Genomic DNA, 114,820 nt, shown 5'->3' on the forward strand with positions numbered 1-114,820 from the left:
GCGAAACCCTGCGCGACCGCACCAACTGACCTGAGTGTCCACTATTCGCGTCGAGAATCGGGATCCCGCCTCCCACAGCAAATAGTGGACAGCCACATCACCTCTTCAGCGCAGGGAACTGATCGTCACGCCACTCGGTGTCCAGTGGACCCACGGCTGCGTCCTCGCGAGCGCGCAGCTCCACTCGGCGGATCTTGCCCGAGATGGTTTTCGGTAGCTCGAAGAACTCGATACGTCGAACGCGCAGGAACGGGGCCAGGTGCTCGCGGGCGTACTTGAGGATCTCGAACGCCGTGGCCTCGTTGGGTTCCCAGCCCGACGCCAATGCCACATACGCCTTGGGGACGGCAAGTCGCGTCTCGTCCGGGGCGGGCACCACCGCGGCCTCGGCCACGGCGGGGTGTTCGATGAGTACGCTTTCGAGCTCGAACGGGGAGATCTTGTAGTCCGAGGCCTTGAACACGTCGTCGGTGCGGCCGACGTAGGTGATGTAGCCCTCGGAGTCCCGTGATGCGACGTCGCCGGTGTGGTAGTAGCCGTCGGCCATGACGGCAGCATTGCGTTCAGGGTCTCCGAGGTAGCCGGTCATCAGGTTGAACGGATTCTGGGCCAGGTCGAGGCAGATCTCGCCCTCGTCGGCGAGTTCGCCGGTGGTGGGGTCGACGATCACCACCGGTACACCCGGCAGCGGCCTCCCCATCGAACCGGACTTGAGCACTGCGCCCGGTGTATTGGCAACCAGCGCAGTGGTTTCCGTCTGCCCGAATCCGTCGCGAATGTTCAGACCCCACTCCCGCTGCACCGTGGCGATCACCTCGGGGTTGAGCGGCTCACCGGCACCGATGGCCTCGCGTAGGGAACCACCGCCACCGGCGAGATCGGCCTGAATCAGCATGCGCCACACCGTCGGTGGTGCACAGAACGTGGTCACCTCGGCCCGCCGGATCTGCTCGAGCAATGCCTTCGCGTCGAATTTGCCGTAGTTGTAGATGAAGATGGTTGCCTCGGCGATCCACGGCGCAAAGAAGCAACTCCACGCGTGCTTGGCCCACCCGGGCGAGCTGATGTTCAGGTGCACGTCACCAGGCCGCAGCCCCAGGAAGTACATCGTGCTCAGATGCCCCACGGGATAGGAGATCTGAGTGTGCTCGACAAGCTTGGGCTTGCTCGTAGTACCAGAGGTGAAGTACATCAGCAGGCGGTCGTCGGGCGCAGTGACGGACTCGAACGGCCGGGCCTCCACGGATCGAGCATCGGAGTAATCGAGCCAGCTGTCGTGTGCGGAGGTCGCGATACGCAGGTAGTCACCGGGGACGTCGTCGAATTTGCCGGTGTCCGAGGGGTTCACGATCACTGCGCGGGCATTGCCGCGTACCACGCGATCGGTCAGGTCTGCGGATCCGATGGCCGTGGTGGTCGGCATCAGGACCGCGCCCAGCTTCATCACCGCGAGCATCGCTTCCCACAGTTCCACCTGATTGCCGAGCATGAGAATGACCGAGTCGCCGCGGCCGATGCCCTGTTGCTCGAGCCACCTGGCGACCTGATCGGAGCGACGCGCGATGTCGTCGAAGCTGTACTTGGCCTCGCTACCGTCCTCCTCGACGATCCACAGCGCAGTGCCGTCGTTGTCTCGTGCGATCGCATCGAACCAATCGATCGCCCAGTTGAACGTCTCACCGAACGACGGCCACTCGAAAGTCGATACAGCTCGGTCGTACTCGCCGTACGTGTCGAGCAGTAGATCGCGTGCGTCCCTGAATGCCGTGTACGCCGATTCGGCCATGTTTCCTCCGTAGCCTGTGATGCCCATCACCGCCACGGTAGGGGAGATGAACAATCCCTCGCTACCCCTGAACGGGGGTGCCGACTCGGCTAGCCTCCATCACCGTGACCATCGGATTCTTTGCGATCGCATGTGCACTGGGAATAGTTCACGCCGCGTTCTCCGGCTATTGGGCCGCGGGTGGGCGGTGGATGCTCGATACCGTCGGCTCCTTCGCCACAGAGTGGGTGGACACCGAACCGCAGACAGCGCGAACGGCGCTGCTGGTGCTCACACTGGTCAAACTCGCAGCGGCAATTTTCCCTGCCCTCGCCTACCTGAACCGGCCACGCCTGGCAGCACGGAACCGGACCCGGCTGCCGTCGTTGATTCTCGGCATATCCTGGCCCGGCTCTGTGCTGCTGATCCTGTGGGGCGGAGCGTCGTTCGTCGGCGCGGTGATCGGCCTGATCGCCTCGGACGAGAACCGAAGCGTCAAGTACGGACACCTGTTCTTCGACGGCATCTTCCTGCTCTGGGGTGCCGCCCTCCTGACGGCACTGATCCTGGCACGTAAAGCCGGGTACCGACCGCGTTAGATGCGCTCCCCCGTCTCGGGGTGGAAGAGGTGGATTGCACCGTCGAGTCGCGTCAGGCCGATGCTCTCGCCGATCTTTGCCGGAGCGCGCACTGCCGAACGCGCAACCAACGACACGGGTCCGCCGTCGAGTCCCTTGACCTTCGGGTCGTCGAGGTGCGCGTAGACGTAGGACTCGCTGCCCAGCTCCTCGATGAGATCGACCTTGCCCTCGAAGCCCTCGCCGCCGCCGTGGACGATGCCGAGGTTCTCGGGCCGCATTCCGATGGTGACCTCGTCGATACCCAGGCTCGCGAGCTTGGTCAGCTCGTCGCGCTCGAGCGGGAGCAGGAACTTGCCGATCTGGACGCCGCCCGAGCCGATGGGCACCGTCATCAGGTTCATCGCCGGCGAGCCGATGAATCCTGCGACGAACGCGTTGACCGGGTTGTCGTACAGGTCTGTGGGAGAGGCGAACTGCTGCAGCTTGCCACCACGAAGGACGGCGACACGATCGCCCATCGTCATGGCCTCGACCTGATCGTGGGTGACGTAGACGGTCGTGGTGCCGAGCCTGCGCTGCAACGCCGCGATCTGCGTACGCGTTTGCACCCGTAGCTTGGCGTCGAGGTTGGACAACGGCTCGTCCATGCAGAACACCTGCGGCTCACGAACGATGGCGCGGCCCATGGCAACTCGCTGACGCTGGCCGCCCGAGAGCTTGCCGGGCTTGCGGTCCAGGTACTCGGTGAGGTCGAGAACCTTCGCCGCCTCGGCCACCTTCTTCGTCCGCTCTTCGAGCGAGACTCCGCGCATCTTGAGCGCGAAGCCCATGTTCTCCCCGACGGTCTTGTTGGGGTAGAGCGCGTAGTTCTGGAAGACCATGGCGATGTCGCGGTCCTTGGACGGAACGCCCACCATGTTCTTGCCGCCGATTTCGATTGCGCCACCGTCGATCTCCTCGAGACCGGCGAGCATACGAAGGGCCGTGGACTTGCCGGAGCCGGACGGTCCGACCAGGACGACGAACTCGCCGTCCTCGATCTCGAGGTCGAGGGAATCGACGGCGAGCGAATCGGCACCTTCGTAGACGCAGGATGCCTTCTTGTACGTGATTGCAGCCATGAGACTTTCTCCTATTTGATGGCGCCGAAGGACAGGCCGCGCACGAGCTTGTTCTGCGCGAACCATCCGGCAAGGACGACGGGGAGTGCTGCGAACGTCGCAGCGGCGGACAGCTGAGCCCAGTACAGGCCCTGGCCGGTGATGAATCCGACGAGGTACACCGGAATCGTCTGGGCCTGAACAGCAGTGAGGTTGACGGCGAAGAAGAACTCGTTCCACGAGAAGATCACGCAGATCAACGACGTCGCCGCGATGCCCGGAGAGACGAGCGGCAGAATCACCTCACGCACCGAGGTCCACAGCGACGCACCGTCCATGCTGGCGGCCTCGAGCAGTTCCGACGGTACTTCCATGAAGAACGAACGCATCATCCACACGGCGATAGGAAGATTCATCGCGGTGTAGAGAACCACCAGCGCCCAGATGTTGTCCAGCATGCCGATGTCACCGACGATGACGTACAACGGCACGATGACAGCGACGACGGGCAGCATCTTGGTCGAGATGAAGAAGAAGAGCACGTCCTGGGTCTTTTTCACCGGCCGCAGCGACAGCGCGAACGCCGCCGGAACACCCAGTAGCAGAACGAGAATCGTCGACACGACCGTCGCGAACGCCGAGTTCAGCAGCGTGGTGCCGATGCCGCTCTCGAGGACGCCACGATACTGATCGAGGGTGGGGGTGAAGATCAGCTTCGGCGGGTTTGAGTAGGCGTCGGCCTCCTGCTTGAAGCCGGTGATCACCATCCAGAGCACGGGGAAGAAGAAGGCGATACCGGCCACCCAGGCAACGAACGACCAGATCGTGCCCGGTCCCCACTTGCTCTTCTTACGAATCTCCTGCCCGTCCGAGGTCTGCGCGACGGCCTTCTTCTTGCTCGTGGTTGCCGTGCTCATCACGCCGCCTCCTCGTTTGCGCTGAAGCTCTTGAAGATCAGTCTCAGCGCCAGAGTGCTGAGGATGATGGTTGCCACCACGGTGACGACGCCCATGGCCGCGGCCTGACCGATGTCGAAGCCGAGGAAGGCACGTTGGTAGATGTAGAACGGCAGGTTGGCCGACGCGACTCCCGGTCCACCGGAGGTCATCATGTACACGGCGTCGAAGGTGTTGACGAGGTAGATCGCACCGAGAACCGTGCCCAGTTCGATGAACCGGCGCAGGTGCGGCAACGTCAGCTCACGGAAGAGCTTGAACGGGCCCGCTCCGTCCACGCGTGCGGCCTCGGCGATGTCCTTGGGCATGGACTGCAGCCCGGCCAGAATCAGCAGCATCATGAACGGCGTCCACTGCCACACCAGGTTCGTCATGACCGCAGCCAAGGGGAACCGCGAGACCCAGTCGATCTCACCGACACCGAACGGGCTCAGGGCGAAGTTGATCAGACCGAAGACGGGATCGAACATCGTCGTCTTCCAGATCAGCGCACCGGCAACCGGGGTGACGAGGAACGGGGTGATCAACAACGTACGGATCAGACTGCGTCCGATGAACTTTCGATCGAGCAGCAACGCGAGGGCCAGACCGAGGATCACCGAGATGATCACCGTTCCCACGATCATGATCACGGTGTTCATCGCGACCTCGCGGAACTGACTGTCGCGGAACACGTCGATGTAGTTGTTCAGACCGTTGAACTCACGCGAACCCGGACGAACGAGGTTCCAGGACTGCGTCGAGTAGTACAGCGTGAACAGGAACGGGATCTGCGTGACGATGATGGCGAACACCAACGCCGGCAACAGCGGGCCGCGTCGACGCCAGCCCTCGGCCTTGGAGATCGTTCTCGGTCGCGGTACGAACTTCTCCGGTTCGGTCGGAGCCGTCCGTTCTTCGGTGGTGGTCATCCCTGGTCCTCCTGATACGTCCTGCCGACCACTTCGGCGTATTGCTGCGATTGGTCGAGCGCCTCCTGGACGCTGATCTGTCCTGCGATCGCGGCGCTGATCTGTTGGCTGACCCGGGTACCGAGATCCTGGAACTCGGGAATGGTCAGAAATTGGACACCGGTGTACGGAACCGGATCCACGGTGGGGTTGTTCGGGTCGGCACTGTCGATGGAGTCGAGAGTCAGCTGACCGTAGGCGGCCGACGCCTCCGCATACTCGGGAATCTCGTAGGTCGACAGACGGCTTCCGGGAGGCACACGCTCCCAACCGAGTTCGTTACCGACCTTGTTCAGGTACTCCTTGCTGGTCATCCACGAGACGAACTTCCACGCCTCGTCGGGGGCCTCGCTGGTCTTGGGGATTCCCAGGGCCCAGGAGTACAGCCAGCCGTTGTCGCCCTTGACCGCCGACGGGGCCTTGGCGTAGCCGATCTGCCCGACGACGTTGCTCGACGACGGGTCCTCGAGGACCGAGACGGCCGAGGTGGCGTCGTACCACATCGCTGTATTTCCCTGTGAGAGTTGCGTTCCGCACTCACTGAAGCCACTGGTGGCCGCGCCGGCCTGACCATGCTCGCGCACGGTGTCGACGTAGAACTCCACGGCGTCGACGACCTCGGGACTGTTCAGCTGAGCGTTCCAGTTCTCGTCGTACCAGCGGCCACCGAACGCGTTGATGACCGTGTTCAGCGGAGCGAGCACCTCACCCCAGCCGGGCTTGCCGCGCAGGCAGATTCCGGACAGTCCGGGGCTGTCGAGTGCAGCAGCGGCATCGGCCACCTGCTGCCAGGTGGGCTCGGCCGGCATGTCGATACCGGCCTGCTCCATCAGGTCCTTGCGGTACATCAGGAACGACGACTCACCGTAGAACGGCACGGAGTACATGCTGCCCTCGTACGACAGCGATTCCTTCAACGTCGGAATGAAGTCGTCCTCGTCGTACCCCGGCGTGGCGTCCGCGTACTCGGAAAGATTGGTGAGCCAACCGTTCTCGGCCCACTGCGGGGTCTCGAAGTTGCTGATCATCACCACGTCGAACTCACCGCCGCCGGTTGCCACCGAGGCCGTGATCTTGGCACGGGCCTCGTTCTCCGACAACGACACGAACTTGAGATTGATGCCCGGGTTCTCCGCCTCGAACTCGGACGCAAGCGAGATGGCATCGGACATCTGTGAATTCGAGACGATCGCGACGGTGATCGTCGTACCGTCACCGTCACCACCGAACGAGCCGGCACCGGCACATCCGGACAGCACCAAGGTCGTCGCGAGCGAGGTCGCGACAACCACTTTCGGTAAAGCTTTCACTGAGATACCTTTCCATTCGACGCTGATGTGGATCTATCGACGAGCCAACGCGCGCTGTCGATGTCGGTGACCAGGATCGATGCCAGTCCACCGCGAAGCGCACCGAGCAGCGCTTCGTGTTTTCGTTTTCCGCCGGTGACCAGCACGGCCCGGTCGCACGCCCTGATGGCGTCGAGTCCCACCGACACGGTGCGGCCGGGGAGCGACCCTCCGGTGTCGTTGCCGTCGGCGTCGTAGAACCGGCCACCGATCTCACCGACCGCGCCGAGTCTGCGCAGTTCGTCGAGCACATCGAGGTCGATGAAGCTACCCTCGAACAACGTGGTGGACGTGGAAACGGGACCGATGCCGTACATCATCACATCGGCATCGGTCCCGGCTTTGAGGGCGCGAGAGATCACGGAATCCTGCTCCAACGCAACGACAGTCGCCTGATCGGCGTACAGCGGCGCGTTGAGCCTGATGGGTGTCGCCTGCAGATACGCAGCGCACCGTCCGAGTGTGTACTCGACACCGGTCTGATAGTCGGCCGAGGTGATGGAACCGTCGAGTTGCACCACCGCAGCACATTTGGTGGCTCGAGTCTTCAGCGAGCTCGCCACCGCCACCGTCTCGGGTCCCCATGTGAAGCCGAGGACATCACGATCCTTGAGTCGACGGGAGAGCAACGTCGCTGCCGCACGACCCAGGGACCCGTAGCCGGTGTCCGTGCCGTCGATGACGTCCGACACGACCAGCACCTCGGTGAGTCCGAACTTCGCTTCGAGCTCGCGCTCGACGTCCGCATGCACGGTGCCCTGCAGATCGTCGGGGACGTTGATCTCGATCGTCACGAGCCCCTGGGTGCGAGCGCGAGCCACCAACCGTCCTGCTGTCGGCCGCGAGACGCCGAGCTTCACGGCGATCTCGGCCTGAGTCGCGCCTTCGAGGTGGTACATGGTCGCGGCACGCAGAGCCAGGCGGAGGTCCTCTCCGGACCGCGGAGCCTGTGACCCCGCTGGATCGGATCTCGATCCATCCATGTCGCCTCCCCAAGTCGTGAGCAGATGCTCAACTCGTGTTCATCTGCTCACTAAGCTAACATTAAGGTGTGATCTACACAACACCCCCTCGCACACAGCGACCCGTGCCACAGTCCATGCAGGTCAGCGTCCTGACCGGAGTGCAGCACATACGACTCGCCGAACGGCCCGTCCCCACGCCCGCGCACGACGAGGTCCTCGTGCAGGTCACGGCAGTCGGAGTGTGCGGTTCCGACGCGCATTACTACCGCGAGGGACGCATCGGCGACTACGTGGTCGACGGCCCCCTCGTACTCGGACACGAGGCGGCGGGCGTCATCGTGGCCGTGGGCACCGAAGTCTCCGACACCCGCATCGGACAGCGAGTGTCCATCGAGCCGCAGCGCCCCGATCCCACCAGCGCACAATCCCGTGCAGGTCGCTACAACCTGTGCCCGGCCATGGAATTCTTCGCGACGCCGCCCATCGACGGAGCGCTCGCGGAGTACGTGCTGATCCAATCGACCTTCGCGCACGACGTCCCCGACGACATCTCCGACGAGGCAGCCGCCCTCCTCGAACCACTGTCGGTCGGCATCGCGTCGGCCCAGAAGGCACGCATCTCCGCCGGTTCGAGCGTGCTCATCGCAGGAGCGGGTCCCGTCGGTCTCGTCACTGCGCAGGTCGCGCGCGCCTTCGGTGCCACCGAGGTGATCGTCACCGATATCGACGCTTCCCGCCGCGCCAACGCAGAGAAATTCGGTGCGACGCGGGTGATCGACCCCGCCGCCGAGGACGTGCGTGCCGTGACGGTCGACGCCTTCATCGACGCCTCCGGTGCGGCCCGAGCCGTGATCGACGGCATTCATGCGGTCCGACCCGCAGGCACTGTCGTCCTCGTCGGCATGGGCGGGTCGGACTACCCACTGCCGATCTCGGTGATCCAGAACCGAGAGTTGCTGCTCACCGGCGTCTTTCGCTATGCCAACACGTGGCCGATCGCACGCGCGCTGGTGGCGTCGGGCATGGTGGATCTCGACGCTATGGTGACGGCGAGGTTCGGACTCGACGGCGTGGAGGATGCATTGAACGCCGACAGGCAACCCGGAAGCATCAAAGCCGTAGTCATTCCAGGACTTTCGAAGGAGACGAACGCATGAAGCTGAACTCGCAGAACCTCGCCGACTTCATCGAGGACGTCGCAGTTCCGACGTACGACCGATCCGAAGTGACGGTGGGCATCGTGCATTTCGGTGTCGGCGGCTTCCATCGCGCCCACCAGGCAATGTATGTCGACCGCCTGTTGCAGCAGGGGCAGGCACTGGACTGGGGAATCTGCGGAGTCGGGGTGATGCCAGGAGACCGGCGAATGCACGACGTCATGCAGGCACAGGACTGCCTGTACACCCTGGCGCTCAAGCATTCCGACGGCACGTGGGACACCCGCGTCATCGGATCCATCGTCGAGTACCTCTTCGCACCGGACGACGCCGAGGCCGTGATCGAGAAGATGGCCGCCGACACGACCAAGATCGTCTCGCTCACCATCACCGAGGGCGGCTACAACTTCTCGGCGACCACCGGCGAGTTCGACGCGGACAACCCGGCCATCGTCGCCGACCTGGCCGACGGCGCAGTACCCGCAACGACATTCGGGCTCGTCATCGAGGCGCTGGCCCGACGCAAGGAACGTGGCATGACGCCGTTCACTGTCATGTCCTGTGACAACATCGAGGGCAACGGCCACATGGCACAGTCGACGTTCACGACGTTCGCACGCCTGAAGGACCCGGCATTGGCCGACTGGATCGACGCCGAAGGGGCGTTCCCCAACTCGATGGTCGATCGCATCACACCGGTCACGACGCCGGAAGTGACCGAACAGCTTTCGGTGCGATATGCGATCGACGACCAGTGGCCCGTCGCGGGCGAACCGTTCACGCAGTGGGTGCTGGAGGACAAGTTCACCCTCGGCCGTCCGCCGCTGGAGGATGTGGGCGTTCAGGTGGTCGAGGATGTCACCCCGTACGAACTGATGAAGCTGCGGTTGCTCAATGCCAGCCATCAGGCGCTCGCGTACTTCGGTTACCTCAGTGGCTATCGCCTCGTCCACGAGGTCTGCCAGGATGCGCTGTTCGCGGACTTCCTGCTCGCCTACATGGACGAGGAGGCAACCCCGACGCTGCAGCCGGTCCCCGGCATCGATCTGACCGACTACAAGAAGACGTTGATCGAGCGGTTCTCCAACCCGGAAATCCGCGATACCGTCGCCCGTCTGTGCGCCGAGTCCTCGGATCGAATTCCCAAGTGGCTCTTACCCGTCATCCGCAAGAACCTCGAGACCGGCGGGGAGATCGCCCGCTCCACCGCAGTGGTGGCCAGTTGGGCTCGCTACGCCGAGGCCGTCGACGAAGCCGGCGAGCCCATCGAGATCGTCGATCAGTTGAAGGACTCGCTGGTGCCGATCGCGCAGAGCCAGCGTGAGAACCCCACAGCGTTCATCGCGAACCGGTCAGTGTTCGGCGATCTGATCGACAACGAGCGCTTCGTCGCCGAGTACACGAAACAGCTGTCGTCTCTGCAGGAGCGAGGAGCACGCGCGACGCTGGAATCACTCAGGTCGACTCACTGAAACGTTCGGCGTCTCGAACCTGACCGGAGACGATGACGGTGTCGCCTGCGCCGATCACCGTGTCGGCCGTGGCGTAGGTGAATCCCTCACCCTGACGCTTGACCGCGACGACGGTGACACGATGCTTGGTACGTATTCCGCTCTCGCCCAACTTCTTTCCGATGATGGAGGTGGGTGGAGAGGTCTTGATCATGGCGAAACCGTCGTCGAATTCGATGTAGTCCATCATGCGGCCGCGGACCAGGTGGGCGACGCGCTTGCCCATGTCGTGTTCGGGTCGGACCACATGATGCACGCCGATCTGAGTCAGAATCTTGGCGTGCGCGTTGCTGATCGCCTTGGCCCAGATGTTGGTCACCGACAGGTTGATCAGCGCGGATGCAGTCAACAGACTCGCCTCCAGATCCGATCCGATGCCCACGACTGCGCGGTCGTACTCGTGCACCGACAGTTGCCGCAACGACTCCTCGTCGGTGGTGTCGGCCACGGCGGCGTGTGTGAGCCGGTCCGAGACACGTTGCACCACAGCCTCGTCGGTGTCGATGCCGAGAACCTCGACGCCCTGGCCCATCAGTTCCAGTGCCAGCGACTTGCCGAAGCGGCCGAGGCCGAGGACGACGACGACTTCGGAGGACGGTTTCCTAGCCAATGAACGGCCTTTCGGTGGGGAGCGTGTAACGCCGACCGCGGTCGCGGGCAGCAAGGGCACTGACCAGGGTGATGGAACCGATGCGGCCCAGATACATCAGAACGATCAGAATCACCTGACCCCACCCGGGCAACTGCGCGGTGATGCCGGTGGACAGACCGACGGTGGCGAAGGCCGAGACGACCTCGAACAGCAGGACGTCGAGGTCGAAGTCCGTGCCCGCCAGCAACGCCACGACCGGGAGCATGACCAGGGCGACGCCGATCAGGGCCACGGTCAACGCCTGGCGCTGTACGCGCGGGTCGATCCTGCGATCGAAGATGCTCACATCGCGATCGCCGCGAATTTCGGCGAGGATGACGAACAGCAACAGGGCGAACGTGGTGACCTTGATGCCGCCTGCGGTGCCGCCACTGCCGCCACCGATGAACATGAGAACGTCGGTGACCAACAGGGTCGCGTTGTCGACGTCGGCGTAGTCGACGCTGTTGAAGCCTGCGGTACGCGGCATGACGCCCTGGAACGTGGCGACCAGCATCTTGTCCCAGATCCCGTAACCGCCGAGCGTCCTGGACCACTCGAGCAACAGGACCAGCGCCGGTCCCACCACGAGTAGAACGCCGGTGACCGAGAGCGTCAGGCGGGTGTGCAGCGACCATCTCTGCCGGCCCCGACGCCGCCGGACATGCCGGAACAGCTCGAACAGAACCGGAAAGCCGATGCCTCCCAGCACGACGGCGACCATCACTGGAACACAGATCCACGGGTCGGTGGCGAATCCGATCATGTTGTCACTGAAGAGAGCGAATCCGGCGTTGTTGAACGCCGACACGGAATGGAAGACACCGAGCCAGATCGCCCGACCGGGACTTTCGCCGTACCCGATCGCGAACCTGAGCGTAAGAGCGATCGCGACGACGGTCTCGATCAGCAGGCTGGTTCGGAACACTCCGATGACAACGCTGCGAACGTCGCCGAGCCCGGAGGTACGTACCTCTGCAGCGGTATTGAGTCTGCCACGCAGCCCAATTCGGTCGGCGAGCACCAAACCGACCAACGACGCGATCGTCATGATGCCGAATCCACCGATCTGGATCAGACCGAGTATCACTCCTTGCCCGAAGCCCGACCAGTACACCGGGGTGTCCACCACGATCAGGCCCGTCAAACTGACCGCCGAGGTGGACGTGAACAACGCCTGCAGTACTCCGGCCTCACTCCCGGACTGGGTGGAGCCCGGAATCAGCAGCACGCCTGCCCCGAAGACAATGGCAAGCGCGAAGCCGGACGCCATGACCCGAACCGGCGTGGGTCGAAAGATCGCGGACCATCGCGATGCCTGGTGAGCGTCTGTCACTCGAGAAACAGTACTGTGCGCTCCGCGCAGTGGTGGGATTCGTCCGTCGGCGCGGACGACGACGGGCTGACGGTTGCTCTCGATGTCGGCTTGCCACGACGTACGCATCGGCTCCGGGCTCTTCGTCTACCCAGCCGGCCGCGGTTCCACGCTGAACTCGCTCCGGGCGGGTAACGTCGGAATTGAGCTGAAGCTCAATGTTCGATCGCGAAAAAGGACATCTTCATGCCGGACGACGCTGTGCGCGAGCGTTCCTCGCACGAGGCGATCGCCTCTGCCCTCGCTGATGTGAACGCTGTCCGCCCGGTGTTCCAACCCGTGATCGAACTCGGCACCGGCACCGTCCTCGGGTACGAGGCTCTGGCGCGGTGGCCCGAGTGGCCCCTACTCGACCTGGATTCCGTGTTTTCGACGGCGGCAGATCTGGGCGTGGTGGACGATCTCGATTGGGCGTGTCGCACAGGCGCGGTCGACGCGGCACTCGCTGCAGGGATGGCACAGGAACTGTGCTTGTTCGTCAACGTAGAACCTCACACCGCGACCGGGCCGACCGACGGTGCCAAGCGCGCGTTCGCAGCAGCCGAGGGCCGATTTTCCGTGGTGCTCGAGCTGACGGAGAGGTCACTGCTGGCCGATCCCGCAGTGTTGCTGGCCGCGGTTGCCGACGGTCGGCGGGCAGGATGCCGCATCGCCCTCGACGACATCAGCGTGCATCCGGACACGATGACCATGCTCGAGTTCGTTGCACCGGACATCATCAAGCTCGACCGTTCGTTGGTCCAGCGAGATCCGAATCGAGCGCAGGCGCGCGTGATCGCCGCGGTACGAGCGCATTCCGAGGCGACCGGGGCGACTGTTCTGGCAGAGGGCATCGAAAACGACGAACACCTCGCCCGCGCTCACTCACTCGGGGCGGCACTGGGCCAGGGTTGGCTGTTCGGAAGGCCCGGTCCGCTGCCCGAGTCGGTGCGGACCGCACCAGGTGCGCTGTCGATTCTGAGCGAGCCCGTTCCGAACTCCGGCCTGGTGCCGAACCTGCCATCGGATCTGTTCGAGCTCGTGGCTCCGTCGATCGGAACCAAAGCCTTCATCCGCGCCATCTCCCGCCAGATCGAGGACCACGCCCGCGATACCAACGATTCGCTGGCCCTCATGTCCACCTTCCAGCATTCCCGATGGTTCAGCCCGCCCGTCGCCGACCAGTACGCCTGGCTGGCCACCAAGCATGCATTTGTCGCGGCCGTGGGCGTCGGCCTGGGAGGGGAGCCTGCTCCGGGTGTCCGCGGAGCAGATCTCGACCCCAACGAAGAGTTCACCAGAGAGTGGACGATCACCGCGGTCGGTCAGCACTATTTCTCGGCGCTCATCGCCCGCGATCTGGGTGATACGGACTGCGCCGACGCGGACCGTCGATTCGAGTTCGTGCACACGCACAATCGGCAGCTCGTCGTCGCCGCAGCCAGATCGCTCATGCGCCGCATCCTTCCCATGTGACCGGGGCTGCTACCAGCTAGCGCACCACCATGTTCGCCACTGTCCAGGCCCGACCCTGCTCGCTCAACGTGAATCCGAGCCCCGGCCGAGCGGACAGATGCATGCGTCCGTCTCGTGTCTCGAGGTGCTCGTCGAACAACGGTTCCAGCCAGTCGAAGTGCTCCACCCACGTCTGCAGTGGATACACCGCCGCGAGGTGCAGGTGGATCTCCATGGCGAAATGCGGGGCGAGCTGCAGATTGTGATGCTCGGCCAGTGTGGCCAACTTCAGGAACTGCGTGATGCCGCCGATGCGGGGAGCGTCGGGTTGCAGGATGTCGACCGAGCCGGCCTCGATGAGGCGCACGTGCTCGCTGACGCTGGCCAGCATCTCACCCGTCGCGATCGAGGTGTCGAGACTACGAGCGAGTTGGGCGTGTCCCTCTGCGTCGTACGCGTCGAGCGGCTCCTCGATCCACACGAGGTCGAACTGTTCGAGGATGCGGCCCATACGCTGCGCCGTCGGTCGATCCCATTGCTGATTCGCATCGACCATCAGGGGGACGTCGTCACCCAGAAACTCGCGGACCGCGGTGACGCGAGCGATGTCGGTGCGCCAATCCGGTTGGCCCACTTTCAGTTTGATGCCACCGATGCCGTTGGCCAGTGAGATGGCAGCGTTCTCCATGACCTCCTCGATCGGAGTGTGCAGAAACCCGCCGGAGGTGTTGTACGTCTGCACCGAATCGCGCGACGAGCCGATCAGCTTTGCCAGCGGCAACCCAGCACGCTTGGCTTTGAGATCCCACAGCGCGATGTCGATTGCTGCAATCGCCTGCGTGGCAACACCGCTACGCCCCACCGAGGCTCCGGCCCACACCAGTTTCGTCCAGATCTTGCCGATGTCGTTCGGGTCCTCGCCGATGAGTACCGGAGCGATTTCCTGGGCATGAACGAATTGGGCCGGCCCGCCCGCGCGTTTGGAGTACCCGAAACCGATCCCCTCATGGCCTTGTTCGGTACGAATCTCGGCGAACAGGAACACCACCTCGGTCATCGCCTTCTGCCGGCCGGTGAGCACCTTGGCGTCGCTGATCGGATTCCTCAGCGGTAGCACGATCGAGGACAGCGTGACCTCGGCGATGCGATCGATGCTGGCCGCACCGGCGGCCAGTGCGGTGATCGCAGCATCCGGGGCGGTGAGGCCGCTGGTCGGCTTGTCTGTGGCGATGGTCATCTCGGGCTCCTGGTGTCGTCGATTCGCGTTGTCTCACAGACTATTTGACGCAACCGATGTGGGTCCAACACCGATTATCGGTTTATCGATGCCGCCAGAGCATCGATGTTCGACGCAATATCCGCGACTCGGCCCACGAACGTATGGTGCGTGACGCCCGACGAGTGTGGCGTCATCAGCACGTTGTCGAGATCGCGAAACGGCAACACACTCGGTTCTCCCACGCCGTCCGGCCCGGGGTAGCGATACCACACGTCGATCGCAGCGGCGGCAATCTCGTTGCGCGACAATGCGTCGAACAGCGGTTGCTCCTGCACCAACGGACCACGACCGACGTTGACGAGAACTCCGTCCTTGCCGAGCCTGCGGAGTTCCTCGACTCCGATCATGCCGCGGGTGCGCTCGTTCAACGGCGCAGAGACCACAAGAACATCGGCGAAGTCCGCTAGTTCTCCCAGATCCTCTGTACCGGCAACCCATTGGAGACCCCCGTCCGGAGCCCGACCGCTCCCGGTGACCGCTGCACCCACTGCGCCGTACGCCTGAAACAGCTGCCAGGTCCGCCTACCGATATGTCCGAATCCGACGAATCCGATGCGGGCACCGCTCAGCGACAACGGTTGCGCGATGCTCGGGTCGTAGACGGCAGTAGCGAACACACCGGAGCGGAGTGCGCGATCCTGCTGCAGAAACTGTCGGCGCAGCATCACCGTCGCCGCCACGACGTACTCGGCGATCGATTGCTCGTGATGAAAGGTGCTGCACACCTGCACATCAGGACCTAGCCCGGAGCGATCGACGTTGTCCGTTCCGGCACCCGCGACGTGCACCATACGCAACTTCGGCGCTGCGGCACCCATGGCCGCGCTGAACTTGCCGCCTACGTACACGTCCGCGTCGGCAAGTTCGCCGATGACCCGACCCTCGTCGAACGGCACGCACCAGATCACCTCTGCGCCAACAGGCAATCCCGACTCGAACTGCTCGCGGTGCGGCAGGATGTTGCGATCCCCGACGACGATCTTCATCAGCGCACCGGAACTCATCGGACCAAAGCCGGCCGCTTGCTGTCGAACGTCCATCCCTCGATCAGATACTGCATCCCGATGGCGTCGTCGCGGGAACCGAGACCTTCCTTCAGGTACAGCTCGTGTGCCGCGTCGACCTGCTCGAAGTCGAGCTCGACGCCGAGACCGGGCTTGTCGGGCACGGTGAGGTAGCCCTCCTCGATCGTGAACGGCTCCTTGGTGACTCGTTGCCCGTCCTGCCAGATCCAGTGGGTGTCGATGGCGGTGATCGTGCCCGGGGCCGCCGCCGCGACATGGGTGAACATGGCGAGAGAGACGTCGAAGTGATTGTTGGAGTGCGAACCCCACGTCAGGCCCCACGCGTCACAGAGCTGAGCGACGCGTACCGAGCCGGCCATCGTCCAGAAATGCGGGTCGGCCAGCGGGATGTCCACGGCACCGGACCTGATGGTGTGTCCCATTTCCCGCCAATCGGTGGCGATCATGTTGGTCGCCGTCTGCAATCCCGTGGCCCGCTTGAACTCCGTCATCACCTCGCGGCCGGAGAAGCTGCCCTCCGGGCCGACTGGATCCTCGGCGTACGCCAACACGTCGCGCAGCCCGCGGCAGGTGTCGATCGCGTCCTTCAGCAGCCAACCACCGTTGGGATCCAACGTGATTCGAGCCTCGGGGAATCGCTCGGCCAGTGCGCGCACCGCGGCGGCCTCCTCGGCGGCGGGGAGCGCACCACCCTTGAGCTTGAAGTCCTGGAACCCGTACCGCGCCTGGGCCGCCTCGGCGAGGCGCACGATCGACTCGGGATCCATCGCTTCCTCGTGCCTGATGCGCATCCAGTCGTCGGCTCCGGCTGCCTCGTCGGCTGCACCACGGTAGGCGAGGTCGGTCTTGTTCCGATCGGCCACAAAGAACAGATAGCCCAGAGCTTGGACCTTCTCCCGCTGCTGGCCTTCTCCCAATAGCGCTGCGACGCTGACGCCGAGATGTTGACCCAACAGATCGAGCAGTGCCGATTCCACCGCGGTCACTGCATGGATCGCGACCCGCAGATCGAATGTCTGCGCCCCGCGTCCCCCGGCATCACGATCGGCGAACGCGCGACGCATCTCGGCCAGCACAGCGTTGTAGCGGCCGATGCCCTGGCCCTCGACAAGCGAACGAGCATCCTCGAGAGTCTGCCGAATCGCCTCACCGCCCGGCACTTCGCCGACGCCTGCTCGCCCGTCGGAGTCCGTGAGTACCACCAGATTGCGGGTGAAGTACGGAGCATGTGCGCCGCTGAGGTTCAACAACATGTCGTCGTGGCCGGCAATCGGAATGACACGCATATCGGTGACGACGGGCGTGCTGGTGTGGACGTTCATGTCCGACCTTTCTCACATACTTCCGGTGACTCGGCTCACAGACGACAGTAGGACCTCGGATCGATGCCTGTCCAAGACCATCTGCGCATCGAACGATGCCGTAGTGGTATTGGTAACGACACTCGGAGCACAACGGTCCTGGCAGTGAGATCGATACCGAGACTGAATCAAATGCGACATTTTTAGACTTGGACATGTATCAATCGGCCTTCTACCGTGGTGAGCTATGAGCCAGGTCACGCCTCGGCGTCAGCGCATGTACCGCACCACAGCCTTAGGAGTCACCCCATGACAGCGTCGACGACACAGTCCACCCACCTCACCGGCCGGATGATCGTCGCCGGCACCCCGGTCTTCGGTGGCGGCACGCAGATTCACGGAATCGACCCCAGCACCGGCGAGAATCTCGAACCTGCCTACGGACACGGAGACGATGCCGACGTCGAGAAGGCCTGCGCCGCAGCAGCTGAAGCCTTCGCCGACTATCGGGCCACCTCCTCGGAGACCCGCGCACAGTTCCTCGAGACCATCGCAGACAACATCGCCGCTCTCGGTGACACCCTGATCGAGCGGACGGTAGCCGAGTCAGGACTTCCGCTGGCCCGCATCACCGGCGAAGTCGGTCGCACCACCGGTCAGCTGCGCCTGTTCGCTTCTGTTCTGCGCGAGGGCAGCTGGAACGGTGCCCGCATCGATCCGGCTCAGCCCGAGCGCACGCCGCTCCCCCGCGCCGACATCCGCCAACGGCAGATTCCGCTGGGACCGGTTGCGGTGTTCGGAGCCAGCAACTTTCCGCTCGCCTTCTCCGTCGCCGGCGGCGACACCGCCTCCGCTCTCGCGGCCGGATGCCCCGTGATCGTCAAGGCGCACGACGCGCATCCGGGGACGTCCGAACTGGTCGGCCGTGCGATCGCCGACGCAGTATCCTCCACCGGAATGCCCTCGGGCACCTTCTCTCTGCTGTTCGGCTCCGGTCGCGGACTCGGCACCGCGCTGGTGACCGACCCTCGCATCAAGGCCGTCGGATTCACCGGATCACGTTCGGGTGGAACAGCTCTCGTCGCCGCTGCGGCGGGCCGTCGGGAGCCCATCCCGGTGTACGCCGAGATGAGTTCCATCAACCCAGTGTTCGTCATGGACGGCGCACTCGCCACCCGCGGAGCCGAACTCGGCCGCGCCTTCGTCGCATCGCTGACAATGGGATCGGGCCAGTTCTGCACCAACCCGGGCCTCGTCATCGCCGTGGACGGCGCAGGACTGCAGTCCTTCACGGAGGCAGCATCCACCGCGGTGCAGGAGTCCACCCCCACCACGATGCTGACCCCGAACATCGCGTCCAGCTATGCCGACGGCGTCGCCGGCCTGTCCGACGCGGTGACCGTGGTAGCGCGTGGATCGGACACCGACGCCCCGAATGCCTGCCGCGCAGCACTGTTCGTCACCGACGCCGATACGTTCCTCACCTCCGAGGCCGCGCAGGCCGAGGTGTTCGGCGCGTCGAGCCTCATCGTTCGCTGTACCGATGCACAGCAGGTCCGTGACGTCGCCGCACTGTTGGAGGGACAGCTCACCGCCACCGTCCACGCCGACGAGTCCGATCACGCCGAGGCAGGCAAGCTGCTGTCGGTCCTCGAACTCAAGGCCGGCCGCATCCTGTTCGACGGATGGCCGACCGGTGTCGAGGTCGGCCACGCGATGGTGCACGGCGGCCCCTTCCCCGCCACCTCCAACTCCCGCACCACCTCGGTCGGATCGCTCGCGATCGAGCGTTTCCTACGCCCTGTTTCCTACCAGGATGTACCGAAGTCGTTGCTGCCCAGCGCTGTCGCCGACGGAAATCCCGAGGGCATCTTCCGCCGCATCGACGGCCAGCTCACCCAAGACTGACTCACCCCCCCTAATTTTCGAGGAGATCCCCATGCTCGACGGCGTCTTGTTCTTCCCCGTCACCCCGTTCACCGCTTCCGGTGAGGTCGATTACGACCTGCTGGCCGCTCACATCGCGAAGGGTGTCGACGCGGGACCCGGTGGAGTGTTCATCGCCTGCGGCACCGGCGAATTCCATGCCCTCGAGACCGAGGAGTTCGGCAGGATCGTGCGCACCGCAGTCGATGTCGTCGCGGGCCGGGTTCCGGTGTACGCCGGTGCAGGTGGGTCCGTGGCGCAGGCGAAGGCATTCGCGTCGAGCGCGAAGACCAACGGAGCCGACGGCATCTTGCTGCTGCCTCCCTACCTGGTGACGATGCCGCAAGCCGGTCTGGTCAACTACACCAAGGCCGTTGCCGGTGCATCCGATCTGCCGCTGATCGTGTACAACCGTGGCAACGCCCGCTTCACCGAGGACTCGGCCGTCGAGGTAGCGCAGCTGCCCACCGTCGTCGGGTTCAAGGACGGCACAGGTGATCTCGATCAGGTCGGCCGCATCGTCCGTGCGGTACTGGACGCCCTGGAACCGTCGGGCAAGCCCTTTCAGTTCTTCAACGGCCTGCCCACCGCCGAGGTCTCGCAGCAGGCGTACCGCGCGATCGGTGTCACGCTGTACTCCTCCGCGACATTTGCGTTCGCACCCGAGCTGGCCCTGGCGTTCTACCGGTCTCTCGACAGCGGCAACGACAAGCTCACTGCCGCACTGCTTCGCGAGTTCTTCCACCCGCTGGTGCGCTTGCGAGACAAGGTGCCCGGCTACGCAGTCTCGCTCATCAAGGCGGGCGTGACGATGGAGGGCATCGAGGCAGGTCCCGTGCGCCCGCCACTGGTGGACATCAGCGCCCCGCACCTCGATGAGTTGACCGCAATCGTCGCCGCCGGCCGGGCCGTGCTGGCAGCCGAGCTAGCGGTGCACTGATGCGAGAACCGGTTCTGATCACCGGCGCTCGAATCACCCCGATTGCCTTCGTCGACCCTCCGTTGCTCAACACCGTCGGCGTACATCAGCCCTATGCGCTACGCGCGATCATTCAGCTGGACACCGACGCCGGTGTCGTCGGACTCGGTGAAACGTACGCCGACACTGCTCATCTGGCTCGTCTCGACGCGGCCGCCACGGCCATCACCGGCCTGGACGTATTCGCGCTCAACGATATTCGAGAGGCTATCGATACCGTGCTGGGTACGCTGTCGATCACCGGCGGAGACGGCGTCGCCGGCATGATCACCACGGCCAGTACGACGGACCGCGTGTTCTCCCCGTTCGAGATCGCGTGCCTGGACGTGCAGGGCAAAGTGCTGGGGCGACCGGTGTCCGATCTGCTCGGCGGCAAGGTTCGGGACTCGGTTCCGTTCAGCGCGTATCTGTTCTACAAGTGGGCAGCGCATCCCGGCCGAGAGCCCGACGAGTGGGGCGAGGCAATCGATCCGGAAGGCCTGGTGCGCCAGGCTCGAAAGATGATCGACGAGTACGGTTTCGAGGCCATCAAGGTCAAGGGCGGCGTCTTTCCACCCGACGAGGAGATTGCCGGAATCAAGGCGCTACGCGAAGCGTTTCCCGAGCTACCGCTTCGGCTCGATCCCAACGCTGCCTGGACCGTCGAAACGTCCATCCGCGTCGCCGCCGAACTCGACGGCATCGTGGAGTACCTCGAGGACCCGACACCGGGACTCGACGGCATGGCCGAGGTTGCGCGCGAAGCGAAGATGCCGCTGGCGACCAACATGTGCGTCGTCGCTTTCGATCACCTGAAGCCTGCTGTGCTGAAGGACTCGGTGCAGGTGGTGCTGTCCGACCACCACTACTGGGGAGGTCTGCAGCGGTCGAGACTGCTCGCCGGAATCTGCGAGACTTTCGAGATGGGTCTGTCGATGCACTCGAACAGCCATCTCGGAATCAGTCTCGCGGCCATGGTTCACCTTGCCGCAGCCACACCGAATCTCACCTACGCCTGCGATACCCATTGGCCGTGGAAGCACGAGGACGTCGTGGTCCCGGGCGTACTGAACTTCGTCGACGGGGCGGTGGCCGTACCCACCGGGCCCGGTCTCGGCGTCGAGATCGACGAGGACGCGCTCGCGGCGCTGCACCAGCAGTATCTCGACTGCGGGATCCGAGACCGTGACGACACCGGATACATGCAGAGTATCGATCCGAGCTTCGAGAACACCTGCCCGCGCTGGTGATCCGACGCTATGACGTCAGCGGGGCGACGATGTTGGCGAGCATGGTAGCGATGGTGGCGACCACGATGCGGCGCTCTGCGACGTAACCGCTCTGGTACCACGTCATCGCGGTGTGGCTGATGCCGCCGATGGCGGCGGTCGCGAGCAGGTCGACATCCATATCGGGGCCCGACGGCACCTCGCCCGCCAACGTGCGGAGGTAGCCGAGCAGCAGAACACCGAACTCGTGCATCACCGTCAGATAGGTCTGCTCGACGCGAGGGCTGACCCCCAGCACCTCCATCCACACCACGCGGGCCAGGTGTGGATCCTCGACCACCCGAAAGAAGGGGTCGAGCAACTGCCTCGCGACGGACCCGAGACCACCGTCAGGATCTACCTCTGCCATGGCTTCGGACACCGAGTCCGTCAGGTGCGCAATGCATTCTGCGTAGACCGCGAGCAGGAGATCCTCGGTCTTGTCGAAATACTGATAGAAGTGCCGGTCGGCGATCTTGGCCTCGCGGCACAGTCCGCGGACGGTCGCGGCGCGGTACCCGACGCTGCCGAACACCCGCAGGCCCGCGTCCAGCAGCTGCCGTCGCCTGCGGTCGTCGCGGTCGGCGGCACTCTCACCGCCGTAGGCCCGGCCGGGCACGTCGATCGTGGCGCTCATGACCGTCGGGCATCCAGTTCGGCTGTCAGACGGATCAGTTCGGCGTCTCGCTCCATCGTGGCATCCATGATCGGGTTGACGATGCCGCGCAATATCGAGATCGGGATCCAGCGGCCGGGCACGGCGATGCGCGCAGCTCGCCGTCCGATACCTCGAACAGCCACGCGCGCAAGCTTGTCCGGCGTGATCGGGCGAAGCAGCGGAGTGGGAAAGGCCCTGGCGATCATCGCCGTCGCGACGGTGTCGCCGCCGAACGCCACGTCGGCGATGGGAGTGGCCACCCAGCCCGGGTACAGCACTCCGGCCGTCGCTTTCGTGCCCGCGAGTTCCGCTCGCAACGCGCGTCCGAGTTGTTCGACGGCCGCCTTCGACGCCGCGTACGGCGCGTTCGCCAGCCCGTTGAGATAGGCGTACGTCGAGGAGGTGAGCAGCACGTATCCCCCGGACTCGACGATGTGCGGCAGCGCTGCTCGCACCGTGTTCCACACCCCGACGAGATTGACCCCGATGACTCTCTCGAACACACCGTCGTCGACGGATCGGATCGTCGATGCCTGTGCACCGCTGGAGATTCCCGCATTCGCCATCACGATGTCGAGCGAGCCGAATTTCTCGATGGCGGTGGCGACCGCCGCGTCGAGTTGCTCTCGCACGGTGACGTCGGCATAGGCGATCGCCACGCGCTGGTTGCCCAGTGTCGCCGCCACCGATTCGAGATCGGTCGACGCCATGTCGACCAGAACGATCGAGGCACCGCGTCGATGCAGCGCCGACGCGACGGCCGAACCGATGCCGCCTGCCGCTCCCGTGATCAGCGCTACTTGGCCCGAGTGATCCTTCATGCCGATACCTCGTCCTTCGTCGTCACGTCGGTGGAAGACCGGTGGATGTGATGGGCTTCCGGCCGAAAACGCTTGGCCCACCGTCGGAACGTGAAACTGAAGCCGGGGAACATGGCCACGACATGCCCGGATCTGGACTGGTACCAGCTGTGGCAGCCGCCGTCCTTCCAGACGGTGCCCTCCATCTCGCGATGAATCGTGTCGGTGTACTTCTGCTCGGCGGCGGCAGTGACCTCGATGGCCGTCGCTCCGGCCTGTCGGACGGCATCGACGGCCCGCACGATGTACTCCATCTGTGCCTCGATGAGGAAGATCGCCGAGGTGTGGCCGATGCCGGTGTTCGGACCGGTGACGACGAAGAGGTTGGGGAAACCGGGAATCGTGGTGCCGAGGTAGGCGCGTGGATAGGGATCCCAGACGTCGGACAGGGCGCGGCCGTCACGGCCGATCACCGGATACGAGATGACGCCGTCGGTGGCGTCGTATCCGGTGGACCACACCAGTAGGTCGACATCGACGTGTTCGCCTGTGGTGGTGACGATCCCGGTTTCGGTGATCTCCGCGATGCCGTCGTTCCTGTCGTGCAGGGTGACGTTCGGCTGCCCCAGTGCGGGATACAACGTGTTGGACAGCAGCACCCTCTTGCATCCGATGGTGTAGTCGGGGGTGACCTTCGCTCGAAGCTCGGGATCCGGAACCTGAGACTCGATGTGCTTCAGCGCAGTTCGCTGCGCCACGGCCTTCAGCATCGTCCGTGAGTACTTGAAGCCCAGAATGCGCGTCTCGAGGGTCCAGTAGATGCCGGCGCGAACCGTCCTTCGGATCGGCTTCCTACGCAACAGCTTTCGCTGAAGCGCTGTGAATTCACGATCGTGGCGCGGCATCACCCAGTGCGGGGTGCGCTGAAAGACGTGCAATTGCTCCACGTCGGGTTGGATCGCAGGAATCACCTGTGCCGCGCTGGCCCCGCTGCCGACGATGGCCACCCGCTTACCCGCATGGTCGTACTCGGTGTGCCAATCGTTGGTGTGGAACTGGGTGCCCTGGAACTTCTCCCGTCCGGGGAACGGCGGGACGACGGGTGTACTGAGCGGTCCCGACGCGTTGACGACGAACTTCGCCGCGTAGTCGCCCCGCGAGGTGGTGATCAGCCAGTGGTCTCCGGCCCATTCGATTCTCTGGACGTCGGTGTCGACGTGCGTTCGAGCAGGCAGACCGTTCGATTCGAGCACGTGGTCGGTGTACCGCTCCAGCTCCTCGCGTTCGGCGAACATACGCGACCACTCGAAGGGCTCCGACGCGATGGAATAGAGCGGACTCTGCACGTCGACGGCTGCGCCGGGGTATCGATTCTGCTTCCACGTGCCGCCCAGGAACGGACGCCTCTCGAGGATCACGAAGTCGTCGATCCCTCGATCGAGCAGCGCTTTGGCAGCGCACTGGCCACCGAACCCACTGCCGATGATCACCACGGTGTGAATGTGCATGCCGACGAACCTTCCCGCACGAGGCGCAATCCGATGATGCGCGTCATCACTTTAAAGTGATGACGCGTGATTCCGCAATGGAATCGGTCGATCGGCGACTGCTCGTCAATGGCCGCCCGACAGCTGCCCGGTCAGCCGGACATGCCGCTGCGCAGACACCGCGTCGAGGCCGACGATCTCCGCTCGCTTGCCCTTTGCCTCGTATTTCGTGGTGATGGCATCGAGCGTGGCGACCGTGGATGCATCCCAGACATGGGCACCGCTGAGGTCGATGACGACATGTCGAGGATCACCCGTGTAGTCGAACTGATAGACAAGGTCGTTGCTGGACGCGAAGAACAACTCCCCCTTCACCGCGTAGACGCGAGTGTCCTCGTCGGGATGCGCCACATCGACGACCTCGGTGAGGTGCGCCACCCGCCGAGCGAACAGCACCATCGCGGTGACGACGCCGACGACGACGCCGTAGGCGAGATTGTGGGTGGCGACGGTGACGACCACGGTTGCCACCATGACTGCCGTTTCGCTCTTGGGCATGCGCCGCAACGTCTTCGGGCTGATGCTGTGCCAATCCATCGTGCCGATCGCCACCATGATCATGACGGCGGCGAGTGCGGCCATCGGGATCAGCGCCACGATGTCACCCAGTCCGACCACCAGTATCAGCAGGAACACCCCGGCAAGGAACGTGGAGATGCGCGTCCGGGCACCCGAGGCCTTGACGTTGATCATCGTCTGGCCGACCATCGCGCACCCACCTATGCCGCCGAAGAATCCGGTGATGACGTTCGCTGCGCCCTGACCCCAACTCTCCCGGGTCTTGTTCGAGTGCGTGTCGGTGACGTCATCCACCAGTTTGGCCGTGAGCAGCGATTCGAGCAGGCCGACGATAGCCATGGCAAACGCGTACGGAGCGATGATGCTCAACGTCTCGAGATTCAGCGGGACGTCGGGGATCAGCAGTGCGGGCAGGCTCGACGGCAGTTCGCCTTCGCCGCCGACGTTGGGAACATTGAGGGCGAATACGACGGTGGCGACGGTCAGCAGCACGATGGCCACCAGGGGTGCGGGCACGACGGACGTGATCCTGGGGAGCAGGACCATGATCAGCAGACCGACGGCCACCAGCGGGTAGACCAGCCACGGCACGCCGATCAACGCAGGAAACTGCGAGGTGAAGATCAGAATGGCCAGTGCGTTGACGAATCCCACCATGACACTGCGAGGAATGAACCGCATCAGCTTCGCAACGCCGAGGACTCCGAGAACCACCTGGAGCACACCGGCGAGGATGACCGTGGCGATGAAGTAGTCGAGGCCGTACTGCTTCGCAACGGGCGCGATGACCAGGGCAACTGCCCCGGTAGCGGCCGAGATCATCGCGGGTCGGCCGCCGAGGAACGCAATCGACACGGCCATCGTGAAGGACGCGAACAGGCCCACTCGCGGATCGACACCCGCAATGATCGAGAAGGCTATTGCCTCGGGAATCAGCGCCAACGCGACAACCAGGCCGGCCAGCACCTCGGTCTTCAGCATTCGCGGGGACCGCAGGGCACTCATGACGGTAGGAATCCGCTCGGCGGAGTCGCTCATATCTCTCCATTCGTGATCGATGGATGCGGACGTGCCGAGAAACGGCGGGTCTCATCCAGGGGTGGGCGCATCGCTGCGCCCGAAGGCTTTGTTCGTGGAGCCCGATGGGCATCTCACGCATCCCGCACACATCGGGCGGGAAGGAACAGTCAGGAAACTGATCCCTACTCTTACGCAATAGTAGAGTTGACGCAAATCGACACTGTTCGGACCGGGGTCGACACCAGGTCGGAGGCCCCCCGTAGCGTAAGAGGCATGTCGAGATCACCACGGAACCGCAGATCCCCCGCCGCACCGAGAAAGCGATCCTCCTCCGCGCTTTCGGCAGGGCACCTTCGCGTGATCGCGACCGGCGGTCTCGGCGAGATCGGCCGGAACATGACCGTCTTCGAATTCGACGGAAAACTGCTCATCGTCGACTGCGGCGTGCTGTTCCCCGAGGAGCATCAGCCGGGCGTCGACGTCATCCTGCCGGACTGGAGCTGCATCCGGGACCGTCTCGACGACGTCGTCGCCATCGTCCTCACCCACGGGCACGAGGACCACATCGGCGGTGTCCCGTATCTGCTGCGCGAGCGTGGCGACATTCCCGTCATCTCGTCGCGGCTGACGCTGCACTTCCTGGCCGCCAAATTCGAGGAGTTCAAGGTCTCGACGAAGTTGATCGAGGTCGAGGCCGGGCAGACGCGTCAGGAAGGCCCGTTCGAACTCGAGTTCCTCGCCGTCAACCACTCGATCCCCGACGGTCTGGCCATCGCGATCCGCACGGACGCCGGACTGGTCCTGCACACGGGCGACTTCAAGATGGACCAATTCCCGCTGGACGGTCGGATCACCGACCTCCGCGGATTCGCGCGCCTCGGCGAGGAGGGTCTCGACCTCCTCCTCGTGGACTCCACCAACGCCGAGGTTCCCGGCTTCATGGTCTCCGAACGAGACCTGGTCCCGGCCATCGAGAAGGTGTTCCGCGAAACCACGGGACGCGTGATCGTGTCGAGCTTCGCCAGTCACGTCCACCGCATTCAGCAGGTACTCGACGCCGCGCATGCCCAGGGCCGCAAAGTGGCGTTCGTGGGCCGATCGATGGTGCGCAACATGAAGATCGCCACCGATCTGAACTACCTCGATGTGCCCGACGGGCTCGTCGTGGACCTGCCGAAGCTCAATCGTCTTCCGGCGAACAAGATCACGCTGATCTGCACCGGATCCCAGGGCGAGCCGCTGGCCGCGCTGTCACGGATGGCCTCGGGCGAACACCAGATCAAGGTCGGCGACGGCGACACCGTACTGATGGCGAGCAGCCTCATTCCGGGAAACGAGAACGCGATCTACCGCGTTATCAACGGTCTCGTGGACAAGGGTGCGCGCGTGGTGCACAAGGGAAATGCCAAGGTGCACGTCTCCGGTCACGCGAGCGCCGGCGAGCTCGTCTACTGCTACAACATCCTCGAACCCGCCAATGTGCTTCCCGTACACGGGGAATCGCGCCACCTGCGCGCCAACGCCGACCTCGCGATCAAGACCGGCGTTCCTCGCGATCGCGTCCTGATCGCCGAGAACGGAAGCGTCATCGACCTGTTCGACGGCGTCGCGCAGATCACCGGCTCCGTCCCCATCGAGCTGATCTACGTCGACGGCAGTTCCGTCGGTGGTGTGACGGAGGATTCGCTGGCCGACCGACGCCTGCTCGCCAACGAGGGCGTCCTGACCGTCATCGCCATCGTGGACCCCGATACCGGCCTGCTGGTCGACGACGTCGACTTCATCGGACGCGGATTCGCGCACGAGGCCAACGCTTTCGACTCGTTGGCCAAGGCGATCGGCAAGACCCTCACGCGCGAGAGCGACGTCAAGGTTGCTTCTCGCGAGAACATCGAGAAGCGCATCGTGCAGGAATCGGCCCGCTGGGCCAAGCAGACCCTGGGCCGTCAGCCCCTCATCGTCCCGGTTGTCGTCGACGGCTAGAGCTGGGCAGCTGCCCCGCGAGTCGACAGCACCTCGGTGAGCTCTTCTGCGTAGGCGAGCTGCCGCCGCAACGTGCGGCAGCTGTCCTCGGCCTTGGTGTGGCACTCGCGAACGAACGCTGCGGCCGACGATCGAGCATCGTCGGCCGCGTTCTCGTCGCCCAGAATGTCGAGAGATTCCAGTAGCTGTTTCATTTCCGCCAGCGTGAAGTCGAGTGGCTTCATCCGGCGGATGACGAGCAGACGTTCGACGTCGGCCTCGGTGTACAACCGAAATCCGCCTGCGGAGCGGGCAGAAGGCGCTACCAGGCCCACGTCGTCGTAGTGACGGACGGTGCGGATGGACAGCTCGGTTCGCTGAGCTACCTGCCCGATCTGCATGTGCATGTCGTCGTCCGTCATGTGCCGCCTCTCTTCGCCCGAGCGTCCACCCTAGTCAGTGCTCGGCACCGAGGTTTCCACTGAGACGATCGTGCCGTTCGATCGAGGGCGCATTCAGGCCGATGATCTCCACCGTCTTGCCCTTCGCCGCGTATTTGGTGGTGATGGCGTCGAGCGTCGCGACAGTCGAGGCGTCCCAGATGTGCGACTCCGACATGTCGATGACCACGTTCTTCGGATCCCCCACGTAGTCGAACTGATAGATCAGGTCGTTGCTCGACGCGAAGAACAACTCGCCCTTCACCGCGTAGACGCGAGTGTCCTCGTCGGGATGAGCCACATCGACGACCTCGGTGAGGTGCGCTACCCTGCGAGCGAACAGCACCATCGCTGTGACCACACCGACGACGACGCCGTACGCGAGGTTGTGGGTGATCACGGTGACTGCCACGGTCGCGACCATGACGAGGGTTTCGCTCTTGGGCATGCGCCGCAACGTCTTCGGGTTGATGCTGTGCCAGTCGAAGGTTCCGACGGAGACCATGATCATGACGGCGACGAGCGCGGCCATCGGGATCAGCGCAACGATGTCGCCGAGACCGACCACCAGGATCAGCAGGAAGACACCGGCGAGGAACGTCGAGATGCGGGTGCGGGCACCGGAAACCTTGACGTTGATCATGGTCTGGCCGATCATCGCGCAACCGCCCATGCCGCCGGTGAATCCGGTGACCAGATTGGCCACGCCCTGGCCCCAACCCTCGCGGGTCTTGTCGGAATGCGAGTCGGTGATGTCGTCGACGAGTTTGGCCGTCATCAGCGATTCGAGTAGACCCACCAATGCGATCGCCAGAGCGAACGGCGCGATGATGCTCAGTGTGTCGAACGTGAACGGTACGTCCGGGATCAAGAACGACGGCAGCGAGGACGGCAGCTCGCCCTCGTCGCCCACATCCGGGACCGCGAGCGCGAACACGAGCGTGACCCCGGTGAGTATCACGATGGCGATCAGTGGTGCCGGGACGATCGTGGTGAGCTTGGGCAGAAAGAACATGATGAGCAGGCCAACGGCGACCATCGGGTACACCAACCACGGCACCCCGATCAGGTACGGCACCTGGGAGCTGAAGATCAGGATCGCCAACGCGTTGACGAAGCCGATCATCACGCTGCGCGGGATGAAGCGCATCAACTTGGCGACGCCGAGAACGCTGAGTACGACCTGCAGGACTCCTCCGACGATCACCGCTGCAATGAGGTAGTCGAGGCCGTAGTCCCGAGCCAGCGGGGCGACGACCAGCGCAATCGCCCCGGTAGCAGCGGAGATCATCGCCGGGCGGCCACCGACGATGGAGATGGTGACGGCCATGGTGAACGACGCGAACAGTCCGACGCGTGGATCGACACCGGCAATGATCGAGAACGAGATGGCTTCCGGAATCAGCGCCAGAGCCACCACCAAGCCTGCGAGTACTTCGGTCTTGAGTCGCTTCGGCGAGCGCAACGCACCCAGCACCGAGACGTCTTCGACGGCGGTGACAGGCACCTGGGCAGCTCGAGACACGACGACTCCATTCGATGAGTGCGGAGGGATGCTGCGCGCGAACTCTACTCTTACTGGAGAGAAGGTTGCCAATCGTGGAGACCTTCGGCCTACGCTAGATTGATACGTAAAGGTCCCGCGAAACTGCCAGCGCGATGCAAGGAGTGAATCGATGTTCTCGCTCAACAGGCTGTCCTGCTTCATCGCCGTCGCCGAGGAGCTGCACTTCGGCCGCGCCGCCGAACGACTGCACATGACGCAGCCTCCGCTGAGCAGGCAGATTCAACAGCTCGAAAGCGAGGTCGGCGTGCAGCTGATCGATCGCACCAGTCGGTCGGTGACGCTGACGGCGGCGGGCCTGGCCTTTCTACCCGAGGCCCGACGCATCCTCGACCTCGCCGAGGGCGCACTGCTCACCGTCCGACGCGTCCCCACCGGCGATCTGGGGACCGTGGTCGTCGGATTCACCGGCGCATCGGCGCATGCAGTGCTCCCGCAGTTGCTCGACGCCGCGCGCGAGAAACTACCGGACGTCAAACTCGTGCTGCGGGAGATGGTCTCGGCGGTGCAGATGGAATCGTTGGCCGTCGGCGATCTGGATCTCGGGTTGGCCAGGCCACCGCTCAAGCGACCGGGCATCGCATCCCGACCGGTGCTGCACGAGTCGTTGATCGCAGCGATGCCCGAGGAACACCCGCTGGCCGCGAAAGACGAACTGTCGGTGGAGGACTTCGACGAGCAGCCGATCATCATGTACTCGCCCGTCGACGCGCGGTACTTTCACGAGCTGCTGATCAGTACCTTCACCATCGTCGGGGTGTCCCCGCGCTACGTGCAGTACGTGACCCAGGTCCACACAATGCTGGTGCTCGTTCGTTCCGGCATCGGATTGGCATTGGTACCGGAGTCGGCGTCGACCATGCGGCCGGAAGGTGTTGTGTTCCGGCCGGTTCGGACCGTGAAGGAACGCCCCGTCGAACTCGACGCGGCATGGCGCGTGGACAACGACAACCCGGCACTGCACCGCTTCATGACCGATGTGCTGCCGACGCGGGAGTGGTCGTGATGCGCCGCTGATCGAGTTGCGTGCAGGACCGTGACGGCGCGAGTGCGGTCCGATGGGAGACGCCGAAGGCCTGCGCGCGTTTGCCCACTTATTGTCCAGATGCCTACCTGCGACTGTGAGCAGATCAATGATTACCCGGCATGGAGCTCGATCGAGGTCCGGCAGCTGCCGCGCGAACCTTCCGGCGTTGCCTGGAGGGTCACTCTTTCGGTATGGACACGTCCTTGCCTGCTGCGATGTCGCGCAGCCACTGCGGGACGGGGTCTTTGTCGTACTCGCGGAGCGCGATCGAGGCTTGCGCGGCAGCAGAGCGGACCTTCATCGACCGGCCGCGGCGTGCCGGGCGGTTCTCCGTGGTGGTCATCGCGGGTCCTCCGTGTCTGTGTCGGTTCCATTGTCGCTGCTGCCGCCGCTTTCTGCCAGGACGTCGTCAGATTCGGTCACGATGTGATCGGCGATGACCCGTAGTGTGCGGCGGTCGGTCTTGGCGATGAACGGTGTTGTGGCGACGGTGCCAAATACTCTCCAACCGAGTGCGGCTTCGTCGTCATTTTCGCTGACGGTCCGCTCGAGACACCAGGTGATGCGTTGCCAGGATTGGGAACGGTTGTCCGCCCGAGTGCGCTGGCTGACAGTTCCCACCACGCTCTCCCGTGAACAAGAAGGACCGTAGCCCGACCCACCGACACGAAATCGACATGCCAGTTCCAGCACCACCGAGATTCGCGAAACCGCTACGCGAGATTCCCGGAGAGATGAATCAGCGCATAGCCTTCGGAAGTTTCCTGCCGCTGCGTTTTTAGGCAGCGCGCTGCAACGTCAACAGCTCACCGGCATCCTCCGCCGCCAACCTCACCACCGCACGAACGCAGGCCACCCGACCGAACTACCGCGGCGTCCCCACCGGCGGCTTGACGGCCGTCACCGGGCAGTGTGCCTCGAGCAGTACGCGCTGAGAGATGCTGCCCATGAACAACTTTCCGACGGGTGATCGACGCCGGATTCCGATCACGACCAGCTGAGCCTGCTCGTCGAACGACAGGTCGATCAGGTTGTCGGCGTGCGAGCGGCCCGCTTCGTTGTCGTGGATCTTCGTCGTCACACCGACGGCCGAAGTCTCCTCGCGAGCCGACTCGACGGTGGCAGCGAAATCGGCGTCGGCTGCGCTGTTGTCCTCGGCCACGATGAGCAGGTCGGTACCGCGCATGTGCGCCTCGCGAAAAGCGAAGGGCAGCGCGCCTTTTCCTTCGGTGGTCGGCGAGTAGCCGACGACGACGGTCACTGCGTCACCGGCGTGACGAGGGTGCCGTCGGCCAGGAAGCGATCGAGGTTCTCGAGCGTGAGTGCTTCCATCGCGGCCCGCGTCTCCACCGTCCCGCTGCCCACGTGCGGCAGCAGAACCACGTTGTCCATCCCCAGCAGGGCGTCGGGCACGTTCGGTTCGTGCGCGAAGACGTCGAGACCGGCTCCGGCCAGCTGCCCCGCGGCGAGCAACTCGATCAACGCCTCTTCGTCGACGACGCTTCCGCGTGCGACGTTGATCAAATATCCCTGCGGTCCCAGCGCTTCGAGCACTGCACGGTCGACCAGATGGGCAGTTCCCGAGCCCCCCGACGCCGCGATGATCAAGACGTCGACACCGTCGGCCAGCGCTTGTGGACTGGCTGCATACGTGTACGGCGAACCGTCGATCTCGTTGCGATTGTGGTACGAGATCTCGCAGCGAAACCCGTTGAGTCGATCGGCAATTGCTGATCCGATGCGGCCGAGGCCGATGATTCCGACGCGCTTGCCGGTGACCTGACGCGTCAGTGGTGTGTTGCCCTCGACCGGCCACCGGCCGGCCCGCACGAACCTCTCGGCGGAGGACAGTCCACGCATGGTGTCGATCACCAGACCGACCGCGAGGTCCGCCACACAGTCGGTCAACACGTCGGGAGTGTTGCTGACGGCGATGCCGCGGTCTGCTGCCGCGTCGACGTCGGTCGTGTCGTAGCCGACGCCGAAATTCACCACCGCTCCGAGCTGCGGCAACCGCTCCATCAGCGCGGCATCGACGCCGGTCCGACCGGAGGTGACAACTGCAGTGATCGATTCGCCGTGCGTATCGAGAAATTCGTCGCGACCATCCCCTTCGGGCAGCTCGAGCGCGCCGTACTCGGCAACCAACGTGTCCATCAGCGACGGCTTGAGCGGTCCGACTCGGAGCACCCGGCCGCCCTGTTGCGAATCCGGTTGAGACACAGAGGAACTCTGCGAGCTGACGGTGACCATTGTTCTCCTCGCGAGATGGTGGAACGTGCGCGTTTCCTGTACGGTATGCCGCTTCTCGAATACCTGTCCAACACGGAAATAACATGGACCGATACCCAAACGGCATGAACGACGCATTGCCGATGCAGGCTTGACCAGCCTTCTCCCTATCCGGCCTGGTCAGCCCACTCCTCATGTGACTCGAGCCTCATCAAGACTTGGTTTGTGACCCACAAAACTGGTCGGAAAGGGCATTTCGTCCGGTTGACGGTGAAGACAGCCCGCTCATACCGTGTGTCTACCGTCACAGATTCGGCTGCAACTCGCAGACGCGGATCCTTTTCCCACTGGAGGCCACCATGAGCCCTGCACTCTTCGTGCAGCAGGGACGGAACCATCGCGTCGCCGCAATTGCCGTTGGCGCACTGTCACTTTCACTTGCCGCAAGCGGCTGCACCGTCGCCAACTCCAACAACGGCGGAGTCGCTCGCGCAGATACTCTTCGCATCGTCCTGCCTCAGGAGCCGCCGACCCTCGAAGCTTGCGACGTCTCGCTCACGTCGGTCGGGGTCGTCACCCGCTCGAACATCACCGAGCCTCTCATGGAACGCGACCCCAGCACCGGCGATCTCGAACCCAAGCTCGCCGACTCCTGGGAGCAGACCTCCGACACCGAATGGACGTTCGCGATCCATCCCGGAGTGACGTTCAGCGACGGCAGCCCCTTCGAGGCCGAGGACGCCGCCTTTTCGATCGATCGCACGGTCAACTCCGAATTGGGCTGCAACGTCGAGGGGTACGTCTTCGGCGACGCGAACCTGGTGGTGAAAGCAGTCGACCCCATGACGCTGACCGTCCAGTCGCCCGAACCCGACCCCATTCTGCCGCTGCGCCTCTCGTTCGTGGAGATGGTTCCGCGCACGGCCAGCTACACCGAGCGGGTGCGCGAGCCGATCGGCACGGGACCGTTCGCGATCGAGCGTTGGGACTACGGCCAGAAGCTCTCGCTCGTACGCAACGAGACCTACTGGGGCCCGAAGCCCGAATACGCGAGGGCCGAATACCAGTGGCGCAGCGAAGGCAGCGTCCGCGCATCGATGGTCACCAACGGTGAGGCCGAGATCGCCACGTCCGTCGGACCCGAGGACGGTGCGGGCGACCTCGGAGTCGCGTACCCCAACAACGAAACAACGGCGCTGCGCATCCAGGCGGCTCAACCGCCACTGGACGACATGCGGGTTCGGCAGGCGATCAATTACGCCATCAATCGCGAGGGCATCGTCAAGGCCCTGTTTCGTGGACTCGGTTCACCTGCAGAGCAATTGATTTCCGAGGGCGTCGTGGGCTTCAACGAGGACCTGACACCGTGGCCATACGACATGGACGAGGCCCGCGCGTTGATCGAGCAAGCCCGCGCCGACGGCGTACCCGTGGACACCGAGATCCGCTTGATCGGACGCACCGGGCAGTTCCCGAAGATCAACGAGACGGTGGAGGTCATCCAGAACTCGCTGTCCAAGATCGGTATGAACGTGAAGATCGAAATGATGGACGCCGCGGGCACCGCCGAGTATCAGGAGCGTCCGTTCCCCGACGTCGGGCCGTATCTGCTGGTGATTCAGCACGGCAACCAGGCCGGCGACTCCGCGTTCACCGTCGATCAGTACTTCACCAGCGACGGCTTCCAGAGCGCATACGGCACTGCGGAATTCGACAGAAAGATCGCGGCCGCCGGTGCGCTGACCGGCGAGGACCGCCAGGACGCGTACGCGCAGGTGTTCGCCGACGAACCGAAGGACATCATGCAGATGGCCTACATCGCACACATGAACGGGGTACTCGCCAAGTCGTCCTCGGTCGACTACACCCCGAACTCGGCCACGGTCGACGAAATGCATCTCGCCGCGATGACCCGCGCCGATACCGAGAGGCCCTGACATGTTCAGATTTCTCCGCAGACGGATCTACACCAGCCTCATCCCGCTGTTCGTCGTCCTGCTCGGCGTGTTCTTCCTCGCTCGGCTCACCGGCGACCCCACCAGCCTGTACCTTCCCGAATCTGCGACCCAGGCCCAACGCGAGGCCTTCCGTGCCACCAACGGGTTCGATCAGCCGGTCCTGACACAGCTGTTGGACTACTTCAAGGGTGTCGTTCAACTCGACTTCGGGCAGTCGCTCCGCACCGGTGAGGACGCGTCGGCGATGGCATTGCGCGCCTTCCCCGCAACGTTGCAGCTCGCGTTCGCGACGATGTTTCTCGCGATCCTCGGTGCCGTGATCATCGGGTGCTGGGCTGCGTATCGACCCAACTCACTGGCCGACCGTATCTCGAGCCTGCTGTCGATGACCGCAGCCAGCATTCCCGATTTCTGGTTCGCCATCATGGGCGTCTACGTCTTCGCCATCCTGTTCGGTTGGCTGCCCACCTCCGGTGTCGACAACGGAATGCTGTCCTGGGTACTGCCCATCGCGACACTGCTCATTCGACCCCTCGGCGTGCTGACTCAGGTGGTCCGAGGCGCAATGGTCTCGGCCCTGTCGGCCCCGTACGTTCGGTTGGCGAGAAGCAAAGGGGCAGGCGATCTTCGGGTCGTCACCCACCACGCTCTGCGCAATGCCGCCGCACCGGCCCTGACCGTTGCCGGCGACCTGATGGTCGGACTCGTCAACGGGGCGGTGGTCGTCGAAGCCATCTTCGGCTGGCCCGGCATCGGAAAGCTGATGATCGACGCCATCCTGCAGCGCGACTTCGCCGTCCTCCAGGCGGCCGTTCTGTTGACGGCAGTGTCGATCTTCGTGCTCAACATCGTCATCGATGCCTGCTATGCATTGCTCGACGCCCGGGTTCGCGACAAGGTGAAGGTCTAGGTAAGAACATGTCACTCGACTTCGAAGCACCGAAAACGTCCGAGCCGGAGGATGTTCCGCCCCCGGTTCCGGCGGAAGCCCGCAAGGCATCGGCCCCGCTGTGGAAGCTGTTGCTGCGAGACAGGGTGGCCACCGTCGCCGCTGCGATCCTGGTGCTGGTCCTGCTCACGGCGATCTTCGGGCCGATGCTGGTCGGCAACTCGGCGACCGATCAGGATCTCGACCGCTCGAACCTGCCACCGTTCACCCTCGACACCGGGTGGATGAACATTCTCGGTACCGATCCACTGGGCCGCAGCATGCTCGCCCGGTTGATCGTGGCCAGCAGAACCACACTCTCGGTTGCCGTTCCGGCCGTGATCCTTTCCGCGATCATCGGCTCGTTCATCGGTATGTGGGCCGGCTTCCATCGGGGCTGGCGCGAGACCGCGGCGATGCGCGTCGCCGACGTCATCCTCAGTTTCCCGTCCCTGCTGATGGCCGTCGTGGTGCTCTACGTCTTCTCGCCCAGCGCTGCGAACATCGTGCTGGTGCTGACGGTCACGCGTATCCCGATCTACCTGCGTACCGCTCGCGCCGAGTCGGCAGAACTGCAGAGTCGGTTGTTCGTGGATGCCGCCCGTACGTTCGGTGCCAAGAGCGGATCGGTGATCCGACGCCATGTGGCCCCGATTCTGCTGCCGACCCTGCTCACCGTCGCAACCCTGGACTTCTGCTTCGTCATCCTCGCCGAATCGTCACTGAGCTTCCTGGGCATCGGTATTCAGCCACCGGACGTCTCCTGGGGCCTGATGGTCTCGCAGGGCCGGACCTATCTGCAGACCGCCTGGTGGCTCTCGTTCTTCCCCGGCCTGGCCATCGTGTTGACGACCGTCTCGGCCACCGTGCTCGCCGCCTGGGCCCGCATCGCCACCGACCCCGCGCAGCGCTGGCGACTCAACGTTCCCCGCTCCAAGCGCTCTCGCCTGCTCCCCGCACGAAAGGTCGTCTCATGAGCGCACCGGCAACAACACCGCACCGAACCGACACCGGCAGCGTCGCCCTCGACGTTCGCGGGCTGACCGTCGATTTGCGGACGCCGTCGGGCGTCATCCGCGCCGTCGACAACGTCACCTTCACCGCCCGCCGCGGTGAAACCCTGGCTCTGCTGGGCGAATCCGGTTGCGGTAAATCGATGACGGCACAGGCCATCGTCGGGTTGCTGGAGCCGATCGCGGACATCACCGGTGGCTCGGTCGAGTTGGGCGAGATCGACCTGGTGACGGCCAAGACCAAGGTGCGACGCACGGTCGCGGCCACCGAATTGGCCATCGTCTTCCAGGACGCACTGACCGCCCTCAATCCCGTCTACACCGTGGGAACCCAACTGGCCGAACCGTTTCGGATCCATCGCGGAATGTCCGGCAAGCAAGCACGGGCGGAGGCCATCGCGCTGATGGCCCGCGTGGGCATCCCCGAGCCCGAATCACGCGCCGACTCCTACCCGCACCAATTCTCCGGTGGTATGCGTCAGCGCCTGCTGATCGCGATGGCCGTAGCGCTCAGCCCGTCGGTACTGCTGGCCGACGAACCGACCACCGCCCTCGACGTGACCGTGCAGGCGCAGATCATGGCGCTGCTCAAGGAATTGCGCACCGAGCACGACATGGCCGTCGTACTCATCACCCACGACCTCGCTCTGGTGGCCGAAGAGGCCGATCGAGTGGCAATCATGTACGCGGGCAACGTCGTCGAGACCGGACCGGTGTCCGAGGTCTTCGGCGAACCGCGCCACCCGTACACGAAGGGCTTGCTGGACTCGGTCCCCGTCCACGCCGTCCGCGGTGAGGATCTGAAGTCGATCGGCGGCACCCCACCGGATCTGCATTCCATTCCCGACGGGTGCGTCTATCAGGCCCGCTGCCCCCTCGCCCGCGAGATCTGCATCAGCACTCGACCGCCGCTCGAATCCGTCGGCACCGGCCGGATGTCGGCCTGCCACTTCCCGAACGAGGTACCCATCCATGTCTGAGCAACTGCTGACCGTGCGCGGCCTGAACAAGACCTTCGACGTCGGCCGCGGCAAGCTCCGGGCCCTCGACGCCATCGACCTCGATCTACGACGTGGCGAGACCCTCGGCCTGGTGGGCGAATCCGGCTGCGGCAAGTCCACTCTCGCGCGCACGCTGATGATGCTCGAACGACCCGACTCGGGCACCGTCGCCTTCGACGGCATCGATCCGTTCGCGCTGCGCGGCAAGGACCTCCTCGCGTGGCGTCGACGAGTACAGATGGTCTTCCAGGACCCGTACGGTTCACTGAACTCGCGTATGACGGCAGGTGACATCATCGGTGAGCCGTGGCGAACCCACAAAGGCCTGTACAAGACTCGCCGCGATCGTTCTGCACGAGTTCGCGAACTGCTGCATCTGGTGGGCCTACGCCCGAGCGACGAGAACCGATTCCCGCAGGAATTCTCCGGCGGGCAACGCCAACGCCTCGGCATCGCGCGGGCCCTGGCGCTGAACCCCGACGTGATCATCTGCGACGAGCCGGTCTCGGCCCTCGATCTCTCGGTGCAGGCGCAGGTACTCAACCTGCTCAACGACCTGCAGAAGCAACTCGGCATCTCGTACGTGTTCATCTCCCACGATCTGTCGGTGGTCCGACACGTCGCCGACCGCGTCGCGGTGATGTACCTGGGCCGCATCGTCGAATCCGGGGCCACCGAAGCAGTATTCGAGCGACCGTCCCATCCGTACACCGCGGCGTTGATGTCGGCCGCACCCACACTCGACGCGTCGAACCGCGGGACGAAGATCCTGCTGAAGGGCGAGGTACCGTCGCCGCTGAATCCGCCGTCGGGATGCCGGTTCCGCACCCGTTGCTGGAAGGCGACCGAGCTGTGCGCCAGTGAGGCGCCACCGGTGGCGCTCGACGCCGACGAGGCCGATCACATCGCCGAATGCCACTATCCCCTCGCCGCAGGCAATCTCGGCCTCGTTGCTGCCGGGACGTGATGGCGACACACCTGAGCGTCACCGGCTTCGTCGTCGTCGCCCTGGCCATCTTCTTCGCATCGGCGATGCAGGCGTCGATCGGATTCGGCATGGGCATGCTCGCAGCGCCGATCGTGGCCATCGTCGACCCCGGTCTCATCCCGGCGACGCTGATCATGCTCGCCGTTGTCGTCAGCGTGCTCGTTCTGGTTCGTGATCGCACCGCCCTCGATCTCTCGGGCGCGGGGTGGGCGCTCGCCGGTCGCCTGCCCGGTTCGGCGGTGGGTGCACTTCTGCTCGTCCTACTGCCCGAGCGCGGACTGGCCATACTGCTCGCGCTCGTGGTGTTGGGCGGCGTCGCACTGACGTCCTTCGGCTGGGTTCCGTTGCCGCACAGACGAAACCTGGTGGTGGCCGGGGCCGCGTCGGGCATTCTGGGAACGGCCACCTCGATCGGCGGACCGCCGATGGCCCTGGTGTGGCAACGCAACACCGGGGCCGAGCTGCGCAGCACCATGAGCTGCTTCTTCCTCGTCGGCTCGCTGATCTCGCTGGCGGTACTGGCGGTGGCCGGTGCTGTGAATGCCCATACGGCCACGCTGTTCGTGTTCCTGGCCCCGGCGACCGTTCTCGGTTTCCTGCTTTCGCGGGTGGTCAATCGTGTTCTCGACCGTCGACGCCTGCGCATCGTCGCGATCACCGTCTCCGCCGTCGGCGCGCTCGTGCTCGTCGGCCAACAGGTACTCGCCCTGTTGTGAGACGCGACGCGTCACGTGTCGAGTCGGCCCCAGTGGGTAGTCCGCACGAATGACTACGAACACCACACGCGCGCTGATCGTCGGTGCCACCGGTATTTCCGGGCAGGCCCTGTGCCGCGCCGCACTCGATGCCGGCTGGACCACCTACGGACTGAGCCGCAGCGGAAGTACCCCCGTCGACGGCGTCGTGCCGGTGGCTGCGGATCTGCTCGACCCGGAGTCCTTGCGGGACGCCCTGACCGACGTCCGTCCCGAGTTCGTGTTCTTCACCGCCTGGATGAAGAAGGACTCCGAGCAGGAGAACATCGAGGTCAACTCGGCGACCCTACGCAATGTTCTGAACGTTCTCGGCCCCCTCGATTCGGTGAAGCACGTCGCGCTGATGACCGGCCTGAAGCACTACCTGGGACCGTTCGATGCCTACGGTGAGGCCGTGATGGCCGAGACGCCGTTCCACGAGACCGAACCGCGGCTCGACACACCGAACTTCTACTACGCGCAGGAAGACGAACTGTTCGCCGGTGCCGAGAAGTTCGGATTCGGCTGGAGCGTGCACCGCGCCCACACCGTTTCAGGATTCGCCGTCGGCAACGCGATGAACATGATGCTGACGCTGTCCGTCTACGCATCGATCTGCAAGGAACTCGGCGAGAAGTTCGTCTTCCCCGGCTCCGAAACACAATGGAACGGGCTCACCGACCTCACCGACGCCGACCTGCTCGCCGAGCAGATGGTCTGGGCCGCAACCGACGACAACGCGCACAACGAGGCCTTCAACATCGCCAACGGTGACGTCTTCCGCTGGCGCTGGCTGTGGCCACAGTTCGCCGCGCACTTCGACGTCGAGCCCGAGGGTTTCGACACCGAACCGCGTCCACTCGAACCCCGCATGTCCGACGCGGCCGCCGCGTGGAAGCGCATCGCCGAGAAGCACGATCTGGTGGAGAGCGATGTCTCCCGCCTGGCGTCGTGGTGGCACACCGACGGTGACCTCGGCCGCGACATGGAATGCCTGACCGACATGAACAAGTCGAAGAAAGCCGGGTTCCTGGGCTTCCGATCCACCCCGGATGCCATCGCCTCGGTTATCCAGCGTTACCGAGAAGCGCGTCTGATTCCCTAGTGCGTGAGAGCGGCTGCGCCGCACGTGAGCGGAACTTCGTAGCCCACTACGAACTTCCGCTCACATGCGCGTAGCGCTCTCGCACCGCCGGGGTGGGGTCGGCCTCGTATGTCTGCGACGGTGCCTGCGCCCAGGTCGGCGGCTCGCTGGTCCCGGTCAGTGTCCACGCCGCCTGGCGCGCTGCGCCGTCGGCCACGTACTCCCCCGGCTCGGGCACGATCACGGGAACTCCGAGAATGGCCGGGGCAAGCTCACGCAGAGCTGCCGATTTCGCGCCACCGCCGATCAGCAGCACGCGCTTGGTCTCCACTCCCTGCGCGCGCAGGTGGTCGATACCGTCGGCCAAGCCGCACAGCAAACCCTCGACCGCCGCGCGGGCCAGGTGGCCGGGCGTCGAATTGTGCAGTCGCAGGCCGTGAACGGACGCGGAGGCGTCCGGCAGATTGGGCGTGCGCTCGCCTTCGAAGTACGGCACCAACACCAGGCCCTCGCTTGCCGTCGACAGCGCCAACCGGGACAGTTCGTCATGGTCGACGCCCAGCAGACGCGCCGTGGCATCGAGCACTCGAGCAGCGTTGAGCGTGCACACCAGCGGAAGTTGACGGCCGGTGGCGTCGGCGAATCCGGCGACCAGGCCCGAACCATCCGCTGCGGCAACCGAGGTCACCGCCGAGACGACACCGGATGTACCGATCGAGACGACCACATCACCGGGCTGAGCATCGAGGGCGAGCGCCGCCGCGGCGTTGTCTCCGGTACCCGGTCCGATCAGTCCTCCGCTGCGCAATCGGCCGATCACCTCGCTCGGCGCAGCAACTCGGGGCAGCTGCGGATTGCGCCCACGAAAACCCAACTGCAACAGATCTGTTCGATACTCGTTCGAGGCGGCGGAGAAGTACCCGGTGCCGCTGGCGTCGCCTCGATCGGTGGCCAGGGCGTCCAGTCCGGCTGCGCCGCCGAGCTGCCAGCTCAGCCAATCATGCGGAAGACACACGGCCGCAGTGCGATGGGCGTTGTCGGGCTCGTGGTCGGCAAGCCACCGCAATTTGGCGACGGTGATCGACGCCAACGGAACCACACCGACGGCGTCGGCCCAGGCCTGTCCGCCGTCGACGCCGGTCTGCTCACCCAACTCGGCAACCAGATCCGTTGCGGCCTGCGCCGATCGAGTGTCGTTCCACAGCAACGCCTTGCGCACCACGGCGCCGGCGTCGTCGAGGCAGACCATGCCGTGCTGCTGCGCACCGACCGACACCGCGTCCACGTCGTCGAGTCCGCCTGCTGCCGACACCGCCTCGTCGAGCGCATCCTTCCAGCGCTGCGGATCGATCTCGGTGCCGTCGGGATGAGCAGCTCGCCCCTGGCGCACCAGCTCTCCCGATTCGGCGTCACGAACGAAGACTTTGCACGATTGAGTGGAAGAGTCGATTCCGGCAACGAGAGCCACGATGAGCTGGTCCTTTCCTACGCAAGTGTGACCTACGACCCTACCCGCGGTGTGTGGTCGCCTCGGTCACCAGCGTGCGCGCGTACGCGATGGCCTGCGGTGTGGTGTCAAAGACGCGTCGCGCATCGTCGTCCTTGGTGGTGAACACGCCCAGAGCCTCGAGCGGACGCAGGTGTTCGGGTTTCGCTGCGGAGATGAGGACGGTGATGCGGCGGTGTTCGAGTTCGGTGATCGTGTCCTTGAGCACGCTCGCCCCGGTGGCATCGATCGTGGTGACTCGGGACATGCGCAGAATCACCACTTTCACGTCCGAGACGTCGGCGAGTTCGAGGAGGAAGCTGTGCGCGGCTCCGAAGAACAACGCTCCGTCGATTCGGTAGGCGACGATGTGTTCGCGCAGCAAGCTTTCTTCTTCCGTCGACACCGCGTCGAGTGCGTCCAGAGGAACCTGCTCGACCCTGGCCGATCGCGCAACAGCCCGCAGTGCCAGCACCGCAGCGAACCCGACGCCGACTGCCACCGCCGTCACCAGATCGAAGACGACCGTGACGAGGAAGGTCGCCACCATCACCACGGCGTCGCCGCGGCCTGCACGAGTGATCGCTCGAATCGACGCGGTTTCGACCATGCGCACCGTGGTCGCCAATAGGACTCCGGCGAGGGCGGCGAGTGGGATGTCGGCCACCAGCCCGGCGGCCGAGTACATGATCGCCGCGAGGATCACGGCATGGGTGAGCGCCGCGAGCCTGGTCCGCGCCCCTGATCGAACGTTGACGGCAGTGCGGGCGATGGCACCGGTGGCGGGGATCCCGCCGAACAAGGGAGCTGCGATGTTCGCCAGTCCCTGCCCGAACAACTCCCGGTCGGGGTTGTGCCGCGCGCCGACGCCCATCGAGTCCGCCGCGGTCGCGGACAGCAACGATTCCAGGGCCGCCAGCGCAGCGACGGCGAACGCCGGTGCCACCAGCGCGGTCACGTCGCCGAGGTGGAAGAAGCTCAGGCTCGGGGCGGACAGCGATGACGGAATCGTGCCGATGCGGGCGATGTCGAAATCGAACAGTTGGGCAGCCACCGTCGCTGCAACAACAGCGACCAGAGAGAACGGAACCTTCGGTGCCAGGCGGCCGCCGACGAGCATGAGAACCGCGACTGCGACTGCGACAGCGGGAGTCAGGACACTGGCGTGCGAGACGAACGAGCGCACCGCGTCGAACGCGGATTGCCACACTTTCTCCCCCTCGGCGTCGGTGATGCCCAGAGCTGCCGGAAACTGTTGCAGCGCAATGACGACGGCGATGCCTGCCGTGAATCCTTCGATGACGGGTGCCGGCATGTATCGCACGGCCCTACCGATGCCTGCTACCGCGAGCGCCAGCAGGATGACCCCGGCCATCAACCCGACCGCGAGCACTCCCGTCGGCCCGTATTCGGCAACGATCGGGACCAGCACCACCGTCATGGCACCGGTGGGACCCGACACCTGGAACCGTGATCCACCGAATATCGCGGCGACGACTCCCGCGATGATGGCGGTGGTCAGTCCCGCCGCCGCACCCAGCCCGGTGCTGACGCCGAAGCCGAGCGCCAGAGGCAGCGCGACCAGGGCCACGATCAGGCCGGACAACAGATCCGCACCGGGCGCGCGGAAGGCGGGCTTCCACTCGCTCCACCTGGGCAGGAGTGCGGACAGTGCCGTGAGTGTCTCGCTGGTACGTGTCGGGTTCGCAGGTTCGGCCATGCGCTGCTCTTTCGGACTGCTCGATCGCTGATTCAATTGATTGCTAAGTTTAGCAATCAGTGAATCAGGGAAGCAATGGACCAAAGTCCTCTGTATCGGACGGTCAGCTGCGCGCTCCGGATTCGCCTTCCAACAGCTCGGCCTGGTTGGCCACCACTCCCGTGAGAATTTCCCGCGCGACGAGCAACAGGTCGGCCACCTTCGGCGACGTCAATGTGTAGGAGACCGACAAACCGTCGCGAGTTCCCTCGATGAGGCCCGCGCGTCGCAGGATGGACAATTGCTGTGACAGATTCGCCGGCTCGATGCCGATCTCGGGGAGCATCTCGGACACGGCGTGCTCGCGCTCGCTCAACAACTCCAGCACCCGAATACGAGCGGGGTGCGCCAGTGTCTTGAAGAAGTCGGCTTTCATTCTGTAGAGCGGCCGACTCGAATCCGTGGCCATGATGTCCTTCCGTGGCACCCACCACTGCTCAGCAGGCTACTTGCGAACACTAGCAATCAATCGCCGGAAGGGACGACCTCCCTGTCCGTCCCGAAACTCGGCTACCTTCACTCTCATGCGCGGAGACCCCGAAGAATCCACCGACTTCAGGCTCACCGTGGCCACGGCCGCGCTCGACCTGTTCTCCGTCAAGGGCTACGAGGCGACGACGGTGGACGACATCGCAGTCGCCGCCGGGATCTCGCGTCGGACATTCTTTCGGCAGTTCCGGGCCAAGGAAGACGTCATCTTCGCCGATCACGAAATACTGCTCGAGCAGGCCGGCGCGTTCCTCGATTCCAACGAGGGTGACCCGTGGCAGGCAGTGTGCGACGCTGCGCAGTTGGTCTACGAGCGCTTCTCGGACTGGATCGAGATGTCACGTCTGCGCTACCAGGTGGTGCACCGAATCCCGGCCCTGCGCGACCGAGAAATCGTCACCGTCTTCCGGTACGACCGACTGTTCGTCGAGTACTTGCAAAACGCACTGCCCGACCATTCGCACTTGGAAATACTGCAGTTCTCGGCGTCGGTGACCGCGACGCACAACTACATCTTGCGACGCATGATTCGCGACGGCATGCCGACGTCCGTCGCCGATCTGCGGTCGGCCCTATCCCAGGTCCGAGCCCAGTTCCTCGGTGAGATCGTCGTTGCGTCGTTCCCGCGCGGCACGTCCGTCAGCAAGGTCGTCGACGCATTGGCCGACCACACACACGACTGAGACCTTGGCACTGAGTGCCGCCTGCACGAGACCCGGTCTTGAATCGGTCCGAATCCGGACGTACACTGGGGCAATCCTTGGCACTGAGTGCCCTACGTGGGCAGTGCCACCCCGACATACCGAGGAGCGTGGCCGACATGGCCGGAAATCCCGACTTCGATCTGTATCAATCACCCGAAGAGCACGACGAACTGCGCGCGGCCATTCGGGCGCTCTCGGAGAAGGAGATCGCTCCGTACGCCAAAGAGGTGGACGAGGAGTCCCGCTTCCCGGAAGAGGCATTGAAGGCACTCAACGCCTCCGGCTTCAACGCCATCCACGTTCCCGAGGAATACGACGGACAGGGTGCCGACTCGGTTGCAGCCTGCATCGTCATCGAAGAGGTCGCCCGTGTGTGCGGCTCGTCCTCGCTGATCCCCGCCGTCAACAAGCTCGGCACGATGGGCCTGATCCTCAAGGGCTCCGAGGAGCTCAAGAAGCAGGTTCTGCCCTCCCTCGCCGGCGGTTCGATGGCCTCGTACGCCCTGTCCGAGCGCGAAGCAGGATCCGACGCCGCCGCCATGCGAACCCGCGCCAAGGCGGACGGTGATGACTGGATCCTCAACGGTGCCAAGTGTTGGATCACCAACGGCGGCAAGTCCGAGTGGTACACCGTCATGGCCGTGACCGATCCCGACAAGGGTGCCAACGGCATCAGCTCGTTCATCGTGCACATCGACGACGAGGGCTTCAGCATCGGCCCGAAGGAGAAGAAGCTCGGCATCAAGGGCTCGCCCACCACCGAGCTGTACTTCGAGAACTGCAAGATCCCCGGCGATCGCATCATCGGCGATCCCGGCACCGGCTTCAAGACTGCGCTGGAAACGCTCGACCACACCCGCCCCACCATCGGCGCACAGGCCGTCGGTCTGGCACAGGGTGCCCTCGACGCGGCCATCGCATACACCAAGGACCGCAAGCAGTTCGGCAACGCGATCTCGAGCTTCCAGGCCGTGCAGTTCATGCTCGCCGACATGGCGATGAAGGTCGAAGCCGCTCGTCTGATGGTCTACAGCTCCGCAGCCCGCGCCGAGCGCGGCGAGAAGAACCTCGGGTTCATCTCCGCGGCAGCGAAGTGCTTCGCCTCCGACGTGGCCATGGAGGTCACCACCGACGCCGTTCAGCTCTTCGGCGGTGCCGGATACACCACCGACTTCCCGGTCGAGCGCATGATGCGCGACGCCAAGATCACCCAGATCTACGAGGGCACCAACCAGATTCAGCGTGTTGTCATGTCGCGGGCGTTGCTCAAATGAGCACGATCGAACTCGTAGGCGTCATCGGCGGTGGCACCATGGGTGCCGGTATCGCCGAAATGTGTGCCCGCTCCGGCAGTTCCGTGCTGATCCTCGAGACGAGCCAGGCGACGGCCGACGCCGCCGAAGCACGCCTCGACAAGTCCTTCGCCCGCGCCGTGAAGTCCGGCCGCATCGAAGCCGACGCGGCCGAGAAGTCCAGGGCGGCAATCACGTTGACGCTCGACATCAACGACTTCGCAGACCGCGACCTGGTCGTGGAGGCGGCACCGGAAATCGAATCACTGAAGCTGGATCTGTTCGCCAAGCTCGATTCCATCGTCAAGCCCGAGGGAATTCTGGCGACCAACACCTCGTCGATCCCCGTCATCAAGATGGCCAACGCGACGAAGCGTCCCGACAAGGTCGTCGGAGTGCACTTCTTCAACCCCGTGCCGGTGCTGCCGTTGGTGGAGATCGTCGTCAGCCTGCTCACCAGCGAAGACACCGTCGCCGCAGTGACGGACTACGCCGGAAACACGCTGGGCAAGAAGACGATCCGCGCCGGCGATCGCGCCGGATTCATCGTCAACGCCTTGCTAATCCCGTACATGGTCTCGGCCATCCGCATGCTCGAGTCCGGCTTCGCCAGCGCGGAGGACATCGACGAGGGCATGGTCAACGGCTGCGCGCACCCCATGGGTCCGTTGCGTCTGACCGACACCGTCGGCCTCGACGTCACCCTCGCGGTGGCGGAGTCCCTCTACGCAGAGTTCCGCGAACCGCACTACGCCCCGCCGCCGCTGCTGCAACGCATGGTGGACGCCGGAATGCTGGGTCGCAAAACTGGTAAGGGTTTCTACTCGTATTCGTAGTAGTCCCCCCGGAGTCCGCGTGAATGGTCCATTCACCCCCGTCAGGGCCGGTGAATGGACCATTCACGTCTTCGAAAGGCGCACACTGGAGTCGTTCCACAACACTGGGAGGCTCCATGAACATCGATCTCGACGGCCGGACGGCATTGATCTCCGGCTCCAGTCAGGGCATCGGATTGGCCATTGCCACCGAATTGGCCCGTGCCGGTGCGCGCGTCGTACTCAACGGTCGGAGCGCATCCGCGCTGGATTCGGCCGAGGAACAACTGCTCACCGAAGTACCCGGCGCACGAGTGATCGTCGTGGCGGCGGATCTCGCGACGGCCGAAGGGGTCGAGACGCTGCTCGCCACGGTCCCGGTGGTAGACATTCTGGTCAACAATCTCGGCATCTTCGGAGCCAAAGCCGCCCTCGACATCGACGACGACGAATGGCGACGCTATTTCGAGGTGAACGTCCTGTCCGCAATCCGGCTGATCCGCACGTATCTGCCGGCGATGACCGAAGCAGGCTGGGGCCGAATCCAGAACATCTGCAGCGATTCCGCAGTCGTCATTCCCGAGGAGATGATCCACTACGGAATGACGAAGACCGCCCTGCTCGCGGTGACCCGAGGCTTTGCGAAAACCGCTGCGGGAACAGGGGTTACGGTCAACTCCGTCATCGTCGGACCCACCCACACCGAGGGCGTCGAGAAGTTCGTCGCCGAACTCGTCGGTGACGACCTGCCCTGGGACGAAGCGCAGGCCAAGTTCATGAAGGAGAATCGTCCGCAATCGTTGATCGGACGCCTGATCGAGCCGAAGGAAATCGGCAACATGATCGTGTACCTGAGCTCGGAGCAGGCCTCGGCGACAACCGGCGGCGCACTACGCGTCGACGGCGGTTACGTCGACGCGATTCTGCCCTGACTGTGCACTTCTCTGCGGTGGCAGTAGCCCGTCCGGTCGGTCACAGTTTGTGGCCGGCCGGATCGGGGCATGCGCTGAATACACGGAATCAAGCAGAGGTTCTTCACGCATTTCACCGCATTCGGAGACGATTCGACAGTGAGCGATCAGTACACCTTCACCAACCCCGTCACGCAGTACCGCCAGGACGGCTTCCCGGAGCAGCACCAGGATCCGCCCGGTCTGGCAGCAGAACTGCAGCCGCTCGCCGATCACGGTGAGAACACCTACCGCGGATCCGGTCGCCTGACCGGCCGCAAGGCGCTCGTCACCGGAGCGGACTCCGGAATCGGTCGCGCAGCAGCGATTGCCATCGCCCGCGAGGGTGCCGACGTAGTACTCAACTACCTTCCGTCGGAGGAAAAAGACGCTCAGGAAGTTGCTCAGCTGGTACGCGACGCCGGACGCACCGCAGTCCTGGCACCGGCAGATCTCACCGACGAGCAGGCCGCGCGCGGCATCGTTCGCACCGCGGTCGACGAACTCGGTGGCTTGGACCTGCTGATCAACGTGGCCGGTAAACAGCAATTCGTCGAAGACCTGGCCGATCTGACGTCCGAGCAATTCGACCAGACGTTCAAAACCAACGTGTACGCACTGTTCTGGATTATCCAGGAAGCTGTGCCACACATGCCTGCCGGTTCGACGATCGTGAACACCAGCTCCATCCAGGCATACACACCGTCGCCCGGTCTGGTGGATTACGCGACTACGAAGATGGCCATCAACACGATCAGCAAGGCTCTTGCCCAGCAGTTGGCACCCAAGGGTATTCGCGTCAATGTCGTTGCACCGGGACCGTTCTGGACGCCACTGCAGGCAGCAGGCGGACAGCCGACATCGGCACTGCCGGAATTCGGCAAGGAAACACCGCTCGGACGCGCCGGGCAGCCCGCCGAGATCGCCGGCGCTTACGTCTACCTGTCATCGGCCGAATCGGGTTACGTCACCGGCGACACATTGAACGTCAACGGCGGCATGCCGACGCCGTAGGCGTCACCCGTGTTGGGTGAATGGACCATTCACACCCGTCTGGGCCGGTGAATGGTCCATTCACGCATTCGCGAGAGGTCAGTCCTTCGGCCCACCGGCGGCGTAGACGACCTGGCCCGAGATGAAGCCGGCACCCTCGCTGACGAAGAACGACGCCAGGTGCGCGATGTCATCGGGATGTCCGACGCGATTGACCGGAATCTGGGATGCCGCAGCGGCTTTGAAGTCCTCGAACGGCATGCCGACACGTTCGGCGGTGGCCGCCGTCATCTCCGTCTCGATGAACCCGGGGGCAATGGCGTTCGCGGTGACGCCGAACTTGCCGAGCTCGATGGCGAGGGTCTTGGTGAATCCCTGCATACCGGCCTTGGCGGCGGAGTAGTTGGCCTGGCCGCGGTTGCCGAGGGCCGAGGTGCTCGACAGGTTGACGATGCGACCCCACTTGGCGTCGATCATGTGCTTCTGGACCGCGCGGGTCATCAGGAACGATCCGCGCAGGTGGACGCCGAGAACGGAATCCCAGTCCTGCACCGTCATCTTGAACAGCAGGTTGTCGCGAGTGATGCCGGCGTTGTTGATCAGTACGGTGGGCGCACCGAACTCGCTCGCGATGCGATCGACTGCGGTCTGGACCGATTCTTCTTCGGCGACATTGGCACCGATGGCCACTGCCTGGCCACCTGCGGCCTGAATCGCGCCGACGGTGTCGCTGCACGCGGCCTCGTCGAGGTCAACCACAGCGACGCCGAAACCGTCCTTGGCCAGGCGTTTCGCGACAGCAGCACCGATACCGCGGGCGCTACCGGTGACTACGGCGGTCTTGATCTGATCACTCACGAATTTCTCCTACGGAATCAGCTTTTACAAACGGTCACCTGTTTCTACCAGGCCGATCCATCTACACGTCGACGCTACCTAATCGCTCCACGTGAGTGTGGTTCGTTGAAGACAGAGCCCACCGCCTGGCACGTATGAGATGGTGTACGGGCCGCTACCCGTCAGGAGCACTATTCTCCGAGGAGGTTGGACGTTTGCTCGACGCACTGTGCGCCTGCACGCCGCATCGCCCACGGACCTGTTCCCGCAGCTGGTAAGCGCACCACCGGTCGCAGGGTGTGCAACCGCCCCTCCAATACGCATCGGACGAATGTCCAGCTTTCGTGATACGAGCGACAAGATACGAGGACCGAGCCAATGTTCCGCTCCACCCGTCCGCACGCGCAATACGTCGCACCGCACGATCTCATCTCATCCGGCTCAGTGCGAAACACAGGAGTGCGAGGTGCTTGACCAACTCAGGGAGCGCACGAACGCCCAGTTGATCAGCAGGTTGTACGCGTTCCAACGGTCCGCGATCGGCATCTCCCTCATCTCGGCTGTCGACACGGCAGCCGCGTTTGTCACCAGGTTCACGAAGGCGCACCCAGACGACGCACAATGCCATTTGGTACTCGCGTCGTCCGGAAAAGGAAACATCGGCGACCGGGCCATGCTGGAGGCAGTCCTGGCCCGAACGATCGGACCGACAAAAGTAATCGTCGAACAGTCGAACGATTACGAGAAAACGGGCCAATTCTCCGGGACAGAGTTTGTGCCACTACCCATATTGGCAAATGGTTACGCGATCTACAGGTTCCGTGACTCCCTGCGTTTCGCTGCACTCCTGAAGAGGGCGACCAGCTATTCCGTGATCGGTGCCGATGTCATGGACGGCTTGTACGATGTCTCGCTATCCGTGGCCCGCTCGAGCACCATGGTCATGGCGGCGAATGCCGGCGTGCCAACCACTTTGTACGGCTTCAGCTGGTCCGAGGTTGCGAATCCGACAGCACTCAATTCCCTCATGAGGGCGGCCCGAGCGGGAGCGTCGCTGTACCCCCGCGACCCTGCCTCGCTCCGTCGGCTGACCGCAGACGGCATCGACTCCGTAGTACAGGCCGCAGACGTCGTGTTCACGGATCGAACAGTGACCACCCCTGGCGAGCAGCACAACTGGATAGTTGCACAGCGGAAACGCGGACATCGGGTAGCGATCGTGAACGTCAGCGGGCTCTTGGCGAGGAGAATGAACCAGATTCCCGAGTATCTCCAGATCGTGACGCATCTACTCCAGAACGACTTCTCCATCGTGTTGCTGCCCCACGTACTCAGACGCGGGGACGACGATCTCGCGGCCCTCGAGCTGCTGGAGGAAGAACTTCTACGGGCCCGGATGCCGTCGACCGGTAAGCGAATCACACTCATTTCCCACGGACCCTGTCCATCAGACATTCGCGGACTGACGATGGAGGCCGACATCGTGATCACCGGCAGGATGCATCTGGCCATACTGGCGATGTCGCAAGGTACACCCGCAATCACCCTAGGAACGCAGGGGAAGGTAGAGGGACTGTACGAAATGTTCGAACTACCGGCCTTGTGCGTCGAGCCGAATCCCGGCTTCGGCAGCCGAGTGGTAACTCTGTTGTCCGAGCTCGACCTCGCCGAAACGCGATCCTCGGTGAGCGACAGACTTCCTTCCGTATTTGCGCTGGCCGAGAGAAACTTCGACGGTCACGCGGAAGTGTCGTAGGCACCGTAAGTGTCGAACGTCCAGGTGATCCGCGTAATGCTGGCTCCGAGTCGAAGGAATAGGAATGCTCCCTGACAGTGATCGGCAGGCGGGCGACCTCGCTGCGCCTACACCACGTGCCACTGTCGCCCTGGGCTTTCCATCGATCAGAATGGTCGTCGAAAACGACGTCTGCGTCGGGTGCGGTGTGTGTAGCGTCGCGACCGGAGGAGACATCGACGTCACAATGAACGAAAAGGGTTACTACAGCGCGCAATTGAACAGTCTCCCCGAATCGACAGTCGCGGTGGGCTCGAGCGTGTGCCCCTTTGCCGACGAGACGCCGGATGAGACTGCGGTAGCGGACCGATTGTTCACATCCACTCCATCCGAAGACCCGGTTGTGGGCAGATACATATCGATTCAAGTCGGCAGGGTCACGTCCGACCAAAGACTCCTGGGGAGCAGTTCCGGTGGGATGACCAGCTGGTTGGCGGGCGAATTGCTGGACAAGGGCCTGGTAGACGGTGTGATTCACGTCGGATCGGCTACAGAACCCCTGTTCGAATACATGACATCCGGGGACACGGAGGGACTCGAGAGCAACCGAAAGTCGATGTATTACTCGACCACGGTAACCGAAGTTGTGAACCGAATACGTGGAGATGGATTGCGGTACGCATTTGTCGGTGTCCCCTGCTTCGTGACTGCGATGCGCCACCTGGGTGCCTCCGACGAGGTCCTGGCAAGTCAGGTCAAGTACTTCATCGGCTTGGTTTGCGGTCATTTGAAGTCGTCCTTCTTCGCGCAGTCGCTTGCCTGGCAGACCGGCGTCGCACCGGACCGCATCGACAGTGTCGACTTCCGAGTCAAACGCGAAGGGCGGCAGTCCAGCGACTACGATTTCAGTGCCATCGATTCCTCGACCGGCACAGAGTTCAGCCGCCCCACTAATTCACTGATCGGTGGCAACTGGGGTCATGGATTGTTTCAGTTGAATGCCTGCAATTTCTGTGACGATATCTTCGGCGAGACGGCTGACATCACATTCGGTGATGCGTGGTTGCCGCGCTTCAAAGATGACTGGCGTGGAACCAACGTAGTCGTTTGCCGGGATCCGCAGCTTGCCGAACTGCTACAGGACGGTGTCAGCGACGGCCGCTTGTTGCTGGAGCCACTCGGTGCGGAAGAAGCCGCCGTAACACAGGAGGGTAACGTCAGACATCGACGAGTTGGGCTCTCGGTGCGTTTGGCCGACGATGCAGCCGAAGGATCGTGGACTCCAGACAAACGGGTCGTTGCTTCCTACGAGGGCGTGGACGACGACCGACTGGCGATCATCCGATCTCGACGAAAACTGACCGAGAGAAGTTTCGAAGTATTTCCGCGAGCGGTTGCTGCAGGAAATCTGGGAAAATACATAATGGGGATGTCGATCCATATAGCCCGACATGATGTTCTGTACTTTCGGCGTTCGCTCGGCAAGATCAAGCGCGGCTACGTCGTGTTCGTGCGCGGCGTCTGGGTTCCGTCGATATCCGAGCTGCGCCGGCGTTCGCGAGCATCTACTTCCAACGGTCAGGCGGACTGACTCTTCGGTCATCACTTGCGCTGGGCACCGTTGTCGTCGTCGCCGCCGGTCGAATCCATGCCGAAAGGTCCCCGTCCGTAAATCTTTCGCAGTCGCTCCGCGAATGGCTCGCAGGTGTAACGCGCCCTTGCCCAGGTGCGTGTTCGGTCGGCTGCCACCATTGCTTGGTCGTCGTTCAGGCATTGCACCAAGCCGTCGGCCAACCCGGCGTCGGTGTCGGAGACGGCGTAGAACAGGCTGTCTTCGCCGATGCCTTCGGTGCCGACGTGTGTTGCCACGACCGGTACGCCCCACAGCATTGCCGACAGGGTCTTGAACTTCACCCCCGCGCCGGTGCGCAGCGGGACGACAGCACACCGCGCACCGCGGTAGAAGGGCTCGATGGAGTCGACGAATCCGGTAACGTGCACGCTCGCGACGTTCTCGGCGGCGGCGAGCATGCGTGTCGAAGGGTTGCTCCCGACGAGGTGCAGGGTCGCGTCCGGATGTGCAGCAACAACTGCAGGCCATATTCTCTCGATGAGATGCACTGCGGCGGTTTCGTTCTCCGGACGGCGAAATGCCCCGACGAAGATGACGGATTTGCCGTCGACGCTGTTGGGGCCGACGGCGTCGGACATCCCCGGCTCCTCGAGATTCGGCCACACCACATCGACGTGGCAGGTGACCCCCAGGTCCGCCAACAGCCCGGCATCTTTGTCGCTCAACACTATTGCCGTATCCAGGGCAGAAATCAGCCGACGTTCTCGGAATCTGTTGACCGCACGCCCCACCCCCGCGGTCCAACGGACTAATCGGCTCGGGGAGTTGATCGCGTGCCGATGAATACGTTCGCACACCACGTCGTGTACGACGCCGATGACGCGCACGTTCGGTGCAACCCGGCGAACGAACCCGACGAGCCGAAAATACTCCACCCACTGCACTTCCACGATGTCCGATCGACGTATGGAAGCCACCAGATCCGGATTTCGCACAGCGGCTCGGGTGTAGCCGGCATTCCAGCGATACGGGTCGAGGAGGAACAGTGCCCGCTGCACGAGTCCCTCGATGCGTCCGAGTCGCGTCGACACCAATTCGACGGAGACACTGTCGGACCATGTATCGGCTTGTGCCGCTGCGTTGTCGGCACTCTCGGGTACGAAGTAGACGGTGTCGACGGCCGAGGCGAGGGCACGGGCGTGGGCGAGTACGTACTGACCGCCCGCATGCGCCACGTGCCGAAACGGTGCCGCATGAGACAGCGACGTCACTGCGATTCTTCCTGACACAGTCGGGCACTCTACCGCCGGACCCGCGCCGGCGTGCGAGTACGGAACTCAGGCTAGTACGCCGCCACCGCTCCGTCGAGTGCCTTCTGCATTCCCTCTGCCACCACCCGCGTGATGTCGATCGGCTTCTCGGGCAGTTCGGTGATGGGAGTGTCGATGTAGACGCTCGCCTGCTTCACGCTCGGCACACCGGGGCCGTAGCTCATACCGATGCAGATGAGCACCGGTTCCACCCCCAGCTTGCGCGCCCGCATCGCGATGTGGCCGATACCGCTGCCGACGTGCTGCACCGTCGTCGGATCTTCGAGGTTGCAGGTGCCCTCGGGAAACACCGCGAGGTCGTCGCCCCGCTTCATTCGCTCGGCGCTGACGTCCATCATGCGGTTGCCCGCAGCGCTGACCGCACGCATTCCATGATTCTTGCCACGGAAGACAGGAATGCCACCCATCATGTCGATTCGCCTGCGCTGTTTGGGTTCCTGGAACAGCTCGTCCTTGGCCAAGACCCGGGTGCGGCCGATGACCGGACGCAGCGGCGACGACCACGCCGCCGCTGCGAGGGTGTAAGGATCGCTCTCGGTCAGATGATTGACCGCGATGAGCAGACGCGTGTCGTCGTACACGAGACGACGCACCTCCTCACGGGCACCGTCGGGATACGACACCCGCGGACGGAAGCGTCGGGCAAGGGCGGCATACGCCAACCTCGCGACCTGACGATTCTGCCGGTGACGCAGGTAGAAGTCGTACACGGTCACATCGTTCTCGAGAATTACCGCAGGACGATCCATGACGCGAGCTTAGCGTCACACCCGCGAGGAACCCATAGCCCGGATCCCGACGGCAAGTCCGACCGCTGCGGTCGCGACCGCTGCAACGACACCTCCCGTCACCGTCGAACTCGCGAAGTCACCGGCGAACAGTGCACGTTCGGCGTCGACGAGATATCCGAGAGGGTTGATGTTCACCAGGAACTGCATCCAACCCGGGGCGGTAGTCAGCGGCAGCATCGTGCCCGAGAGAATCAGCAACGGAAACATCAGCGTCTGCTGGATGGACCAGAACACCCAATCCTGGCCGCGCACAGACAAAGCCAATGCATAGGACAAGGCACCGAGCCCGACTCCGAACACCCCGAGCAGCACGATTCCCAAGGCTGCACCGATCGGATTCACGGACAGGCCGAGCGGCAATGCCACCAGGATGATCAGCACGCCCTGGGCGGCCAACGGCACCATTTCCTTGAACGCGCGCCCGACGAGCAGCGCCGCTCGCGGCAGCGGTGTCACCGACATTCGTTCGTGCGAACCCTGCTGCAACTCGGCCAACAGATTCGAGCCCGTCATCGACGTTCCGAAGATGGTGATCATCGCGAGTACCCCGGGAACGAACCAGTCCCAGACACTTCCGCTGCCCAGACCGGGGACCTCGGTGAGCAGGGGGCCGAACAGCGCCAGGAGAATCAGCGGTTGGATGAGACTGAAGATGACGGTGAACGGATCGCGGACCATCGGCCGCAGCTCCCGACCCATCACCAATGTGCTGCCCGAGAGAACGTTCATCGGAGTTCTCCTGCCGTGCCCGCGGTTTCGAGGGACACGTTGGCGCTCTCCCGAAGACTTCGCCCGGTGAGGCCGAGGAACACATCGTCGAGGGTCGGTCGCGTCATATCGGCAGTCAGCACGTCGACTCCGTGGGATTGACTGAGGCGCAGCAATTCCGGAAGGACCACCTCGGCTCGCTCGACCCGAATGTTCAGCCGCGAACCCGCGACCGTCACGTCTCTGATCCCAGCAACACCGTCGAGCAACGGCAGGAGCGCCGACGCGTCGGAGACGGCGAGGACCACGAGGTCGCCTGCCAGTTCCGACTTGAGCGCCGCGGCGGTGTCATCGGCGATGACGGTGCCGCGATCGACGACGATCACTCGCTCGGCCATCGAATCGGCCTCGTCGAGATAGTGCGTGGTGAGCACGATGGTCGTGCCCATCTCTCGCCTGAGCCGCAGAATGTGGTCCCACAGGTTCGCCCGGCTCTGCGGATCCATTCCGGTGGTCGGCTCGTCGAGAAACAACAGGGGCGGACGGTGCACCAGCCCCAGCGCGATGTCGAGTCGTCGCCGCTGCCCACCCGAGAGAGTCGAGACGGTGCGCTCGGCAAGCTCGCCGAGTTCGAGATCGGCGATCAATTCGTCTGCGCGACTGCGTGATCGCCGACGCGTCATGCCGTAGCACTGGCCTTGCACAACAAGCTCGTCACGGACGCGTTGATTGTGGCCCGCGCCGTTGCCCTGCCCCACGTAGCCGAGGCTCCGACGAACCCCGTCCCGATCTTTCGCTACGTCGAATCCGGCGATCCGAGCCGAGCCGGACGTCGGTGCCAGCAGGGTGGTCAGCATCCGCAAGGTGGTCGACTTGCCTGCCCCATTGGGGCCGAGCAAAGCCACGAGCTCACCCTCACCGATCGTCAGATCGATGCCCCGCACCGCCTCCACGGTCTTCTTGCCCTGCCGGAAAGTCTTGGTCAATCCGGATGTTTCGATCATCTGTTCACGCCCCTCGTCGCACTGAGTGAATCCGTACGACGAGGACGCTAGAAATGATCGCGGTCAGCTTCGGTCCGCGTTGTCAGGACAGCTGCGAATCAGCCGAAGACGGGGAACTTTCGCTTACTGGCGAGAGCGTCCATTCCGGATTGGATGCTCGCACGCACCTCGTCGTACTTGGCGTCGACGTACGCCTCGTCCTCGCACCGAGCCGGATCGTGATCCAGTTCGACCGGCGGCATGAAACGGGTACGGATCTTGGCAGGCAACGGAATCTGGGGCAGCGCGGCGGGCGCGATGATCCAGGGAAGCGAGATCGCGATCGGAAACACCTTCAACCGTGCAATCTTGTCCAGCTTCAGCGCTTTCGACAGCTTGTCACCGCGAATGAGCACCGGCATCGCGTCGGCCCCACCCACTGTCGCCACCGGCACGATGGGTACACCCATGCGGATGGCGAGCTTGACGAAGCCGGTTCGACCACCGAGAGTGGCCTCGTCTCGCTTGCTCCAGGGCCGCAACGAATCGATCTCTCCGCCCGGCCACACGATCACGTCGCGCCCCTCGGCCAGCGCCGTCGACATCGAGTCCGGTGCCGCGGGAAGTACACCCATGGATCGAAAGACTTTGCCGATCAACGGGAACGCCATCAATGCGTCGTGTGCTGTTCCGTGCAGAATTCGCTTCTCGCCGAAGTGTCGCCACCATTGTGCACCGACGGTCCACGCGTCCCACACGAACGGCGCACCCGAGTGCACCCCCACGACCAGCACCGGCGACTCGGGGATGGTCTCCCAACCGTCGATCTCCATCCGGAAGTACCGGTCCATCACCCCGTTCCACAGCCGCTGCTGACGATCCATCGCCACGGTGTTCTGGTCGTCGAGGTCCCAGCCGCCCGCGCGTTCGGCGACAACAGCTCCGAGACCACCGGACGCGTTTGCGCGGCGCTCCTTCATCTTCAGGCGCGCAGCCGCAGCGTAGCGCTGAGCCTGCTCGCGCAATTGCTCCTTCGCCTGAACTTTGGAGCCGTCCCCACCCATTACGTGATCCCCATCACTCATACCCGCACCGTACTCCACCCGACCGAAGTCGACCGACAACCGGCGCTCGTTACCCCGCGCGACGTTCCACCTGTCCGTTATGGTCGAAATTCGAGCCGAACGAACGAGGTAAACCCCATGGATCCGATCGAACCGGCATACGGAACGACCGCATTGCTGTTGATCGCGGCCGCAGCCGTCGCTGTCTTGCTGTTCCTCATCATGAAGGTGAAACTGCACGCCTTCGTCTCACTGGTCCTGGTCAGCGCGGTCACCGCCGTCGCGGCGGGAATCCCCCTGACAGACGTGCCGTCGGCCCTGCTCTCGGGCTTCAGTTCCACCCTCGGATCTGTCGCCCTACTTGTCGCCCTGGGCGTGATGGTGGGCAGACTGCTCGAGATCACCGGTGGTGCACAAGTATTGGCCGATACCCTGATCAACCGATTCGGTGCCAAACGCGCACCGCTCGCCCTGGGTGTCGCCGCACTCATCTTCGGCTTCCCCATCTTCTTCGACGCCGGACTCGTGGTGTTCCTGCCGATCATCTTCACCGTCGCCAAGCGCTTCGGTGGTTCGGTGCTGCTGTACGCACTCCCCACTGCGGGCGCGTTCGCAGCGATGCACGCCATCGTGCCCCCGCACCCCGGTCCGGTTGCCGCCACCGACCTTCTGGGCGGAGACATCGGATCGGTACTGCTGGTCGGCGTACCCGTCGCCGTCATCTCCTGGTTCGTCGGCTCGTATCTCGTCGGTACGCAGCTCGGCCAGCGGTTCCACACCATGCCCGCCGACATCTTCTCCGGCGGAGCAGCCAACTCCGAAGAACACGACAAGGAGATGGCCGGCCTCCGCGACCCTGCGCCGAAGTTCGGTGCGGTGCTGTTCATCCTGCTGACGCCGCTCGTACTGATCTCCCTCAACACCGTGGTCAACACACTGACCACTTCGGGCGTACTGACCGGCGACGAGACCTGGGCAGCTGCCCTGACGCTCATCGGTCAGACGCCGATCGCGCTACTGATCACTGTGCTGCTGGCCCTGTTCGTCCTCGCGCCCGGACGCTTCCCGGTGGCCGACGGTGCCAAGTACATGGATCAGGCCCTCGGGCCCATCTGCTCGATCATCCTGATCACCGGAGCCGGCGGCATGTTCGGTGGAGTGCTGCGGGCCAGTGGCATCGGGCAGTCGCTGACGGCGTCGTTGTCCGACCTTGGACTGCCGATTCTGCTGCAGGCCTTCCTGATCGCGACCGCGCTACGCGTCGCGCAGGGTTCGGCCACCGTCGCGTTGACCACCACCGCCGGGCTCATCTCGGTGCAGGTGGCCGAACTGGATCTGAGCAACTTCAAGATCGCGCTGCTGGTGTTCGCACTGGCCGCTGGAGCCACCGTCCTCTCCCACGTGAACGACTCCGGCTTCTGGCTCGTCAGCCGCTTCTTCGGCATGGACGAGAAGACGACCCTGAAGACATGGACCGTCATGGAAACCACACTGGGGTTGGCGATCTTCGCCGTCGCATCACTGCTGTGGGTGGTGTTCTAGCGGGGTGGACCGTCTCGATTGATGAGTCCGAGCAGGATCGACGGCGCGAGCCGTGACCCGATGATCGACACTCGGCCCAGTCCGATGGCGATCTCGTCGCGGCCACTGTCGAGTCCGGCCATCGTCGCGTCGAGAAACTTCTCCAACGGCATCGCCATCGGCGGCGCGCTCTTCATGCTGCGGTGCAACGGTGTGTCGACTACCGGCGGGACGAGTTCGACGACCTGAACGGCGGTTCGGCGCAATTGATGCCGGAGACTGACGGTGAACGAATGCACGGCCGCTTTGGTCGCGGAATACACGGGAGCGCCGGTGAGTGGAACGAAGCCGAGGCCGGAGCCGACGTGCATCACCCGTGCGCGAGGGGCCAGACGCAGGAGGGGCAGCGCTGCCGAGGTGACGTCCACAAGTCCTGTGAAGTTGGTGGCGATCTCGTCGGCGATGTCCGCGATCGCCGGCCGCTCCTGCGTCGAGAAGTCCTGTGGGCGTTGAACTCCCGCGTTGTTGATCAGGGTCGTCAGATGCGGAATCGATGCGGCGATGTCGTCCATCGCGCGGCGCACGGATTCCGGGTCGCGGACGTCCATGACGATCGGCGTCATGCCGGGATGTTCCGCGGCCATCGCGCTCAGGCGCTCGAGGTCGCGACCGGTGATGACGACGTGGGCACCACGCGCGTGAAACCGGGCGGCAAGCCCGGCACCGATGCCCGACGTCGCCCCGGTGATGAGAACGACGTCGTCGTCGCCGACGCTCAGGTGTGGCCTTCCACGGCCGATCATGCGAGCGACCCGGCCACGATCTGCCAGGCCAGAGCGGATTTCGCGGCGAGGCTGAGTACGAGGTAGACGAACTCGCCGAATGCGTAGTCCTTCCACGGCCCGATTCTTCGGTACTGCAGCCACTGGTTGGCCGCGAAGCTCATGAAGAAGACGAACAACGAGAAGAAGATTCCGTAGACGAACCCGGGAACCTCCGAAGCACCGACGAGGTTCACGGTGATCGCCACCCAGGGTGCGGCACCGGCGATACAGCCGAACCAGAACGCGGTGAGGTCCGGTCGCTGTCCGGGTGGGTTGAAGCGCTCCTGGAGCCAACCGAACAGGATCATGGCGACGTTGGCGCCCACGATCGCGATGAGCGCACCGATCTGCGTGATGCCGGCGTACAGGGCGATGAGGACCACCATGATCGTGGCGCTGACGCTGTACTCGAGCCATCGGAACGGGTTGACACCGCGCGACAGGTGGCGTTCGTACGATGTTCGCAACGGTGCCCCGGTGACGAAGTGATCCACCGCCGCCAGTGCGAGGAAGACTGCGACGGCGACACCGATGGGAACCGCGAACGCTTCCTGCGCCTGCGGGACCACCGTTCCCGGTGGTCCCGCCGGGTACGCGGTGGTCACATCGATGGCGAAGTCGGATGCGATGACGAGCACCGCAATGGCCTGAACAGCATGCAGCGCGGACAGCGAGAGGTTCCAGATGCGGAGTCGCCTCAGCCTGTCCGGCGAGAGTGTGTGCTCGGCGGCCGGGTGCGGTGTACGTGCCATGACCGATAGCCTTACAGGTTGTAAGGCTGCTGACAAGGAGCGGGCAGGAGGACGTTGTGACGACGAACGACGAGCTGTCCGCGCGCGAGCGGATCATGCTCGCAGCGATCGAATTGGCCGACCAGCAGGGGACCGGCCGTATGACGATGTCCGCGGTAGCCGCGCGCGCGAAGGTGTCGCGGCCGACGCTGTATAGCCACTTCGCGGACGTGTCTCGGATTCTGGATGCCTGGGTCGAGCAGGAAGTGGTGCGCGTCGAGGCGCAGCTTCAGGACGTACTGGACCGGGGGGCAGGGTCGGATCCGATGACGGTGCTGGGTGACTACATCGACCTGCAGTTGATCTACTTCGCCGAATCTCCGACGAGGGCCCTGCTCACGACGGCCGCGCTCGGGTCGCCGCCGCAGTCCGTCACCGGACACATCGAACGGTTCCGCGCAGACGTACACGGGCTGCTGTCGGTTATGGGCACGCAAGGACGTCTACGGGCCGATGTGGACGTCGAGATGCTGGCCGGTCTTGTCATCGCGGGGATCACTTCGATGACGCGTCACGTGCTGGAGGAACACATATCGCCGACCGAGGCGCGACGCCAATTGTTGGACATACTCTTTCGAGGATCGCTTCGCTCGTGACAGTCGGCGACCCCGGTTGTCATCGTCCGTCGCGCTTGGGTTGCCATCGAGCTGCGCGCTCGCCGATCGATGCGAGCCGAGCAGTCTCGTGCACACGGGCGGCTCGGGTCTCGGGCCGCTTGGCAGTCACGATCCACTCCAGAATCCCGCGCCGCGCGGACGGCGGAAACTGGTTCCAATTACCCTCCGCATCAACGTGTTCTGCGAATGCAGCCGCGAGGTCCTGGGGAACGATCAGATCCTCGACCTCATCGAGTACGGTCCATGCTCCGTTGGCCACGGCAGCCTCGACCGCGTGCTCCCCCGCCGGAAGCATCAGGCCTGCTTCACGAAGGGCCTCGATGCGAATCTTGTTCGGACGGGACCATGCACTCGCGGGTTTCCGGGGCGAGAAATACAACATGGTTCGCTCGTCGTCCAGCTTGCGCGGGCGGCTGTCGACCCACCCCACCGCGAGCGCTTCCGTAACGGCGTCGTCGTAACTGATCGCCGGTTTTCCAGTGGCCTTCTTCCACGACACCAGCCACACGGATTCCGTTGTCCCGTGATGTGCGATCAGCCATGTCCGCCATTGCCCGCGTGTTTCCGCATGTACTCGGGGTGCATCGTCCATGACGGCCATGCCGGCCCCTTCCCTCACTGCCTCGAAAGTCCGTCACGTTGTCGGAGACGTCCACTCGATTATGCTGCGATCGTGGGCGAAATTCCCTTCAGCGGTGCGTGGACGGTGCGAGGCAATCGTGAGTGACCGCTTTCGATTCGACGCAGTGCTGGAACCGTTGACGTGGGGCAAGAACACGTACGCGATCATCCGTGTTCCGGCTCGTTTGGTCGAGGCAGCGGAGCGGTGGCCGACGCGCCGGATCGACGGTTCGATCGACGGGCTGAGTCTCAATCTGGGCCTCAACAAGGCGGATTCGAATGTGATGCCCGGATCGTTCGTCTACATCGGTGCAGGTCTTCAGCGCCGGTTGGGCGTCCGTCCCGGTGATCTGGTGTCGTGCGAATTCGAGCCGGTCGACCCCGATCTGGTACCTGTCCCGCAAGACGTCGCAAAGGCTATGGAGGCGGCACACTGCACATCCGCGTGGGAGCGGAAGCGGCCGAGCGAGCGGCGTCAGTTGTTGATGCCCATCGACAACGCTGCGCGAGAGCAGACCCGAGCGGCCCGCATAGCGCGACTGGTGCGATCGTTGAGGGACAGCTGACCTACCGTCACTGCACCGGAACCAGAATCCGCCACGCCCCCAACGCCAATGAGCCGACGGTGACGAGCAGGAACAGGCCGACCCAGACGATGCCCGGCAGGAAGGTCAAGCGGGCCAGTTGATCGGCGTCGGAGTCCCGAGCCCGTCCGGCGCTGCGGGATTTCTGCAGTTCGAGAACGGGGCGCGGACCGGCGATCAGCAGGAAGAACGTGATGAAGTACGCCGCAGCGACCTGCTGCTCTCCGGTGCCCCACCAGGACACAACGAACAGGGCAGCGCCGACAGTTACGAGAGACAGCAAGCCGTAGATGTTGCGAATCATCAACAGCATCAACGCAATCGAGATGACGCCGATCCACAGCACCGCGACCGCATGCTGCGTCCCGAGCACCAGGGCAGCACCGAGCCCCAACAGCGACGGCCCCACGTAGCCGGCGAACGTCATCGCGATGACGCCGAGGCCGGTGGGCTTGCCCTTGGAGATCGCGACGCCGGAGGTATCGGAGTGCAGTCGCAGCCCCATCAGTTGTCGGCCGGTGATCAGTGCGACGAACAGATGTGCGCCCTCGTGCGCGATGGTCACGACGTTGCGCGCGATCCGCCAGGTCTGCGGCAACACGACGATGACAAGTGCAGCCAGAGCAGCGACTTGGACGATCCACACCGGTGGATCAGGACTCACCGCGGAAATGCGGTCCCAGAATTCGTTCACACCCCAGTATGCGGCTTCGTCGCAGTGGCGTGATTATGTGCCCCGGGGGGGCTGTCGCATTTTGAGTGAGCGGTAGTTCGACGTTGCGAAGGGGTGGCTCGGGTTCGATGCCCGGGTCACCTCTTTTTTGGCGTTGGGGTGCTCTGTTCCGCTGGGTCAGGCCAGCGCTGCGTTGGGTGCGGCGGTCAGGTGGGTGAGAATTTTGCCGATGTTGTGCACCGCGGCATGGAAGGACCATTCACTCGTCGCTCGGTCGAGGCCGCAGCTGGTGAATCGCCGGAATCCGAGGTTGTGTTTGGCCTGTCCGAACGGTGTCTCGGCGATGTGAGACCGTTTGCGGTACGTTGCGATTCCCTCCGGGGTGGATAATCGTTCGGCCATCCGGGTAATCGAATTACCCTGCGCTGGTGCAGGATCCGACACCGGCGTAGCTACGGCCGCGGCAGCGGCGGCTTCGAGTGTCCGCGATTTTCCGGTGGCGATCAACCGGTCCGGGCCCGGTGCGTCGAGGTTGTCGATCGAGCAATAGCCGGCGTCGAAGAGCATGATTCCGATCGACGGCTGCTCGGCCTGCGGTGGTGCGTTGTCGGCGATCACTGCCGCCGCAGCGACCGCTTTGTCGACCATCTTCTCGTAGTAAGTGACATCGGAGGGGCTGGTGCCCACGCCGGTGGCGATGATGATGCCGTCCTCGGCGGTGAATGCTTGGCAGTTGTAGCCCTGCACCCAGCCACCACCTCGCAGCGGCTGCATCCGAGAATCCGGATCGGTGATGTTGCGCCGCAATACCGTTGGCGTCGTGCGCTCCAGAGCACTGTGCTTGGCGACCGCCTTCGACACCGAGGTGCGTGCAGCGATCACGCGGTAGTGATCCTCGACTGGAACCGGAACCTTGCCTTTCGGTTTCCCGCCGCGCCGCGCAGCAGCATCGGCTCGCTGCCGGTACCGTGCCTCGGTGGCCTCGTGTCGTGCGATTTCCCGTGCCAGACGCCGGTGAGCAGCGGCTACCTGCGCGGTGAGCGGCACCCGACCCGCCGGGGACTTCCCGGCATCGAGACGCTCGAGATGACCCTCGGCAGCGGTCCTGGCGGCCTTCTCGCGGGCATCGTCTTCGGCTTCGATCTGCGCCAACGCCTCCGCGATCCGCTTCGATCGCGACGTCGGGTCGGCCAACTCGGCAGGAACCCTGCCTGGTCCGGGATCGTCCTCGCCGTAGAGTTCGTCCTCGGAAGCATCGACGTCGGCGTGCGCTGCGGCCGCTGCGGCAGCGATCTCGCGTGCCCGGGTCTGAGCAGCCTTCGCCGACTCGGCTTCGGCGGCGGCCTTCAATCCTTCCGCGCTGCGATTGGCTCCGATGGAGGCGTTCGAGGCGATCTTGACCCCATCGAGAGCGATGGTCCCCAACGACCCCAAACCGACCCGCGCCGCCAACGTCAACACCTGTGCGAACAGCGACTCGCAGGCCGCGTGGTTGTCTTTACGGAACCGAGAGATCGTGGCGTGATCGGGGGCATCGCCGGCGCAGATGACCCGGTAGGACACCACATCGGTGCACGCAGATTCGATCTGGCGTGAAGACCGCATCCCTTTCGACCAGCCCCAGATCAGCAGCGTGAGCAGCATGTCCGGGTCGTATCCGGCGCGCCCGACCCCACCGAGTCGACGCCCGGTATGAAACGCCGAGGTGTCGAGATGAGTATCGACGATGTCGATGAGCGTCCACACCGGATGCTCCGCCGGTAACCATTCGCGCATGTCCGGTGGAATCAGAAACTGTTGATCACGATCGACCGGTCGATAGCCCTTCGCCACCAACACATTGTCCCGCACCACCGACAATGGGGCGCCTCGACACTCGAGACGCCCCACCATCAAAATGCGACAGCCCCCGGGCGGCACATAATCACGCCACTGCCGCAGGCACTACGACGCGCGCGACTCGGCCTTCGCACGTTCGCGGGCGAGGGAGCGATCACGCATCTCCTCGAACTTGGTGGCCTGACGCTCGAGGTCTTCGAGGAACGCGGCGAGTTCTTCACGCTTGTTCTCACCGCGGGCGGTGAAGTCGTTGCGCTCGAACACGCTCCACTTGCGCAGCACCGGCCAGACGACGTCCTCGAGGTGCTGACGCAGGTCGTAGATGCCGTGCTTGGCCATCAGCACACCGTTGCGGCGGAAGTTCGGCATCCCCGCGCCTGGCATGACGAAGTTCATCACGATGTCGGAGACCGCCTGCAACGTCTGATCGGGCGAGATGTCCATCGCTGCGCCGGTGATGTTGCGGTAGAAGATCATGTGCAGGTTCTCGTCGGCGGCGATGCGCTGGAGCATCCGGTCGGCGATCGGATCGTCGCAGACCTTGCCGGTGTTGCGGTGCGAGACGCGGGTGGCGAGTTCCTGGAAGGTCACGTACGCGACCGAGTGCAGCAGACCGACCCCCGCACCGGCGGGCGAGACGTACCCGTTGGTCATGTGGATCATCCGGGCCTCTTCGAGGGCGACGGGATCGACGCCGCGGGTGACGACGAGGTAGTCGCGCATGACGATGCCGTGACGGTTCTCCTCGGCGGTCCAGCGACCGACCCACGTTCCCCAGGCACCGTCCTGGGAGAAGTTCTCGGCGATCTCACGGTGGTAGGACGGCAAGTTGTCCTCGGTGAGCAGGTTGGTGATCATCGCGGCCTGTGCGACGTCGGAGAGCTTGGACTGCTCCGGGTCGTAGTCCTTACCGCCGAGTGCGGCGAAGTTACGGCCCTCGTCCCACGGAACGTAATCGTGAGGATGCCACTCCCGCGCCATCGAAATGTGCCGGTTCACATTGTCCTCGGCAGTGGGCACCAACTCTTGCAAAAGCTCGAGCTGTGTCAGATCCCTGGCCATCGAGATGCCTCCTCGCGTTGACGTCAGCTCGCAAGCCTAGGGCGATACATGCGCGGGGTGTGGAACCTTGCCCGGATTCTGTTAGAGGTAGCAATCGACGTCTGCACCGAATGGTGCAACGTCACAGCTCAGCGAGCGGCGAGAGTGGAACCCGAGGACGCGATCGTCGCCGGGCGGAACACCCAGCCACGGAGAGCGAGGAACCGGGCGGCTCCGAAGATGCCACTCACAGCGACGACGACGAGAACCTGCACGTACGTCGGCGCAGCCGGGAACAGGATGTGGATCGCGGCCAGTGAGGCGGTACTCAGACCCAACCCGATCAGGGCCAGTCCCCCGGCTTCCCACTGCGTCTGGAACCAGCCCACACGTCCGGCCGCATGAAAGGTGTGGCGGCGGTGCAGCTCGTTGGCGAGGACGGTACTCGAAGCCACACCTGCGAGGTTGGCCGTGAACGATCCCAGGGAAGCGAGAGCGACGAACAACAGGGCGTACACACCGTTGCTCGACACCCCGACGATCACGAAACGTGTGAACTGAGCGAGCACCGACTCCCCGAGCATCCGCGACCTGATACGAGGTGCATAGCCCACCGGCCCGGACGCGGCCGGGACTTTCAGGGAAGTGCTCACGAGGTCTCCAGCTGTAGAACCGGAAGCGTCGGTCGGCGCTTCGACTCGATACAACTGTTCGCACGAACGAATCGGTCTCGGACGTGACGGACGTCTCAGGCCTTGGTGGAACTTTCTTCCCGAGCGCGCTTCTTGCGGTCCAGGTCGATGTTGAGACTGTTGGGCTTGATCGATGCGACGAACAACACCGCGACGAGCACGACCACTACGACGATGGTGATGACGACCACCGCAATGCCGAAAATTGCCAAAATACCGTTCATGTCCTGCCTCCCGTGTCAGGCAATACGGTACTTGTCGTAGACGCGCCGGTCGACGACGACCCCTGGGTCGTTACTGCAGGCTCCACTCCCGCCCCCCAAGGTCGTTACTGCAGGCTCCACTCCCGCCCCCCAAGGTCGCTACTGCAGGCTCCACTCCCGCCCCCCAGCTCACCGCTCAGCTCACCAGGCGCGCCACGGCGCGCATCGGCAACGACAGCCAGGTAGGCCTGTTGCGCGCCTCGTACAGAACTTCGTACACGGCCTTGTCCAGCTCGTATGCGCGCAACAGGTCGGCCTCCTCGCGGGGATCGTGCCCGGCCACCGAGGCGTATCCGTCGAAGAATGCTGCAATGCTGCGGGCCGCCCACTTCTCGGCTCGTTCTCGTGCCGACGGGTCCTCGGGCAGGTCGACCAGCAGGTGATTGGCTGCATAGTCGAACGAGCGCAGCATCCCCGCCACGTCACGCAGAGCGCTGTCCATCTGTCTACGCTCGGCCAAGGTCTTCGCCGGCTCACCCTCGAAATCGATGAGCAGCCACCGCTCGGGAGTACCCAACACCTGCCCCAGATGCAGATCGCCGTGGATGCGCTGCACCGTGGTGCTGTTCGACGCCTCCGCCCGCGAGATCAGAGCGGTCGCCGCCGGGATGTACTCCGCAATCTCCGGCACCACCCGCGCCACACCCGAGATGCGGGCAAGAATCTCCTCGACGGCGGTCGATTCCACCGACCGTTCGGCGGTGCCCAGCACCGACGCCAGGTCGTGGTGCACCTGCGCCACGGCCGCTCCGATTCGACGCGCGTCCGGGGCGAAGTCGGCCGGCAGGTCTTCGATCGGTGTCTGCGGGGAATCGAACACCTCTTGAACGCTGGCCAGCGCCGCAGTCCAGCCCTCGGCGGAGTTCGCGGCGAAATCCTGAGCCATGCCGAGCGTCGTGGGCTCACCACCGACCTCGGCTTCGAGCCAGCCGCGAAGCGGCGCGACGTTGACACTGCCTGCCTCCGCCAGCGCGCGATGCAGCTCCACATCCGGACTGATCCCCGGCGGTACCTGGCGAAACAGCTTGAGCAGCAGCAGATCACCGAGTATCACCGAAGTGTTGGACTGCTCCGCCCCCAGAACCCGACCGCGCAGACCGCTCGGCACACTCGAACCGTCCACGATCTTGAATTCGATGCTACCCGTGGCCTTTCCGACAGCGAGCGCGTCACCGTACAGGCCGATGATCTCGGGGTCCCGCAAACCGTCGAACACGGCCACCTCGCCCGTCACGGGCAGCACCCACGGCCGAAGGTCGTCGGTCAGTTCGGTCCTGAAGCCCAGGGGCACCTGGTAGGTCTGCGTCACGGCCGCGCCGTCCTGCGTCAACTGCACCTCCACCAGCAGATGCTCGGCCGCGAAATGCGGCTCGTCCGCCAGCACGTCACGCGCGACGATCCGCACCGCACTCACCGTCGAACCCTTTGCGCCGAACCACCGTTGACCTGGCAACCAGGTTGCCAGAGCATCCTCGAGCTGGGGTTCGACCGTGCGTGCCACACTCGAGCTGGAACCGACCATGAGAATCTCTCGCCGCCTTCGTGGGAGTTTGCGGAGCTTGTGACCGTACGCAGCGAAACCTACCCACTCGCGGCGGCACCCACACACCGACAGCAAAGACACCCGAACGTTATGCAGGTCGTACGCCGATGCACAGACATGCTCGTAGAGTGGAAACATGTCCGCTCCACTGACCGCCCACATCGACGTGCACCGCGCCGGTGATCGATCGAAAACCCGTGTGTCCTGGCTGGACTCGAAACATTCGTTCTCGTTCGGTCAGCACTACGACCCGGACAACACCCATCACGGACTGTTGCTGGTCAACAACGACGACATCGTCACTGCCGGTCAAGGTTTCGAGACGCATCCGCATCGCGACATGGAGATCGTCACGTGGGTGGTGCAGGGTTCGCTGGTGCATCAGGATTCCATCGGACACTCCGGAATCATCTATCCCGGCCTCGCGCAACGGATGACGGCAGGCAAGGGCATCATGCACTCCGAGAAGAACGATTCCTGGAGCATCGACGGCAACAGGCACACCGAACCCGTTCGCTTCGTGCAGATGTGGGTGCTGCCGGACAGCCCCGGTGCACAACCCGGTTACGAACAGCTCGAGATCGGTGACGAACTACTGCGGGGCGGGCTGGTCACCGTCGCGTCGGGAATGGACAAGCACCGTGGCCGGGCAGCAATCACCATCGGCCAGAAGTCGGCAGCGCTACATGCGGCAAGGCTGCTGCCCGGTGCCTCGGTGACAGTTCCCGATGCCCCGTTCGTGCACCTGTTCGTCGCGCGCGGCACCGTCACGCTCGAGGGTGTGGGCGAGCTCTGGGAGGGCGACGCCGCCCGCATGAGTTCGACTGGCGGACAACGTATCACCGCCGCAGAGCCGGCCGAGGTACTGATCTGGGAGATGCACTCGCGACTCGGCGGTTGACATGCGTGTTCGATGACAAGTTGATCACGGCAACATGTGGGGCCTGGGCCCACAGCAGACACCCGCATACACTCCCAGCGTTCACGATCGCCGATTTCGGAGGTACTCAACGTGTCGAATCAGAATCCGCCGCCCGGAAACTATCCCCCTCCCGGAAACTATCCTTCACCTGGTGAGTACCCCCAGCAGGGCGGGTATCAACAACAGCCGGTAGCGCCGAAGAACACCATGGGCACGGTGGCTCTGGTCCTGGCGATTCTGGGTGTGCTCTTCTCCTGGACCGTCATCGGCGGAATTCTCCTCGGCCTGATCGCCATCGTTCTCGGCTTCATCGGTCGGTCCAGGTACAAGAAGCGCGTCGCCACCAACGGCACCGTGTCCCTCATCGCGATCATCCTGGGTTTCGTGGCCGCAGCATTGTCGATCGTTCTCGTCGTCGTCGGCGTCGGCCTGTTCAACGCAGTCGGTGGACAGGACTTCACCGACTGCATCAGCAACGCAGGCAGCGATACTGCAGCGCAACAGCAATGCGCCGACGAATTCCAGCAGAACGTCGAGAACCAGTACGACGACTCGACACCGAACTGAGTCGCCGGCCGATGCACTCGCGTCTCGGTGCATCGGCCGGTCCGGTCACCTCAGCCGGTCACGTCGTCTCGCGCAGACAGATCCGCCACCACCACCTGATTACCGCCCTGCTTCTTGGCTTCGTACATCGCAGCGTCGGCTCGACGCAGCAGTAGCCTGGTGAGTTCGACGACGTCGGCACCGGCCTCCGAGCTCACGGCGCTGCAGTGCGCGACGCCGATGCTCACCGTCAGGGGCGCGGGGTCCCCTGCGGAATGCGCGGCACAGCGATATTTCTCGGCCAGTGCGAGGGCCTCGTCCTCGGCCGATTTGGTCACCACCGCGAATTCCTCACCGCCCACCCGCGCAACGAGCACCCCGTCCGTCGTCAACCGACGTGCGACGAGTTGCAGGGCCGCATCCCCCTGGTGGTGACCGAATCTGTCGTTGATCGACTTGAACCTGTCCACGTCGACCACCATCACCGATACATCGGTCGCACCGAGGAAATACACCGGTATGGCCTCGTCGAGTCCTCGACGGTTACGCACCTGCGTGAGTGGGTCGAAGTTGGCGGCCTGTGCCTGGACCTGCAGTTTGAGCAGCAGGTACTGGAAGAACGTCGGGCCCATGAATGTGATGGGTATCAGCACCACGAGTTGCGCGACGGCCAGTCCGTGATCGGTTTCCGGCGACAGCAGGATGAGCATGAAGAACAGCACCACGGTTGCCCCGGCCCACAACAGATGCAGAGCCATCACCCTCGCACTGTGGAAGAGCTGTACGTAGACACTGTTGGCCGCGAGCAGCGCGAGCGCCAAGAAGAGGGTCTGAGGCGATCCGTACGACAACAGAACCAGCGTTACTCCGATGTCCGAGTACGCGGCGAACGACAGGGACACACGCTTCGACGGCCATGGAGCCTTCAGCCAGGCGACACCGACCACGAGTGTCGAGACGATCGCTACGACGAAGACGGACCTACCGATCACGGAGGTCGGAGGCGTGTCGGTGAGCAACAGCAGTGCGCCGGCACCGAGCCCGTACGAGAACGTGCTCAGTGCTGCGGCGAGGCGATACGGTGCGAGCGCACCGTGCAAACCGAGGTAGCTCACCACCGACTCGTAGCTGTGCGGCTGATTCCACCACACGCGGAGGAATGTCGAGTTCACACAACCTCCATGCGGATTCCGGCCGAGCATCACCGGACCTGACGCTCACCGCCGGGCCGGACATATCGGCCATCGACAATGCTATTCGACCAGCATCACCCTCGGATGTCTCTTCGCCGGAATGCTGCCGACCCGATGATGCCGACACCGACGGCAGTGACGACGAGCCACCCGATCGGCGCGAGGGACAGTGCTGCTCCCGGCAATCGCGGAACGTGCGTGAAGGGCGAGAGGTCGAGCCACGGCTGCGGCAGGCCCACCACCGCACCGATCTGGCCGAGGGCGACGAATCCGCCCAGGATCGCCCACAGGACGGTCGCGAATCGAGGGACAGCGCCGAACAGGGCCACGCCGATGGCTGTCACCACCCACACGGCCGGGAGCTGAATCAATGCGCCGCCCACCACGGACGGCAATTCGCCTGCGACATCGCCGGTCGCCGACCCGTACGTCAGTCCGACGGCGACGCCGACGACCAGCAGCAGCCACGCTGGGCCGAGGACGGCCAGGAGTAGATGCCCTGTCAGCCATCGGATCCGCGAGATGCCGGTGGCGAGGGCGATCTCGGCCAATCCTGCCTCTTCCTCTCCGTGCAGCCGCAGCAGTGCGGCCACCGAGTAGGCCGCCACCATGATGCCGACCATGCTCAGCACGGCGGCGACGAAAGACTGTTCGAGTGTGGTGCCCCCGAACTTCCCGAGCGCGTCGCTGATGGCGGTGCTGCTGCCGAGCTGGTCACCTATCCCGTCCGTGGACGAGCCGATCGCGATGCCGAACAGAGCGAGCCCGACGGTCCAGGCGACGGTGGTCCCGCGCGAGAGTCGCCACGCGAGGGAAACCGGCCCCGACAGGGACGGCACGGCAGCCACCCGGCCGCGGCGCTCGGCCCGCAGACCACTGCCGAGATCGCGTCGAGTCGCTGCCACGAACGCCGCGGCACAGAACGCGGCTGCAGCCATCAGCGACAGCAGCAGCGGCCACCACCTCTCGTCGGCGAACGGCCGCACGTACGCGGACCACCCGATCGGTGAGAACCACGACAGGGTTCCCGAGCCGATGTCGCCGAGCGCTCTGAGTACGAACGCTGCGGCCAACAAGCCGAGGGCGTAGCCGCGAGCCGCGCGAGCCCCGGACGCCACCTGTGCCGCCAGCGCCGCGCAGCCGACGAACACCGCACCGACGACGAAGATCGAGGCACCGAACGCGAGGCTCCCGACCACCGGTAGACCGAATACCCACAGCGAGACGAACGACAACATTCCCGTCGCCGCGACGCCGCAGCCCGCGAGCAGCACGGCCGCGCTCAGCCCTGCGTATCTGCCCACTGCAGTCGACCCGATCAGCTCGGTGCGCCCCGCATCCTCCTCAGCGCGGGTGTGCCGAACGACGGTGAGTATCGCGGCCAACGGAACGAGAGTGAGCATCAAGCCGGCGCGCCACGACACCAGGGCACCCAGGTCGCTGCCGAAGATGGGCCCGACGAGCGCCGCTTGTGCCGGCACCGCCACGGTGCCGAGATAGAACGCTTGACGGTCTGCCGCCGTCGGATACAAGCCCTCGAAGCTGACCGCGTACAGCAGCGGCAGCGCGCCGAGCAGAACGACCCAGATGGGCGCCACCAGGCGATCGCGGCGCAGATACAACCGCAGCAGTGCTCCCGTGCCGTTCATGCGTAGTACCTCATGAACAGCTCCTCCAGAGTCGGAGCGGCACTGACCAGGCTCCGCACTCCGGCGTCGGCCAGCACGTGCATCACTGCAGCGAGGGCGTCGTTCTCCACTGTGCAGGTGACGGTGGAACCGTCCACATCGACCGCAGTGACCCCTGAAAGTGTTGCGAGATCGCCCGGCACTCGATCGACGGTGGCGGTCACCGTCGTTCGGGTGAGGTGCCGCATCGATGCCAGCGTGCCGGTATCCACCGTTCGGCCGTCCTTGACGATGGTCACCGAACTGCACAGCGCATCCACCTCGGACAGGATGTGCGACGACAGCAGCACCGTGACTCCGCGTCGGGCAGCATCTTTCACGCAGTCCCCGAAGTGCTGTTCCATCAGCGGATCGAGTCCCGACGTGGGTTCGTCGAGGATCAACAACTCGACATCGGAGGCCAGGGCCGAGATCAGCGCGACTTTCTGCCGATTGCCCTTGGAGTAGGTGCGGGTGCGCTTGCTCGGATCGAGGGAGAACCGGTCGAGCAGTTCGGCGCGGCGGGCGGTGTCGACGCCGCCGCGCATTCGGCCGAGCAGATCGATCACTTCACCGCCGGTCAGCGACGGCCACAGCGTCACGTCGCCCGGGACGTAGGCCAGGCGTCGATGCAGTGCAACAGGGTCGGCCCACGGGTCGCCGCCGAGCAAGCGCACCGTTCCCGACGTCGCGCGGACGAGACCGAGCAGCACGCGGATGGTCGTGGATTTACCGGCCCCGTTGGGTCCGAGGAAGCCGTGCACCTCACCGGTCGGCACGTGCAGGTCCAGTCCGTCGAGGGCCCGGACCGAACCGAACGTCTTGACGAGTCCGTCGACTGCGATCGCGTCGGTCATGTCCGGGCCTCCAGATACGTGTTCAAAGCCTGCGAGTCGGTGAACAATCCGTCGGTGTAGAGCTCGAGTGCAGGAAGGGTGATCTCGTCACCGAGCGCGCTCAGGGCCTCACGGAAATCGACGTCGGGGCCGGCCATCTGCACGTACAACAGCAAGCCTCCGACGTTCTGACGCGTCAGGAATCGGGCCCGCGCCGCGGGGTCTCGGCTGGGTGTGAACCGGCCGTCTCGGACGCCGTCGTCGATGTAGCGCACGGCGTCGTCGACCATGTGCTCGAACAACTCCCGTGCCAACGTGCCGCCTGCGGAGAAGCTCCGCACGATGTATGCGACGAGCGGCGCGTACTCGTCGATACGGGCGAGCTGTTCCATCATTCCGGTGGGGGCGGACGACGCTGCCTTGGACTCGCGGATCACCCGCAGAACGTGCTCGTCGCACGCAGTGCGCAGCCCGTTCTTGGACCCGAAGTGGTGATTGAGCAGCCCCGGAGAGACGCCTGCGGCCGTGGCGATGGACCGCACGCCTGCGGTGAAGCCCTGGGAGCCGAAGACGCCGATTGCGGTGTCGCGGATTCGCGCCTTGGTGGTGAGATCCTCCGATGCTGTACGCATGTGCAGCACATTAAACACCCGTTCAATCAAGCGCAAGAGTGTAAAGATGGACGGATGACTTCAGTAGTGAACTCGGGCATCGATCTCAGCTACCAGGACGAGAACACACGCGCGCAGGACGACCTCTTCGTGCACGTCAACGGCAAATGGCTGGAGGATTACAGCATCCCCGCCGACCGCGCCGTCGACGGTGCGTTCCGCACGTTGTACGACCGCGCCGAGGTCGACGTACAGACGATCATCGAAGAATCCGCGGCCGCGAACCCGCCCGCGGGTAGCGACGCACAGAAGATCGGCGACCTGTTCTCGAGCTTCATGGACGCCGATCGCGCGGAGCAACTCGGCGTCACCCCGATCGCCGACGAACTCACTGCCATCTCCGACGCCACCGACCTCGTCACCCTCGCAACCGTTCTCGGCTCCCTGCAACGCACCGGCGTCGGCGGTGCCATCGGCCATTACGTCGACACCGACGCCAAGCAGTCCGATCGCTACCTCGTGCACTTCAGCCAGTCCGGCATCGGCCTGCCCGACGAGTCGTACTACCGCCAGGACGAGTACGCCGACATTCGGGCGAGCTACCTCGAGCACATCTCGAAGATGTTCGCGCTCAGCGGTATCGAGTACGACGCACAGACGGTGTTCGACCTCGAGCAGAAGATCGCCGCCGGCCACTGGGACGTCGTGGCCAGGCGGGACGCCGAGAAGAGCTACAACCTGGTCGACTACGACACGTTGGTCAAGAACGGTGCCGGATTCAACTGGGCTGCATGGATTTCCGGGCTCGGCAGCACCACCGAGCAGTTCGCCGAGATCGTGGTTCGGCAGCCTCCGTTCCTGAGTACCTTCGTCTCGCTGTGGAATTCCGAGGACATCGAAGCATGGAAGGCGTGGCTGGCGTGGCGCGTCGTGCATTCGCGGGCACCGTTCCTGACGAGCGCGATCGTCGACGAGAACTTCGCGTTCTACGGAACGACGCTGACCGGAACGGAGGAGAACCGCGAGCGCTGGAAGCGCGGTGTCTCCCTGGTCCAGGACGTGCTCGGCGAGGCCGTCGGCAAGCTGTACGTCGAACGCCACTTCCCGGCCGACTCCAAGGCTCGAATGAAGGTGCTGGTCGACAACCTCACCGAGGCGTACCGCCGCAACATCTCCGAGCTCGAATGGATGAGCCCCGAAACGCGCGAGAAGGCGTTGGACAAGCTGGGCAAGTTCACCCCCAAGATCGGCTACCCCGATCGCTGGCGCGACTACTCCAGCGTCGAGATCAGCGCCGACGACCTGCTCGGCAACTACCGACGCGGCTACACCGCGGACTACCAGCGCGACCTGGACAAGCTCGGCGGACCAGTCGATCGTGACGAGTGGTTCATGACGCCCCAGACCGTCAACGCCTACTACAACCCCGGCATGAACGAGATCGTCTTTCCCGCAGCCATTCTCCAGCCACCGTTCTTCGACCCCGAGGCCGACGACGCGGCCAACTACGGCGGTATCGGAGCCGTCATAGGCCACGAGATCGGCCACGGATTCGACGATCAGGGGGCCAAGTACGACGGCGACGGCAACATGGTCGACTGGTGGACCGACAGCGACCGCACCGAATTCGGCAAGCGCACCACGGCCCTGATCGAGCAGTACAACGAGTTCGAGCCCAAGGCACTGCCCGGCCACAAGGTCAACGGTGAGTTCACCATCGGCGAGAACATCGGCGACCTGGGTGGTCTGTCGATCGCCGTCGCCGCCTACGAGATCTCACTCGAAGGCAAGGACGCACCCGTGCTCGACGGCCTGAGCGGGCTGCAGCGCGTGTTCTTCGGGTGGTCACAGGTGTGGCGCACCAAGGCACGAGACGCCGAGGCGATTCGTCGACTCGCCGTCGATCCGCACTCGCCGCCGGAGTTCCGTTGCAACGGTGTCGTGCGAAATCTGGACAGTTTTCACGAAGCGTTCGACGTACAGCCCGGAGATGCGCTGTACTTGGAGCCGGGGAAGCGCGTCAGGATCTGGTAGCAGCATGTGAGCGGAACTTCGTAGCGTGCTACGAAGTTCCGCTCACCTGGGGGACACAACGGGGAGGACTGTTCGGATGAGGGAATTCGTACGATGGCTCGCAGCGCACGGGGTCATCAGGTTCGCGGCCAAACGAGCAGCGGCCGCGGGCGATCCGCAGGCGATGCTGGTGGCCGATCCCGCAACGCGAGCCAATCCGACGCCGGTCTACGAGAAGCTGCGCGCCACGGCACCGCTGGTGAAGACTCGGATCTCGAACATCACCGTGCATCACCGGGTGGCATTCGACCTGCTGCGCTCGGACGACTTCCGGGTCACTCAGCTCGGTGCGACCCTTCCCGGTCCGATGCGGTGGGTCGAGGAGCACACCAGATCCGGCGCATTGCATCCGATTCTGCCGCCGTCACTGCTGTCGGTCGAGCCGCCCGATCACACGAGGTACCGCAAGTTGGTGTCCTCGGTCTTCACTGCCCGCGCGGTGAAGAAGATGCGCGATCAGGTGCAGGAAACGGCCGATGCACTGCTCGACGAACTGTCCGACGGCTCGCCGGTCGTCGACATCGTCGATCGCTACTGCGCGCGACTGCCGGTCGCGGTCATCGGGCGCATCCTCGGCGTTCCCGAGGAAGACAATCAACGAGTTCTCGAGTTCGGCGAGATGGCCGCACCCAGTCTCGACATCGGACTGTCGTGGTCTCAGTTCAAGCAGGTCGAGCGTGGGCTGATCGGGTTCGACGCCTGGCTGTCGCAACACATCGCGGAGTTACGCCGCAATCCGGGCGACGATCTCATGAGTCAGTTGATCGCCGCGAAAGACGAGGGCATCGGCCTCAACGACGAAGAGCTCAGGGCCACTGCCGGTTTGGTGCTGGCAGCGGGATTCGAGACGACGGTCAACCTTCTCGGCAGCGGAATCCGGTTGCTGCTCGACCATCCCGATCAATTGGCGGTGCTGCAACAGGATCCATCGCACTGGCCCACTGCAATCGACGAGATGTTGCGGATGGAGTCTCCCGTACAGCTCACGGCCCGTATGGCAAAGCACGACGTCGAGGTCGAGGGCGTGACGGTGCACGAGGGCAAGCTCGTCGTGCTGGTGCTGGCCGGTGCCAATCGGGATCCGCTGGTGTTCGAGGACCCCAATCGCTTCGACGTCACCCGTGCCAACGCGGGCAAGCACCTGTCGTTCTCGGGCGGACGCCACTACTGCCTCGGCGCGGCACTGGCCAAAGCCGAATCCGAAGTGGGACTCAAGACCCTGTTCGATCGGTTCCCTCACCTGCGGTCGGCAGGCGAGGGAACCCGACGCAACACCCGCGTCTTGCACGGATGGGCCACTCTCCCAGTCGATATTGGTGAGCCCGTCAGGACAACCGCAGGCCGGTAACGGAGTCGAAGAAGAACAACTCGTCGAACCGCGGAACCAGTCGGATCGTTTCGGCCAATGCGATCGACAACTTGCGATCGACTCGGACCGAGATCCTCCCGGAAGTGGTGGTCCACCCGCCGTTCGTACTGGGTGCGGAAGCGTAGACGAACGACTCCGCACCCAGTTCCTCGATCAGCTCGACCGTCAGTTGCAGGCCGGCCCCATCGCCCACCAGGTCCCACGATTCTGGTCTCACACCGACGACGGCGCGCTCGCCCGCCGAGGCCGGGACGGGAATGCGCAACTCACCGAGTACCGCCGCACCGTCGCGCACGGGCGAGTCGACCAGATTCATTCCGGGTGACCCGATGAATCCGGCGACGAACGTGTTGACGGGATTGTCGTACAACTCCCGCGGAGCGGCGATCTGCTGCAATTTGCCCTCCAACAGAACCGCGACGCGATCACCCATGGTCATGGCCTCGACCTGATCGTGCGTGACGTACACCGTCGTGGTGCCCAGCCGTCGCTGCAGACCTGCAATCTGGGCTCTGGTCGACACCCGCAACTTGGCGTCGAGGTTGGACAACGGCTCGTCCATGCAGAACACCTTGGGCTGACGCACGATGGCGCGCCCCATCGCCACTCGCTGACGCTGCCCACCGGAGAGCTTGCCGGGCTTGCGACCGAGCAGCGGCTCCAGCTCGAGCATCTTCGCCGCATCGAGGACTCGGGCGGCGGTGTCGGACTTGCTCATTCCGGCGTTGCGCAACGCGAAGCCCATGTTGTCGCCGACGGTCATGTTGGGGTACAGCGCGTAGTTCTGGAACACCATCGCCACGTCCCTGGCCCGCGGTGCCAGCGAGGTGACGTCCACTCCGCCGATGTCGATGTGACCGCTTTCGACGGATTCGAGACCGGCGAGCATCCGCAGACTCGTCGACTTCCCGCAGCCCGAAGGTCCGACGAGAACGATGAATTCACCGTCCGCGATGTCCAGTTCGAGGTTGTCGACAGCGAGCGCATCGGCTCCCGGGTACCGATGCGAGACACCGGCGTAGTGAACGGCCGCCATTACTTCGGCAACTTCGGGGTGATCTGGCGGTCGATGATCTGCTGCAGCTGATCCGAGACGGACGCGAATGTGGTTGCCACATCGGCATTCTGCAGCGCGATCTGCTCGAGTCCACTACCGATGATCTTGTCGCCTCCGGGGACGAACACGCGGGCGTAGTCCTGCGAGCGGGTCAGCGCCAACTGGTCCACAGCCGTCTTCGCGTTGGGGTTCGCCTCGAGGAACGCGATCTCCGACGGATCCTGCTGCGCAGACTTGCGGACCGGCATGTAGCCGGTGTTCTGGGAGAAGTACGCGGTGTTGGCACCGTTGGTGACGAAGTCGATGAACTTGAGTGCGTTCACCTTTCGCTCGTCCGAGATCTTGGCCGGAATGGCAAGGCCCGCGCCACCGGTGGGGCAGCCGGGGGTGCCGTCGGTGGTAGGAAGGAAGGCAGTGCCGAACTCGAACGCGGCACCGGCCTTGATGGTGGACAGGTCGCCGGTGGAGGCGATGGTGGACGCGAGGATGCCCGCGGCGAAATCGTTGGCGATGTCGTTGGAGACCGCGGCGTACTTCTTCGTGTGAATCATGTCCTGCAGGAACTTGCCTGCCGCAATGGTATTGGGGTCGTCGAACTTCAGCTCGAACTGATCGGAGTACGATCCGCCGAACGTCCAGATCGGGCCCTCGAACGTCCACCCGAGATAGTCGACGGCGTTGCCCCAACCGTGCGCGAGCTTGCCGTCTCCGACGACGGCCTGGATGCGCGGGCCCCACTCGTCGAATTCCTGCCAGGTGGCCGGTCCGCGATCGGGCAGGCCGGCCTGCTGCCAGACGGCCTTGTTGTAGTAGAACAGCGGCGTCGAGCGCGCGTACGGCAACGCCCAGTGGTTGCCGTTCCAGTTGTAGTCCGCCAGCAGTGAATCCACGTAATCGGACTGGTCGACGCCTGCTGCGGAGAAGTGCTTGTCCAGCGGCTCGATCGCACCGGTGAGGGCGTAGTTGAACCACCAAACGTCCGAGAGCACGACCACGTCGGGTACATCGTTACCGGAGAGCGCCGCGTTGAACTTCTGCGACACCTCCTCGTAGTTCTTGCCACCGTCGATGAGATTGACCGTCAGGCCGGGGTTCTCGGCCTGGAAACGCGAGATCAGTTCCTTCTCGAACTCCTGGGACTTGCCCGGGTGGTTCGACCAGAAGTTGATGGTGTTCGCATCGCCTTCGACAGCCTCGCCGCCCGACCCGCCCGATCCGGGACCGCTGCACGCCGCGAGGGCTGCGGCGGCCGCAGCTGCGCCGGTGAGCGTGAGGAAGCCACGCCGATTGATGATGTGTGCCATGGTGTTCGACTCCTGATAGTGAGGTGAATCAGCCCTTGACCGCACCGGAGGTGAGGCCCTTGATCATGTGGCGTTGCAGGACGAGAAAGACGAGAAGGATGGGCAGAATGGTCAGTACCGTCGCGGCCATCACTGCGCCCCAGTTGGTGTAGCCCTCGCTGTTCTGGAGCAGCGTCAACCCGACCGGCAGCGGGGCGACGGACGAGTCGTCGGACATCAGGAACGGCCAGAGGTATTCGTTCCATTCGTTGACGATGGTGATGATCGCGAACGCCACCATGGTCGGGCCCGACAGCGGCAGGATCACCCGGAACATCAGCCGTACCGGTCCGGCACCGTCCATCCGCGCGGCTTCGATGATCTCCGGCGGCAGCGACAGGAAGTGATTACGCATCAGGAAGGTACCGAAGGCGACACCGGCCAGCGGAATGATGATGCCCTGGAACGAGTTTCGCCACCCCAGTTCGGAGATGAGCGAGTAGTTGGAGATGACGGTGATCTGATTGGGCACCATCAACGCGGCGATGATGACGAGAAAGACGATGTTCTTTCCCGGGAAACGAAGGAACACCAGACCGTAGGCGCTCAGGACACCGAGGACGAACTTGATGGACGACACGGCCGTGGTGATGATGATGGAGTTGCGCAGGTAGGTGAAGAACGGCACCTCCGTCGTCGCCTCGTCGTAGTTCTGCGGGTGAAACACGCTGGGCCACCATGTGACCGGCTGGACGTAGATGTCCGGTCGATCCTTGAAGGAGGTGATCAGGATCCAGAACAGTGGCAGCCCGATCATCAGCAGGACGGCGACCATGGCCGCGTATCCGAGGATGTTCGCGCTACGACGCGCACGGTGCTGGTCGCGCGGCCCGGGTGCCTTCTCCGGCGTGGCCGTCGGACGCTTGTCGGTCACAGTCATCGCTGATCGTCTCGATCCATGATTCGTACCTGCACGAGGGTGACGATCAACAGCACGAGGAACAGGATCGTCGCGACGGTGGCGCCGTAGCCGGCCCGGAAGTTGCGGAACGTCTCCTCGTAGACCTGGTAGACCATCGTGGTGGTGCCGGTGCCCAGCGGGCCACCGCGCGTCATGACGTTGATGATGTCGAAGACCTGGAGCGAATTGAGCAGCACTGTGATCGACAGGAAGAACGTCGTCGGACGTAGTTGCGGCAGAAGCACTTTGCGGAACGTGGTCCATCGACTCGCCTGATCGATCTCGGCCGCTTCCATCAGCTCCTTACGCACGCCCTGCAGGGCGGCGAGGTAGATGACGAAGGTGTAGCCCAGGTTCTTCCACAGGTAGGTCACGGTGATCATGACCATCGCCCACTTCGGGTCCTGATAGAAGTCGGGAACCGAGCCGAGGCCGAGGCGTCGCATCAGGTCCTGAACGAGCCCGAAGTTGGGGTCGAAGACGAACTGGAACGCGATGCCGATCGCGGCCCCCGAGATGACGTACGGGGCGAAGACTGCGGAGCGAACGAAGTTGCGGCCCCTGAGCTTTCGATCCAGCAGCAGCGCGAGCACCAGGCCGAGAACCAGTGAGCCCACCACCGCGGCGACCGTGAACACGACGGTGTTGCCGACGATCTGCCAGGTGTCCTCGCGAGAGGCCCACTCACGGTAGTTGTCGAAGCCGACGAACGTGGAGGTGGGCGAGGACAGGTTCCAGTCGAAGAAGGAGAACTGGAAGTTCTCGACCAGCGGCCGATACGTGAACACACCCAGCAGAACCAGGTTGGGGCCCACCAGAATCAGGAACAGTGCGTAATCGGTCCACGGCCGCGAGAAGAAACGCTTCTTCCTGGCCGTGGGCAGCACTCGTTCGGTTGTTGCACTCACCGCGAGGACTGTGCTCAGTCGCGGCTAACGATTGGTGAACTGAGCCCCAACGTTCACCGTCGGGCAGACCAACCTATGTGAGCGGAACTTCGTAGTGGGGTACGAGGCCGGAGTGGAGCCTGCGGAACGACCCGAAAGCACCTCGTGCACGTGCGGCGAAGCCGCTCTAGCGGTTCCAGTCTCCCAGGCCGTCGGATCCGCTGAGGGTGCCGCCGTCGGTGTTGACGATGACGACGGGATCGCCCTTCTGGGCGTTCTCGAAGAACCATTTGCCGTCTTCGGTGCTGACGTTGAGGCAGCCGTGCGACTCGTTGGAGTAGCCCTGCTGCGCTTCCGACCACGGAGCCGCGTGTACGAAGATGCCGCTGTAGGAGATGCGCGTCGCGTACTCGACGTACGTGCGGTAGCCCTCCTCGGAGTCCACCGGGACGCCGTAGGTGGACGAGTCCATGTACATGTCGCGGAATCGCTCGCCGACGATGTAGGTGCCGTTGGGGGTCTCGTGGCCGACCTTGCCCATCGAGGTGGGCATGGTGCGGACGACCTCGCCGTTGCGGGTGACGGTGATCTGCTTGGTGTTGTCGTCGGCCGTGGTGATGATCGAGTCGCCGGTGGAGAACTCGGCCTTCGCGCCGCCCGCTTCGACGGTCACCTGGGTGTGCGCCGGGTAGAACTCGTTGGGCAGCCACCGGACCTGGCTGTCGTTGATCCAGTAGAAGTGGCCTTCCACGGACGGGTTCGTCGTGACGCGGATGGCGCGGAGTGCGGCATCGCGATCGCCGATGGCCTCGTCGAAGCGAATGGCGATGGGCTGCGCGACTCCGACGACCTCGCCGCCGGACGGGCTGATGCTCGGATCGGCGAAGTTCGCCGGCGCGAGCTGCGGAACGAGAGGCTGCGCGGGGGCAGGCACGGCGGGAGCCGAAGATCCCGGCATGCCGGGGATGGAGATGTCGGGCCCGCCCGGCCACAGCGGGGCGGCCTGTGCCGAACCGAATGCTGCGGAAGCCGCGAGGGCTGTACCTGCAACGATCGCGCCGAGACGGGCGAATCTGCGTGTGCGGACCGGTGATGCCATGTACCCGACCATCCTTCGTACTGTGTCGCGATGCCCACGAACAGTGCTATCCAGGGCAACGCCCATTAACACATACCGCCCCGACATTTGCTAATCGGATATCGACGAAACGGGCGAAAGAAACCTCGGGTACGAGTATGTTCCCGCAACCGGTCCCGGGCGCTGTCGGACCAGGCCGCGGCGCATGTGTCGGCAGCCGGGGAACGGGTATGTGCAGGGGAAGTACATCCCGTCCAGACACCGGCGGATTCCGAAACGGACTTCTCCTGTCCGGTGTCCGAAGAGGGTGGACCGTGATCTCCGATGCTTTCCCCCATACCCCCGTCAGCCACATCGTCGTCGTCGTACCTGCGCACAACGAGCAGGATCTGCTCGACGCGTGTCTGACCGCCCTGTCTCGAGCGCAGCGTCGCGTCGTCGAGGTGACCTCGGTCCCCGTTTCCACGATCGTGGTGCTCGACGCGTGCACCGACGATTCTGCGAGCATCACCGCACGTCACCCGTTCGTGTCGACAGTGGAAGTAGCTCACCGCAACGTCGGAGCGGCCCGGGCAGCAGGCTTCTCGGCGTCCGGCACCGAGCACGGAGCAACCACCTGGTTCGCCACCACCGATGCCGACACCCGGGTGGGTGAGGACTGGCTGCTCGGCCATCTCCGGCATGCCGCCGAGGGCGCTCGGGCAGTGGCGGGAACGGTGATCGTCGACTTCGAGGACCGCTTCCGGGAGGACGTTGCCCTTCGGTCGTCGTACGACGTGCAGTATCGACACGAGGTCGGCCACCCACACGTCCACGGGGCCAACCTCGGGGTCCGGGCGACGGACTATCTCTCCGTCGGCGGATTCGCGCCGTTGACCACCGGCGAGGACCACGATCTGGTCCGACGCCTCGAGCTCGGCGGCATCGTGTGCCGTCGGGTGTGCGACATTCCGGTCACGACGTCGGGTCGCCTGCGTGGCAGAGCGCCCGACGGCATGGCCGGATTCCTACGTTCCCTGGAGCCCACCGCATGAGCGAGACCGGTTTTCTCGAATCCACCGACCGAGCAAACCTCGACACCGGGCTGCGCGCCGCGTTCTTGGCGTTCGAGGCGGACGGCCGTCTCGACCTGGCGCTGCCCGGCTCGGGATACACCGATCTGCGTTGGCAATCGCTCGCCGCGCTGAGCCGGCACAACACGGTGCTGGGCCGGTGGTCCGAGGCGCACACCGACGCGATCGCGATCCTGCACGAACTCGACGGCCCGACGCCACAGCGTGGGCAGATCTGGGGCGTGTGGGCCGCGGAACCGCCTGCGCCGATTCTCGAAGCGGTACTGGACGATTCGGGCTGGGTTCTCACTGGGACCAAACCGTGGTGCTCAGGTGCGTCACTGTGCACGCATGCGTTGGTGACGGCCAGGGTGGAGGGAAGTCCGCGGCTGTTCGCCGTCGATCTGACCCATCCGGGTGCAACTCCGGTTCCCGGCACGTGGCATGCGGTGGGGATGAGCAAGAGCGATTCCGGTTCGGTCGCATTCGACAGTGTCCCCGCCGTCGCGGTCGGCGGACCGACCGACTACCTCACCCGGCCGGGCTTCTGGCACGGGGCAATCGGCGTGTCGGCAGCCTGGTTCGGTAGCGCGTGCGCGGTGGCGGACACGCTGCACGCCGCCGTCCGCGACCGGCCGGACCCGCACCGCGCTGCCCACCTCGGTGCCATCGCTGCGGCCCTCGGGGCAGCGTCGAGCGCACTGACCACTGCTGCAGCCGAGGTGGACGCGGATCCGTTCGACCGCTCCGGGCGAGCCCGAACCCGAGCCCGCGTCGTGCGCGCGGTGGTCGAGGACGCGGCGACACAATGCATCGACCGCGTCGGCCGCGCCCTCGGTGCCGGCCCACTGTGCGGCGACGCCGAACACGCCCAGCGCGTCGCAGATCTCACCGTCTATCTGAGGCAGAGCCACGCCGAACGAGATCTCGAAGCTCTCGGGCACGACATCGCCGAAGAGGAAAACCCATGGTAGAGAACGCATTCGACGCCGAGGCTGATGTCGGCACCGCCGAGTCGGACTGGATGTCGGCCGACTGGTCCATCCCGGGCTTGGACTGGAAGGACGTCGTCACCATGGTTGTGGTCGCCCCGCACCCGGACGACGAGGTACTCGGTGTCGGCGGCCTGCTGTCCCTGGCTGCGGCAGCAGGGGTCGACGTTCGGGTGGTCGCCGTCACCGACGGCGACGGCTCCCACCCCGGATCCCCGTCCGTGACGGCGCAGGACCTGAGGGCACGACGCCCCGTCGAGTCCGAGCGTGCGTTGGCCGAGTTGGGAATCGACCACTCTCCGACGCGTTTGCAGATCGCCGACGGTGCGGTCGAGGACCACGAGGCTGCGGTGGCCGATGCGCTGATACCGCTGCTCGACGCCACTCCCGGCACCTGGTGCCTGACGCCCTGGCGCGGGGATGGCCATCCCGACCACGAAGCCACCGCACGTGCCTGCCTCACTGCGGCGAGCGCGGTCGGGATACCGGTGGTGGAGTATCCGATCTGGATGTGGCACTGGGCAACTCCCGATCATCCTGCGGTGCCGTGGACCCGCAGTCGCCGGATCGATCTTCCCGCCCACACACTCGAGGCCAAGCGAGCGTCGATCGAGCAGTTCGATTCTCAGATTCGCCCCCTGTCGGATCACCCCGCGGATCGAGCGGTGTTGCCGCCGCACGTTCTCGCTCGATACCGTCGACCGTTCGAGGTGGTGTTCGCGTGAGCCAGGGTTCTCGCACCAGTCTGGGTGCCGAGTATTTCCGCACCGTGTATGCGGTGAAAGACGATCCGTTCATGCTGGACAGCAAGTGGTACGAGCGTCGCAAGTACGCCCTGACCTTGGCATCGCTGCCGAAGCCGCACTATCGGCGCGCACTCGAACCCGGCTGTTCCATCGGTGTACTCACCGAGCAGCTGGCGGCCCGGTGCGATCACGTGGTGTCCACCGATGTGGTGGACAGTGCCCTCGATTCCGCGCGTAGGCGCGTCGGTGATACTGCCGCCGTCGAATTCGCGCGGTGGTCTCTTTCGGACGACTGGTCGACTTTGCCCGCACCCGAGGAGATGTTCGATCTGATCGTCGTCAGCGAGGTCGGGTACTACCTCGATGCCGACGACCTGACGTCGGCGATGGCCCGAGCTGTCGAACACCTGGAGGTCGGCGGCACCCTGGTGGCGGCACATTGGCGCCACGAGGTGGACGACTATCCGATCCCGGGCGATCGAGTCCACGAGATCATTGCTTCCACACCAGGATTGGCGTTGCTCAGCCGCTACCTGGACGAGGACGTTCGGATCGAGGTGTTCGTCGCCTCGGACGGTCCGGCGGCGTCGGTCGCGAGCACCGACGGCCTCGACGTGCGCTGACCGGGCTCGATCCTGTCGACGGGCCTCAGTCGGTCGACTTCGCCGCGTCGATGACCAGCCTTTCGGCGAGGTCGGCGAGTTTGACGTTGGTGTCCTGAGACAGCTTGGCCAGCAAAGCAAATGCCGCTTGCGAATTCAGGTTGTACCGCTCCATCAGCATGCCCTTGGCCTGACCGATCAGATCTCGGCTCGTCAACGCGGCCCGGATCTGTTGTTCCTCGCGTGCGGCGGAGAACGCGATGGCCGCGTGCGCAGCGAACAGCGAGCCGATCGACTCGGCCTCGGCAGTGAACGCGTTGGTACGGGTGGAGTGCAGGTTCAGTGCGCCGAAGTTGACTCCCTCGACGTAGAGCTGGAAGCAGATCATGCTCTTGACCCCGAGCGCGGACGCCGCATCGGCGAACAGTGGCCAGCGGGTGTCGCTGTCCATGTCGTCGATCCTGATGGTCGTCTGTTCGATCGCCGATTCGAGGCACGGTCCCTCGCCCAGCTGCTCCTGGATCTTGTCGCAATGGCCGGCGGGTTCTCCCGACAATGCGGCGCTGTGTACGAACTTGCCCTGCAGCACGGTGGTGATGGACGCGAACTCGGCAGACGGGACGTTCGCCACCGCGGACTCGGTGATGACGGCCAGAACTCGATCCGGATCGGAATGCTGGCGCCGCAGCTTTTCGGCAACCTCGGCCAACCGTCGACTCAGCTCGAAATCGGTGACCGGCGGGCGAGTGCCCGTCGAATCCACTGTCTGCTCGCTGATGGTCGTCACCTCGTCCTGCTCATGCACAGGGGACGTACCCCGGCATCGGCGGTGTGCCGACAACACAGGATACGCCCCTGATGGCAAAGCTCAACGACCGTTAGCGGGCGTCAGAGGGTGCTGGGTGCAATCAACGAGTGCACGTACCCGATTTTCTTCACGACGGTCGCCGGCAGCACGAACGGATAGAGGTCCTGGTGGCCCATCGAGCGGTTGATCTGGTTCAACGCCCACGACAACGGCAGCCACCAGTCGATGATCTGATCGAAGCCGACATCACCCGGCAGCGGGCTCTCCAGCGTCGAACCGGCCGGGGCCATGCCGAACGCAGCGGCCGTGTCGAGGGTGTCGCGAATGTGCAGGTAGTGCGCGAAGGTCTCGGCCCAGTCCTCGGCGGGGTGCATGGTGGCGTAGGACGAGACGTAGTTGTCTTCCCAGCCGTCGGGCGCACCTTCGCTGTAGTGGCGATCGAGAGCGTCCTGGTAGCTCGAATCAGGATCTCCGAACAGTTCCTCGAACGCCGCGCGATGTTCGCCGTTTCCGACCAACACCATCTGGTAGTAGTGGCCGATCTCGTGCCGGAAGTGTCCGACGAGTGTGCGGTAAGGCTCCGACATCGCCACTCGTAGCTGCTCACGGTGCACGTCGTCGCCCTCGGCCAGATCCAGAGTGATCAGCCCGTTGTCGTGGCCGGTCATCACCTGCTGGTCGGCGCTGGAGAGTAGGTCGAACACCAGACCGGTCGTCTCGTCCTCGTCCCGGCCGACGATGGGCAGTCCCAGTTCGGTGAGTTCGAGGACGACGCGACGCTTGTTGGTCTCGGCGTCGGCGTAGGCGGCCATCGCGTCAACGTCGTCGTCGGCGGGGCGAGTGCGGGTGAGCCGGCAGGAGACGCAGAGATCGTCGGTGTCGGTGGTGTCCACGAGCCAGTTGCACCGCGCAGTGTTGAGGTTGGCGCACATCTTCCACGTGGTGCCGTCCACCTCGGCCTCGGCGACCCCGTCGTCCGCCTTGTCGGGGAGCACCAGCAGGGCTCTGCTCGGCAGATGGAAGCCGAGTGCACTCGAGCAGCTCAGACACAGTGAGTTCTCGAACGACAGCTTCTGTCCGCATTTGCGGCAGATGAAATCACGCATGGATGTTCCTTCGTGGCAGGGGCGAGTCGGACCGGTATTCCCGTTTTTGGCTGGACTAATGCCGTTCGTCGAATATGTCGTGCACATCTCTCTCGCCGTGCGGTGGGTTCGACAGCGCAATACCGTTACTCTGCGGGCCTGTCACCTGCGAGGAAGCAAACCCTCGACGGTCGCGTTGGTACAGACTGCTTCACAACCACTCTCCGAGAGGATCCGGGCCGGAAGATGGCAGATCAGATCACGCCGACGACTCGGCCGATGGCACGGTTCGTCGAACGGATCTCGCGGGCTCGCGGCGAGAAGAACAGCGAGACCCTGGCGGCAGGCTTTCTGCTCGCGGCGACACTGATCGCGCTGATCTGGGCCAACTCACCCTTCGGCGAGACCTACCAATCGTTCTGGCACACCGAGCTGTCGGTCACCATCGGCGAGCACGGCATCTCCCTCGACCTCGCGCACTGGGTCAACGACGGACTCATGGCGTTGTTCTTCTTCGTCGTCGGTCTCGAGGTCAAGCGCGAGTTCGCGATGGGTGAGCTCACCGACCGATCCCGTGCCGCGATACCGATCGTCGCCGCCGTTGCCGGCCTGGCAGCACCGGCGTTGCTGTTCCTCGCCTTCAATCCGTCCGGCCCGGCCGCGCAGGCGTGGGGCGTCGTCATCTCCACCGACACCGCGTTCCTGCTCGGGGCACTCGCCGTCCTCGGACCGAAGAAGGCTGCGCGGCTGCGCATCTTCCTGCTCACCCTCGCGGTTGCGGACGATGTGGGTGCACTGGCGATCATCGCGTTCTTCTACACCGACAACCTCGACGTGGTGCCGTTGATGCTGGCGTTCGTCGGGCTCGGGCTGATCTTCCTGCTGCGCCGGCTCGAGGTGTGGCGCGGCGTCGGATACTTCGTGGTCGCCCTGTTCACGTGGGTTGCGATGTACGAGTCCGGAGTTCACCCCACCCTTGCCGGAGTGATGATCGCGCTGATCCTTCCCGTCTACCCGCCGCGCCGCACCGAGGTGGAACGCGCGTCGGACCTGACGCGCGCATTCCGACAGTCGCCCAATCCCGAGTACGCCCGCGCGGCCCGCCTCGGACTCGATCGCGCGGTGTCGGTCAACGAACGTCTCATGCGGCTCTACCAGCCGTACACGGCGTTCATCATCGTGCCGATCTTCGCGCTCGCCAACGCCGGAGTGGTGCTGAGCTCGGACACTCTGAAAGCCGCAGCGACCTCGACGCTCACCTGGGGCATCATCGCGGGCCTCGTCCTCGGCAAGCTCGTCGGAATCACCGCTGCATCTGCCGTCTTCGCGAAACTGCGACCGTCGTCCCTCGCTCCCGGGCTGACGCTCTCGCATATCGCCGGGGGTGCGGCGATGTCCGGAATCGGGTTCACCATCTCGCTGTTCATCATCGACCTCGCCCTCGACGACGAGTTGCTCGCCGACGAGGCGCGCGTCGGCGTGTTGGCGGCATCGGTGATCGCCGCAGCGCTCGGTTGGATCCTGTTCCGCGTCGACGCGAAGATCCATCCCCCGAAAGCCGAAGCGTCCCTGCGCATTCTGCGTCCGGTCAGCGCCAAGCGCGATCACATCCGCGGTCCGGTGGACGCACCGTTGACCATCGTGGAGTACGCGGATTTCGAATGCCCGTTCTGCAGCAAGGCCACCGGCAGCGTCGCCGAGGTACGCAAGCACTTCGGCGACGACCTGCGCTACGTCTACCGGCACCTGCCGCTCGACGACTACCACCCGCACGCTCGGTACGCCGCCTACGCCAGCGAAGCCGCGGCAGCGCAGGGCAAGTTCTGGGAGATGGCCGACGTGCTGTTCCGCAACAGTGACGCACTCGAACCCGACGACATCGACGGCTACGCACGCGAACTGGGCCTCGACATGGACAAATTCGAGGACGACATCCGCACCGGCGACCATGTCGTTCGCGTCGAGGACGACGAACTCGACGCGTCGTCCTCGGACGTGGACGGCACCCCGACGTTCTACCTGGGACGCGGCGACAAGGACCTCATCCGACACGTCGGACCATACGATGCGGCGACGTTGATCCGGGAACTCGAATCCATGTGAGCGTGGGCAAGGATGCACAGAACACGGCTGAATCGACGGGATCCCGTCGATGCGGCCACGTAGTGTGCACTCCTGCCCGGGCCGAGCGAGCTAGCTTTCGGTGCGATTACCCTCCGCATCCCAGTGCTCGGCAACTTTTTTCGACGGCTGCACCCGTGGCGGTTCGCCCGGCATCTTGGGGTAGTCGGGCGGGAAGTTGAGTTCTCCGCCGGGCAGTGTTTCCCACAGGTGCAGAAGGGGTTCGAGAGCGTAGGCCTTCTTGTCCATGTCGGCCCACGGATCGCCGTCCTGAATCAGCTCCGGCACTGTGACGAGGTTGAATTCACGTGGATCGGTGACGTCGGCCAACTGAGACCACGTCATCGGGGTGCTCACCGGCGCGCCCGGCCGAGCCCGCAGACTCCACGCGCTGGCGATGGTTCGGTCTCGGTTGTTCTGGTTGTAGTCGATGAAGATGCGTTCTCCGCGTTCCTCTTTCCACCAGTTGGTGGTCACCCCGTCGTCGCGCCGTTCGAGTTCACGGCCCAGACCGATGGCCGCGTGGCGCACCTGCTCGAAGGTGTACTGCGGCTCGATGCGAACGTAGATATGGATACCCCGATTGCCGCTTGTCTTCGGGTAGCCGCGTAAGCCCAACTCTTCCAACAGCTCTCGGGTCACGTCGGCCACTCGCAGGGCGTCCGCGAACGTGGTCCCGGGCTGCGGATCGAGATCGAGCCGCAGCTCGTCGGGATGGTCCACCTCCGGTCGACGTACCGGCCACGGGTGAAACGTCAGCGTGCCCATCTGCGCCGCCCACACCAGCGCGGCCACTTCCGACGGGCACAGCTCCTCGGCCGTGCGCTTGCTGGGGAACGCGATCTTCACCGTCTCGATCCACTCGGGCGCACCCTTGGGCAATCGCTTCTGATAGAAGCCGTCACCCTCCTTGTCCTGGGGGCCGAGCGCCAATCTCATGCCCTCGCGATAGCCGTCGGGCCATCGTTCCATCGCGGTCGGGCGGTCTCCGATCGCCCGCATCAGCGGCTCACCGACGGCCGCGAAGTACTCGCACACCTGCAGTTTGGTGATCTCAGGAGTGCGTTCGGTCGCCTCGTAGATCACGCGATCCGGACTCGACACTCGCACGTCGCGTTCGCCGGCCTGCACGAACGCCGGTGGTGTTTTCGCGGCCATGGCTATCGTCCCCCGGCAATGACGTCGGCAACGTCGTAGCGCACCGGAACCTCGAGCTGGTCGTAGGCACACGAGCGCGGATCACGATCGGGTCGCCACCGCAGGAAGCGCGCCACGTGCCGCAGCCGTGCCCCTTCCATCTGGTCGTAGGCCACCTCGATGACCCGCTCGATGCGCACCGGGATCCAGTTGCGGTCGTTCGACGAATTCCAGCGGGTCGCTTCGCCGTCGTACGTGACGTCGTCGCCGAGTCGGAGCGGTTCGAGTTCTTCGAGCAATTCCAACCGGCGCTTGTCGGTGAATGCCGACGCACCGCCGATCATGCGCAGATCGTCACCGTCGTAGAGGCCGAGCAGCAGCGATCCGATCCCGTTACCGGACTTGTGAATTCGATAGCCGATCAATACGCAGTCGGCGGTACGCGCATGCTTGATCTTGATCATCTCGCGCTTGTTGGGCAGATAGACCCCGTCGAGTCTCTTGGCCACCACACCGTCGAGTCCGGCACCTTCGAAACGCTCGAACCAATCCTCGGCCACCGCAGCGTCGTCGGTGGCGGAGGTGACGAAACAGCTCGGTCCACCCGTGCCGACCGCGTCGAGCAATCTCGCCCGCCGCGTCGAGAACGGCTCGCTCGTCAGGTCCTCGTCGCCGACGGCCAACAGGTCGAAGCCGATGAACTGCGCCGGAGTCTTCTCCGCAAGCATCGTCACCCGACTCGCCGCGGGGTGAATTCTTTCCGACAGCGATTCCCAATCGAGACGAGTGGAACCGTCCTTCTCGCGCGGCACGACGATTTCACCGTCGACGACGATCTTCTCGGGCAGCTCGGATTTGATCGCCTCCACCAACTCCGGGAAATAGCGGGCCAGGTCCTTGCCGCCGCGGGACCCCAGCACCACCTCGTCTCCGTCACGGAAGACGATGGCCCTGAATCCGTCCCATTTCGGCTCGTACGACCACACAGCCGGCCCGTCCTCGGGCTGCGCGGGCACCACTTTCGCGGCTTTGGCGAGCATCGGTGCGACCGGCACGGCAAGAGGAAGATCCACGCAGTTCATCCTGCCTCATGCGGCCGACAAGCGAGTCGGATATTTTCTAGACGAACACGGTCGAACCTACGAGGGCAGGACTCACCATGGCGTCATCCAGTCGTTCGGTCCGCGCTCTCGTTCTCGCGCTGTTCGGGTGCGCAGCCCTGCTGCTCGGCGGGTGCGCGTCGGAGGTGTCCGGCACCGCGGTCGCGATCTCCGGCGCGACCATTCCGGCCACCACGACCACCAGTCCTCCCACCACCGCACCGCCCACCGACATCGACGACGGCGGCAGTGTCGACATCGATGTGGAGGTAGGTGAGTGCGTCACCCTGGGCGGTACCGTCGACGAGGCGGCCATCGCCAACGCGACCTGCGGATCTGCGCAGTCCAACTACGTTGTCTTCGCCAAGACGCCGACCTCGGCCGAGTGCCCCGAGGACGCCGATCAGTACTACTACGAGACCTACTTCGACATCGAACAGGGAGCCCTGTGTCTGGACATCGACTGGCAGGTCGGCGGATGCATGGACCTCGTCGGTGAATTCGCTCAGCGGGTCGACTGCGCCACTCCCGGTGCCGACACCCGCCGCGTCGTGACCATCCTCGAGGGCACCTCGTCCGTCGACGACTGCCCCGATCCGGCGCTCTACGGATTCGAGAAGGAGTCGCGCAACTTCGTCGTGTGCGTCGAACAGTTGTGACCACTACCGACATCTCGCTGTCGAGCGCGCGGGGACGGTGGATCGTCGCAGCCACGGTGCTCGGCTCGGCTCTGGCGATGCTCGATGCCACCGTGGTCAACATCGCGCTCCCCGCAATCGGTCGCGATCTCGGTTCCGGCGTCACCGGCCTGCAGTGGACGGTGAGCGGCTACACCTTGACGCTGGCGTCGCTCATTCTGCTGGGCGGATCCCTCGGCGACCGGCTGGGGCGCAGACGGGTGTTCGTCTGGGGCACGGTCTGGTTCGCGGCCGCCTCGGTGCTGTGCGGACTGGCTCCGAGTATCGAGGTGCTGATCGCGGCGAGACTTCTTCAGGGCATCGGCGCGGCGTTGCTGACACCAGGGTCTCTCGCGTTGATCTCGGCGTCGATCAAGGCCGAGGATCGAGGGGCTGCAATCGGTCTGTGGTCGGGGCTGGGCGGCGTCGCGTCGGCGATCGGTCCACTGCTCGGGGGATGGCTGGTCGACGCCGTCGGGTGGCGATCGGTGTTTCTGATCAACGTCCCGCTCGCAGTCGTGGTCGTGTGGGTGGCGGCGAAACATGTTCCGGAGAGCCGGGATCCGCACGCATCCGGCCGACTCGACGTACCGGGCGCGGTGACGGTGGCCGCCGCACTCGGTCTGCTCACGTACGGCCTCATCGAGTCCCACGTTCTGCCGCTGGTTCTCGGTATCGCGGCCGTCGCACTGTTCGTCGTGATCGAGCGGCGCTCGCACGAGCCTCTGGTACCGCCATCGCTGTTCGCGTCGCGAGTGTTCTTGGCGGCCAACCTCGTGACGTTCGCCGTGTACGCGGCCCTGGGCGGAGTGTTCTTCCTGCTGGTGTTGCAGTTGCAGTTCGCCGTGGGCTACTCACCCATCGCGGCCGGGGTGGCCACGCTGCCGATCACCGCTCTCATGCTCGCCCTGTCCGCCCGCGCGGGGAGAATCGCCGGACGCATCGGACCTCGTGTTCCGATGACCGTCGGGCCACTGCTGTCGGCGCTCGGCCTGTTGCTGATGTTGCGCATCGGGCCCGGATCCACCTATGTCACAGACGTTCTGCCTGCGGTTCTCGTCTTCGGGCTCGGTCTGTCCGCTCTGGTGGCCCCGCTGACCGGAGCCGTGTTGGGTGCGGTGTCCACCGATCGCGCCGGAATCGCGTCGGGCGTCAACAACGCGGTGGCCCGCACCAGTCAGCTGCTCGCCGTGGCTGCCCTACCGGCGCTCGCCGGTATCGCAGGCTCCGATTACTCCGCGCCGGAGGTGTTCTCGGACGGATTCCACACCGCGATGCTGCTGTGCGCCGGACTGCTGGTGATCGGTTCCGTCATTGCCGCAGTACTGATTCGCGGAACCGGCCAGGACGCGTCGAACTGCCCACCGCACTGCGATATCGGCTCACCGCCGATGGCACCGCGGAGCAAGGACCAGGACTGAGCGCTCATCGCACTGGGTCACCGCACTGAGTCATCGCACGATGAGTACCGAGCAGTCGGCGTGGTGGACGAGGTTCTGACTGACCGATCCCAGAATCGTTCCGAGGAACGCACCCCGGCCTCGGCAGCCGACCACGATCATCGATGCCGACGCGGACATCGCACGCAGGCCTCGCGTCGGGCTCGACTGCGAGCTCACAGTACTCAGCGCCACATCCGGGTACTTCTCGTGCACGGTCTCCACATGCGTGTCGAGCCAATGCTGTTCGTGAGCCCGAATACTCACCCAATCGACATCCTCGAATCCTGTTCCCAGACCTGCCTGAGGGTCGAATCCCCAGTAGTTCACGGCGACCACCGGCGAGCCGAGAGTGTGCGCGATCTCGAGTGCGGCCCCGAGCGCCCGATCCGACTGCTCACTTCCGTCGACCCCCACCACGATCGGGCGGGCAGGGTCGGCACTGTCGACGGCGGTACGCATGAGCAGCACCGGGCACTGGGCATGCGTCACGACTCGTAGCGTGTTGCTGCCGAGAGTCAGGTCTCGCAGTGCGCTCGACTTCCTCGATCCCAGCACCACCAGTTCTGCGCCGGCATCCGCCACGTACGAGGCGATGGTCCCATCGGCTGTGACGGTCTCGACGGACACCTCGGGTGCTGCGTGATGAATCGCTGCCTCGGCGCGAGCGAGATGCTTGCGACCGATCGCGCGCAGGTCCCTTTCCAGCGCACCGCCGTCGACGAACGCCGCCGATCCGTACCAATCCCCCTCGGGGACTGCATGAACCAGACGCACGGGTGCGCGCACCTTCGCCGCATAGGCCGCCGCCCATAGCGCCGCGGCATCGGCCTCGCTCGAGCCGTCGATGCCCACCAGGATGGGAAGCATGCGGTCGGTGGAATTGCTCATGATTCTTCCTCGTCTCGTGGTCGACTGTCCGTGCAGCCGAATCGAATCGACCGTAGATCTGCAGCCGCGTCCACCTGCAGAGCACTTGGTCCATCATCGAGGTGGCCGAGGTCCCTCATGTCGAGTCTCCCTTGGTTCGACCACGTTCGGACTCGAACTTCAGCCAGTCGCGGTCCCACTGACGCATCCGCGCACGCCAACCGAAATACCTCGTCGCCTGGAGCGCGACGAGAACAACGACCGTGCAGGCCACCCAGAACCCAACGGCTGCACTGATTCCCACGACAGCATTCGAGGTGGAGGACGGCGGTTCCGCAACCCGCCTGCCCTCGGAATCGACTCGCACCGGAACTGTTGCCCCCTGTTCGGCTTCGTCCGGAACTCGAACCTCGTCGCTGTGCCGCTGTCCCGGTGGCCACTCCCAAGCGACCGTTGCGTAGTGCTCGGTCGGATCCAAGACTGCACTCTCTTCCGATCGCAACGTCGGTTCACTCGTCACCAGGGCATCGACCTGCTCAGTGGTGGCCCGCGTTCGGGCCGACGCGGCATCGAGATCGGCGTAGGTGAGCGATCCGAGCAGCGCGGAGAACGGGACGAGTCCCAGAATCACCGCCAGCCCACACGCAAAAACGAGGGCGGAGGTTCGATCACGGCCTCGCATCAGGGGATTGGTACTCCACGGTGCCAGGTGCCACCAGCGAGCGACCTCGAATCCGAACACCGCAACCACCCACTCTCCAGAATCGTGCGTCCTTCGAGTGTGTCGCAGCGGACGAAGAGCGCACCAGGGCACAAGGTCATGAAACTGCAGGTCATGAACGGCAAGCTCAACGGAAGAGGGCCGACACCTCGTCGAGATCGGCGTCGGTGCGACGACCACTCGCATCGAGTTCGACATAGAAAGTGTCGTAACCTCGGGGATCTGCCCCGCGCTCACCGGTGCTGCGCCGCTCGAACACTCGCGCATTCGGCCATCGAGAGCGCACTGCCGTTCCGAGGGTGTGCCCGTCCGGTGAGACCCCGCCGATCGGTCCGTACTCCGCGATCATCACGGCATGAACCACTGCCCCGATCGAGGCGGTGGTCACCGGAAAGACTCTCGGCCCCCGAGCCGTCGGGATGTCGACCGTGATGGAATCGGACGCCAGCACTGTCGTCATCGGTGCCTGCGCTGTCTCGTTGTCGGTCATCGTCGTGGCCTTCCGTCGTGCGGCGTTCGATTCCGGGTGAGTGTTGCGGCGAGGGCATGTCAGTTCGACGCCCGAGACCGACGTCGGGGTCACCTCGACCAGTCGGTGCATCGGTGGTTCGTCCGAATGCGGCTGCGGCAGAGCCTGTTCGATAGCCTCGCTTCTCTCGCCCGGAACGGCACGCGCGATACCGTGGACGACGACGGTGGAGACTGTTCCGCGAACGGAATCCTCGGCGTCGAATTCCAGCACGACCGACGAGTCGAGCATGCTGCGCCCCAACTGCGACCGCCCCGCTGCGTAGAAGTACACCCGACTCCCGATCCAGATGCAGGGCACGACGTCGACGGTCGGGCCGAAGTGGTCGTGGCCGATCGACCGAGCCATCGGCGCGTTACGTGCGAGTCGGCCGGCGGTGCTCGCGTCGAGGATGCGTCGACGTTCTTCGCTGTGGCGCACACGATTCGGAACCGTCCGGTTGGTCATCGGTCCCTGCAGATCATCACCGGGCAGTGCGCGCGCCGGGTGAGGTTGCTACTGGTCGACCCGAACAGTGCACTGGCCACCACACCTCGCCCGTGGCTGCCGACCACCACGATGCCGGCCCGTTTGGATTGCTCTATCAGTAGGTGTGCCGGGTTACCCAGCTGCACAACGTGTTCAACGGTGACGTCCGGATATTTTTCGCTCCACCCGGCGAGGCACTCGGACAGCAACAACTGCTGCTCGCGCTCGATCTCGGCATCGTCCGGCGATCCGGGCAGGGACAGAGCAGCACCCTGGGACAACGAGCTCCAGGCATGTGCGGCGATCATCGGCACCGCGAGGAGCGAGGCCAGCTCGAACGCGTGCTCGACCGCCGCCTCACTCGTCGCACTGCCGTCGATACCGACGAGAATCGGTGCGTCGACGGTGTCGATTCCTTCCCGCCACACGATCACCGGACACCACGCCGAGGTCGCGGTCTTCTGTGCCGTGCTCCCGAACAACGCAGACACGATGGGCCCTGAACCGGCATTACCGACGACCAGCATGCGCGCGGTGCGAGAGAGCTCGACCATCATGTCGCATGCAGGCACCTCCGCGACCGAGGTGGTCACCGCGATGTGCGGATGCCGCGCCAGTACTGCCGTAGCGACGTCGGTGACGATGCGTTCGGCCGCCCGACGCTGCTCGTCCCAGATGTCGGCGGGAACGACCGATGCGGACTCGCCCAAGTAGAACGTTGGATGCTGTACCGCCCCGGCGATGTGCAGCGGAGAAGTCAACCGCTCGGCCAGGGTTGCCGCCCAGAGTGCGGCGCCGACGCTGCTCGGCGAACCATCAACGCCCACAACGATGTTCTGATGATGTGCGAGAACCACGGTCATCTCCTGTCCTCGGTCTGAGACGAGCCACACGGTCGGGCCCGTCGACGGTCATCCGTTGTCGGATGCTCGCGTCCCATTGGACAACTCGACTACAGCCGCGCCACAGAGCATTTGGTCCCCAGTTCCGGTTCCTGGTCCCCGATCAGCGCGGCGTCGTTCTGCGCGATCCCCGTGCCGTACTTCGGGCGGCCACCGACAGCACCGACGACACCGCTCTACGCGGAGTCGGGGCGAGAGGCGAGCCGACGGCAGGCGCACCGATCCGAATCAGCACCTGCGGCACACCCTGTCCCGGGGCCAACGACTCGACCAGGCGGCGACTACCGGACTGCTCGGTCAAGTGAGTCAGTGGGCAGGTCGCCAGCCCGTCGGCGGTTGCGGCCAGCAGGAAGGCGGACATTGCGCGCCCGCACTGCAACCAGTCCAGACGCTCGTCCGACGCGGTACCGAGCAGCACCACCGTGGACTCGTCGGTCGCCGGCTCTCGTGTTTCCGTCCTGCCCGCTCGGTGCGGTTCGGGGAATTCACGGCCCACCTGCACCCTCGAGGACTCCGCGCGATCGGTGAGGGCCTCGGGCGGAATTCCTCCCGATCGGAACGAGTGTCCGGCCCACCACCTGATCTCGGCCTGATACGTCGAGTCGTACTTGCGAACGCTCGCGCTCAGCTTCGATGCCGCGGCCAGCGTCTCCTTGGATTCGTCCGACAGGAACGTGACTCGAATGTCGTCGCCTGCGTCGATCCGCCCGACGTACCGGGCCGGAATCCGGTTGTCGGGCACCGGGCCGAACGCCCGACGATCCGAGTGGCGGCGGTTGATCGCAGCCAGCAGGTCGAACTCGTGTGATCGAGGGTGCGCGTCGTGGGACAGTCGGACGCGCGCGAGATGGTCCGGCGCACCGGGCGTCGGCATCAGGTCGACGTCGGTGGTCCATCGAAAGGCCGCGGCTGCCGTACACAGATGGTCCAGCGCTGCCCCACAGCTGAGCACCATCTGCCGCTCGGTGGGATCTATCGCGCCGAGCAGTCGGGATCGGTCGGTGTACAGATCGAGTCCGTGTTCGGAGTGAACCCACCGCCACGGCTGACTGTTGTGCACCGACGGAGCGCGGCAGGCGAGCTCCACCAACATCTCCGTCACGGCCGAATCCGGCTGATCGTTCATCGTCTCTCCTCGACCTCCCACCGCGGGGCGGTGACTGTGTCCTCCACTGTCGGCCCGCGTCGGCGCTGTGGGACAGGGCCGATGGTCACTGCAAGGAGGGCACTTGTGGTGTAGAAACCCGGCCGAGGGTCAACCGCAGTGGCGATGCGCCGAATCCACGGGTTTAGTGTTGACGGTGAATGCGACCTCAGGAGCGGAACCTCCAGGACGCGACCGAGGATCCACATCCGCCGACCGCTCAGGAGCGTCATGACGACCCCGCAGAATCCCCCAGAAGAGCAGATCACCGCAGACGTCGACGTCAAGCCACGCAGTCGCGACGTCACAGACGGGCTGGAGAAGACCGCCGCCCGTGGCATGCTGCGCGCCGTCGGAATGGGCGACGACGACTGGAGCAAGTCCCAGATCGGCGTTGCGTCGTCGTGGAACGAGATCACCCCGTGCAATCTCTCGCTCGAACGGCTGGCGAAAGCCGTCAAGAAGGGCGTCCACGCTGCCGGCGGTTACCCGCTGGAATTCGGCACGATTTCGGTGTCCGACGGCATCTCCATGGGTCACGAGGGCATGCACTTCTCGTTGGTCTCACGTGAGGTGATCGCGGACAGCGTCGAGACCGTCGTCAGCGCAGAACGTCTCGACGGTTCCGTCCTGCTCGCCGGTTGCGACAAGTCGCTGCCCGGAATGCTCATGGCCGCAGCGCGTCTGGATCTGGCGAGCGTCTTCCTCTACGCCGGCTCCACCCTGCCCGGCTTCGCGACCCTGTCCGACGGCAGCGAGCATCAGGTGACGATCATCGACGCCTTCGAGGCCGTCGGTGCGTGTTCGCGCGGATTGATGTCCCGGGCCGACGTCGACACCATCGAACGCGCCATCTGCCCAGGCGAGGGTGCCTGCGGCGGAATGTACACCGCCAACACGATGGCCAGCGCAGCAGAGGCCATGGGAATGTCGTTGCCCGGCAGCGCATCTCCTCCCGCTCCCGATCGTCGCCGCGATGGATTCGCACACGCCAGTGGCGAGGCCGTCGTCGATCTCTTGCGACGCGGCATCCGCACCAGCGACATCCTCACCAAGGAAGCATTCGAGAACGCCATCGCCGTCGTCATGGCCTTCGGTGGTTCGACCAACGCCGTGCTGCACCTGCTCGCCATCGCCCACGAGGCACAGGTGGACCTGACCCTCGCCGACTTCACCCGCGTCGGCGCTAAGGTGCCGCACCTGGCCGACGTCAAGCCCTTCGGCAAGCACGTCATGACCGACGTCGACGCGATCGGCGGAGTGCCGGTGGTCATGAAGGCCCTGCTCGACGCCGGCCTGATGCACGGCGACTGCATGACGGTGACCGGAAAGACCGTCGCACAGAACCTCGCTCACATCGCACCGCCGGACCCCGACGGCAAGGTGCTGCGCGCACTCGACAAGCCGATCCATCCGACAGGCGGCATCACCATCCTCGAAGGCTCACTCGCCCCGGGCGGAGCGGTGGTCAAGTCCGCAGGCTTCGACTCCGACGTGTTCGTCGGCACGGCACGGGTTTTCGAGCGTGAGCGCGCAGCCATGGACGCTCTCGAAGACGGCACCATCGCAGCCGGGGACGTCGTGGTCATCCGCTACGAAGGCCCCAAGGGCGGGCCGGGGATGCGCGAGATGCTCGCGATCACCGGTGCCATCAAGGGCGCGGGACTCGGCAAAGACGTCCTGCTGCTCACCGACGGCCGATTCTCCGGCGGCACCACCGGCTTATGCGTCGGGCACGTGGCACCCGAGGCAGTCGACGGCGGACCGATCGCCTTCGTCCGCGATGGTGACCAGATCCGACTCGACGTCGGCAAGGGCACCCTCGACCTGCTCGTCGACACAGCCGAACTGGACTCCCGCGCGCAGGGCTGGGCCCCACTGCCGCCGCGCTACACCCGCGGAGTGTTGGCCAAGTACTCCAAGCTGGTCGGTTCGGCATCGAACGGTGCGGTGCTGATCTAGCACCACCCCCTGCTGCCCGCCCCACCCCCTGCCGCGTCAATGGACCACTGCATACGTCTCGGCGGTGCAGCGGTCCATTCACGCAAGAACACCGTGCGCGTGAATGTCACCCTGCAGACGTCTCGGCGGTGCAATGGTCCATTCACGCGAGCGGGGAGGGTTGGTGAGCCGGGTCAGGGCGGAGCTACAGCGGCATTGCCCACATGGAGCTCGAGCGCTCCTTGAATGCCGTGCAGTTCGCGTGTTGCGTGCTGGCCCGCTGGTAGAAGGTCTGCAGCGGCGCGGTGGGTTCGGCAGGCTTCGGTGCTGGCGCAACTGGAAGATCGCTGAGTTCGAGCGCAGCATCGAGAGCTTCCTCGGCCTCGACGCGCCTGGTCCGCGCCAGATTCGACAGCGCGAGCTGATGGATCGTCACCCGATCGCCGGACTTGCCGGCCACCGCGGCCGCACCGGTGCCGGACGCATCGAGCTCGTACACCTTCGAAGCCAGCTGATAGATGCTGGGGCGCTCCAGTTCGACGTCCACCAGAGCCGGCTCGGCCACGGTCCGCAATGTGTGCTTCGAACCGGCCTTGTCGGGCTTTGGTGCCGACGGCCGCTCCAACAGCTGCTCGAGCTCGGCGACCTCACGATCTGCTGCAGCATTCTTGGCCTGCGGTGCGACGAAGGGCACGATCGGCTCGAACGCGATCTTCTCCGACGACGTCGAAGCCACCGTTTTCGACGGGATCAGCAGCGCCACGATCACGGTGCCGACGCCGAACACCACGGCAGCAACCACACTCGTGTGCACCACCGCGTCCCCGAACGCCGCGACAGCATTCGCTTCGAGATTGTCGGCGAACCCACCGAGGAAGGAGTTCTGGTCGCGGATGATGTCGGAGACGATCACCGCACCTGCGAGCGAATCCTGAGACGCAGCAAGCCCTTCCGCTGCCTGCCCGGTGTACTGGCCGTTCGGCTGCTTACCGGGGAAGGTCTGCAGAAAGCTCTCGATTCCCTGACGGTAGGACGCGGCGAGCACCGACCCCAGCACGGCGATACCGAGCGATCCGCCGAGTTCGAGTGCGGTGTCGTTGAGACCGCCGCCCACCCCGAGTTTGCTGTCCGGAAACTCGCCCATGATGGCGTCGGTGCAGGGCGAGACGGAAAGACCGATCGCGAGACCCAGCAGCGTCAGCACCGGCAGAAAGTCAAAGTACGTTGCCGCCGAGTCGATTCCGATGAGCGAGACGACCGACAGCGTTCCCACGATCATGCCTGCGGTGACGGTGATACGCGGTCCCAGTTTCGGCGTGAGCCACATCGTGATTCCCGATCCGACGAAGACCGCCCCTGCCAGAGGCAACAGGTGCACACCGGTGGACACCGGGCCGTAGCCGAGAGCGAACTGAAGGTACTGGGCGACGAAGTAGATCGCGCCGAACGTGACGAGGAAGAAGACGAGCACCGCAAGGGCGGCGCCGCTGAGGATGCGGGAGGAGAACATTCGGACGTCGAGCAGCGGATTGGGATGGCGCAGTTCCCATCCCACGAAACCCAGGACCGACAGCAGCCCGACCAGCGCGAAGTACAGCGGCCCGACCGTCCAGCCGAAGTGCATCCCCTCGATGATGGCGTACACGATCGTCGACACGGCCAGCACCGACAGCAGTCCACCGATCCAGTCGATCGCCCCCGGCGCGACGGCTCGTGACGGCGGGACCAGCACGACAGCTCCGACGATGGCGGCCAACGCAATCGGAACGTTGATCAGGAACGTCGAGTGCCAGGTGAAGCTCTCGAGCAGCCAGCCGGCGAGCAATGGCCCGGCCGCGATCGCGAGCCCGGAGGTGGCCGCCCACACGGTGACGGCAGTGGCGCGCTCACGCTTGGGGAACGTCGCGACCAGCAGCGACAGTGTCGCGGGCATGACGATCGCAGCCGCGACACCCATGACGATGCGGGCGAGGATGACTCCAAGGGTTGCATCGGTGAGCGCCCCGGCCACCGAACCGGCAACGAAGATGATCAGGCCGAGAATCAGCGCGCCGCGGCGGCTGTAGCGATCACCGATGACGCCGCACAGCAGCATCAACGACGCGTAGGGGACGGTGTAGCCGTCGATCACCCACTGCAGGTCGCTGCTCGTCAGACTCAGATCGAGTGTCATCGACGGTGCGGCGACCAACAGCGACGTGTTGGCCATGACCACGATCAGCAGGCTCAGGCACAACACCACCAACGCCGACCAGCGTCGCGGGTACGGTTTGTGCATATCTTGGACAGGCGTCATCGCAAGCAGTGTCATCGTGTGTTCCCCCCCGTTGGCAAAGTGCGAGACACACCTTGCACAGTGCTGTGCAGCTTAGGAAGCTTCGGCTAGGATCGGCAATCTTTTGTGGCGGCAACCACACTCTGCGCCCGCGATCGTGCTAGATCTTGTCCTGTGCGTAAGACGACGGAGTCGGGATCGACTGCACGGGACGCGGCAGCGCCGCCCGTGCAACGGCGTGACGCCAGGTCCAACCGAGCACGAATTCTGCATGTCGCACAAGGGGTCCTGGCAGACAATCCTGATGCAACCATCAACGACGTCGCCGCCGCTGCCGGAGTGGTCCGGCGAACCGTCTACGCCCACTTCGCCTCTCGCGAAGCTCTGATCGACGGTATCGCCCTGGAGGCAGCCGAGCGGATTTCGGCTGCGCTCACTCGAATTCCTGCAGCAGACGAATCGGCGGTGACGGTGTTCGTTCGACAGACGCTGGCTCTGGCGCGCGTCGGAGATCAGTACCGGCTACTGCTCGCGGTCGCGCGATCCGATCTGGGACACAACAGCATTCACGATCTACTGACTCCGATGCGCGACGCGGCTGCCGCAGTCATCCGTCGAGGACAGCGCGAGGGTGTGTTCTCGTCCTACCTCGCCGCAGAGGTTCTGATCCTCAATATCGAGGCCATTGCGCTGTCGATCCTCGACGCCACCAACGCCGGGTTGCTCGGTGACCCGGCGGGAGCGGCAACGACGTCGAGCTTGGTGTTGCTGGGAATCGCGCCGGACGACGCGGAACGCATCGTCGCGGACGTTCGGTCGGCCGATTCGTCCGCTCGCGCCCGCTGAGAGCAGCACGGCCCCCGCGAACGACGAAGGCCCCGTTCGCGCAGTGTGATTGCGCGAACGGGGCCTTCGGCCGATAACCGAGAGATCTAGGGTGCCGGAACGAATCCTGCGCCGAGTCCGTTGCCCTGGTCGACGTTGCGAAGGATCGCGTCGAAGTTGGTGCCGACCTCGGGGCCGAAGCACGCGACGCCGAGGTAGGCGTTGACCATGCCGACGAGGGTGTTGCCGACGACGACCGGGCTGCCCGAGTCACCTTCGACGACGCACAGCTGAGCCCAGGTCTCCTGCGACTGCAGGATGTCGCCGTACGCGAGGCCGCAGGTGTTGCCGGTGGTACGGCCTTCCTTGCAGACGATGTTCGGGAACGCCGTCGGCGGGCCGACCTGAGAGATGGTCACGTTGCCGACGCGGTTGATCGGTGCGACCTTGTCACGCTGGAATTGGATGAGGGCGTAGTCGTACTCCGGGTTGGAGAATACGATGCGCCCGACCTCACCGAGGGAGGTGTCGTACTCGGGGACGATGGAGGCACCCGCTTGGCCACAGTGACCGGCGGTGAAGCCGACCAGGTTTCCGTTGCGGTCGTTTCCGATCGTCGTCAGCGTGCACTCGGCCTGGCCTCCGACGATGATTCCCGAGCCGCCGCCGAGAGCTGCTGGAGTGGCCGCGGATGCGGTCCCCACGCCGACGCTGGCTACGATTGCAGCCGCCCCCACGACGACGAGCATGAATTTCTTGAACATGTACTCCCTCTCAGCGTTGTCGGCAGAACCCTAGCAACAAGAGGTGTACGAACACGAGCGAGTCGCTCATACGTCCTGCTCGAGGGCGGCAAGCGTCGTGCGCGCCTCCTCCAATTGGCGGCTCAGTTCTGCAACGCGACGAGCAGCCTCCTCGCGCGCGTGGGAGATGACGGCCTCGACCGCGTCGCGTGCGATGGGATCGCCCAACTCTCGAACAGCGCGGCTCACCGACTCCGGGCTCACCGATTGCGCCTTGGTGGGCCGCTTCGCGCCCTGAGTGACCGTGACCGACCAATCGTTGTCGGCCCCGGCATGAATGGTGACGCTGATTCCGCCCGGTGCTTTCTTCTGTCGACGCGGAGTCGGACCGGGCGTAGGCACCTCCGATCCCGTCGACGCGGTAGGAGCGGATGCAGTCGAAGCCGTCTGTGCAGTGGCTGCGGCCGGTCGCTTCGGGGTGGGGGCCGATGCGGGTTCTCGAGCCGGTGCCGATGCCGATGCCGGGATTCGCTTGGCGGCCGGTCGTTTCGCCGGTGCCGGTGGGGTCGCGGGATTGCGGGTGATCCGCAGTTCCTCTGCCTCGTAGGGCAATTCGTCGTTGACGCCCTTCGGGCTGATCGTCACCGTGTTGCCGTCGATCGACACGACTTTCGCCGAGGTCCCGTCGGGCAGACCGAGGCTCGGGTTCGGTTCACGGAGATAGACGGTGGCCCGACGGCCCTCGGCGAGCGCCGCAGCCAGCGTCGTCAGATTCTCGGGAGTCAACGAATCGTTCACGGCGCGCCCACGGGGTGGCATCGACTACCGGCCTTTCTCGAAAGTGTTTGCGAATACTGTCGCACAGATGCACGCGCGATGTCGCCGTGCGGCGTGGGGCGCGTCGGATCGATGCACGAAGTATTATCTGTTAATCCAAGTAACTGTAACCGCAAGTAACTGTTACTTGGATTAACACTTAGATTGGGGTGGCCGAGAAGGCCGATGTCGACAACTCTATACGACAGCCGTCGTACGCGCCCTTTCAGTCCCACCGAGTCCGCTCGAGTACCGACGAGTAGCCGCGCGACTGGCCGCGACATCGGTGTCCGGAGCCACCTCGCCGAACCGCCCTCGCGCACGGTTTCTGCCGCGTAGCCTGGCGGCGTGCCTTCTTGTGCAGGTACGGAACAGGAGTCTCGATGTACCACCTCGACGCGGACGAGCAGTCGCTCAGCGACGGTCCGCACGTGTATTTGCTCGATGCCAAATCCACCCTCGAGGTTCAGGCTCTGAATCAGTGGATCGACGCCACCACTCCCGACGGCGAGCCCCGTCCACCCTCGGTGGTGCTCTCCGGCGAGGCGAGAACGTCACTGTCGGACAGTGTTCGCGGATACGCCGAGGATCCGCTGCTGATCCCGCTGCGGGTGACGCTGTCCGAGCGCAAGAACGGCATCCTGCACCGAATCTTCGCTCCGCGCGGGCGCTCCAAGCCAACGCAGGTGTGGCAGCGATGGGTGGCGGGAGACGATCCCGACCACTCCGCAGTTCTCGTCGGCGAGCCCGCGACGCTCAGTGATCTACAGGATCGGTTCGAGCGCGGTGGCGGCACGTCGCTGTCGTCGTTCATTCTGCGGCAGGCCAGTCTGGCTCTGGACAAGGCCGAGCGCGGCGTCATCGGGTCGGAGTACAAGATCCCGCGCTTCGTCGTCGAGGACATGACCGAGCAGAAGAAGTTCCGGGACGGCATCACCGAACTGGCGGAGGAAGTCGGCCAGGATCGCGACGCCGTCGACACACGCGTCCACGACATCCTCGATGAGATGGTCGCGACCGAGACGCGCCGCGCCGTCGAGATGTGGGGAACGCTCGGGGCGTACTTCTCACGGGCGTACAAGGTCGATGTGGACCGCGATCAACTCCAGAAGGTGCGCGAGCTCAACAAGAACTATCCGTTGGTGTTCCTGCCCAATCACCGTTCCTATCTCGATCCGCTCGTGTTGCGTCCGGCGCTGTTGGCCGAAGGGTTGCCGCTGAACCACGTCATGGGCGGGATCAACGTCGGCTTCTGGCCGCTGGGTCCGATCGCCAAACGCAGTGGCGTCGTGCTGATTCAGCGCAAGTTCTCCGACGCGATCTACAAGTGGACGCTGCGTCAGTACATGAGTTTCCTGCTGAGCAAGCGGTTCAACCTGGAGTGGTACATCGAGGGCGGCCGTAGCCGCACCGGCAAGCTTCGCCCGCCGAGGTTCGGTCTGCTGACCTATCTGGTCGACGCCCTCGAGTCCAGCGATGCCGAAGATGTCTATCTGGTCCCGACGTCGATCACCTACGACCGCCTGTTCGAGGTCGGCGCGATGGCCGAGGAATCGCACGGAGCGAAGAAACAGGCCGAGGGCATTCGCATGGCCATCGGGTACATCCGTGCTCAGGGCACGTTGCGCGGCAACGTGTATCTCAATTTCGGTGAGCCGATCTCGGTGGCATCCATCGTCGCCGAGAATCCGGACAAGCGAGTGGCGGTGCAGAAGATCGCCCTCGGCGTCGCACACGCGATCAACGACTCGACGCCGGTCACTCCGGCCGCGCTGGTCACCATGGCTCTGCTCGGCATCGAGGATCGCGCCCTCAACGTCAACGAGATGTGGGCCATCATCGCCCCACTGGCCCGCTACATCAAACGCCGCAACCTGCCCACTGCGGGCGGAGTGGACATCGCCGACGTCGACGTCGTCCGATCGGCCGTCATCGCACAGGTGAACGCGAACGTCGTCAAACGGTTCGACGACGGCCCCGAGCCGCTGTTCTATCTGGCTCAGGACAAGCATCTCGTCGCAGCGTTCTTCCGCAACAACGCCATTCACTTCTTCGTCATGCGGGCCATCGGCGAGTTGGTCGTTCTGCCGACCAGCGGAGATTCGACGCCCCTCACGCAGGAATCCCTGTGGCAGTCGGCACTGCAGTTGCGCGATCTGCTCAAGTTCGAGTTCTTCTTCGGCGACAAGAAGGACTTCGGCGAACGGCTCGAGTCCGAGGTCGATCTCATCGACCCGGACTGGCGCACCCACATCAGCGACCCCGATTACGCTGCGCGACAACTTCAGTCACAAGATCTGCATCTCGCGCACCGCGTGCTGCAACCGATCTTCGAGGCATACCAGGTGGTAGCCGATCAACTGATGCTGCTGCCGCAGAGCGGGGAGTTCGACAAGTCGAAGTTCATCGCGGAATGCCTCGGTGCCGCTCAGGCCAGACGGCTTCGTCAGCAGCTCGATCACAGCGAGTCGATCTCCGGCGAATTGTTCGATACGGCACTGCAATTGGCGGAGAACCGCGATCTCGTCGATTCCGGCTCCGACGGTATCGCGCGTCGACGCCGAGACTTCGCACTCGAGATCGACGAGTGGGCACGCAAGGTGCGCACGATCCGCGACATGGCCCACCGCATGCTGCGCCAGGTAGAACCGATCTCGGCCCCCGAGGAGAACAATTCATGACCGAGTTCGACGATCGGCTGATCGCGATCGCCGCCGCTCCACCCGGCCGAGACACCGTCGCATTCTTCGATCTCGACGGCACCCTGATCAACGGGTTCTCCGCCCGCGCAGTGTTTCTCGAACGTCTCAAGACCCTCGACGTGACGGTCAAGGAACTGTGGGAGATATCGAGCGCCGTCGTCGAGATGCGGATGCGCAACTCCCCGGTCGACAACCTGATGGGCAAGGCCGTCCGCGGCCTCGAGGGCCGTCGGGAAGAAGATCTGATGGAGCAGGCCTACACGCTGTTCCGCAACGAGATCGCGCCGATGATCTATCCGCAGGCACGCGCCCTCGTCGAGGCGCACCGCCATGCCGGCCATCGACTGGTGATGGCCACCTCGGCCACGCCGTACCAGGCGCTGCCCGTACAGCAGGACATGATGTTCGAGACGCTACTGTGCACCACCCCCGTGGTCACCGACGGGATACTGACCGGGGAGCTGGTGGGCGACTCGCTGTGGGGGCCGCGCAAGGCACAGGCCGCGATCGACTACGCCGAACGTGAGGGCATCGCCCTCGCGGGCTGCTTCGCCTACTCCAACGGCGGAGAGGACGTGCCACTGCTCGAGGCCGTCGGACGTCCCGTCGCGCTGAACCCCGATCCGGATCTTCAGCGGTACGCCGCGAAGAAGAAGTGGCCGTCGCTGACGTTGGAGAGCCCCAAGCGTGGCACCGACCTCACTTCCGCAGTGCGAAGCACCGCCGCTCTCGGATCGGTACTGGCCAGCGCGTCGATCGGATTGGGGCTGGGGCTGCTGACGCGCAGTCGCCGCAACGGAGCGAACATCACCAGCACCATCGCACCGGACATCGCGCTGACCATCGCCGGGGTGAAGCTCGACGTGACCGGCACCGAGAATGCATGGTCGGCGCGGCCGGCGGTGTTCATGTTCAACCACCAGAGCACAGCCGACTCGATCATCGTCACATCCATCCTGCGCCGCGACATCACCGCCGTCGCCAAGCGAGAGCTCGAGCGCGACCCACGGTTCGCGCTGCTGGGCAGGATCTTCGACGTCGCCTACGTCGATCGTGGTGATCCTTCACAGGCCCGCGAGGCGATGCGTCCGGCCATCGAGAAGTTGCACAGTGGTATTTCCGTCGCCATCGCGCCCGAGGGCACACGGATGCCGACGTCCCGTCTCGGCCGGTTCAAGAAGGGCGGCTTCCACCTGGCCATGCAGGCCGGAGTGCCCATCGTCCCGATCGTCATCCACAATGCCGGTGACGTGATGTGGAAAAAGGATTTCACCGTCCACTCCGGTACCGTCAAGGTCACCGTCGGCGAGCCCATCCCCACCACGGACTGGGAGCCGGACAAGATCGACGCGTACGTGGACGATGTTCGTTCCTATTTCGACAGAACGTTGGGATATGCCTGAGAACCAGATCAACTCGGTGGTGCAAGCGGAGATCGAACGCAATCTCTTGGGGGGCACGCCGAAGTACACCCGTTCCGACATCGTCGACAAGTCGGGGCTGCCGCTCGAACGGGTCATCGCGCTGTGGATCGGCATGGGCTTTCCCATCCACACCGATACCGAGGCGGTCGTCTACACCGACGCGGACCTCGAGGCACTGAAGTTGATCACCGGACTCACCGAGCAGAAGGTCATCAAGCCCGAGATGGAGGTCGCGATCGCGCGTACTCTCGGGCAGTCGATGTCCAGGCTCGCGGAATGGCAAGTGGGCGTAGTGAACTCTCACATCCTCGAGCGCATCACCAGCAGCGAGGAAGACCAGAACGACATCGACGTCATCCGGCGCAACGCCAGGGACATCGCGGCCGAGACCGTTCCCACCCTCGAAGCGCTTCAGGGCTACACCTGGCGACGCCACTTGGCCGCGGCGGCCGGACGGTCCATCGCCGCTCCCGACGACGCCACCGACAGCCCCATCATGGCCGTCGGGTTCGCCGACATGGTCGGCTACACCAGCCTGACGCGTCGCCTCGACATCGGCGAATTGACGACACTCCTCGAGGAGTTCGAGTCCCTGGCCACCAATATCATTGCGCGCGGACGTGGTTCGGTGATCAAGAACGTCGGCGACGAGGTGATGTTCAGTGCACAGACTCCCGAGGATGCCGCTCACATCGCCCTCGACCTGCAAGACGCTTTCGCCGAGCAGGAGGACATGCCGGACCTGCGGGTCGGGCTGGCCTGGGGACCGGTTCTCGCCCGCTACGGCGACCTGTACGGGTCGGTGGTCAACATCGCTGCGCGCCTGACCAGTTCGTCGAATCCGGGAACGATCCTGGTCGACACCGTCATGACCGAGGAACTGCGTCACGATTCCGAGTTCTACCTCAAATCGGTCCGCTCGCTACGGGTCAAGGGTTTCCACAAGCTCAAGCCCCATCGACTCAAACGCAACAAGCGAAGCGGTCAGCGCAGCGAGGAGTAGAACCCCAGGTGTCGACGCGCAGCCTCGTCCCAGGTGAGGCTCTGCGCAAGAGCCAGCCCCGGTAGTGGATTCCGCGGTTCTTGCACGGCACGTTCGAGCTCGGCTGCCATGGTCTTCACCGAAGATGCATAGGTAACGCTGTCTCCGAACACTTCCCGAAGTACCGGTAGATCTCGCGCGACGACGGGAGTCGATGCAGCGAGCGCCTCCATGGCGGCCAGCCCGAAGCCCTCCTTGGTGGAGAAGAACGGCAGCACGGCAGCCTGTGCCACGAGGTACGGTAGCTCGTCGTCGTCGACGGTACCGAGAATCACCGGCTCGATTCCGAGTTCCACTGCGCGACGGTCGAACTCCGCGCGATAGTCGCGATAATCGAACAGCGTCTCGCCACCGGCGAACACCAGTCGAAGGTCGTGCGAATGCAACCGTGCGAACGCGTCGAGCAGATCGAGACTGCCCTTGCGTGGTTCGATGCCGCCGACGGCGAGCACGTACCGGCCGAACTTCTCCTGCCAGTGCGATCGGCCCGATTCTTCGGCTGCGGTGAACCTGCCTGCATCGACACCGTTCGGAATGACGGTGGGGTCGAATCCCCATCCACGGTGGACGTCGCTCGCTACCGCTGCCGACACGCAGATCCGTGCGTACGGGGCAAGGATCGCGCGTTCGTGGCACGCGGCCAACTCGGGCGTGGTGAACTCGTCCAGGTGGTGGATGGTCCTGATACAGCGGCCGACGGCATTGGCGGAGATGCAGTCCTGGGCATGGACGATGTCGTACTCGTCCGGCGTGAAGGCCTGTCGCAGAACATCTATCGACCGCAGAATTCGTTCTCCGACGTTCTCTCCGTCCCGGTGCACGAACGGGACCATTCTGATGTCGACGGCGGGGTCGACGGCACGAAAGAACGTGCTGTCGCCGCCGCGCCCGAGAGACCACACCGACACGTCCTGCCCGGCGCGCGCCAGTGCCTCGGCCAGTGCCAGCGTGTGCACCACTCCGCCGCGCGGCTTGGACGAATAGGTCAGCAGGCTGATCTTCACTGACCCGTCTTCTCCTGCAACAGATTCGGATATGCGTCCACCCGACGCTCCGCCAGGTGATGCAACCCCCGGCGGGCTCGGTCGACCTCGGCGTCGACGTCGATCTCGTGCACCGCAAGGCCCCCTTTGGACCACGTCCGCGCCAGCACGTCGCCACCGGGGCCAACGATCTTCGCCTGCCCGAGAAAGCGAAGGGACCCCATCACTCCGGTTTGGTTGGACGAGACCAGCACCACCTGGTTCTCGGCTGCCCGGGCTGCGTCGTACAGATCGAACAGACGGGACTGTCGATCGTTCGGCAGCGAGGAAGCACGATCGGTGACGCTTGCAGGCCAGGCAGACAGCGCCGCAATGATTCTCGCGCCGTCGAGGGCCAGCGTCCGCGCCGACTCCGGGAACGTCTTGTCGTAGTCGATCAGCATGCCCATCCGCCCCACCGGGGTATCGAAGGCCTCGAAGTGGTCGCCGGCGGCGTAGGCGAGCGACTCCCCGAGCGGCTGGTGCACCTTGCGGTGGCTACCCAGAATGCCGTCTCCCGTAAGGCACGCTGCAGCGTTGTACCGCAGCCCTTTCGAGAGCTCGGTGTACCCGATGCAGATCGTCATGTTCCCGGCCGCGGCGATGATCGCAGCCAGTTCCGGACCGTCGGGATCGAGGGTGGGCGGTAGTTCCGCGGGATCCGGATTGCTCAGGCTGTTGATGTAGCCCCCGAGGGACGCGTCGGGCAGCACCAGGAGGTCGATGCCTTCCCGCGCCGCACTGGAGATGATCGTGGTGATCTTCAGTACGGCCCGGTCGACATCACGCCCGAAATGCGCTGCCAGTGCGCCGATCTTGATGGGGGCCACGTCGAACTCAGACCATCTGACTCTGCGGCTGCGGTGAGTTCCGTGACTGCGCAGCACTGATCTCCAGCCCGATCTGGTCGGCGAGGAAAGCAGCGTCGCGGGCCACCGAGGCGAAGCGTCCCGAACCCCAGGTGTGCTGCCACGGCAGGCCGAGGAAGTACAGGCCCGGTACCGAGGTGACGCCGCGGTTGTGCGTCGGGTGCCCTTCACCGTCGAAGGCACCGACCTTCAGCCAGCGGTAGTCGGTGCGGAAGCCGACCGACCAGACGACGGCCGTGATGTCGGTGGTGGCGAGATCGAGTTCGGTGGTCTCGGCCTCGGGACGCCACACCGGTACGTAGCGCTCTTCGGTGGGGGCAGTGATGCCCTCGCGCTCGATGTAGGCGTCGATGGTGTCCTTGATGCTCTCGGCCACCCGATCCGCAGCATCGAGCGACGCCTCCAGAGTGGGTGCGAACTCCAGAACGCCGTCCTCGACGCCGAGCAGTCGGCCGTAGAGCTGCATTCCCTCGGTGGCGAATGCGCGCAGGTCGATGTCTCGACCACCGTCACGGCCGGTGACGTAGTGGTTCGTGTTCTCGCGTTTGCCGACGCCACCGGGTTGATCTTCGATGGAGACATCGTAGACGCCCATGTCGTGCAACCAGGCGACACAGTCGCGGCCGCGATAGAAGCGTGCGACGCGGGGAGCGGTGCCGGCCACCAGGTGGACGCGTCGGCCGTCGAGGTGCAGATCCTCGGCGATCTGCGCGCCGGACTGGCCGGTGCCGACCACCAGTACATCTCCGTCCGGGAACTG

At 64.5% G+C, this 114,820-nt stretch carries 105 protein-coding genes (1 of these 105 cut by a window edge); 42 read left to right on the forward strand and 63 right to left on the reverse strand.

The annotated features are described in order from the left end of the window. Positions 1-97 precede the first annotated feature (97 nt). Entirely contained in the window at positions 98-1,786 is a 1,689-nt protein-coding gene (locus AABD04_RS23075; protein ID WP_243595330.1) for an AMP-binding protein, read from the reverse strand. A gap of 104 nt (positions 1,787-1,890) precedes the next feature. On the opposite strand from AABD04_RS23075, the gene AABD04_RS23080 reads away from it, so the two are divergent. Continuing rightward, the gene (locus AABD04_RS23080) at positions 1,891-2,364 is read left to right on the forward strand and encodes a DUF3995 domain-containing protein (RefSeq protein ID WP_341442627.1); all 474 of its coding nucleotides are present in this window, start codon (positions 1,891-1,893) and stop codon (positions 2,362-2,364) included. Here the strand turns inward: AABD04_RS23080 and AABD04_RS23085 are convergent. From AABD04_RS23085 to AABD04_RS23105, 5 genes are read right to left on the reverse strand one after another with little or no spacing between them, the layout of a single operon-like run. Beyond that, positions 2,361-3,467, reverse strand: coding sequence for an ABC transporter ATP-binding protein (locus AABD04_RS23085; RefSeq protein ID WP_341442628.1), 1,107 nt, complete (start codon positions 3,465-3,467; stop codon positions 2,361-2,363). The genes AABD04_RS23080 and AABD04_RS23085 overlap by 4 nt on opposite strands. 11 nt (positions 3,468-3,478) lie before the next feature. Next, positions 3,479-4,363: a carbohydrate ABC transporter permease gene (locus AABD04_RS23090; protein WP_341442629.1), complete on the reverse strand. Its 885-nt coding sequence runs from the start codon at positions 4,361-4,363 to the stop codon at positions 3,479-3,481. Continuing rightward, positions 4,363-5,313: a carbohydrate ABC transporter permease gene (locus tag AABD04_RS23095; RefSeq protein ID WP_243595250.1), complete on the reverse strand. Its 951-nt coding sequence runs from the start codon at positions 5,311-5,313 to the stop codon at positions 4,363-4,365. The genes AABD04_RS23090 and AABD04_RS23095 overlap by 1 nt, the downstream gene beginning before the upstream one ends. Beyond that, entirely contained in the window at positions 5,310-6,662 is a 1,353-nt protein-coding gene (locus tag AABD04_RS23100; RefSeq protein WP_459112820.1) for an ABC transporter substrate-binding protein, read from the reverse strand. Before AABD04_RS23100 ends, AABD04_RS23095 begins: the two co-directional genes overlap by 4 nt. Next, a complete protein-coding gene (locus tag AABD04_RS23105) occupies positions 6,659-7,684 on the reverse strand; it encodes a sugar-binding transcriptional regulator (RefSeq protein WP_341442630.1) in 1,026 nt (341 codons plus the stop codon). The genes AABD04_RS23100 and AABD04_RS23105 overlap by 4 nt, the downstream gene beginning before the upstream one ends. A 116-nt stretch (positions 7,685-7,800) precedes the next feature. Between AABD04_RS23105 and AABD04_RS23110 the strand changes: the two genes are divergently transcribed. Beyond that, positions 7,801-8,823 (forward strand): NAD(P)-dependent alcohol dehydrogenase, encoded by a 1,023-nt coding sequence (locus AABD04_RS23110; RefSeq protein WP_341443121.1) that lies wholly within the window; start codon positions 7,801-7,803, stop codon positions 8,821-8,823. Next, positions 8,820-10,295 (forward strand): mannitol dehydrogenase family protein, encoded by a 1,476-nt coding sequence (locus AABD04_RS23115; RefSeq protein ID WP_341442631.1) that lies wholly within the window; start codon positions 8,820-8,822, stop codon positions 10,293-10,295. Before AABD04_RS23110 ends, AABD04_RS23115 begins: the two co-directional genes overlap by 4 nt. Here the strand turns inward: AABD04_RS23115 and AABD04_RS23120 are convergent. Then, complete coding sequence (locus AABD04_RS23120; protein WP_341442633.1) at positions 10,279-10,944, reverse strand: potassium channel family protein; 666 nt, start codon at positions 10,942-10,944, stop codon at positions 10,279-10,281. The two genes, AABD04_RS23115 and AABD04_RS23120, sit on opposite strands and share 17 nt — an antisense overlap. Further along, complete coding sequence (locus AABD04_RS23125) at positions 10,937-12,238, reverse strand: TrkH family potassium uptake protein (protein WP_341443122.1); 1,302 nt, start codon at positions 12,236-12,238, stop codon at positions 10,937-10,939. Before AABD04_RS23125 ends, AABD04_RS23120 begins: the two co-directional genes overlap by 8 nt. Positions 12,239-12,526: 288 nt before the next feature. Between AABD04_RS23125 and AABD04_RS23130 the strand changes: the two genes are divergently transcribed. After that, a complete protein-coding gene (locus tag AABD04_RS23130; protein ID WP_341442634.1) occupies positions 12,527-13,795 on the forward strand; it encodes a sensor domain-containing phosphodiesterase in 1,269 nt (422 codons plus the stop codon). Positions 13,796-13,811: 16 nt separating this feature from the next. Here the strand turns inward: AABD04_RS23130 and AABD04_RS23135 are convergent, their stop codons facing one another. The 3 genes from AABD04_RS23135 to AABD04_RS23145 all read right to left on the reverse strand — a co-directional run bounded on the left by AABD04_RS23135 (position 13,812) and on the right by AABD04_RS23145 (position 17,400). Next, complete coding sequence (locus AABD04_RS23135) at positions 13,812-15,011, reverse strand: L-talarate/galactarate dehydratase (RefSeq protein ID WP_341442635.1); 1,200 nt, start codon at positions 15,009-15,011, stop codon at positions 13,812-13,814. Between the two features lie 74 nt (positions 15,012-15,085). Beyond that, on the reverse strand, positions 15,086-16,039 hold the full coding sequence (locus AABD04_RS23140; protein ID WP_341443123.1) for a 2-hydroxyacid dehydrogenase: 954 nt from the start codon (positions 16,037-16,039) through the stop codon (positions 15,086-15,088). A gap of 14 nt (positions 16,040-16,053) precedes the next feature. After that, positions 16,054-17,400: an enolase C-terminal domain-like protein gene (locus AABD04_RS23145; protein ID WP_341442636.1), complete on the reverse strand. Its 1,347-nt coding sequence runs from the start codon at positions 17,398-17,400 to the stop codon at positions 16,054-16,056. A gap of 288 nt (positions 17,401-17,688) precedes the next feature. Between AABD04_RS23145 and AABD04_RS23150 the strand changes: the two genes are divergently transcribed. The 3 genes from AABD04_RS23150 to AABD04_RS23160 are packed head-to-tail and all read left to right on the forward strand — an operon-like array spanning position 17,689 to position 21,513. Further along, positions 17,689-19,287: an aldehyde dehydrogenase (NADP(+)) gene (locus tag AABD04_RS23150; protein WP_341442637.1), complete on the forward strand. Its 1,599-nt coding sequence runs from the start codon at positions 17,689-17,691 to the stop codon at positions 19,285-19,287. A 31-nt stretch (positions 19,288-19,318) separates the two neighbouring features. Beyond that, positions 19,319-20,245, forward strand: a complete 927-nt coding sequence (locus tag AABD04_RS23155) for a 5-dehydro-4-deoxyglucarate dehydratase (RefSeq protein ID WP_341442638.1) — start codon at positions 19,319-19,321, stop codon at positions 20,243-20,245. Further along, positions 20,245-21,513, forward strand: coding sequence for a glucarate dehydratase family protein (locus AABD04_RS23160; RefSeq protein ID WP_423228181.1), 1,269 nt, complete (start codon positions 20,245-20,247; stop codon positions 21,511-21,513). The genes AABD04_RS23155 and AABD04_RS23160 overlap by 1 nt, the downstream gene beginning before the upstream one ends. Positions 21,514-21,520: 7 nt before the next feature. Here AABD04_RS23160 and AABD04_RS23165 read toward each other — a convergent pair whose 3' ends face one another. From AABD04_RS23165 to AABD04_RS23180, 4 genes are all read right to left on the reverse strand, one after another. Next, on the reverse strand, positions 21,521-22,168 hold the full coding sequence (locus AABD04_RS23165) for a TetR/AcrR family transcriptional regulator (protein ID WP_341442639.1): 648 nt from the start codon (positions 22,166-22,168) through the stop codon (positions 21,521-21,523). Then, positions 22,165-23,010, reverse strand: a complete 846-nt coding sequence (locus AABD04_RS23170; protein ID WP_341442640.1) for an SDR family NAD(P)-dependent oxidoreductase — start codon at positions 23,008-23,010, stop codon at positions 22,165-22,167. The genes AABD04_RS23165 and AABD04_RS23170 overlap by 4 nt, the downstream gene beginning before the upstream one ends. Continuing rightward, complete coding sequence (locus AABD04_RS23175; protein WP_341442641.1) at positions 23,007-24,497, reverse strand: flavin-containing monooxygenase; 1,491 nt, start codon at positions 24,495-24,497, stop codon at positions 23,007-23,009. Before AABD04_RS23175 ends, AABD04_RS23170 begins: the two co-directional genes overlap by 4 nt. Positions 24,498-24,602: 105 nt before the next feature. Further along, a complete protein-coding gene (locus tag AABD04_RS23180) occupies positions 24,603-26,093 on the reverse strand; it encodes a SulP family inorganic anion transporter (protein WP_341442642.1) in 1,491 nt (496 codons plus the stop codon). 339 nt (positions 26,094-26,432) lie between these two features. Between AABD04_RS23180 and AABD04_RS23185 the strand changes: the two genes are divergently transcribed. Continuing rightward, positions 26,433-28,058, forward strand: a complete 1,626-nt coding sequence (locus AABD04_RS23185; protein ID WP_423228182.1) for a ribonuclease J — start codon at positions 26,433-26,435, stop codon at positions 28,056-28,058. Here the strand turns inward: AABD04_RS23185 and AABD04_RS23190 are convergent. Both AABD04_RS23190 and AABD04_RS23195 read right to left on the reverse strand, forming a co-directional pair. Then, positions 28,055-28,459, reverse strand: a complete 405-nt coding sequence (locus tag AABD04_RS23190; RefSeq protein WP_341442646.1) for a MerR family transcriptional regulator — start codon at positions 28,457-28,459, stop codon at positions 28,055-28,057. The genes AABD04_RS23185 and AABD04_RS23190 overlap by 4 nt on opposite strands. A 34-nt stretch (positions 28,460-28,493) precedes the next feature. Then, positions 28,494-30,002, reverse strand: coding sequence for a SulP family inorganic anion transporter (locus AABD04_RS23195; protein WP_341442647.1), 1,509 nt, complete (start codon positions 30,000-30,002; stop codon positions 28,494-28,496). 151 nt (positions 30,003-30,153) lie between these two features. Between AABD04_RS23195 and AABD04_RS23200 the strand changes: the two genes are divergently transcribed. Continuing rightward, positions 30,154-31,047 carry a LysR family transcriptional regulator gene (locus AABD04_RS23200; RefSeq protein WP_341442648.1) on the forward strand — a complete coding sequence of 298 codons (894 nt, stop codon included), beginning with the start codon at positions 30,154-30,156 and terminating at the stop codon, positions 31,045-31,047. Positions 31,048-31,246: 199 nt separating this feature from the next. Here AABD04_RS23200 and AABD04_RS23205 read toward each other — a convergent pair whose 3' ends face one another. The 4 genes from AABD04_RS23205 to AABD04_RS23220 form a co-directional block, all read right to left on the reverse strand. Continuing rightward, positions 31,247-31,411 (reverse strand): hypothetical protein, encoded by a 165-nt coding sequence (locus AABD04_RS23205; RefSeq protein WP_243595268.1) that lies wholly within the window; start codon positions 31,409-31,411, stop codon positions 31,247-31,249. Beyond that, the gene (locus tag AABD04_RS23210; RefSeq protein WP_341442649.1) at positions 31,408-31,764 is read right to left on the reverse strand and encodes a hypothetical protein; all 357 of its coding nucleotides are present in this window, start codon (positions 31,762-31,764) and stop codon (positions 31,408-31,410) included. The genes AABD04_RS23205 and AABD04_RS23210 overlap by 4 nt, the downstream gene beginning before the upstream one ends. A gap of 169 nt (positions 31,765-31,933) precedes the next feature. Continuing rightward, complete coding sequence (locus AABD04_RS23215) at positions 31,934-32,329, reverse strand: universal stress protein (RefSeq protein ID WP_222056963.1); 396 nt, start codon at positions 32,327-32,329, stop codon at positions 31,934-31,936. Further along, positions 32,326-33,321 carry a 2-hydroxyacid dehydrogenase gene (locus AABD04_RS23220; RefSeq protein ID WP_341442650.1) on the reverse strand — a complete coding sequence of 332 codons (996 nt, stop codon included), beginning with the start codon at positions 33,319-33,321 and terminating at the stop codon, positions 32,326-32,328. The genes AABD04_RS23215 and AABD04_RS23220 overlap by 4 nt, the downstream gene beginning before the upstream one ends. A gap of 338 nt (positions 33,322-33,659) precedes the next feature. On the opposite strand from AABD04_RS23220, the gene AABD04_RS23225 reads away from it, so the two are divergent. Genes AABD04_RS23225 through AABD04_RS23255 form a run of 7 tightly spaced genes read left to right on the forward strand, consistent with a single transcriptional unit; the run spans position 33,660 to position 41,027 of the window. Then, positions 33,660-35,237, forward strand: coding sequence for an ABC transporter substrate-binding protein (locus AABD04_RS23225; RefSeq protein ID WP_341442651.1), 1,578 nt, complete (start codon positions 33,660-33,662; stop codon positions 35,235-35,237). A gap of 1 nt (position 35,238) precedes the next feature. Further along, a complete protein-coding gene (locus tag AABD04_RS23230; protein ID WP_335740357.1) occupies positions 35,239-36,168 on the forward strand; it encodes an ABC transporter permease in 930 nt (309 codons plus the stop codon). An 8-nt stretch (positions 36,169-36,176) separates the two neighbouring features. Beyond that, positions 36,177-37,163: an ABC transporter permease gene (locus AABD04_RS23235; RefSeq protein WP_341442652.1), complete on the forward strand. Its 987-nt coding sequence runs from the start codon at positions 36,177-36,179 to the stop codon at positions 37,161-37,163. Continuing rightward, positions 37,160-38,179: an ABC transporter ATP-binding protein gene (locus tag AABD04_RS23240; protein ID WP_341442653.1), complete on the forward strand. Its 1,020-nt coding sequence runs from the start codon at positions 37,160-37,162 to the stop codon at positions 38,177-38,179. Before AABD04_RS23235 ends, AABD04_RS23240 begins: the two co-directional genes overlap by 4 nt. Beyond that, a complete protein-coding gene (locus AABD04_RS23245) occupies positions 38,172-39,167 on the forward strand; it encodes an ABC transporter ATP-binding protein (protein ID WP_243595276.1) in 996 nt (331 codons plus the stop codon). The genes AABD04_RS23240 and AABD04_RS23245 overlap by 8 nt, the downstream gene beginning before the upstream one ends. Further along, positions 39,167-39,904, forward strand: a complete 738-nt coding sequence (locus AABD04_RS23250; protein WP_423228183.1) for a sulfite exporter TauE/SafE family protein — start codon at positions 39,167-39,169, stop codon at positions 39,902-39,904. Before AABD04_RS23245 ends, AABD04_RS23250 begins: the two co-directional genes overlap by 1 nt. A 49-nt stretch (positions 39,905-39,953) precedes the next feature. Continuing rightward, positions 39,954-41,027 (forward strand): SDR family oxidoreductase, encoded by a 1,074-nt coding sequence (locus AABD04_RS23255; RefSeq protein WP_341442654.1) that lies wholly within the window; start codon positions 39,954-39,956, stop codon positions 41,025-41,027. A gap of 46 nt (positions 41,028-41,073) precedes the next feature. Here the strand turns inward: AABD04_RS23255 and AABD04_RS23260 are convergent, their stop codons facing one another. The 3 genes from AABD04_RS23260 to AABD04_RS23270 all read right to left on the reverse strand — a co-directional run bounded on the left by AABD04_RS23260 (position 41,074) and on the right by AABD04_RS23270 (position 44,660). Further along, on the reverse strand, positions 41,074-42,474 hold the full coding sequence (locus AABD04_RS23260) for a xylulokinase (RefSeq protein ID WP_341442655.1): 1,401 nt from the start codon (positions 42,472-42,474) through the stop codon (positions 41,074-41,076). 40 nt (positions 42,475-42,514) lie between these two features. Beyond that, positions 42,515-44,212 carry a SulP family inorganic anion transporter gene (locus AABD04_RS23265; protein ID WP_243595279.1) on the reverse strand — a complete coding sequence of 566 codons (1,698 nt, stop codon included), beginning with the start codon at positions 44,210-44,212 and terminating at the stop codon, positions 42,515-42,517. 103 nt (positions 44,213-44,315) lie between these two features. Continuing rightward, a complete protein-coding gene (locus AABD04_RS23270; RefSeq protein WP_243595280.1) occupies positions 44,316-44,660 on the reverse strand; it encodes an ArsR/SmtB family transcription factor in 345 nt (114 codons plus the stop codon). 115 nt (positions 44,661-44,775) lie between these two features. Between AABD04_RS23270 and AABD04_RS23275 the strand changes: the two genes are divergently transcribed. From AABD04_RS23275 to AABD04_RS23295, 5 genes are all read left to right on the forward strand, one after another. After that, a complete protein-coding gene (locus AABD04_RS23275; protein WP_335740352.1) occupies positions 44,776-45,423 on the forward strand; it encodes a TetR family transcriptional regulator in 648 nt (215 codons plus the stop codon). Positions 45,424-45,551: 128 nt separating this feature from the next. After that, the gene (locus AABD04_RS23280) at positions 45,552-46,718 is read left to right on the forward strand and encodes an acyl-CoA dehydrogenase (protein WP_341442656.1); all 1,167 of its coding nucleotides are present in this window, start codon (positions 45,552-45,554) and stop codon (positions 46,716-46,718) included. 5 nt (positions 46,719-46,723) lie between these two features. Beyond that, positions 46,724-47,572: a 3-hydroxybutyryl-CoA dehydrogenase gene (locus AABD04_RS23285; protein ID WP_341443126.1), complete on the forward strand. Its 849-nt coding sequence runs from the start codon at positions 46,724-46,726 to the stop codon at positions 47,570-47,572. Between the two features lie 116 nt (positions 47,573-47,688). Then, positions 47,689-48,483: an SDR family NAD(P)-dependent oxidoreductase gene (locus AABD04_RS23290; RefSeq protein ID WP_341442657.1), complete on the forward strand. Its 795-nt coding sequence runs from the start codon at positions 47,689-47,691 to the stop codon at positions 48,481-48,483. 138 nt (positions 48,484-48,621) lie between these two features. Continuing rightward, positions 48,622-49,515 (forward strand): SDR family oxidoreductase, encoded by an 894-nt coding sequence (locus AABD04_RS23295; RefSeq protein ID WP_341442658.1) that lies wholly within the window; start codon positions 48,622-48,624, stop codon positions 49,513-49,515. 78 nt (positions 49,516-49,593) lie between these two features. On the opposite strand, the gene AABD04_RS23300 is transcribed toward AABD04_RS23295, so the two are convergent. Further along, a complete protein-coding gene (locus tag AABD04_RS23300; protein ID WP_341442659.1) occupies positions 49,594-50,352 on the reverse strand; it encodes an SDR family oxidoreductase in 759 nt (252 codons plus the stop codon). Between the two features lie 310 nt (positions 50,353-50,662). Between AABD04_RS23300 and AABD04_RS23305 the strand changes: the two genes are divergently transcribed. Together AABD04_RS23305 and AABD04_RS23310 are read left to right on the forward strand one after the other, a co-directional pair. Next, positions 50,663-52,087 carry a polysaccharide pyruvyl transferase family protein gene (locus AABD04_RS23305; protein ID WP_341442660.1) on the forward strand — a complete coding sequence of 475 codons (1,425 nt, stop codon included), beginning with the start codon at positions 50,663-50,665 and terminating at the stop codon, positions 52,085-52,087. A 64-nt stretch (positions 52,088-52,151) separates the two neighbouring features. Next, complete coding sequence (locus AABD04_RS23310; protein WP_341442661.1) at positions 52,152-53,657, forward strand: Coenzyme F420 hydrogenase/dehydrogenase, beta subunit C-terminal domain; 1,506 nt, start codon at positions 52,152-52,154, stop codon at positions 53,655-53,657. Between the two features lie 11 nt (positions 53,658-53,668). On the opposite strand, the gene AABD04_RS23315 is transcribed toward AABD04_RS23310, so the two are convergent. The 5 genes from AABD04_RS23315 to AABD04_RS23335 form a co-directional block, all read right to left on the reverse strand. Beyond that, complete coding sequence (locus AABD04_RS23315; protein WP_341442662.1) at positions 53,669-54,928, reverse strand: glycosyltransferase; 1,260 nt, start codon at positions 54,926-54,928, stop codon at positions 53,669-53,671. Between the two features lie 53 nt (positions 54,929-54,981). Further along, positions 54,982-55,719 carry a lysophospholipid acyltransferase family protein gene (locus AABD04_RS23320; protein ID WP_341442663.1) on the reverse strand — a complete coding sequence of 246 codons (738 nt, stop codon included), beginning with the start codon at positions 55,717-55,719 and terminating at the stop codon, positions 54,982-54,984. Between the two features lie 15 nt (positions 55,720-55,734). Beyond that, on the reverse strand, positions 55,735-56,490 hold the full coding sequence (locus AABD04_RS23325) for an ABC transporter permease (RefSeq protein ID WP_341442664.1): 756 nt from the start codon (positions 56,488-56,490) through the stop codon (positions 55,735-55,737). Beyond that, positions 56,487-57,473, reverse strand: coding sequence for an ABC transporter ATP-binding protein (locus tag AABD04_RS23330; protein ID WP_341442665.1), 987 nt, complete (start codon positions 57,471-57,473; stop codon positions 56,487-56,489). The genes AABD04_RS23325 and AABD04_RS23330 overlap by 4 nt, the downstream gene beginning before the upstream one ends. Positions 57,474-57,571: 98 nt before the next feature. Next, positions 57,572-58,537, reverse strand: a complete 966-nt coding sequence (locus tag AABD04_RS23335; protein WP_341442666.1) for a lysophospholipid acyltransferase family protein — start codon at positions 58,535-58,537, stop codon at positions 57,572-57,574. A gap of 117 nt (positions 58,538-58,654) precedes the next feature. On the opposite strand from AABD04_RS23335, the gene AABD04_RS23340 reads away from it, so the two are divergent. After that, positions 58,655-60,058 (forward strand): GntP family permease, encoded by a 1,404-nt coding sequence (locus tag AABD04_RS23340; protein ID WP_341442667.1) that lies wholly within the window; start codon positions 58,655-58,657, stop codon positions 60,056-60,058. Here the strand turns inward: AABD04_RS23340 and AABD04_RS23345 are convergent. After that, positions 60,055-60,840 (reverse strand): SDR family oxidoreductase, encoded by a 786-nt coding sequence (locus AABD04_RS23345; RefSeq protein ID WP_341442668.1) that lies wholly within the window; start codon positions 60,838-60,840, stop codon positions 60,055-60,057. The genes AABD04_RS23340 and AABD04_RS23345 overlap by 4 nt on opposite strands. Next, on the reverse strand, positions 60,837-61,613 hold the full coding sequence (gene heR / locus AABD04_RS23350; RefSeq protein WP_341442669.1) for a heliorhodopsin HeR: 777 nt from the start codon (positions 61,611-61,613) through the stop codon (positions 60,837-60,839). The genes AABD04_RS23345 and heR overlap by 4 nt, the downstream gene beginning before the upstream one ends. Before the next feature lie 56 nt (positions 61,614-61,669). Here heR and AABD04_RS23355 point away from each other — a divergent pair, with 56 nt between their 5' ends. Further along, positions 61,670-62,248 (forward strand): TetR/AcrR family transcriptional regulator, encoded by a 579-nt coding sequence (locus AABD04_RS23355; RefSeq protein WP_341442670.1) that lies wholly within the window; start codon positions 61,670-61,672, stop codon positions 62,246-62,248. Positions 62,249-62,267: 19 nt separating this feature from the next. Here AABD04_RS23355 and AABD04_RS23360 read toward each other — a convergent pair whose 3' ends face one another. After that, a complete protein-coding gene (locus AABD04_RS23360; RefSeq protein WP_341442671.1) occupies positions 62,268-62,870 on the reverse strand; it encodes a YdeI/OmpD-associated family protein in 603 nt (200 codons plus the stop codon). A 118-nt stretch (positions 62,871-62,988) separates the two neighbouring features. On the opposite strand from AABD04_RS23360, the gene AABD04_RS23365 reads away from it, so the two are divergent. After that, positions 62,989-63,456, forward strand: a complete 468-nt coding sequence (locus AABD04_RS23365) for a YdeI/OmpD-associated family protein (RefSeq protein WP_341442672.1) — start codon at positions 62,989-62,991, stop codon at positions 63,454-63,456. Positions 63,457-63,463: 7 nt separating this feature from the next. Here the strand turns inward: AABD04_RS23365 and AABD04_RS23370 are convergent, their stop codons facing one another. From AABD04_RS23370 to AABD04_RS23395, 6 genes are all read right to left on the reverse strand, one after another. Then, on the reverse strand, positions 63,464-64,168 hold the full coding sequence (locus AABD04_RS23370; protein WP_243595293.1) for a M50 family metallopeptidase: 705 nt from the start codon (positions 64,166-64,168) through the stop codon (positions 63,464-63,466). Between the two features lie 156 nt (positions 64,169-64,324). Then, positions 64,325-65,986, reverse strand: coding sequence for a transposase (locus tag AABD04_RS23375; protein ID WP_423228249.1), 1,662 nt, complete (start codon positions 65,984-65,986; stop codon positions 64,325-64,327). A 105-nt stretch (positions 65,987-66,091) separates the two neighbouring features. Further along, a complete protein-coding gene (locus tag AABD04_RS23380) occupies positions 66,092-67,048 on the reverse strand; it encodes an acyl-ACP desaturase (protein ID WP_341442673.1) in 957 nt (318 codons plus the stop codon). Positions 67,049-67,176: 128 nt separating this feature from the next. Next, a complete protein-coding gene (locus tag AABD04_RS23385) occupies positions 67,177-67,611 on the reverse strand; it encodes a GtrA family protein (protein ID WP_341443128.1) in 435 nt (144 codons plus the stop codon). A gap of 164 nt (positions 67,612-67,775) precedes the next feature. Further along, positions 67,776-67,943, reverse strand: coding sequence for a hypothetical protein (locus AABD04_RS23390; RefSeq protein ID WP_156516139.1), 168 nt, complete (start codon positions 67,941-67,943; stop codon positions 67,776-67,778). A 175-nt stretch (positions 67,944-68,118) separates the two neighbouring features. Then, positions 68,119-69,504 (reverse strand): maltokinase N-terminal cap-like domain-containing protein, encoded by a 1,386-nt coding sequence (locus tag AABD04_RS23395; RefSeq protein ID WP_341442674.1) that lies wholly within the window; start codon positions 69,502-69,504, stop codon positions 68,119-68,121. A 157-nt stretch (positions 69,505-69,661) separates the two neighbouring features. Here AABD04_RS23395 and AABD04_RS23400 point away from each other — a divergent pair, with 157 nt between their 5' ends. Further along, complete coding sequence (locus tag AABD04_RS23400) at positions 69,662-70,426, forward strand: pirin family protein (RefSeq protein ID WP_341442675.1); 765 nt, start codon at positions 69,662-69,664, stop codon at positions 70,424-70,426. Positions 70,427-70,537: 111 nt separating this feature from the next. Further along, the gene (locus AABD04_RS23405; protein ID WP_341442676.1) at positions 70,538-71,014 is read left to right on the forward strand and encodes a DUF4190 domain-containing protein; all 477 of its coding nucleotides are present in this window, start codon (positions 70,538-70,540) and stop codon (positions 71,012-71,014) included. Between the two features lie 50 nt (positions 71,015-71,064). On the opposite strand, the gene AABD04_RS23410 is transcribed toward AABD04_RS23405, so the two are convergent. The 4 genes from AABD04_RS23410 to AABD04_RS23425 all read right to left on the reverse strand — a co-directional run bounded on the left by AABD04_RS23410 (position 71,065) and on the right by AABD04_RS23425 (position 75,321). Next, positions 71,065-72,165, reverse strand: coding sequence for a GGDEF domain-containing protein (locus AABD04_RS23410; RefSeq protein WP_341442677.1), 1,101 nt, complete (start codon positions 72,163-72,165; stop codon positions 71,065-71,067). 95 nt (positions 72,166-72,260) lie between these two features. Then, entirely contained in the window at positions 72,261-73,835 is a 1,575-nt protein-coding gene (locus AABD04_RS23415) for an ABC transporter permease (protein WP_341442678.1), read from the reverse strand. Further along, a complete protein-coding gene (locus AABD04_RS23420; RefSeq protein ID WP_341442679.1) occupies positions 73,832-74,710 on the reverse strand; it encodes an ABC transporter ATP-binding protein in 879 nt (292 codons plus the stop codon). Before AABD04_RS23420 ends, AABD04_RS23415 begins: the two co-directional genes overlap by 4 nt. Continuing rightward, on the reverse strand, positions 74,707-75,321 hold the full coding sequence (locus AABD04_RS23425) for a TetR/AcrR family transcriptional regulator (protein ID WP_341442680.1): 615 nt from the start codon (positions 75,319-75,321) through the stop codon (positions 74,707-74,709). Before AABD04_RS23425 ends, AABD04_RS23420 begins: the two co-directional genes overlap by 4 nt. Before the next feature lie 54 nt (positions 75,322-75,375). Here AABD04_RS23425 and AABD04_RS23430 point away from each other — a divergent pair, with 54 nt between their 5' ends. After that, a complete protein-coding gene (locus tag AABD04_RS23430) occupies positions 75,376-77,334 on the forward strand; it encodes a M13 family metallopeptidase (RefSeq protein ID WP_341442681.1) in 1,959 nt (652 codons plus the stop codon). 76 nt (positions 77,335-77,410) lie between these two features. Next, the gene (locus AABD04_RS23435; RefSeq protein WP_341442682.1) at positions 77,411-78,721 is read left to right on the forward strand and encodes a cytochrome P450; all 1,311 of its coding nucleotides are present in this window, start codon (positions 77,411-77,413) and stop codon (positions 78,719-78,721) included. Here the strand turns inward: AABD04_RS23435 and AABD04_RS23440 are convergent. The 5 genes from AABD04_RS23440 to AABD04_RS23460 all read right to left on the reverse strand — a co-directional run bounded on the left by AABD04_RS23440 (position 78,699) and on the right by AABD04_RS23460 (position 84,029). After that, positions 78,699-79,778 (reverse strand): ABC transporter ATP-binding protein, encoded by a 1,080-nt coding sequence (locus AABD04_RS23440; protein ID WP_341442683.1) that lies wholly within the window; start codon positions 79,776-79,778, stop codon positions 78,699-78,701. The two genes, AABD04_RS23435 and AABD04_RS23440, sit on opposite strands and share 23 nt — an antisense overlap. Further along, entirely contained in the window at positions 79,778-81,103 is a 1,326-nt protein-coding gene (locus AABD04_RS23445; RefSeq protein ID WP_341442684.1) for an ABC transporter substrate-binding protein, read from the reverse strand. The genes AABD04_RS23440 and AABD04_RS23445 overlap by 1 nt, the downstream gene beginning before the upstream one ends. Positions 81,104-81,131: 28 nt before the next feature. Then, positions 81,132-82,022, reverse strand: coding sequence for a carbohydrate ABC transporter permease (locus tag AABD04_RS23450; protein WP_341442685.1), 891 nt, complete (start codon positions 82,020-82,022; stop codon positions 81,132-81,134). Then, positions 82,019-82,951 carry a carbohydrate ABC transporter permease gene (locus AABD04_RS23455; RefSeq protein ID WP_341442686.1) on the reverse strand — a complete coding sequence of 311 codons (933 nt, stop codon included), beginning with the start codon at positions 82,949-82,951 and terminating at the stop codon, positions 82,019-82,021. Before AABD04_RS23455 ends, AABD04_RS23450 begins: the two co-directional genes overlap by 4 nt. A 166-nt stretch (positions 82,952-83,117) precedes the next feature. Further along, a complete protein-coding gene (locus tag AABD04_RS23460; protein WP_341442687.1) occupies positions 83,118-84,029 on the reverse strand; it encodes a L,D-transpeptidase in 912 nt (303 codons plus the stop codon). 293 nt (positions 84,030-84,322) lie between these two features. Here AABD04_RS23460 and AABD04_RS23465 point away from each other — a divergent pair, with 293 nt between their 5' ends. Genes AABD04_RS23465 through AABD04_RS23480 form a run of 4 tightly spaced genes read left to right on the forward strand, consistent with a single transcriptional unit; the run spans position 84,323 to position 87,421 of the window. Beyond that, positions 84,323-85,042, forward strand: a complete 720-nt coding sequence (locus AABD04_RS23465; RefSeq protein WP_341442688.1) for a glycosyltransferase family 2 protein — start codon at positions 84,323-84,325, stop codon at positions 85,040-85,042. Then, positions 85,039-86,034 carry an acyl-CoA dehydrogenase family protein gene (locus AABD04_RS23470; RefSeq protein ID WP_341442689.1) on the forward strand — a complete coding sequence of 332 codons (996 nt, stop codon included), beginning with the start codon at positions 85,039-85,041 and terminating at the stop codon, positions 86,032-86,034. The genes AABD04_RS23465 and AABD04_RS23470 overlap by 4 nt, the downstream gene beginning before the upstream one ends. Further along, positions 86,028-86,777, forward strand: a complete 750-nt coding sequence (locus AABD04_RS23475; protein WP_341442690.1) for a PIG-L deacetylase family protein — start codon at positions 86,028-86,030, stop codon at positions 86,775-86,777. The genes AABD04_RS23470 and AABD04_RS23475 overlap by 7 nt, the downstream gene beginning before the upstream one ends. Further along, the gene (locus AABD04_RS23480; protein WP_341442691.1) at positions 86,774-87,421 is read left to right on the forward strand and encodes an SAM-dependent methyltransferase; all 648 of its coding nucleotides are present in this window, start codon (positions 86,774-86,776) and stop codon (positions 87,419-87,421) included. Before AABD04_RS23475 ends, AABD04_RS23480 begins: the two co-directional genes overlap by 4 nt. Before the next feature lie 25 nt (positions 87,422-87,446). Here the strand turns inward: AABD04_RS23480 and AABD04_RS23485 are convergent, their stop codons facing one another. Continuing rightward, complete coding sequence (locus AABD04_RS23485; RefSeq protein ID WP_341442692.1) at positions 87,447-88,187, reverse strand: GAF and ANTAR domain-containing protein; 741 nt, start codon at positions 88,185-88,187, stop codon at positions 87,447-87,449. Between the two features lie 101 nt (positions 88,188-88,288). Beyond that, a complete protein-coding gene (locus AABD04_RS23490) occupies positions 88,289-89,314 on the reverse strand; it encodes a zinc-binding metallopeptidase family protein (RefSeq protein WP_243609264.1) in 1,026 nt (341 codons plus the stop codon). Positions 89,315-89,539: 225 nt separating this feature from the next. On the opposite strand from AABD04_RS23490, the gene nhaA reads away from it, so the two are divergent. After that, complete coding sequence (gene nhaA / locus AABD04_RS23495) at positions 89,540-91,396, forward strand: Na+/H+ antiporter NhaA (RefSeq protein ID WP_341442693.1); 1,857 nt, start codon at positions 89,540-89,542, stop codon at positions 91,394-91,396. Between the two features lie 90 nt (positions 91,397-91,486). On the opposite strand, the gene AABD04_RS23500 is transcribed toward nhaA, so the two are convergent. Continuing rightward, positions 91,487-92,572, reverse strand: a complete 1,086-nt coding sequence (locus AABD04_RS23500; RefSeq protein ID WP_341442694.1) for a DNA polymerase domain-containing protein — start codon at positions 92,570-92,572, stop codon at positions 91,487-91,489. Between the two features lie 2 nt (positions 92,573-92,574). Then, a complete protein-coding gene (locus AABD04_RS23505) occupies positions 92,575-93,624 on the reverse strand; it encodes an ATP-dependent DNA ligase (RefSeq protein ID WP_335741850.1) in 1,050 nt (349 codons plus the stop codon). A gap of 86 nt (positions 93,625-93,710) precedes the next feature. Between AABD04_RS23505 and lppU the strand changes: the two genes are divergently transcribed. Both lppU and AABD04_RS23515 read left to right on the forward strand, forming a co-directional pair. Then, a complete protein-coding gene (gene lppU, locus AABD04_RS23510; RefSeq protein WP_341442695.1) occupies positions 93,711-94,310 on the forward strand; it encodes an LppU family putative lipoprotein in 600 nt (199 codons plus the stop codon). Beyond that, positions 94,307-95,749: an MFS transporter gene (locus AABD04_RS23515; RefSeq protein ID WP_341442696.1), complete on the forward strand. Its 1,443-nt coding sequence runs from the start codon at positions 94,307-94,309 to the stop codon at positions 95,747-95,749. Before lppU ends, AABD04_RS23515 begins: the two co-directional genes overlap by 4 nt. Positions 95,750-95,779: 30 nt before the next feature. On the opposite strand, the gene AABD04_RS23520 is transcribed toward AABD04_RS23515, so the two are convergent. From AABD04_RS23520 to AABD04_RS23540, 5 genes are all read right to left on the reverse strand, one after another. After that, on the reverse strand, positions 95,780-96,658 hold the full coding sequence (locus tag AABD04_RS23520) for a universal stress protein (protein ID WP_341442697.1): 879 nt from the start codon (positions 96,656-96,658) through the stop codon (positions 95,780-95,782). Between the two features lie 115 nt (positions 96,659-96,773). Continuing rightward, complete coding sequence (locus tag AABD04_RS23525) at positions 96,774-97,388, reverse strand: Rv1733c family protein (protein WP_341442698.1); 615 nt, start codon at positions 97,386-97,388, stop codon at positions 96,774-96,776. A 97-nt stretch (positions 97,389-97,485) separates the two neighbouring features. Continuing rightward, positions 97,486-98,334 carry a hypothetical protein gene (locus tag AABD04_RS23530; RefSeq protein ID WP_341442699.1) on the reverse strand — a complete coding sequence of 283 codons (849 nt, stop codon included), beginning with the start codon at positions 98,332-98,334 and terminating at the stop codon, positions 97,486-97,488. After that, positions 98,331-99,218: a universal stress protein gene (locus AABD04_RS23535; RefSeq protein WP_341442700.1), complete on the reverse strand. Its 888-nt coding sequence runs from the start codon at positions 99,216-99,218 to the stop codon at positions 98,331-98,333. Before AABD04_RS23535 ends, AABD04_RS23530 begins: the two co-directional genes overlap by 4 nt. A gap of 142 nt (positions 99,219-99,360) precedes the next feature. Then, the gene (locus AABD04_RS23540; protein ID WP_341442701.1) at positions 99,361-100,383 is read right to left on the reverse strand and encodes an Acg family FMN-binding oxidoreductase; all 1,023 of its coding nucleotides are present in this window, start codon (positions 100,381-100,383) and stop codon (positions 99,361-99,363) included. Positions 100,384-100,632: 249 nt separating this feature from the next. Here AABD04_RS23540 and ilvD point away from each other — a divergent pair, with 249 nt between their 5' ends. Next, on the forward strand, positions 100,633-102,363 hold the full coding sequence (ilvD, locus tag AABD04_RS23545; RefSeq protein ID WP_341442702.1) for a dihydroxy-acid dehydratase: 1,731 nt from the start codon (positions 100,633-100,635) through the stop codon (positions 102,361-102,363). A gap of 184 nt (positions 102,364-102,547) precedes the next feature. Here ilvD and AABD04_RS23550 read toward each other — a convergent pair whose 3' ends face one another. Further along, the gene (locus tag AABD04_RS23550; RefSeq protein ID WP_423228184.1) at positions 102,548-104,653 is read right to left on the reverse strand and encodes an MFS transporter; all 2,106 of its coding nucleotides are present in this window, start codon (positions 104,651-104,653) and stop codon (positions 102,548-102,550) included. Positions 104,654-104,791: 138 nt separating this feature from the next. Between AABD04_RS23550 and AABD04_RS23555 the strand changes: the two genes are divergently transcribed. Further along, on the forward strand, positions 104,792-105,463 hold the full coding sequence (locus tag AABD04_RS23555) for a TetR/AcrR family transcriptional regulator (protein ID WP_335741842.1): 672 nt from the start codon (positions 104,792-104,794) through the stop codon (positions 105,461-105,463). Between the two features lie 86 nt (positions 105,464-105,549). Here the strand turns inward: AABD04_RS23555 and AABD04_RS23560 are convergent, their stop codons facing one another. Both AABD04_RS23560 and AABD04_RS23565 read right to left on the reverse strand, forming a co-directional pair. After that, entirely contained in the window at positions 105,550-106,206 is a 657-nt protein-coding gene (locus tag AABD04_RS23560) for a S1 family peptidase (protein ID WP_243609277.1), read from the reverse strand. A gap of 66 nt (positions 106,207-106,272) precedes the next feature. Further along, complete coding sequence (locus tag AABD04_RS23565; RefSeq protein ID WP_341442704.1) at positions 106,273-107,004, reverse strand: DUF6319 family protein; 732 nt, start codon at positions 107,002-107,004, stop codon at positions 106,273-106,275. Between the two features lie 380 nt (positions 107,005-107,384). Between AABD04_RS23565 and AABD04_RS23570 the strand changes: the two genes are divergently transcribed. From AABD04_RS23570 to AABD04_RS23580, 3 genes are read left to right on the forward strand one after another with little or no spacing between them, the layout of a single operon-like run. Next, entirely contained in the window at positions 107,385-109,682 is a 2,298-nt protein-coding gene (locus tag AABD04_RS23570) for a glycerol-3-phosphate 1-O-acyltransferase (protein WP_341442705.1), read from the forward strand. Further along, positions 109,679-111,106 carry an HAD-IB family hydrolase gene (locus tag AABD04_RS23575; RefSeq protein WP_243596551.1) on the forward strand — a complete coding sequence of 476 codons (1,428 nt, stop codon included), beginning with the start codon at positions 109,679-109,681 and terminating at the stop codon, positions 111,104-111,106. Before AABD04_RS23570 ends, AABD04_RS23575 begins: the two co-directional genes overlap by 4 nt. Next, positions 111,099-112,130, forward strand: a complete 1,032-nt coding sequence (locus tag AABD04_RS23580; protein WP_243596552.1) for an adenylate/guanylate cyclase domain-containing protein — start codon at positions 111,099-111,101, stop codon at positions 112,128-112,130. Before AABD04_RS23575 ends, AABD04_RS23580 begins: the two co-directional genes overlap by 8 nt. Here the strand turns inward: AABD04_RS23580 and AABD04_RS23585 are convergent. The 3 genes in view from AABD04_RS23585 to AABD04_RS23595 are tightly spaced (at most 7 nt apart) and all read right to left on the reverse strand, a layout consistent with a single transcriptional unit that may run on beyond the window. Further along, the gene (locus AABD04_RS23585; protein WP_341442707.1) at positions 112,112-113,173 is read right to left on the reverse strand and encodes an MSMEG_0565 family glycosyltransferase; all 1,062 of its coding nucleotides are present in this window, start codon (positions 113,171-113,173) and stop codon (positions 112,112-112,114) included. The two genes, AABD04_RS23580 and AABD04_RS23585, sit on opposite strands and share 19 nt — an antisense overlap. Beyond that, positions 113,170-114,021 carry a carbon-nitrogen hydrolase family protein gene (locus tag AABD04_RS23590; RefSeq protein WP_341442708.1) on the reverse strand — a complete coding sequence of 284 codons (852 nt, stop codon included), beginning with the start codon at positions 114,019-114,021 and terminating at the stop codon, positions 113,170-113,172. The genes AABD04_RS23585 and AABD04_RS23590 overlap by 4 nt, the downstream gene beginning before the upstream one ends. 7 nt (positions 114,022-114,028) lie before the next feature. Continuing rightward, on the reverse strand, positions 114,029-114,820 hold the 3' portion of the coding sequence (locus AABD04_RS23595; protein ID WP_341442709.1) for an MSMEG_0569 family flavin-dependent oxidoreductase. The gene runs 483 nt beyond the window's last position; the window shows 792 of its 1,275 coding nt (coding positions 484-1,275); its start codon lies off the right edge, out of view; its stop codon occupies positions 114,029-114,031.

It is taken from the genome of Rhodococcoides navarretei, assembly GCF_038069675.1.
In the GTDB taxonomy this organism is placed as follows: domain Bacteria; phylum Actinomycetota; class Actinomycetes; order Mycobacteriales; family Mycobacteriaceae; genus Rhodococcoides; species Rhodococcoides navarretei.

What these genes read in the sequence shown, in the direction of transcription:
- AABD04_RS23255 (WP_341442654.1), top strand. Translation starts at nt 39,954, where the DNA reads ATGACTACGAACACCACACGCGCGCTGATCGTCGGTGCCACCGGTATT.
- AABD04_RS23095 (WP_243595250.1), bottom strand. Translation starts at nt 5,313, where the DNA reads ATGACCACCACCGAAGAACGGACGGCTCCGACCGAACCGGAGAAGTTC.
- AABD04_RS23440 (WP_341442683.1), bottom strand. Translation starts at nt 79,778, where the DNA reads ATGGCGGCCGTTCACTACGCCGGTGTCTCGCATCGGTACCCGGGAGCC.
- AABD04_RS23345 (WP_341442668.1), bottom strand. Translation starts at nt 60,840, where the DNA reads ATGATCGGCCGTGGAAGGCCACACCTGAGCGTCGGCGACGACGACGTC.
- AABD04_RS23565 (WP_341442704.1), bottom strand. Translation starts at nt 107,004, where the DNA reads ATGCCACCCCGTGGGCGCGCCGTGAACGATTCGTTGACTCCCGAGAAT.
- AABD04_RS23380 (WP_341442673.1), bottom strand. Translation starts at nt 67,048, where the DNA reads ATGGCCAGGGATCTGACACAGCTCGAGCTTTTGCAAGAGTTGGTGCCC.
- AABD04_RS23310 (WP_341442661.1), top strand. Translation starts at nt 52,152, where the DNA reads ATGCTCCCTGACAGTGATCGGCAGGCGGGCGACCTCGCTGCGCCTACA.
- AABD04_RS23105 (WP_341442630.1), bottom strand. Translation starts at nt 7,684, where the DNA reads ATGGATGGATCGAGATCCGATCCAGCGGGGTCACAGGCTCCGCGGTCC.
- AABD04_RS23520 (WP_341442697.1), bottom strand. Translation starts at nt 96,658, where the DNA reads ATGAGCAATTCCACCGACCGCATGCTTCCCATCCTGGTGGGCATCGAC.
- AABD04_RS23225 (WP_341442651.1), top strand. Translation starts at nt 33,660, where the DNA reads ATGAGCCCTGCACTCTTCGTGCAGCAGGGACGGAACCATCGCGTCGCC.
- AABD04_RS23275 (WP_335740352.1), top strand. Translation starts at nt 44,776, where the DNA reads ATGCGCGGAGACCCCGAAGAATCCACCGACTTCAGGCTCACCGTGGCC.
- AABD04_RS23180 (WP_341442642.1), bottom strand. Translation starts at nt 26,093, where the DNA reads ATGAGCGACTCCGCCGAGCGGATTCCTACCGTCATGAGTGCCCTGCGG.
- AABD04_RS23580 (WP_243596552.1), top strand. Translation starts at nt 111,099, where the DNA reads ATGCCTGAGAACCAGATCAACTCGGTGGTGCAAGCGGAGATCGAACGC.
- AABD04_RS23490 (WP_243609264.1), bottom strand. Translation starts at nt 89,314, where the DNA reads ATGCGTGATTTCATCTGCCGCAAATGCGGACAGAAGCTGTCGTTCGAG.
- AABD04_RS23535 (WP_341442700.1), bottom strand. Translation starts at nt 99,218, where the DNA reads ATGACCGTGGTTCTCGCACATCATCAGAACATCGTTGTGGGCGTTGAT.
- AABD04_RS23340 (WP_341442667.1), top strand. Translation starts at nt 58,655, where the DNA reads ATGGATCCGATCGAACCGGCATACGGAACGACCGCATTGCTGTTGATC.
- heR (WP_341442669.1), bottom strand. Translation starts at nt 61,613, where the DNA reads ATGGCACGTACACCGCACCCGGCCGCCGAGCACACACTCTCGCCGGAC.
- AABD04_RS23235 (WP_341442652.1), top strand. Translation starts at nt 36,177, where the DNA reads ATGTCACTCGACTTCGAAGCACCGAAAACGTCCGAGCCGGAGGATGTT.
- AABD04_RS23230 (WP_335740357.1), top strand. Translation starts at nt 35,239, where the DNA reads ATGTTCAGATTTCTCCGCAGACGGATCTACACCAGCCTCATCCCGCTG.
- AABD04_RS23205 (WP_243595268.1), bottom strand. Translation starts at nt 31,411, where the DNA reads ATGACCACCACGGAGAACCGCCCGGCACGCCGCGGCCGGTCGATGAAG.
- AABD04_RS23130 (WP_341442634.1), top strand. Translation starts at nt 12,527, where the DNA reads ATGCCGGACGACGCTGTGCGCGAGCGTTCCTCGCACGAGGCGATCGCC.
- AABD04_RS23570 (WP_341442705.1), top strand. Translation starts at nt 107,385, where the DNA reads ATGTACCACCTCGACGCGGACGAGCAGTCGCTCAGCGACGGTCCGCAC.
- AABD04_RS23420 (WP_341442679.1), bottom strand. Translation starts at nt 74,710, where the DNA reads ATGACCGACGCGATCGCAGTCGACGGACTCGTCAAGACGTTCGGTTCG.
- AABD04_RS23475 (WP_341442690.1), top strand. Translation starts at nt 86,028, where the DNA reads ATGGTAGAGAACGCATTCGACGCCGAGGCTGATGTCGGCACCGCCGAG.
- AABD04_RS23390 (WP_156516139.1), bottom strand. Translation starts at nt 67,943, where the DNA reads ATGAACGGTATTTTGGCAATTTTCGGCATTGCGGTGGTCGTCATCACC.
- AABD04_RS23245 (WP_243595276.1), top strand. Translation starts at nt 38,172, where the DNA reads ATGTCTGAGCAACTGCTGACCGTGCGCGGCCTGAACAAGACCTTCGAC.
- AABD04_RS23270 (WP_243595280.1), bottom strand. Translation starts at nt 44,660, where the DNA reads ATGGCCACGGATTCGAGTCGGCCGCTCTACAGAATGAAAGCCGACTTC.
- AABD04_RS23190 (WP_341442646.1), bottom strand. Translation starts at nt 28,459, where the DNA reads ATGACGGACGACGACATGCACATGCAGATCGGGCAGGTAGCTCAGCGA.
- ilvD (WP_341442702.1), top strand. Translation starts at nt 100,633, where the DNA reads ATGACGACCCCGCAGAATCCCCCAGAAGAGCAGATCACCGCAGACGTC.
- AABD04_RS23330 (WP_341442665.1), bottom strand. Translation starts at nt 57,473, where the DNA reads ATGATCGAAACATCCGGATTGACCAAGACTTTCCGGCAGGGCAAGAAG.
- AABD04_RS23125 (WP_341443122.1), bottom strand. Translation starts at nt 12,238, where the DNA reads ATGGCGTCCGGCTTCGCGCTTGCCATTGTCTTCGGGGCAGGCGTGCTG.
- AABD04_RS23320 (WP_341442663.1), bottom strand. Translation starts at nt 55,719, where the DNA reads ATGGATCGTCCTGCGGTAATTCTCGAGAACGATGTGACCGTGTACGAC.
- AABD04_RS23250 (WP_423228183.1), top strand. Translation starts at nt 39,167, where the DNA reads ATGGCGACACACCTGAGCGTCACCGGCTTCGTCGTCGTCGCCCTGGCC.
- AABD04_RS23240 (WP_341442653.1), top strand. Translation starts at nt 37,160, where the DNA reads ATGAGCGCACCGGCAACAACACCGCACCGAACCGACACCGGCAGCGTC.
- AABD04_RS23560 (WP_243609277.1), bottom strand. Translation starts at nt 106,206, where the DNA reads ATGTTCAAGAAATTCATGCTCGTCGTCGTGGGGGCGGCTGCAATCGTA.
- AABD04_RS23160 (WP_423228181.1), top strand. Translation starts at nt 20,245, where the DNA reads ATGCGAGAACCGGTTCTGATCACCGGCGCTCGAATCACCCCGATTGCC.
- AABD04_RS23140 (WP_341443123.1), bottom strand. Translation starts at nt 16,039, where the DNA reads ATGAAGATCGTCGTCGGGGATCGCAACATCCTGCCGCACCGCGAGCAG.
- AABD04_RS23170 (WP_341442640.1), bottom strand. Translation starts at nt 23,010, where the DNA reads ATGAAGGATCACTCGGGCCAAGTAGCGCTGATCACGGGAGCGGCAGGC.
- AABD04_RS23435 (WP_341442682.1), top strand. Translation starts at nt 77,411, where the DNA reads ATGAGGGAATTCGTACGATGGCTCGCAGCGCACGGGGTCATCAGGTTC.
- AABD04_RS23430 (WP_341442681.1), top strand. Translation starts at nt 75,376, where the DNA reads ATGACTTCAGTAGTGAACTCGGGCATCGATCTCAGCTACCAGGACGAG.
- AABD04_RS23115 (WP_341442631.1), top strand. Translation starts at nt 8,820, where the DNA reads ATGAAGCTGAACTCGCAGAACCTCGCCGACTTCATCGAGGACGTCGCA.
- AABD04_RS23550 (WP_423228184.1), bottom strand. Translation starts at nt 104,653, where the DNA reads ATGACACTGCTTGCGATGACGCCTGTCCAAGATATGCACAAACCGTAC.
- AABD04_RS23155 (WP_341442638.1), top strand. Translation starts at nt 19,319, where the DNA reads ATGCTCGACGGCGTCTTGTTCTTCCCCGTCACCCCGTTCACCGCTTCC.
- AABD04_RS23500 (WP_341442694.1), bottom strand. Translation starts at nt 92,572, where the DNA reads ATGGCCGCGAAAACACCACCGGCGTTCGTGCAGGCCGGCGAACGCGAC.
- AABD04_RS23085 (WP_341442628.1), bottom strand. Translation starts at nt 3,467, where the DNA reads ATGGCTGCAATCACGTACAAGAAGGCATCCTGCGTCTACGAAGGTGCC.
- AABD04_RS23075 (WP_243595330.1), bottom strand. Translation starts at nt 1,786, where the DNA reads ATGGCCGAATCGGCGTACACGGCATTCAGGGACGCACGCGATCTACTG.
- AABD04_RS23460 (WP_341442687.1), bottom strand. Translation starts at nt 84,029, where the DNA reads ATGGCATCACCGGTCCGCACACGCAGATTCGCCCGTCTCGGCGCGATC.
- AABD04_RS23530 (WP_341442699.1), bottom strand. Translation starts at nt 98,334, where the DNA reads ATGACCAACCGGACGGTTCCGAATCGTGTGCGCCACAGCGAAGAACGT.
- AABD04_RS23265 (WP_243595279.1), bottom strand. Translation starts at nt 44,212, where the DNA reads ATGGCCGAACCTGCGAACCCGACACGTACCAGCGAGACACTCACGGCA.
- AABD04_RS23425 (WP_341442680.1), bottom strand. Translation starts at nt 75,321, where the DNA reads ATGCGTACAGCATCGGAGGATCTCACCACCAAGGCGCGAATCCGCGAC.
- AABD04_RS23090 (WP_341442629.1), bottom strand. Translation starts at nt 4,363, where the DNA reads ATGAGCACGGCAACCACGAGCAAGAAGAAGGCCGTCGCGCAGACCTCG.
- AABD04_RS23445 (WP_341442684.1), bottom strand. Translation starts at nt 81,103, where the DNA reads ATGGCACACATCATCAATCGGCGTGGCTTCCTCACGCTCACCGGCGCA.
- AABD04_RS23470 (WP_341442689.1), top strand. Translation starts at nt 85,039, where the DNA reads ATGAGCGAGACCGGTTTTCTCGAATCCACCGACCGAGCAAACCTCGAC.
- AABD04_RS23385 (WP_341443128.1), bottom strand. Translation starts at nt 67,611, where the DNA reads ATGCTCGGGGAGTCGGTGCTCGCTCAGTTCACACGTTTCGTGATCGTC.
- AABD04_RS23135 (WP_341442635.1), bottom strand. Translation starts at nt 15,011, where the DNA reads ATGACCATCGCCACAGACAAGCCGACCAGCGGCCTCACCGCCCCGGAT.
- lppU (WP_341442695.1), top strand. Translation starts at nt 93,711, where the DNA reads ATGGCGTCATCCAGTCGTTCGGTCCGCGCTCTCGTTCTCGCGCTGTTC.
- AABD04_RS23305 (WP_341442660.1), top strand. Translation starts at nt 50,663, where the DNA reads ATGTCCAGCTTTCGTGATACGAGCGACAAGATACGAGGACCGAGCCAA.
- AABD04_RS23450 (WP_341442685.1), bottom strand. Translation starts at nt 82,022, where the DNA reads ATGACTGTGACCGACAAGCGTCCGACGGCCACGCCGGAGAAGGCACCC.
- AABD04_RS23165 (WP_341442639.1), bottom strand. Translation starts at nt 22,168, where the DNA reads ATGAGCGCCACGATCGACGTGCCCGGCCGGGCCTACGGCGGTGAGAGT.
- AABD04_RS23150 (WP_341442637.1), top strand. Translation starts at nt 17,689, where the DNA reads ATGACAGCGTCGACGACACAGTCCACCCACCTCACCGGCCGGATGATC.
- AABD04_RS23220 (WP_341442650.1), bottom strand. Translation starts at nt 33,321, where the DNA reads ATGGTCACCGTCAGCTCGCAGAGTTCCTCTGTGTCTCAACCGGATTCG.
- AABD04_RS23145 (WP_341442636.1), bottom strand. Translation starts at nt 17,400, where the DNA reads ATGAACGTCCACACCAGCACGCCCGTCGTCACCGATATGCGTGTCATT.
- AABD04_RS23200 (WP_341442648.1), top strand. Translation starts at nt 30,154, where the DNA reads ATGTTCTCGCTCAACAGGCTGTCCTGCTTCATCGCCGTCGCCGAGGAG.
- AABD04_RS23175 (WP_341442641.1), bottom strand. Translation starts at nt 24,497, where the DNA reads ATGCACATTCACACCGTGGTGATCATCGGCAGTGGGTTCGGTGGCCAG.
- AABD04_RS23415 (WP_341442678.1), bottom strand. Translation starts at nt 73,835, where the DNA reads ATGAACGGCACGGGAGCACTGCTGCGGTTGTATCTGCGCCGCGATCGC.
- AABD04_RS23290 (WP_341442657.1), top strand. Translation starts at nt 47,689, where the DNA reads ATGAACATCGATCTCGACGGCCGGACGGCATTGATCTCCGGCTCCAGT.
- AABD04_RS23110 (WP_341443121.1), top strand. Translation starts at nt 7,801, where the DNA reads ATGCAGGTCAGCGTCCTGACCGGAGTGCAGCACATACGACTCGCCGAA.
- nhaA (WP_341442693.1), top strand. Translation starts at nt 89,540, where the DNA reads ATGGCAGATCAGATCACGCCGACGACTCGGCCGATGGCACGGTTCGTC.
- AABD04_RS23395 (WP_341442674.1), bottom strand. Translation starts at nt 69,504, where the DNA reads ATGGTCGGTTCCAGCTCGAGTGTGGCACGCACGGTCGAACCCCAGCTC.
- AABD04_RS23335 (WP_341442666.1), bottom strand. Translation starts at nt 58,537, where the DNA reads ATGAGTGATGGGGATCACGTAATGGGTGGGGACGGCTCCAAAGTTCAG.
- AABD04_RS23575 (WP_243596551.1), top strand. Translation starts at nt 109,679, where the DNA reads ATGACCGAGTTCGACGATCGGCTGATCGCGATCGCCGCCGCTCCACCC.
- AABD04_RS23360 (WP_341442671.1), bottom strand. Translation starts at nt 62,870, where the DNA reads ATGGCCGTCATGGACGATGCACCCCGAGTACATGCGGAAACACGCGGG.
- AABD04_RS23325 (WP_341442664.1), bottom strand. Translation starts at nt 56,490, where the DNA reads ATGAACGTTCTCTCGGGCAGCACATTGGTGATGGGTCGGGAGCTGCGG.
- AABD04_RS23540 (WP_341442701.1), bottom strand. Translation starts at nt 100,383, where the DNA reads ATGAACGATCAGCCGGATTCGGCCGTGACGGAGATGTTGGTGGAGCTC.
- AABD04_RS23400 (WP_341442675.1), top strand. Translation starts at nt 69,662, where the DNA reads ATGTCCGCTCCACTGACCGCCCACATCGACGTGCACCGCGCCGGTGAT.